Source organism: Bradyrhizobium sp. S69 (assembly GCF_009766005.1).
Taxonomy (GTDB): domain Bacteria; phylum Pseudomonadota; class Alphaproteobacteria; order Rhizobiales; family Xanthobacteraceae; genus Bradyrhizobium.
Map to the genome: position 1 here is coordinate 129687 of NZ_LMUK01000046.1, position 111990 is coordinate 241676.

A 111990-nucleotide genomic window follows, 5' to 3' on the forward strand; every position below is an offset into this window, starting at 1 on the left:
ACTTCGGCGTGCCGTATTGCTATCAGGGCAATATCCCCGATCCGGAATTCGGCTGGGGCCACTCCTGTTCGAACTACACCGCACCCGTCGGCCTGATGGGACCGCACGTTGCCGCGCTCGGCATGCGGTTCTACACCGGCAACATGTTCCCGAAGGCCTATAAGGACGCGATCTTTGTTGCGCGGCACGGCTCGTGGAACAGGACCAACAAGGCCGGCGGCGACGTTGCCGTCGTCAAGCTCAACAAGGACGGTACGGTGAAATCCGTCGAGCCGTTCCTGACCGGCTTCCTGGAAGACAACAAATATGTCGGCCGCCCGGTCGATGTGATGCAGATGAAGGACGGCTCGCTGCTGGTTTCCGATGACTGGAACGGCGCGGTCTATCGCGTGACCTACGGCAAGCCGAACAAGGTGGCTGCGCAGTAAGACCTTAAAGACTACAAAGTTCGTCATTGCGAGCGAAGCGAAGCAATCCAGGGCAACAATCGTAACACTGGATTGCTTCGTCGCTTCGCTCCTCGCAATGACGAAAAACGCTATTCATTTCGCCAGGACCATCTTCCCATGCGTAAAATGTTTGCTTTCCTGGCGTTCGCCGTTTTTCTGTCGCCGCTGAACGCCGAGACCATCCAGGAACGTGCGGTGACCTGCTTTGCCTGCCATGGCGAGCATGGCCAATCGGAGACCGAAAATATCCCCTCGCTTGGCGGCCAGCAGGCGCCTTACGCGCTGATCCAGCTTTTCATGTTCCGCGAAAAGCTGCGCACGTTCGAGCCGATGAACGACATGACCAAGGCGTTCACCGACGACGACCTTCGTGTCTTTTCCGATTTCATTGCGACGCTGCCGAAGCCCGCGGCCCCGGCTGATGCCGGCGATCCCGCTCGGATGGCGCGCGCGCAGCTGTTGGCGACGCAGAACCGCTGCAATTCCTGCCACAAGCCGGATTTTTCAGGCGGCGACAATGTTCCGCGGATCGCCAATCAGCGCGAGGATTATCTCGCCAAGACGATGCGGGAATTAAAGGATAACAGCCGCCACGGTTATGACGGCACCATGGCCGAGGTGCTGCAACCGATCACCGCCGACCAGATCGCCGACCTGGCTTATTATATCGCCAGGGTGCGCTGATCTTTTGGACTGGCGCTTGCCGCGAAGGGCTTGTTTGGTTGCGGAATCGTGATGGCGCAGCCGCAATGGCGGCGCTTTAGTCCTTGTTTTGACGCGTTTTCTTGACGCGAATCGGTATCCAATTCGCCTGAAAACGCGATAAAACCCGACAAGATCAAACGGAGCAGTTCATGGAAGATCTCTGGCGCCTGTCGGCAACCGATGTTGCCGCCGCAATAAAATCCAAAAAAGTCTCGGCCCGGCAGGTGGCGGAGGCGGCGCTGGCGCGGCTTGACGCGGTCAATCCGGCCATCAACGCCGTGGTCGATCATCGTCCCGAGGACGTGCTGGCGCAGGCCGCCTTGATCGACACTGCGATTGCGCGCAACGAGGCGGTCGGTCCGCTCGCCGGCGTGCCGGTGACGGTGAAGGTCAATATCGATCAGGCAGGCTACGCCAACACCAACGGCTTGAACCTGCAGCGCGACAACATCGCGCGCGAGAACTCGCCGGTGATCGACAATCTGCGAAAATCCGGCGCGGTGATTCTCGGTCGCACCAACTGCCCGGCAGTCTCCTATCGCTGGTTCACCACGAACCTCGTTCATGGCGACACCAAGAATCCGCGCGATCCCTCGATCACGCCGGGCGGTTCGTCCGGTGGCGCGGGGTCCGCGGTCGCGGCCGGCATCGGCCATATCGCGCACGGCACCGATATCGCGGGCTCGATCCGCTATCCGGCCTATGCCTGCGGCGTCCACGGCCTGCGGCCGACCACAGGCCGGGTCGCGGCCCGCAACGCTTCCGTGGCGGAATGGCGTTTTGCACCGCAATGCAGCGCCGTATCGGGCCCGTTGGCGCGCACGATCGGCGATCTTCGCATCGCGCTGGCGGCGATGTCCGGCCCCGATGTGCGCGACACCTGGTGGGTACCGGCGCCGCTCGAAGGACCGCCGATGCCCAAGCGGGTGGCGATGTGCGTTCGGCCCGACGGTCTTGAGACGGTGGCGGAAGTGGAAGCCGCAGTCAGGGACGCCGGCAAGCGCCTGGAACGCGCCGGATGGACGGTCGAGGAAGTCGAGGTGCCGCCGCTGCGCGAGGCCGCGGACTTGCAGACCAAGCTTTGGCTCGGCGACAGCTATGAAACGCAGCTCGAACTGGCCGAGCGCGAGGGCGATCCGGGGGCGCTGGCCTGCCTGCGCGGCAACCGGTCGAAGGTGTTTCCGTTCGATGGGGATGCCTTCTCCAAGGCGCTGGTGCGGCGCGCCCCGATCGCGCGCGCCTGGCTGCAATTCCTGGAGACATATCCGGTGGTGCTGATGCCGGTCTGCGCCGAACTGCCGTTCCCCGACCATCTCGACCGCAAGGACGATGCGTCGTTTGCCCGGGTATGGCGGGCGCAATTGCCGCAGATTGCTATTCCCTTCATGCAGCTGCCTGCGCTAACCGTCACGACGGGTTTGGTCGGGCGCGTCCCGGTCGGCGTCCAATTGGTCGCGGGCCGCTTTCGCGAAGATCTCTGCCTGTTGGCGGGCGAAGCGATCGAGGCCGGCGGCACGCCGTCGTCGCCGGTCGATCCCGTGCACTGATGTAATCGAGCCGCGAACGGAGGGAACGAGATGTCGAGTATTTACGATTTCACGGCGACATCGCTTGCCGGCGATGACGTTCCGCTAAAACGGTTCGAGGGTCAGGTGCTGCTGATCGTCAATACCGCGAGTGCCTGCGGATTCACCCCGCAATATAAGGGCCTCGAGGCGTTGCAGCAGACGCTGGCGCCGCGCGGCTTTTCGGTGCTGGGATTTCCCTGCAACCAGTTCGGCAGCCAGGAACCCGGCGATGCCCCGCAGATCGAACAATTCTGCAGCATCAATTACGGCGTGACCTTTCCGATGTTTGCCAAGATCGACGTCAATGGCAACGCCGCCCATCCACTGTATCAATATCTGAAGAACGCCAAATCCGGCCTGCTTGGCTCGTCGATCAAATGGAATTTCACCAAATTCCTGGTCGATCGCAGCGGCAAGGTGGTGGCGCGGCATGCGCCGACCACCAAGCCGGAAGGGCTGGTCAAGGAAATCGAGGGGCTATTGTGAACGAGAAGAGCGAAGTGATGAGCGATCAGCTGCCCGACCGTCTGTCGACCGATCCGAAGAGCCCGTATTACGACGCCGACATCCTCGCGCGCGACGTCGGCATCCGCTTCAAGGGCGTCGAGAAAACCAATGTCGAGGAATATTGCGTCAGTGAGGGCTGGGTGCGGGTGACCGCGGGCAACGCGAGGGATCGCTACGGCAACCCGTTGACGCTGAAGGTTCACGGCGCGGTCGAGCCGTATTTTCGCGATAAGGCGGAATCGTAAGAGTTCGTCATTGCGAGGAGCGATAGCGACGAAGCAATCCAGTGCCGGAATGAAGTAGGCTGTCATGGCCGGGCTTGTCCCGGCCATCCACGTCTCTCTTGACCTGCAACAAGTAAGACGTGCATGCCCGGCACAAGGCCGGGCATGACGAAGAAATTGTTCATACGCGAAAGCCACCCACCATGGTCCGTATCGTCGACGTCCGCGAGATTACAAAACCGATCTCGTCGCCCATCCGCAACGCCTATATCGATTTCACCAAGATGACGACGAGCCTCGTTGCCGTCGTCACCGATGTGGTGCGCGATGGCCGGACGGTGGTCGGCTATGGTTTCAACTCGAACGGCCGCTACGGGCAGGGCGGGCTGATCCGTGAGCGTTTTGCATCGCGGATCACGGAAGCCGATCCGAAGACGCTGCTCGACCCATCCGGCGACAATTTCGATCCCGACAAGGTCTGGGCCGCGATGATGTCGAATGAGAAACCGGGCGGCCATGGCGAGCGTTCGGTCGCGGTCGGCACCATCGACATGGCGGTGTGGGACGCGGTGGCCAAGATCGCGGGCAAGCCGCTGTTTCGGTTGTTGGCCGAACGTCACGGCCGCGTTGCCGATCCACGCGTCTTCGTCTATGCCGCCGGCGGCTATTATTATCCCGGCAAGGATTTGTCGGCGCTGCGTGGCGAAATGCGCGGCTATCTCGATCGCGGCTACAATGTCGTGAAGATGAAGATCGGCGGCGCGCCGATTGCGGAGGATCGCCAGCGCATCGAAGCCGTGCTCCAGGAAATCGGCAGCCAGGCCCAACTCGCCGTCGATGCCAACGGCCGCTTCGATCTCGAGACCGCGGTGGCCTACGCCAAGATGCTGCGCGACTATCCGCTGTTCTGGTACGAGGAGGCCGGCGATCCGCTCGATTTCCAGCTGCAAGCCGCCCTCGCGGAATTCTATCCGGGACCGATGGCGACCGGCGAGAATCTTTTCAGCCACCAGGATGCCCGCAACCTCATTCGTTACGGCGGCATGCGGTCCGACCGCGACTGGCTGCAATTCGATTGCGCGCTATCCTACGGCCTGTGCGAATATCAGCGCACGCTCGGTGTGTTGCAGACGCTGGGCTGGTCGGCTAGCCGCTGCATTCCGCATGGCGGGCACCAGATGTCGCTCAATATCGCGGCCGGCCTCGGGCTCGGCGGCAACGAGAGCTACCCGGATTTGTTTCAGCCCTATGGCGGCTTCCCGGACGGCGTCCGCGTCGAGAACGGCCACATCACCATGCCGGATCTGCCCGGCATCGGCTTTGAGGGGAAATCCGACCTCTACAAGGAAATGAAGGCGCTGGCGGCGTAGCAATTATTCGTCATGGCCGGGCACAGCCGTCTGAAGGACGGCGTCGCTTCCGCTCGCCTATGCCCGGCCATCCACGTCTTTCTCGCCATCAACGTCCCAAGACGTGGATGCCCGGGTCAAGCCCGGGCATGACGGAATCTGTTCGTTTCAATTCGACGTCAGCCGCATATCCAGCAGCCGCCGGCCTTCCGGCTTGAGCAATTTCTTCACCGCGCTCGATGCCGCGACCTCGTAGCGGTCGGCATAGGCTTCGTGGTTCTTTTCGATATCGTCGAGACGATAGAGATAGTTGACCATGATGCCGGCGGATTCCCGCAGGCCTTTCGGCGAGAGGTCGCCGAGCCAGTCGATCCGTTCCAGCCGCGCGCCGTTGCCGAGATGGAATCGCGCCACCGGATCGATCATCCGGCCTTTCGAGGTGCGGGCTTTCAGAAAATAATGCGCCGCGAGCGGTTCGACCACCGAACGCAATTGGCCCGCGAGTTCGGCGTTCTCGGCCCAGCCCGGTTCATCCAGCCTGTCGAGCAGCGCGCGGCCCTCGTCGGATACCGGAAGGTCGTCGGCCTGCTTCAGCCATGGCATCAGGCCCGGCACCGGCGACAACGTCACGAACGTATCCAGCTTCGGCAATTCGCGCTGCAATTCCTGCACCACCTGCTTGATCAGGAAGTTGCCGAACGTAATTCCGCCAAGGCCGCGCTGGGTATTCGAAATCGAGTAGAACACCGCGGTGCGGGCGCGCTCGATCGCGACCGGCGAGCGGTCTTCGGCGAGCAGCGGCGCGATGGCGCCCGGAATCTGCTCGGTCAATGCCACCTCGACGAAAATCAAGGGTTCGTCGAGCAGGGCGGGATGGAAGAACGCGTAACAACGCCGATCGACCGGGTCGATGCGCCGGCGCAGATCGTCCCAGTCGCGGATTTCATGTACCGCCTCGTAGCGAATGATCTTTTCGAGGATGTTGGCGGGGCTTGACCAGTCGATCCTGCGCAGCACGAGAAACCCCCTGTTGAACCATGACGACAGCAGATGCACGATGTCGCGATCGAGCGCGGCCAAGTCCTTATTGCCCTTGTCCTTTTTGTCTCTGGTGATCACGCCGAGCAAATCCGCGCGCATCGACACCAGATCGCTGGTGCCGCCCGGCGCCCGGTTGAGCCGGCGGATCAGTTCTTGCCGCCGCGGTTCGGACGCGTAATGCAGATCGCTGGCGTCGTCGTCGCTGGGCTGCGCGCGCCAGGTCTCGATGGCATGAGACAGCTTTTCGCGGTCCGGGCCGTAGTCACGCGCCAGTGTCTGGAAGAAGGCGAGCCGGCCGGTTGCATCGAGGTGAAGATAGCGGTCGAGCACTTCGCGGGCGATCGCGGTGCCGGAAGCTTCGCCGCGGCCCGACAGCAGCGCCTCGCATAATTCGAGCAGGTCGGAGGGGTCCTGTTTGGCGTCGGATGAACTTCCGCGCCGCAGCAGGGTGCGGCTCCGCTCGGTAATGGTGGAAAGCAGATCGGAGAAAAAGGCGTTGGCCATGGGGTGGGTCGAATCCAAACCGGTTGATGCGGGCTTGTGACAGATGATTTAGGGCAAAGTCAGGCACATTCAAGCGCGCATGACAGCCTAGCGCAAAACGGCGGAGCCGTCATGGCCATGTCGTCGCGGTCAAGTCGTCATTGTCAATCGTTGTAAGGCCGCCTGTATCGCCGTGCTGGCTCGATGCGTGACCGGCCAGCCTCGCGTCGAAGCCCGCAGACCGATTTTGTCTTATGGGGATGAGGCGTAGACGGCCGCATGCGGCGGCGGGACTCGCGCAACGCGCCGCTCGAGATCGTTGCGGCTCTGCTGTTCCACGAACTTGACCGCGAAGCCATCGGGTAAAAGCCTGACCACGCGGCCGATGCAGGCGCCGACCGCCAGCGGCGTTCCGATCTCCGGTTGCACGTCAGCCGAGACCGCGGCGCCGGACATCGACATGTCGATCACAAAGCAACTGCGGATGCTGCCATCGGCGAAGGTCAGAGACGAATGTGGATTTACCGGAATGATGCGCGCCTGCTTCCTGGCGTCGCGGATGCTGGGGTTCTTCTGTTTCTTTTCCAGCCAGGCAAGCTGGTTCGCGAGCTTTTCGCGCATCGGCTTGTCCATCGCGAGTTCGCACAGAAAGCCTCCGGACCCGGTGTCGGTGATGTGGCCCTCAAGCTTTCCGAAATCGCTGAAATACGATGAGACGCGGTCCCCGATCTTGCCGACCACGGGCACTTCGACGATCATCCGGAACGGCGAGACGCGGGTCGTCCGGCACGCAAAGGTGCGCGGCTTGCCCTGTTTGTCATACCAATTGGGCAGCGTGTAGTTCCCGCCCACGGTGACGATGACGGCTCGCTGCCTGAGAAACAACTGAATAGACACGATACAATCTCTCTGCGTACCACTCGCAAACCCTTAATATCCGTAAAGCTTTACGGTGGAATAAAGACAATAGCCGTTTCTGTTTTACGGTTATCGAAGGCTTCGGCCTCATCGAAAACGAAACGCGACTGGCTTAACCAATGCGGCGCTGGCACGGTTATTCGCCGGTAGCTTTCTTAGGACGCATTTTAACGAAGGCAGCAGGCACGCCTGTGATCGCGTGCGATTTCGACGCTGCCGAGACGGTCGGCGCGACGGCTCACTGCTTGGCTGAAAATGCCGTCGGGGTCTTGCCGGTGACCTGGCGGAACGCATGCGAAAACGCCGGCACGCTGGCATAGCCCAGATCAGATGCGACCTGCTTGACCGAGACGTTGGCCTCGGTCGACAGCTTCTGGATTGCGGCTGCGATGCGTGCGCGCTGGCACCAGCTCTTGAAGCTTAATTGCGTCTCCGAGGCGAACAGCCGCGACAAGGTCCGCGCCGACGTTCCGACGCTGCGCGCCAGGGTCTCGATCTCATGGCTGCCTGTGGGATCGGCGAGCACGATATCGGCGGCACGGCGGCAGCGCGGCTCGTGCGGCAGCGGGATGAAGGTCGCGGAGTCTTCCGCCTCGTGCAGCTCGAGCAGCGCGAGCCGGATCAGGATTTCGGCGCGTTCGGGATTGTTGCGGCCATCGAACAGCGCCAGGATCGCCTCGTGCAGCAGCCGCGATACCCGAACCACATATTCGGCTTGGAGATTCTCGCCGTGGTCTTGCCGCGCCAGCCAGGCCAGATCGAAATACAGCGTGCGCATTTCGATGTCGGCCAGCACGTCGATCGAATGTTCGAGCAGAGCGGGCACCCATACCGCGCGATCGGGCGGCACCAGCCAGCGCCCCTTCGGGGTCGTCACCTGCATGGTGCCCTCGGCGGCGTAGACCAGTTGCGCCTCACGGTGCAGATGGGTGTCGAGCCGCACACCCTTGCGGTAGCGGTTGGCAATCATGTGGACGCCGTCGCCGGTTGAAAGACGGCGGCCGAGGATCGCGCTGATTGGCTTTTCGGCGATAGTCATTGGCGACATCCCGTCAGGCTAACACCCTATAAGCTAACAGGAAAGACCGCAGGATTCGACACGAGGTTTAGTCCCATGAACAACCCGACCCGGGTGATCGGTTTCGTCAACGCCGCCCATTTCATCGATCATTATGCGATGCTTATTTTTGCCGCCGCCGTCATCGTGATGGGGCCTGCGCTCGGCATGGCCTATTCCGAATTGCTGCCTTATGCGACCCCGGGCTTCATCGCGTTCGGCGCGGGATCGCTGATCACCGGCTGGCTCGGCGACCGCTGGAGCCGCCGACACATGATGGTGATCTTCTTTGGCGGCATCGGGTTGTCGATGATCTCGGTCGGGCTGGTGCAGACGCCGCTGCAACTCGGCACGGCGCTGCTGTCGATCGGCATCTTCGCCTCGATCTATCATCCGGTCGGTACCGCCATGATCGTGTCCTATGCCGACAAGCTCGGCCACGAGATGGGGCTCAACGGCGTCTGGGGTAATCTCGGCGTGGCGTCGTCGGCGCTGGTCACCGGCGTGGTCGGCCAATATCTCGGCTGGCGTTATGCCTTCGTCATCCCCGGCGTGGTCACGATCGGGATCGGCGTGGCGTTTGCGCTGATGGTCGCTCACGAGGACCGCAAGGGCTCGAAGCAGGCCGCGGCCCAGGCGCGCGTCGCCAAGCAGGACATGTGGCGGGTGATCCTGGCGCTGTTCATCGTGGTGATCGCGATATCGACCACCTTCAACGCAGTCACCGTGGCGCTGCCAAAGCTGTTCGCGGAGCGGCTGGCGGATCTGACCAATAGCCCGGCGCTGCTCGGCGTGATCGCGGCCTGCGTCTACGTGTTCGGCGCGATGACGCAATACACCATCGGCAAGCTACTGGATAAGCATTCGCTGAAGACGGTGTCGCTGCCGCTGTCGTTCGTGCTGGCGCCATTTCTGTATTTCGCCGCGACCCTGTCCAACCTGCCGCTGATCCTGGTCTCGATCGGCATCGTGATGGGCGCGTTCGGGCAGGTCACCGTCAACGATGCGATGGTCGGCAAATATACCAGCGAGGAATGGCGCTCGCGGGCCTACGCCGTGCGCTACTTCATCGGCTTCACCGCGGCGGGCGCTTCGGTCGGCCTCGTGGCATGGCTGTACCAGCAGGGCGGCTTTGTCACCATGCTGCACGCCTTCGCCGGCCTCTGCCTGCTGGTGGTCGCCGCCGCGATCATCCTGCCGAACGAAATCAAGGTGCCGGCGGCGCAGGCGAGCTGAAGCGTTCGACTTCGGAGGAATAATTTCGTCATGGCCGGGCAGAAGCGCGAAGCGCGTCTTCGCGCTAGATGTCCCGGCCATCCACGTCTCCCTTTGCTCATGTTCTGCAAAGACGTGGATGCCCGGGACATAGGCGAGCGGAAGCGACGCCGTCCTTCGGACGGTTATGCCCGGGCATGACGAGTGTTTGGGCATGGCCTAAATGACATGGCCTAAATCTTGAATGCCAATCTTGCGCGCGCGGGTCGTGTCGTGAGGTGCCTATGGATATGCCATCGAGTGCTCCGGTCGGCGGTTTGATCGACCGTTCCGTGGCCGATTCCGGCCTCAGTCGCGCGGAAGTGCTGCTCGATCATCCGAAATATTTGCATCATGCCGGCAGCCCCTGGTTCCTGGCGCTGACCGCGCTCGGCGTAGTGTTCGGCGATATCGGGACCAGTCCGCTGTATGCCTTCCAGGTCGCGTTGATCGGCGTCGGCCATGCGCCGGCGGCCGCCGACGTGCTCGGGATCGTGTCGCTGATCCTGTGGGCGCTGACCATGATGGTGTCGCTGAAATACGTGATTTTCGTCTTACGGGCCGACAATGACGGCGAGGGCGGCATCCTCGCGCTGCTCTCGCTGGTGGCCGCCGACAAGGTGGCCGATGGCGCCAGGCTTCCGGCCCTCGTGCTGCTCGGCGTGGTCGGCGCATCGCTGTTGTATGGCGACGGCGTCATCACGCCCGCGATCTCGGTGCTGTCGGCGATGGAAGGACTGAAACTGATCGCGCCGGACTTCGAGCATTTTATTGTTCCGGCTACCATCGCCGTGCTGGTCGGCCTGTTCGTGATCCAGAAATACGGCACCGGCAGCATCGGCAGACTGTTCGGGCCGATCATGGTGGCCTGGTTCGTCGTGCTCGGCGGCCTCGGGCTGTCCAATATCTGGATGGCGCCCGCGATCCTGAGGGCGGTCAATCCGCTGGAAGCCGTGCACTTCCTGGTCAACGATCCCAGGATTTCCTTTGTGGTGATCGGCGCGGTGTTTCTCGCGCTCACCGGCGGCGAGGCGCTGTACGCCGATATGGGCCATGTCGGCGCCTCGGCGATCCGGCGGGCCTGGTTTGGCCTGGTGCTGCCGGCGCTGCTGTTGAATTATTTCGGGCAAGGGGCGCTGATCCTCAGCGATCCCGCCGCCGCCGATAATCCCTTCTACAAGCTCGCGCCCGGCTGGGCGTTGATCCCGATGCTGGTATTGGCGACGTGTGCGACCATCATCGCGTCGCAGGCGCTGGTGTCGGGCGTGTTCTCGCTGACCCGGCAGGCGATGCAGATGGGGTTATGTCCGCGGGCCCGGATCGTCTCGACCTCGGCCGACGAGGCCGGCCAGATTTACGTGCCGGCCGCCAATTGGCTGTTGATGGCGGGCACGCTGTTCACCGTGGTGCTGTTTCGATCGTCCGATAGCCTGGCCGCGGCTTATGGCATCGCTGTTTCCGGTACCATGCTGATCACCACGATACTTCTGTATCGTGTCGCGGTGTCGCGATGGCAATGGCCTCCCGGCGTCGCCATCCCGATCATCGCGATATTCGGCGCGATCGATGCGGTGTTCCTGGTCTCCAATTCGATCAAGATCACCGAAGGCGGCTGGTTTCCGCTGATCGTCGGCGCCGTGATCGCGCTGTTGATGCTGTCTTGGCGCAAGGGATCGTCCGAGGTGAGCAACAAGCTTCATGAGATGTCGATGCCGCTCAAGGAGTTCCTCGGCTACGCGGACCAGCGGTGCATCGGCCGGGCGCCGGGAATGGGCGTATGGCTGACCAAGGTCGAGCATGGCGCTTCGCCGATGCTATTGCGTCATATCGAGCACAACCGGGTTTTGCATGCCACCGTGGTTCTGCTGACGTTCGTGTCGGATCGCCGGCCGCGGGTGCCGTTCCACGAGCGGCATTCGGTGCATCGTCTCGGCCACGGCTTCTACCGGATCCAGGTCCGGCTTGGCTTCATGCAGACCCCGGATATTCCGCTGACCCTGATCAACTGCAACAAGCTCGGCTTCGATGCTGATCTCGACCACAAGAACTACTACATTGCGCATGAGACCATCGTCCGCCGCGAGGACGGCTCGGCGATGGAGCCGGTCACGTTCGCGGTGTTCTCGTTCCTCAACCGGATCGCGAGCCGGGCTCCCGATTTCTTCAAGATCCCCCAGGACGCCATCATCGAGGTCGGATTCCGGGTCGAGATCTAGCCGGTAGCGGCTATTAGAAGCTGGGCTCAGCGTAACGCGAGCGACACGCCGCTCAACCGCAAGCTCGTCGCCGAATTGAGCAGTGTCGAGTTGCTGGCTTCAACCGCGCCAAGGGCGGCGAGGCCGGAGTTGACACCGACCACAGAAGACATCTCGATTTTCGCAATCTTGGTAGCCTGCACGGCCAGACCCGGAAGCATAACCGCCATCGCGACAATCACTGCGGTGTTCAGCCGCGACCAACCAATCGTTTTCATAACCGTCTCCCCTGTTTCGATGACAGGGAGTTTCGGTCAATGCGGGGGGTAGGTCTGTGATGGCCGTCACAGGGGCGGGGCGTCATTGCGCGGGCAGCCTACCGCGCGGAAATTCAAACGATGGCGCGTAACCTGATAATTGAGTCGCCGACGAAACCGCGCGGATCATGGAATACAGCCGCGCCTGGCGCGCCAACCGCGACGGGTTCGCTCCGGTTCTGGCGGCGCGTTAGCGGCTGCAGATCCCCTCTCGATATTTCGCTGCGCTTGGTTGTGCATTAAAAAATCTCCACAAATCCGCACTGTCACAGTTCTGTTATGTGCCAGCCCTAATCAACTCCCAGAAGACTGGGAATAATGGGGTTGGGGTACTAGTGGTGGCGTTTTTGTCGAGCGGCTTTGGCCGCGTGTTTTGTGCTGCGTTAGTGTCATCAAGGTCCGTTGCACCGGTTTCCTCTCGGGTGCGGCAAGCCGTTCCCCAGCAAGCCCTGCGGCGTCTGACGCTGTTATGTTCCGCATCCGTCATCGCGATGGGAGTTGCCGGCAGCGCGCACGCCGGGCAGTTGGCGGCATCGGCTTTCCAGGTCTACGACCCGACGACGGCCTCGACCATCGTGCCGGGCGCGCTCGCACTGTTTCAAGTGCCGGTCGACAGCCTGCGCCCCACCCAGATGAACGAAGGCTTCACCGAGGTCGGCAAGAAAGCCGCCGGCTTCGATCTTCTGGCCCCATCGCAGCTGCAGAGCAATCTGCTGACGGACATCGAGCCGGTTGTGATCGGGCCCGGCGGCCAGCTTTATCTGACGGACGGGCATCACACCTTCACCGCCTTGCAGGATTCCAGCTTCGGCGCCTCCAACCCGAACGTCTTCGTCAACGTCATTGCCAATTACTCGAACCTGACGATGGCCCAGTTCTTTGCGACGATGCAGTCGCAGAACCTGCTGCTGCCGCTCAATGACGGCGTGCCGCAGACGGTCAACGCCGCGACCGGCGCGCCGATCCCGACCAGCCTGACGGGACTGACCAGCGATCCCTATCGCGGTCTCGAATACAGCATCCTGAAGAACAAGAGCAGCAAGCTGTTCACGACCTCGGCGAACATCACCGGAGCGGTGGGCGCGTCGACCCCCGGCCTCGACAAGATGACCGGATTCTATTCCGATTTCTTCGAGGCTGCGGCCTATCGCGGTGCCAATAACGGGCTCGGACTGGCGTATCTGTCACCGGGCGATATCGCCATCGCCACCAAATGGAACCTGACGGCGTCGAGCCAGACCACGCTGCCTAATGTCGCCGGAACCGTCACCGCGGCGCAACTGCCGGGCTTCATTCTGTCGAACAATCTCACCGTCAGCAGCGTCATCAGCAATTCGACGCTCTCGACCGGTGCGCTCGACGGCAATGGCGGCTTCACCGGCATCACCACGATCAATGCGGGCACGGCAGCGAATCCCATCACCGTCGGCACGCCGAATGTCGGCTTCATCATGCAACTCGGCAACGACGACAAGTTCAGTGTCGCTTTGAGCGGCGCCAATACCTATACCGGTGGCACGTCGATCCTGGCCGGCAACCTCATCGTCGCCAACGATGGCGCGCTCGGCGCCGCGGCGCCGGCGGGTGCAACCATCGATCTGAACAACATCAAGACCAGCGTCCAGGCTGCGAACGGCATCATCTTCAACAGCCTTACCGAGGGTAACGGCACACTCACGCTGGGCACTCTCAACAACAGTGGCAACGTCGTCTCCGGGGCTGGCGCGAACTACACACTTTCGCGGACGATCGCTGTCGGCGGTGAAGCCGCGACCATCAGCATCAACGACTTCAACGTCACCCTGAATGGACAGCTCGTATCGCTTGGCGTCGGTCCCGGCGGCACTGGGATCGGCAATGCTACCGGCTTTTCGGATCTGACGATCGACGACATTTCGTCGGCGGGCAAAGGTGTCCTGACCCTGTCGACGGCCAGCCCGGACTTCTTCGGCAATATCATCATCGGCTCCAGCGGCACCCCGACCGTAAAGGTCATGAGCGACGCCGCGCTCGGCAACACCACCGGCCCGGCGGCATCGATCGGCCAGATCGAGCTGAACGGCGGCACGTTGCAGGCGGGCGCCTCCTTCACGGCTCTTGAGCGCAACATTTTCCTCGGCGGCGGCAGCACCTTCGACGTCAATGGATTCACCACCAGTTGGGGAACGCTGTCCGATGCCCAGCGCACGCTGGACATCCTCAACAGCAACACGACGACGGCCGGCGCGGTCACGTTCAACAATCTCGCGATCAGCAGCACCGCCACGCTGCAATTGGCCGGAGGCGCGGCCGGCGAAACGGTGACGCTGACCAACGGCATCAACCGCACCGCTGGCGCTACCCTGATCATCCAGCCGACCTCGGCGTCATCGCTGGGGACGGCAACCGAGAAGCTGTTCTCCGGCGTCGGCGCTGCTTCGCTGGTCAATACCGCGACCGATGCCATCGCGCCGGTCTACATCGTCACCAACAACGGTGTGGCGAAGAGCGGCGGACCTTATGACTTCGTCACCTATGGCGCCAACGGATATGTCAAAGCGACCTATAGCGCGACCACGCTGACCAACGCGCCCGGCAGCGTCGTGGCGCTGGCGGCAAACACCACGGCAGCCGGTAACGTCGCCGCCTTCGCACTCAACACCGAAGGCAAAACCATCAATCTCGGCGGCCAAACGCTGACGATCGGCGACGGCACCAACGCCGGCGGCCTGATCTTGGCATCGGGCTCGGCGATTTCCAACGGCACGCTGGCCTTCGGCGGCAGCGAAGGCGTGATCTGGCTCAGCGGCAGCAATCCGACCATTTCAGCGTCGATTACCGGCAGCAACGGTTTGACCTTCGCCGGATCGGGCGGCGTGGCGTTATCGACGGCCGCGAATGTGAGCGGTGCGATCAATATCGATTCCGGCACGGTCACGCTCTCGGGCACCAATATCTTCGCCAGCAATTCGACCGGCATCACGCTGTCGGATGTCAAGAAATCACCGGCCCCGGCGGTTCTCACCGTCACCGCAAACAACACCCTTGCGAGCCTGAATTCGGCCGGGTCCAACAGCACCGTCAATATCAGCAACGGCGCCGCGCTCACGATCGGCGACACCGTCAACAACCTCAGTTCGACGTTGTCCAGCACCATCGCCCAGACCGGCGTCGGCGTCGTTGGCGCGCTGACCAAAAATGGCAGCGGCATGCTTGATCTGTCGGGCTCAGCCGGCGTCAGCTTCGCCGCTGGCAGTACGGTGGTCGTCAATGGCGGCGTGCTTCGCATCGCCAACGGCATCTTCGGCGCCAGCGCCACCACTCCGATCGACCTCGCTGGCGCCGGAACCGAACTGCAATATGCCGGCAATGGCGGCTCGAAGTTCAACGATCCGATTCAAGGCCTCGGCATCTTTCATCTGATCGGCGGCACCGTCCAGTTCACCAGCACCGCCAATACCTACAGCGGCGGCACCGTGGTCGAGCAGGGATCGACCCTCGATCTCACCACCGCCAACGTGTCCTCGGGAAACGCCAATATCATCAACGCCGGCGGCCTCGTGGTGTTCGATCAGGCCACCAATGGCACTTATAGCGGCGTGATCAGCGACGGCCGCCAGATGGAAGCCACCAGCGGCCCGATGCTCTCGGGCAGCCTGGTGAAGGATGACAGCACCGGCAGCAGCAGCGGCAACCTCACGCTCGCCGCCGTGCAGGCCTATAGCGGCGGCACCTTCGTCGAGGCCGGCACATTGACCCTCGGCGTCGCCAACGCGATCGCCGGCAGTAGCGGCGTCGATCTCGGCCGCGTCGGTGGTCCGCAGGGAACCGGAGCGGCAGCAAGCGGTGGCCCGGTGACCGCAACCCTGGCATTGAGCGCCAACAACACCGTCCAGGGATTGATGGACGAGGCCGGCAACCACACCGCCGTGCTGCTCAACGGCAATACGCTGACGATGAATGTCACCAGCGGTCTCGCCTTCAACTACGCTGGCGTGATCAGCGGCACCGGCGGCCTGATCATGACCGGCACCGGCTCCGAGACACTCGGTGGCGCCAGCACCTACACCGGCACCACCATTGTCAACGGCGGTCTCCTTAACATCGACGGCTCGATCGCCTCGTCCAGCCTGACGACGGTGAATGCGGCCGGCGCGCTCGGCGGCACCGGCATCGTCGGCAATACCTTCATCAATGGCGGCACCCTGGCGCCCGGCTACGGCTCAGGCACGCTGACCGTCAGCGGCAACCTGGCATTCACCACGGCGGCGGCCTATCTGATCGGGGTCTCGCAGTCGGGCTCGGCGCTGACCAGCGTGACCGGCACCGCGACGCTCGCGGGCACGGTGATGGTGGTTTCGCCGACCGGCACCTACAAATTCGAGCAGCCCTATACGATCCTGTCGGCCGCAGGCGGCCTCGGCGGCACCACGTTCAATGCGCTGGCGCTGCCGGATTTCATCGCGGGTTCGCTCAGCTATACCTCGACCAACGCCCAACTGACCCTGGCGCTGGCGCTCGGACAGCTGCCCGGCCTCAATGCCAATCAAACGCAGGTGGCCTCGGCGATCGACCGCGCGGTCAATGCCAGCGGTTCGCTGCCGTCGGGTTTTGCCAATTTGCTGAATCTTTCACCCGCAGCGCTTCCGGGCGCGCTGTCGCAATTGTCGGGTGAAATCGGCACCGGCGCGCAGCAGACGACCTTTGGCGCGATGACGCAGTTCGTCTCTTCGCTGATGGATCACATGAGCGGTGCCGATGCGCCGGTATCGACCCCGGGCGCATCGCCCTATGCCGATGATCCCAGCGCCGCCAATGCCTACGCATCGAACAACACGTCCGGCTCCAAGAGCGAGCGTGACGCCTATGCCGCGATCTACAACAAGGCGACGCCGCGGCCGGCCGATCCGTTCGCGCAAAGCTGGAGCGTATGGGCGGGCGGCTTCGGCGGCAGCCAGACCACCGACGGCAATGCGTCGCTGGGATCGAGCGGCAGCACCAGCCAGATCTATGGCAGCGTCGTCGGCGCCGACTATCGTATTTCGCCCTTTACGGTGGCCGGACTGGCGCTGGCGGGCGGCGGCACCAATTTCAGCGTCAACGGCCTCGGCACCGGACGTTCCGACCTGTTCCAGGCCGGCGTGTTCATCAAGCACACGGTCGGCGCGGCCTATATTTCCGGCGCGCTCGGTTATGGCTGGCAGAACATTACGACCGATCGCACCGTGTCCCTGGCGGGCGTCGATCAGTTGCGCGCCAATTTCGATGCCAACGCCTTTTCGGGACGGCTCGAAGGCGGCTATCGCTTCGTTGCACCTTGGATGAGCCTCGGCGTGACGCCCTACCTCGCGGGCCAGTTCACCACCTTCGAACTGCCGGCCTATGCCGAGCAGGCGCTGGCCGGCTCCAACGCTTTCGCTTTGTCCTATGCCTCCCAGAGTGTCACCGACAGCCGCAGCGAACTTGGTCTGCGCACCGACAAATCCTACGCGCTGACCAATGCGGTCTTGACCTTGCGCGGCCGTCTGGCGTGGGCCCATGATTTCGATACCGACCGCAGCGCGGCGGCGACCTTCCAGTCGCTGCCCGGGGCCAGCTTCGTCGTCAACGGCGCGGCGCCGGCCCACGACTCCGCGCTGACCACCGCTTCGGCCGAGGTGAAATGGCTGAACGGCTTCTCCGTCGCCGCCACCTTCGAAGGCGAGTTCTCCGACGTCACGCAGTCCTACGCCGGCAAGGGCACCGTGCGTTATAGCTGGTAGCGGGGCGGCGTTTCTAAAGAAACGCCGACGCCAGCGCCGGCGATTCGGTCAGTGCGTGCGTCATGTATTCCAGTCCGGCGGCGAGCCGCGGACGGCCGATCGGGCCGCCCAGGCACACCCGCACGGCTTCCGGCGGCGGGCCGCTGGAAGTGAAGGCGTCGCTGGCGACCATGCCGATTCCGGTCGAGCGCATGTGTTCGACGAAGGCGGCGCGATTCCACGGCGCCGGCACCTCGAGCCAGATGTTGAAGCTCAGCGGATCGCTCTGGTAGATTCCCTTCGGCAATATCTCGGAAACCAGCTTTTGCCGCGCGGCGGTCTCGTTGCGGATGAAGCGCAGCAGCGTGTCGGCGGTGCCGTCCTCGATCCAGCGCGTTACCAGGGCTACCGTAAACGGCGAGGCCATCACGGTGGCGGCGCGAAGCGCTGCCGCGAACGGCCAGGTCGAACGGGTGTCGGGAACCACGACATAGGCGGCGCGCAAGCCAGCACCGATGCATTTGGCGAGACCGGCGACATGCCATGTCAGATCGGGGGCGATCGCGGCAAACGGCGCATGGCCATGCGGTGGGATAAATCCGTAGGCGTCGTCCTCGACGATCGGAAGCTTGAAATGGCGCGCGGTGTCGGCGATGTCGCGCCGCCTCTGGTCGCTGATCGTCAGCGTGGTCGGGTTCTGTAGCGTCGGGTTTAGGTAGAGCGCTCTAGGTTTTGTCTTCTTGCAGGCGTCGGTCAGCGCATCGACGTCGATGCCTTCGGCGTCCATCGGCAGGCCGATCAAGGTCAGCCCGAGCTGGGCCGCGATCGAGCGGATTCCGGGATAGGTGATGGCCTCGCACAGAATGGCGTCGCCCGGCTTGGCGAGAATGGTGAGGATGCCGAGCAGCGCCGGATGTGCGCCCGGCGATATGAAAATGCGTTCCTGCGCCGGCACCAGCGCGCGGCGGCCGAGCCAGCTCGAAGCCGCGTCCTTGTCGGCCTGGGTGCCGCCGAATCCCTGGTAGCGCAGCAGCGAGACGATATCGCGCGATACAAACTCGACGCCGGCCTGCATGCGTTCGATCAGTTCGGGATCGTCGGGCTCCGGCGGCAGGTTCATCGAGAGATCGACGGGGCGTGGCGGCGGCATCTGCTGGCCACGCCGCGGCTTCGGCTTGTCGCGAACGAAGGTGCCTTGTCCGACCTTGGATTCGATCAGGCCGCGTTTTTGCGCCTCGACATAGCCGCGCGCGACCGTGGTGAAATCGACATCGAGACGCTTGGCGAGCTTGCGTTGCGGCGGCAATCGATCGCCGGCGGCCAATCGTCCGGCGCCGATGTCATCGGCGATGGCATCGGCGATTGCGAGGTAGTGCGGCTTGTCGCTGGTGGCGAGATCGGGTGTCCAGTCGGCCATGAAAGCTCACATTCCAGGGGTCATTATTGACTGCATATTGTTGCATTTGTTTATGGTAATGCAACTTCTCGCGCGCGATGTAAATATCTGACAGCAATGCTGCCCGATCGGTTCCGTCAATCGCTTTTTGCTCACCGGAAATGCAGGCTGCACAGCATTTCTACGCATATTTTTGCAGCAGTCATTTCCATCCAATCAAAAATCCATTCAAGATTGAATGTATAATTGATCGTAAATTGACTGTTTTGATGATCGGTTGTGCAAAACGTCAATTGGCACGTCCGTTGCAATATTCCGCGTACGCCCGGCCGACGTCCGGAGCCAACGCAAGGAGTGCAACATGCCAGCCGTCACAAAGCCCGCGAACCAAAAGGGCGATCACCTCGTCGATTACGAGCAAAAGGTTTTCGAAGACGTCAAAGCCAAGCCCGGTGAAAAGGCGCTCGTCACATTCCACACCGTCGCGTTCGAAGGCTCGATCGGTTTCGTCAACATGCTGCAGGCCACGCGCCTGATGCGCAAAGGTTTTGAAACCTCGATCCTGCTCTACGGCCCCGGCGTCACGCTCGGCGTGCAGCGCGGTTTCCCGAAGCTCGGCGACGAAGCGTTTCCGGGTCACCAGAATTTCAACAACACGCTGGTCAAGTTCATGGCCGAAGGCGGCAAGGTTTATGCGTGCCGCTTCGCGTTGCAGGCGCTGTACGGCCATGGCGAGGGTGCGCTGATCCCCGGCATCATCCCGATCAGCCCGCTCGATGTGCTGGACATCACGCTGCTTCATCGCAACGAAAACGCCTTCATGCTGCACACGTGGACGCTCTAAGCCACGGCATCTGAAACGAGCGAGGCGGACATGGCCGAGAAACAGATCATCAGGGTCGCCGCGGTGCAGATCGCGCCCGATCTCGATACGCCGACGGGGACGCTCGACCGCGTCCTCGCGGCGATCATTGAAGCGGCGGCAAAGGGAGCGCGTCTCGTCGTATTCCCCGAGACGTTCGTGCCCTGGTATCCCTATTTCTCGTTCATCCGCCCGCCGATGCTCTCGGGTGCCGAGCACATCCATCTCTATGACAACGCCGTCGTCGTCCCCGGTCCGGTGACCGAGGCGGTGGCGGCGGCGGCGCGCCAACACAACATCGTGGTCGTGCTCGGCGTCAACGAGCGCGACCATGGCACGCTTTACAACGCGCAACTGGTTTTCAATGCCGACGGCAGCTTGGTGCTGAAGCGCCGCAAGATCACGCCGACATTCCACGAGCGCATGATCTGGGGGCAGGGCGACGGCGCCGGGTTGAAAGTGGTCGATACATCTGTCGGCCGGATCGGCGCGCTGGCCTGCTGGGAGCATTACAATCCGCTCGCCCGCTACGCCCTGATGGCGCAGCACGAGGAAATTCACGTCGCGCAGTTTCCGGGCTCGCTGGTCGGGCAGATCTTTGCCGACCAGATCGAGGTCACGATCCGCCACCATGCGCTGGAAAGCGGCTGCTTCGTCGTCAACGCCACCGGCTGGCTGACCGAAGAACAGATCGCCAAGATTTCGCCGGAAGAAGGTCCGCGCCGCGGCCTGCGCGGCGGCTGCATGACCGCGATCATCTCGCCCGAAGGCAACCACATCGTGCCGCCGCTGACCTCGGGCGAGGGCATCCTGATCGCCGATCTCGACATGGCGCTGATCGTCAAGCGCAAGCGGATGATGGATTCGGTCGGCCATTATGCGCGGCCGGAACTGCTGTCGCTGCTATGGGACGACCGCCCCACCGCTGCCATGCGCAAATCCCACTCCACACCGTCTTTCTCCACTGCAGGAGCATCCGATGAAACCGATTCCGGCTTCCGAAACGCCGAGGCCGATCCCGACCGAGCAGCTGATCAACGAGTTGCAATCCTTCGGAGTTCGTCTCGTTGATCCCAAGGCCGGCGGCGACAGCCGCCGCGGCGGCGCCGGTCCCTCCGACCATATGCCGATGACCATCGACGGCGCGACCGTGATGATCCCGGTGCATAACGCGCCGGCATTCGAGAGCCCGTACATCGTCGCCAAGCCCGATGATCTCGGCCGCAGCCAGGTCAGCCGCGACGGCGCGGTGATCGGCGAGGTCAAGTTTCAGTTGCGGCCGCGCTTCTATGAACGCTCGACCGCCGACGGCATTCCCTATTCCAAGATCGCGACCTTGCACGGCCGCGATGTGCTGGCGACCACCATCCTGCAGACCTGCATCCGCTATCAGAGCCGTACCAAGACCTGCCAGTTCTGCGCCATCGGCCAATCGCTCGCCGCCGGCCGCACCATCGAGCGCAAGACGCCGCAACAACTCGGCGAAGTCGCCAAGGCCGCGGTCGAGCTCGACGGCGTCACCCACATGGTGATGACGACCGGCACGCCGCCCGGCAACGACCGCGGCGCAAAGATCCTGTGCGAGAGCGCGATCGGCGTCAAAGCCGCGGTCGATCTGCCGATCCAGGGCCAATGCGAGCCGCCCGACGACGACATCTGGTTTGAGCGGATGCGCGACGCCGGCATCGATTCGCTCGGCATGCATCTGGAAGCCGTCACCGAAAGCGTCCGCGCCCGCATCATGCCCGGCAAGGCGCAGGTCTCGGTGGAGCGCTATTTCAAAGCGTTCGAGGCCGCGGTGCCGGTGTTCGGCCGTGGCCAAGTCTCGACCTATATCCTCGCCGGCCTCGGCGACAGCAAGCAAGAAATCCTTTCGATCTGCGAACGCCTGGTCGGTGTCGGGGTCTATCCCTTCGTGGTGCCGTTCGTGCCGATCGCTGGCACGCCGCTGGAAAGCCACCCGACGCCACCGCCGTCGTTCATGCACGACATTCTCTCCCCGCTCGCCGACATGCTGGTCGATGCCGGTATGAAGTCGAGCAGCATCAAGGCCGGTTGCGGCAAATGCGGCGCGTGTTCGGCGCTTTCGACCTACGAGAAGAGGGTGCGGGCATGATCTTCGAACCGTTCAGGCCGTTTCTGGCCAGCGCATACCAGATCAAATACGCCACCGAAGCCTGGGAAAAAAATGGAGCCGCCGCGCTGCGCCGGCAGGTATTTTGCGTCGAACAGGGATTGTTCGACGGCGATGACCGCGATGCGACCGACGAACGCGCGATCCCAATCGTGGCGATCTCCCTGTTTGGCGTCGCCGCCGACGCCGTGGTCGGAACCGTTCGTATTCATCCGCATCCGGAAGACCCGGGCGTCTGGTGGGGCTCGCGGCTGGCGGTGACGGGGCAATATCGCCGGCTCGGTGCGGTCGGCACCGGATTGATCCGGCTCGCGGTGGCGTCTGCGCATGCGCGCGGCTGCCATACGTTTCTCGGCAACATCCAGAGCCAGAATGTCGATCTGTTCCGACACATGCACTGGCGCACGCTCGAGGAGGTCGAGCTCTACGGCAAGTCGCATCACATGATGCAGGCCGATCTTGATTTTTATCCGCCGTTCAAGGAGCCGGAAATCGGCTTCCTGTCACTGCCGAAGCTGGCCGCGTGATGACCGGCGCGCTCACTTTGTCCGCACTCGCCGAGCGGCTGCGCCGCTGCAGCGGCATCGCGGCCAAAAGCGATATCGCCACTGTCGCGAAATCGCTCGGATTGTCCGGCGACGACGTCATTCCGGTCGGCGACGATTGCGCCGCGATCCCCGACGGCGACGGCTATCTGCTGTTTGCGATCGAAGGTTTCATGAACGAGTTCGTCGCAGGTGATCCCTGGTTCGCGGGCTGGTGCGGCGCGATGGTCAATATCTCCGACATCGCCGCGATGGGCGGCCGGCCGATCGCGGTGGTCAACGCCATCTGGGCCGACGGCGAAGCCAACGCAGCACCGGTGCTGGCCGGGCTGAAGGACGCGGCGAAGGCGTTTGCGGTGCCGGTGGTCGGCGGCCACACCAATATCAGGACCGATCGCGGCCAGTTGTCGGTGGCGATCCTCGGCCGCGCCAACAGACTGTTGACCAGCTTCGATGCCGAGCCCGGCGATAGCCTGATCGCGGCGATCGATTTGCGCGGCCGCTACCGCGAGCCGTTCTCGAACTGGGAAGCCGCGACCGACGCGCCGCATCAACGTCTGCGCGGCGATATCGAGCTGCTGCCGTTGATCGCCGAAGCTGGCCTTTCGCGCGCCGCCAAGGATATCAGCCAGGGCGGCATCGTCGGCACCGCGGCGATGCTGGCCGAATGCTCCGGCGTCGCCATCGATATCGACGTCAACGCTATTCCAAGACCTGGCGAGGTCGCGCTGGAACGCTGGCTTTTGACCTTCCCGAGTTTTGGCTATCTGTTGTCGGTGAAGCCCTGGAACGTCCAGGAGATCATTGCGCGCTTCGCGGCGCGGGACATTGCGGCGGCCGCGATCGGCGCGGTCTCGCACGGCAGCCGCGTCACCATCGGCGATGGCGCCTCGTCCGAGACGATCTGGGATTTCGCCGAAAGGCCGCTGATCGGCGCCGGCGGCCGCGCCGGGGTCGCGATGGGGGCGGTCGCATGACCCCAAGTGCTGCTCAAAGCCCTACTCAAAGTCCTACTGAAAGCCCCGCGCCATTGCGAATTGCCATGCTCGCGCATTCGACCAATCCGCGCGGCGGCGTGGTGCATGCGATCGAGCTTGCCGACAGCCTGACGCGATTGGGGCATCAGGCGGTGGTTCATGCGCCGGACGCCAGCGGCAAGGGGTTTTTTCGTGCGCCATTGTTGCCCGCGGTCGCGGTCATGGCACAGCCCGCTGCCAAGGATGTCGCCGACATGGTGCGGGCCCGGATCGCCGACTATCTCTGGCATTTTGAAATCCCAGAGAATCGCGCGTTCGATATTTTTCACGCGCAGGACGCGATATCGGGCAATGCGCTCGCGACCCTGAAGCAGCGTGGGCTGATCGGCCGCTTCGCGCGCACGGTCCATCACATCGATCATTTCAGCGATCCGCGGCTTGCCGAATGGCAGACCCGTTCGATCGTCGAGGCCGACGAATTATTCGTGGTCAGCGAGCTCTGGCAGAAGCATATTTTGTCGGCGTTCGGCCGAGACTCTATCGTGATCGGAAACGGCGTCGACACCACGCGCTTCAGCGCTGCGCCGCGCGCCATCGACCAGGAGGTGCGCACCAAATACGGCATCAACGGCAGCCATGTATTGCTCTCGGTCGGCGGCATCGAGGAGCGTAAGAACAGTGTCCGGATTCTCGAAGCGTTTGCGCAGGTGCTGACCATCCACCGCGATGCGCAACTGGTGATCGCCGGTGGCGCCTCGCTGCTCGACCATGGGCTCTACCGAAAGCAGTTCGCAGCATTGCTTGCCGCCAACGGGATTCTCGATCGCGCGGTGCGCTGTCTCGGCCCGGTGCCGGATGCGGAGATGCCGTCGCTGTATAGGTTGGCGGACGCGCTGGTGTTTCCATCGGTCAAGGAAGGCTTTGGTCTCGCCGTTCTGGAAGCGATGGCGAGCGGTACGCCGGTGGTGACGTCGCGAATCGAGCCATTCACCGAATATCTGCACGAGAGCGATGCGGTGTGGTGCGATCCGATCAATGTCGGCTCGATCGCCAATGCGATGGCGATGGTGCTGACCGAGCCGCTGCGGTCGCGGCTGGCGCAGCGCGGCGTCCTGGTCGCGCGCCAGCACGACTGGAGCAACACCGCACGCGCCCATCTGCCCGGATATCAACGGCTGACGGAGTTGCAGCATGCCTGAGATGCTGTTCCACATTCGCCGGCCCGACGGCGCGAACGAGCAATGCTATTCGCCGTCGCTGGTGATCAAGGATCACCTCGCGGTCGGCGCCAGCTACGACGTTGCCGATTTCATGCAGCGTTGCCGAATTGCGCTGACCATCGCCAGCGATCGGGTGCGGGAAAAATACGGCTTTGCCTGCTCGCGGGCGATGGGGCAACTCGCGCGGCTGGAAGTCGCCGCCGAACGTTTCCGTGCAACGCCCCAAGATGTTGTGACCGATGCCGTGACCGGCCTCGTGACCGTCACGTCTTTTCAAGAATAACAAAGGAGAGTGCCATGACCTCGTCCTCCAGTCCGGACAAAAACCTGCCCGCGCATATCAGCGTCGTCGTGATCGGCGGCGGCCAGGCCGGCCTTGCCATGAGCTATCAGCTCACGCAAAGCGGCATCGAACACGTGGTCCTGGAGAAGAACCAGATCGCGCATTCCTGGAAGACCCAGCGGTGGGATGCGTTCTGTCTGGTGACGCCGAACTGGCAATGCCAGTTGCCCGGCTATCCCTACCAGGGCTCGGATCCCAAGGGTTTCATGCTGCGCGATGAAATCGTCGGCTATGTCGAAAGCTATGCCAGGCATTTTTCGGCGCCGGTGAAGGAAGGCGTCGCGGTCACCCGCCTGCGGCAAGAGCCGAGCGGCGGCTTTGCGCTCGAGACCAGCGCCGGCCACATCTCGGCGGATGCGGTGGTGCTCGCGGTCAGCGGCTATCACCTGCCCAAGATACCGCAGATGTCGGACCGGCTGGACCGTTCCGTGAGCCAATTGCATTCCTCGGCCTATCGAAATCCAGAACAATTGCCTGATGGCGAGGTGATGGTGGTCGGCACCGGCCAGTCCGGCTGCCAGATCGCCGAAGACCTGCATCTTGCCGGGCGCAAGGTGCATCTGGTGGTCGGCAGCGCGCCGCGCTGTCCACGGGTCTATCGCGGCCGCGAGGCGGTCGAATGGCTCGACGACCTCGGCCAGTACGATCTGCCGGTCGATCAGCACAAACTGAAGGAGAACGTGCGCAAGAATGCCAACCATTATCTGACCGGGCGTGACGGCGGTCGCGACATCGACCTGCGCAGGTTCGCACTGGAGGGCATGTCGCTCTATGGGCGGCTGAAGGATATCCAACACGGCCAGCTGCAATTCGGCGATGATCTCGTGGCCAATCTCGACAACGCCGATCGGGTCTATAACGGGATCTGCGGCCTGATCGATGAGCACATCGCGCGCAACGCGATCGAGGCGCCGTTGCAGCCGCATTATCAGCCGGTCTGGCAACCCAAGACGCCCGCCGCGACGCTCGATCCGGTCGCGGCCGGAATCAGCACCGTGATCTGGACCACCGGGTTCCGGTCGGACTGGTCGTGGATCGAGTTACCGATCTTCGACGGCGCCGGCTATCCGACCCACCGGCGCGGCGTCACCTCGATGGAGGGCGTGTATGTGCTGGGGCTGCCCTGGCTTTATACATGGGGTTCGGGACGTTTCGTCGGCGTCGGTCGTGACTCGGATTTCATCGCCAAGCACATCGTCGCGGGCTCCGAGAAGGCCGCCGATCAGTCGGTCGCGGCGTAACGCCATGCTTCGCGCGAAATTTACCGGTTTGGACCGACATTCCGGGTTTCCACGCCACCGCTGATCGACCATAACGGTCGATCAAGGCCCGACGATCAATAACGGGCCAATGGTGGAGAATCCCATGCCTGTTCCGTTCATGTCTGTTCAGTTCGTGCCGTACCTTGCCGGCTTCGCGATGATGGCGGCGATGATGGCGGCCGGTCCCGCCAGCGCCGATGCCCTGAAAGATGAAATCGCGGCCACCGGCAGGCTGCGGGTCGCGATCGCGATCAGCCCGGCCGGCGGCGCGTTCTGGTCGACCAAGACCGAGCAGGGCGGCTATGCGGGTGTGCCGGTCGATCTCGGCAAGGTGATGGCGGCGCAGCTTGGCGTGCCTGTCGAATATGTCGCCTACCAGAACTCGGGCCAGATCACCGACTCCGCCGGCAAAGGCAATTGGGATGTGACGTTCCTGCCAAAGGATCCGGAACGCGAGAACAAGATGTCGTTCGGGCCGATCTATGAGGTCGCGGACGCCACCTACATCGTCAAGGCAGGCTCGCCGGTGACGAATTTTGCGATGCTCGACCAGCCCGGCATCAAGGTCGCCGCGGTCAACAACACCACGACCATGCGCGGCGCGGTGGCGCATCTGAAGAACGCCAAGGTCACAGGTTACCAGACCTATGACGAGATCTTCGGCCTGCTCGGAAGCGGCGAGGTCGATGCGTTCGCGCTGTCGCGCGACCAGCTCAACGCCATGGCGAAGAAAATTCCGGGCACCCGCGTGCTCGATGAGACGTTCAAGCAGACCGTCACCGCCGTGGCTGTGCCGCTGAACCATCCGCAATCGCTGGCGTTCGCGGCCAAGTTCATGACGGACGCCACGACCGACGGCACCTTGCGCAAGGCCTATGACAATAACGGGTTAAAGGACACGCCGATCCGGACCCAGACCAGGTAGGACGTCAGCCGCCCGCGTGCGGGGATGGCATTGGCTTGTCCCCGCATCTGATTTGGGCGTCATCCTGAGAGGGCTTTGAAGCTATCTCAGACGTCATCCTGAGGTGCGAGCTCTTGCGAGCCTCGAGGATGGCCGCAAGTACCGAGCTGAACAGCATCCTTCGAGACGCGGCGAAGACGCCGCTCCTCAGGATGACGGCGGGGATACTCATCTGCCGAGGGCGCATCGCCGGCGCGCGGCGCAACGGCATTTTCCTCAGCACCGCTTGCCGATAAATTACACAGAGCAACGCGCGTTGCTCTTCCTGAAAATGGCAGGCTTGGCCGGAACGCGCGGCCCAACGCCGCGCCTCAGCTTGAGCTAATATACTGTGCTATATCGGCTTTTTGCTGACCGGCGCGCCGCCAGGAGGACATCAAGAGCCTGTGTGACGCTCCACGCTCCAACTGGCCCAAAATTCGCTTAGCTCCATTCTGAGGCCTGTGCGCATGGGCGAGCTAGCCCCGGCGCGCCTCAGCTTGGAGGGTGCGATGAACGTGCATGCTGCGGTCGATCCCAAATGGTCCGGCCTGACCAGTCCGAACGGCAAGCCCCTGCATTTGAACACGCAGGATTTCCTCGTCATCGATCGCGATCGGGATGCCACGTACGAGGCGACCTATCGCCCGCAGGCGCTTTATAACCGCGCGCAAGAAGGTTTCCACGCCAACAACGAGACTTTCCTGCTGCATGAAGTCGCGACAAATCTACCGATTTACCTCCCCGATACCGGCCCCACCGATTTCCATCTTCATCTTCCGCCGGGCGGTTTCCAGCTCGTGCTGGTGACCTCGGGCATGTTCACCTTCGACTACGATGGGCGGTTCTATTATGTCGGGCCCGGCGCGGTGATGCTGCAAAGTGCGATCGTGCATCGCCAGCTGTTTTACACCTGGTCAGGTTTGTCCACCGAAGAAAACCTGAAGACGCCGCAGACGGTGGTGCCGGATCCGATGTCCATGGGCTACTCGGGAAAATTCCTCGAAGCCTTCGTGACCGATCCGACGACCTTTCCGAACCCGACGATTGTCGGTCCGGATCAGATCAACGAAGCCGAAACGCCGCGTGTCGCATGGAGCCATCCGTTGCATGATCGCCCGGCCGACGCAGGCTTTTGGCTGCAAGACCCGCTGGCGCTGGATGCGCTGTTCAAGCCGCTGACGGATGGCGCCATCAAATCGGCCACGCCGGTTTACGTGCGCGATATCGGCATCGAGATTCCGAGCGGGCGTCTGGCGACCGGTCACATCATTGCGACCGATCCGCGCGGCCAGTCGCTGCTGCCGAAGAGCACGTCGGCAACAGCGGACGCAGCCTCTTTCGCCAAAGGCGAGGTGGTTATTTATCGTGTCATTCGCGGCACCGCCGAATTCAAGGATAATGCCGGCAAGAGTTTTGAACTTGCGACCGGTGACGTGGTGACAGCCGGCAAGAACGCGACGCAGCTCGTGGGCTTAGGCGAAAATACCCAGGTGCTTCGGCTCGGCCTTCTGAAGGGCCTGGAGAATCTGCGCAGCTGGACGCCGACGCAGCGTGACGAGATCGACGGCCTCGCCGGCAAGATTATTACGCAAAAAGACGTTCGTCCCGTGCGCACCGAAGGCAAGCCGGTCGGGTATCTGTACGCGTAGAACATGATGAAATTGATCGGCCGCGATTTCCCTTCACCTCTCCCGTTGGGAGAGGTCGGCGCATAGCGCCGGGTGAGGGGTTAAGGCCTCTCGATTGGAATAAGAGCCCTCACCCGATTTGCTTCGCAAATCGACCTCTCCCCGTCGGGGAGAGGTGAAGGAAAGCGCACGGTTAGCCCTGGCTCAATTTAATCTCAATCCCTATCGAGCCCCCCGAACGCCTAATTGGTCGCGCTGGCGGGGATCGGGTCCATGCCGCTGTTGACGATCGTGTCGTGCGCCGCCGGCGAGGTGAGGAATTTGATCAGCGCTTTGCCGGCGTCGGGTTCTTTCGACACGCTGGCGATGCCGGCCGAGAACACCGTGATCTTCTGCAAATCGGCCGGCAGCGGCCCGATAATATCGATGCCGGCGACCGGCTTCAGTTCGCTGATTTGTTGCAGGCCGATCTCGGCGTCGCCCTTGGCGACGATCTCGCCGACCGGCGTGGCCGGGATCTGTCTCGCTTTGCCTTTCATGGCGTCGGTGATGCCGAGCTTGGCGAACATTTCGGTCGAGACGTAGACGCCGCTGGCGCTATCGGAATAGGCGATGGTTTTGGCCGCGAGCAGCGCCTGCTTGACCGCGTCGGCCGAACTGATGTCGGGCCTCAGTGCGCCCGACTTCACCGCAATGCCGATCGGCGATTTCACCAGATCGACCTTGCTGCCGGCGATCACCTTGCCCTGCTTGACGAGGTCATCGAGCGCATAGCCCACCATGATCAGGACATCGGCGGGCTCGCCACGGTCGAGCCGCACCGGAATGGCGTTGACGGTGGTGCCCATCGACGGGCCGTACGCGATCAGCACCTTGTTGCCGGTCGCGCGCTCGAACTCCGGCGCCAGCGCCTTGAACGCCGCCGTCAGTCCGCCCGAGATCATCACCCTGACCTCGGCGGCATCGGCCGCGCCTGAAAGCAGCGCGGCGCCGACGAAACCGAGCGCGAGCGCGCGGAAAAGGGTGCGTTTTGAAGTCATGATATTCCTCCCGGGGACGACTTGAGCGGCCGTGCTTGATGATCGGGGATGCTATCGCGGGAAGGTTGGTTCGCCTAGGTCAATTGGAGACAAACCGCTCCTCCACGTCATTGCGAGGAGCGAAGCGACGAAGCAATCCAGGAACACAAGCAAAGCTGGATTGCTTCGTCGCAAGTGCTCCTCGCAATGACGTCGAGAGGTTTGCGCCTCAGCTCACGAATTGACGTGCACGAAATCCCGCAGCAGCGGATAGATTTCGTTGTTCCAGCGCTTGCCGGAGAACACGCCGTAATGGCCGACGCCGGCCTGCATGTGGTGCACCTTGCGATAGGCGCGCACGCCGGTGCAGAGGTCTTGCGCGGCCAGGGTCTGGCCGATCGAGCAGATGTCGTCCTTTTCGCCTTCGACAGTCATCAGGCCCATGCGCTTGATCGAGGCCGGGTTCACCGGCCGGCCGCGCCAGGTCAGCTTGCCCTGCGGCAACAGATGCTCCTGGAACACGTCGCGAATGGTCTCGATGTAAAAATCCGCCGGCAGATCCATCACCGCGAAATATTCGTCGTAGAAGGTCTTGATGGTGTCGGCCTTCTCTTTCTCGCCCTTGGCCAGATGATCGGCGAGATCGACGTGCTGCTTGATGTGGCGCTCGAGGTTCATCGACACGAACGCGGTGAGCTGGATGAAGCCGGGATAGACCTGCCGGAACGCGCCCTTGCATTGCAGCGGCACGTAGTTGATCAGGTTCTTCTCGAACCACTCGATCGGTTTGCTCTTGGCGAAGTCGTTGACCTTGGTCGGCTGAATCCGCGTATCGATCGGCCCTGCCATCAGGGTCAGTGTCGCCGGCCGCGCCGGGTGATCGTCCTCCGACATGATCGCGGCCGCCGCGAGCGCGGACACCGACGGCTGGCAGATCGCCACCATATGCGCGCGCGGGCCGATTTTATCGAGGAAGGTGATGAGGTGCTCGGTATATTCGTCGAGGCCGAACTTGCCCTGGTCGAGCGGGATGTCGCGCGGATTGTGCCAGTCGGTGATGTAGACGTCGTGATCCTGCAGCAGCGTTTTTAACGTGCCGCGCAACAGCGTTGCGAAATGGCCGGACATCGGCGCCACCAGCAGCATGCGCGGCTGTTCCGGCGCGCCTTGCTTCTTGAAATGCAGCAGCGAACCGAACGGCGTGGCGTAAGTGACTTCCTCGGTCACCTCGAGCTCGCGATTTCCCACCATCACGCTGCCGATGCCGTAAGCCGGTCGCGCATAGGTCAAACTGGTCCGCGAGATCAGCTCCAGCGCCGCGGCGAGCCTCCCGAACAGTTTGTCCGAGACACCTTCCGGGACGAGATTGAGATATCTCAGTGCCGATGCGGCTCCCGCCCGCCATGGCGCAGTCATGTCCATGTGGTTCTGATAGGCCTGATACATCATCGACATCATCCACACTTGCCCCACGCCGCTCTGTTGCTATGCAATATCGAAGCCAGCCGGGAGTCAATCAGCCCTACAAATTGGCAGGTCCGCACAAACTGGCACGTCGCTTGCTGCTTCAAATGCGCGGAGCATAAACATTGGGCAGTCGGCCCAGCGGGCGTTCGGGCGCGTAAGGGGAAAGCCATATGGCGAAAGCGACACTAACGATCAGCAGCAAGAACTATTCGTCCTGGTCGCTGCGTGGCTGGCTGCTGACCAAATTCTCCGGGCTGGAGTTCGACGAAGTGGTGACCGCGCCGGACGATGCTTCGGCGCGGGCCGAGATCCTGCTGCTGTCGTCCTCCATCCTGGTGCCGTGCCTGCGGCACGAGGGCGCCACCGTCTGGGATACGCTGGCGATCGGCGAATATCTCAACGAGGTGATGCCGGACGCCAAATTGCTGCCGGCCGACCGGGTTTTGCGAGCGCATTGCCGCTCGATTTGCGGCGAAATCCATTCCGGCTTTACGACGCTACGGGCTTCGCTGCCGGTCAATCTGAAAGGCCATTTCCCCAACTTCAAGATCTGGTCGCGGGCGCAGGCCGATATCGACCGGATCTGCATCATCTGGCGCGAGTGCCTGGCCAAATCCGGCGGGCCATTCCTGTTTGGTGAGCGCTCCATGGCGGACGCGATGTATGCGCCGGTGGTGACCCGCTTCATGACCTACGACGTGAAGCTCGATCCGCAACTGGCGGCCTATGCCGGCACCATCATGGCGATGCCCGAGATGCATGAATGGGTCGAGGCCGCCAAGGTCGAGCCCGCCGAAATCGAAGAGCTTGAGGTCGAATATTAGGCAATCGGTGCCACCGCTGCCTGTTTGCCGGGCTCAAGCTTGCGGGCAGGCATGGCTCAATTTGATGCCGAGACGCTGCCGGAGAATGCGCGATGTCATCGCCGGAGGAATTAACGTTTGTGCTGGGCCGCAAGCTGCTCCTGATCGTGGCCCTGCTGGATGTGGTGCGCCGGCTGCGGGCGGCGCCGATATCTAGCCGTGAACATCCGGGTACGGAGGTATCAGGCTGATTCGGGCGCGGTTCGTTCTGCCCGCGTTCCGAATCCTAACCGGCTCTCAAAACGCCGGCCGTCCCCGTTGCAATATGGCACAGGCCGCATTTAAAGCGCCGGATTGGCGGAACGGGGCAGGCGCCAGCCGACCACGGTCGCCTCGACAGCGCCTCCGGATTCGTTGTTGCGCCACTCGCCATCGACGAAACGGCAGGCGAACGGCAGCTGATAGGTGCCGCTGTGGTCCTCGCACAGCACCTGCACCGGCTGATCCGGCGGCGGATCGCCTTGGCCGTTGAACTCTGCGAGACGCCGTTCGCGCGTAGCCATTCTGCTTTTCTCCATGACGGCCGCCTGCCGGTATTTTCGCGCCAGGCGCGGTTTCGTCCGACCACACCGCGTGAATGAGGTTTCCGTGTGATATCCAGATGGTATCCTGGGCATCCCGCATTCCGCTCGCAACAAATTGACGAGCCTGTTTTCGAAAGAGGCTTCCGATGATTGGCCGGATCGTTATCGCGCTGGCGGTGCTCGCGCCGTGCCTGCTGCTACCCGCGAAGATTCGGGCGCAGGATGTTCCGGGCATCGAGATCTGCACCGTCGAGAAGACCATGGAACGGCGCACCTCCTGCCTGCAGAGCAATGTCGATTTCCTGCAAAAGACCATCACCAAACTTGCCGCCGATCACCAGCAGAAGCTCGATGCCGCCAACCGCCAGATCGAAACCCTGAAGCTGAGCTTGGCTGGCTTGCAAAAGATCGTCGACGATGTGCAAGCCGCGCAGAAGAAGACGGCGGAAGATTTGAAGAAGAAGGCCGACGCGGCGGTGCCGAAGGATGCGGTGGGCGCGAAGTAGAGTAGAGTGCCGTCATAGCCGGGCGTAGCCGTCTGAAGGACGGCGTCGCTTCAACTCGCGTATGACCCGACATCCATCGCTCTTCACGAAGAGTCTTCGAAGAAGAAGGATTGCCGGGTCAAGCCCGGCAATGACAATCGGTGTTGCAGCAACGGCACCGTCATCCTGAGGTGCGCGCCATCTTCGGCGCGCCTCGAGGGATGGTGTTCAGCGTAGTGCTTGCGGCCATCCTTCGAGGCGCGCAAGGGCGCGCACCTCAGGATGACGTTCTCCCTAGCTACTCTTCTCGCCCGACATCACGGGTCCGAACAATTCCCAGCTCTCGCCCTTGAAGCGCATCATCTGCAATTGCTCGAGTGGGGCAAAATCGGTCGGGCTGGTCTTGATCTTGGTACCCGGCAGATAAACGCCGAGCTCGAAGTTGAGGTTGGCCGCCTGCTTCATGACGTTTTCGCGGGTGAGGTTGTCGCCGCATTGCCTCAGCACCTGTTCGAGGCCCCTGGCGACGCCGTAGCCGAAGGTGGTGGAAGCGTCCGTCTGATCGCCTTCGGGATACCATTTGGTCATGAAGGCGCGCCATTCGTTCATGGCGGGATCGTTCTTCCATGTTGAATCCTGAGGGTCTTTCAGATAGGACGCGCTCAGGACGCCCTGACCGGCTGGAAGGCCGGCCGGCTTCATCACGCCACCGACCGAAGCCGACACGTTGGTGACGAACTGCACCGGGTGCCAGTCGAGCTCGGCGACCTTCTTGATCGCCTGGGCGGCGAATTTCGGTGTCGCGATGTTGATGAAGATGTCGGGGTTGGCGCCCTTGATCTGCACCACCTGCGAGTCGACCGTCGGTGAACTTGTTTCATAGGAGCTTTCGACCACGATCAGCTTGCTGGCCTGATCGCCAAAGCCTTCGTGCAATCCGGTGACGTAGTCCTTGCCGAAATCATCGTTCTGGTAGAGCACACCGATGGTCTTGCCGGGGTAATTCTGCAGGATGTATTTGGCGTAGATGCGCGCCTCGACCTGGTAGCTCGGCTGCCAGCCCATGGTCCACGGAAAGTTCTTCGGGTCGTTCCATTTGGCGGCGCCGGTCGAGACGAACAGCTGCGGCACCTTCTTGGCGTTCATGTATTTGTGGATCGCGGTGTTGCCCGGCGTGCCCAGCGGATTGAAGATCAGGAGCACCTCGTCGTCCTCGACCAGCTTGCGGGCCTGCTCGACGGTTTTCGGCGGGCTGTAGCCGTCATCATAGGAGATGAAGTTGATCTTGCGGCCGTTGATGCCGCCTTCGGAATTGATCTTGTTGAAATAGGCGGCCTCGGTCTTGCCGATCGTGGCATAGGCCGATGCCGGGCCCGAATAGGGCATGATGTTGCCGATCTTGATCTCGGTGTCGGTGGCGCCCGGATCATATCTCTTCTGCGCGTTGGCGGTGCCCGCCACGGCGACCGCGAGCAGTCCCGCAAGCACCGCGGATTTGGCGTAGTTCAAGACGTAATGGTGCATCATCGTCCTCCCTGACGTTCCGGCCGAGGGCTCAGGCAGCCTCTGTTGGGCAGCTCGTTGAGCCGTCGGATTGAATGCTTCGCCAGTATGCACGTTTGAATGGAGCTTGCCAGCGATGGCTTTGGGGTTAATTTCGACCGCAAGGACTGTCAAATACGGCGCCGGCGAAGCGATCATGATGCGAGCGCTTCGAATGAAGGCCCACATCCTCGACCTGACCCAACACTTGCCTCAAGACTGACGCCATGTATCCAGCCCAGAAAGCGCTCTGGTATATCGAAAGCCATCTCGCCGAGGCGTTGACCCTTGACGAGATCGCCGGTGTTGCCGGGGTCTCGCGCTTTCATCTGGTTCGGGCGTTTGCCGCTGCGACCGGGTTGCCGGTGATGCGCTATGTGCGTGCCCGGCGTCTCACCGAGGCGGCGCGGGCGCTGGCGGGCGGCGCACCCGATATCCTCTCGCTGGCGCTGGAAGCGGATTACGGCTCTCACGAAGCATTCACCCGTGCGTTCCGTGACCATTTCGGGATGACGCCCGAAGCGGTCCGCGCCGGAACGTGCCTCAATCAACTCAGGCTTCAGGAGCCGATCATGATGGATTCAACCGCACTCGATGATCTCAAGCCGCCGCGTTTCGTGACAGGCAAGCCGCTGCTGGTGGCAGGCCTCGGTGAACGCATTACCCACGACAATGGCGGCGCCGGCATTCCCGGCCAGTGGCACCGCTTCCATCAATTCATCGACGGCTTCCCCGGCCGGGTCGGGGCGGTCGCCTATGGCGTCTGCTGCAACGGCGACGACGCCGGAAATTTTGACTACATCGCCGGCGTCGAAGTCTCGGATTTTTCCGATCTGCCACGCGAGTTCAGCCGGGTGCGGATTCCCGAACAGAAATATGCGGTGTTCACCCACAGCGATCACATCTCGACCATCCGCCGCACCGTCAACACGATCTGGAATCACTGGCTGCCGGCCTCCGGGATGAAAGCCGCCGACGCGCCCAATTTCGAGCGCTATGACGAGAGGTTCGATTCCGTCACCGGCAATGGCGGGCTGGAGATATGGGTTCCGGTGAAGTAGTAAGGGGGCGTACCTATCCGACAGTCGTCATCCTGAGGTGCGCGCCTTTTCTTGCGCGCCTCGAAGGATAACCGCGGGCTCTGCGCTGAACACCATCCTTCGAGACGCGGCCAAGTGGCCGCTCCTCAGGATGACGTTTCCCGGTGAGCACACCCCCGCGCAATTTGCCGGATCAGGTTTACGGACTTTGAACGATCCTGGATGACAGTCGGCCCGTCACGCGAGGAGCCTCCATGGATGACGCATTGATCTGGCAGATGAAGGCGGTTTTTTCCGAGACATCCTTCCGTCCGGCCGATCTTGCGGTGTTGAGCGATGCCGTGCTCAGGCTTGCCGGGATATTCTCCGTGGCAATGAAGGTTCACATCGAGGAACCAACCAAAACCCGGCCCCATCGACTGTTGCGGACCAGCAGACCACCGAGCCTTGGAGCGCCCGGGGAAAGCCATTTCGTCAAGCTGGAAGACGGCGGCGGTTACCACGCTTCCAGCTATTTCAATGCGCCGGACAATTCGATCAGGGAAAAGCATTACGACGACGCTGGCTTGCTCGCGCTCGATATCGTCGCCGAGTGGCAACTCCGGAAAGATATTGCGGCCAAGCTCAAGCTGATGAAGGAGGCGAGAAATCGGCGCTTGTGACGATGGGTGAGATGGTTTCGCAAGCGCTCAATCCATCCTGCGCGCTAGCTCGCGAGCGTCGTGGTTCCGGTCGGAGGCTCGGTCAGGAGGGCTTCGGCAAGTTCGCCTTGCAACTCGCGGGGCATCGAAAAGCACACGCTGAATCCGTCCTCGGTGCCGAGCGTGATCATGCCGGTCGCTGGATCGGTCGATGGTTCGACGGTCCATGACGTCAGCGGATAAGCGTAGCGCAAGGTGTGGTCGCCGAAGCGGGTACGAAGCGCCCGGCTGATCAGGTCCGGCAACACCAGCGCGAGCGTGCCGACCTGGCTGAGCGGCAAGCGAACCGATGCGGGGTTGCCGGCCGTATCGGTAAAACCCAGCACAATCGTGCCGCCGTCCTCGGTGACCTCGCAGATCGTGAGCGCCTGACTGTCGATTTCCATCGTGCCAACTCTTGTCGATAACACGTTATATTCGTATGAATATAACGAAGCGGAGGCTTCGTCCAGCCATGGTGCGCTTCGCTTGATGCAGCTGAGCTGGCATGCAAATGAGCTGGCGCGGGTTGCGGCACGTGAAGACGATCGGAGAGCGGTATTTGGGCAGCAGGCATCAGGACGGCAGCGCCGGCGACGCCAACTATGGCGCGATCGGGCAGGGCTATGCGGCCTACCGGCAACCCGACTCCGAAATAGCTGGTTTTCTCGGCCGTGCGCTGGGGGGCGCGCGCTCTGTCCTGAATGTGGGTGCCGGCGCTGGATCATATGAACCTGTCGATCGCGAGGTGACGGCGGTCGAGCCATCGGCCTCGATGCGCCGGCAGCGGCCCGCTTATCTGCCCGTCGCGATCGAAGGCGTGGCCGAGAAATTGCCGTTTGCCGATCAAAGTTTCGATGCGAGCATGGCGACGTTCACCGTCCACCAATGGAACGATCTTGCCGCAGGACTGATCGAAATGCGGCGGGTCACGCGCGGCCCCGTTGCCATCCTGACCTGCGATCCGCTGCAGCTGCACCGGTCATGGCTCGCCGAATACGCACCGGAGATGATTTCAGTCGAGATTCGCCGATATCCGTTGATCTCGACCATCGCCGAGGCCTTGGGCGGCGCCGATGTCGTGTCCGTGCCAATTCCGTTGCAATGTAGCGATGGTTTTAGCGAGGCCTATTATGGCCGTCCGGAGCGGCTGCTCGAAGCCGGTGCGCGGCTGGCGAATTCGGCGTGGAGTTTTGTCGAACCCGATGCCGAGCAACGTTTTGTCAAACGGCTGGATCGCGACATCAACAGCGGCGCCTGGGATGCAAAGTACGGGCAGCTGCGCCAACAGTCGCATTTTGATGGATCGTTGCGGCTGATCGTCGGCGTCCGCAAGGTCTAGAGCATGATGTTTATTGATTGAATCGGCCTTGATCTCCCGTCACCTCTCCCGTTGGGAGAGGTCGGCGCGTAGCGCCGGGTGAGGGGTTAGGGCCTGTCGTTTGTATAAGAGCCCTCACCCGATTTGCTTCGCAAATCGACCTCTCCCCGCCGGGGAGAGGTGAAGTGAAGCGCGGGATGACGCCTTGCTCTCGACCGGGACTTACACCCCGGTCTGCGTGATGAACTTGGTATTGAAGTAAGCGTCGAGCCCTTCGGAGCCGCCTTCCGAGCCGTAGCCGGAATCCTTCATGCCGCCGAACGGCGTTTCGGTCAGCGCCAGCGCAAAGCTGTTGATCGACATCATGCCGGCTTCCACCGCGGCGCCGATCGCGGTCGCGGTCTTGGCGGATTTGGTGAAGGCGTAGGATGCCAGACCAAACGGCAGGCGGTTGGCTTCTTCCGCGGCGTCATCGAATTTCGAGAACGGCGAGATCAGCGCCAGCGGCCCGAACGGTTCCTCGTTCATCGCGCGCGCCGATTTCGGCACGTCGGTGACGACGGTGGGCTCGAAGAAGTAACCCTTGTTGCCGATGCGGTTGCCGCCGGTCGCCACCTTCGCGCCGTGGCCGACGGCGTCCTGGATCATGGTTTCGATCGCGGTGATGCGACGGTCGTTGGCGAGCGCGCCCATCTTGTTGTCGGTGTCGAGGCCGTTGCCGACCGTGATCGCCTTGGAGCCGTCCACGAAATGCTTGACGAACTTGTCGTAGACGCCTTCCTGCACCAGGAAGCGGGTCGGCGCGATGCAAACCTGACCGGCGTTGCGGTACTTGGCGCCGACCATGATCTTGGCTGCCTGTTCGATATCGGCATCGTCGAACACGATCACCGGGGCATGGCCGCCGAGCTCCATCGTCACGCGCTTCATGTGCAGACCCGCCATCGCCGCGAGGTCCTTGCCGACCTTGGTCGAGCCGGTGAAGGAGATCTTGCGGATGGTCGGGTGCGGGATCAGATATTCCGAAATCTCGGAAGGCACGCCGTACACCAGGTTGACCACGCCGGCCGGCACGCCGGCATCGACGAACGCCCGGATCAATTCCGCGGGCGAGGCAGGGGTTTCTTCCGGCGCCTTGACGATGACCGAGCAGCCCGACGCGAGCGCTGCCGCCATCTTCTTCACCACCTGGTTGATCGGGAAATTCCAGGGCGTGAACGCGGCAACCGGTCCGACCGGCTCCTTGAACGTCATCTGATAGACGCCGGGGATCCGCGCCGGGATCAGCCGGCCATAGGCGCGGCGGCCTTCCTCGGCGAACCAGTCGATGATGTCGGCGGACGTCATCGTCTCGAGCTTGGCTTCGGCCAGCACCTTGCCTTGCTCGATGGTCATGATGGTCGCGATCTTGTCAGCGCGCTCGCGCATCAGGTCGGCGGCCTTGCGCATCACCTTGGAGCGCTCATAGGCGGAAACCTGGCGCCAGGCTTTAAAGCCCTTTTCAGCGGCGGCGAGCGCCTCGTCGAGGTCGGCCTTGCCGGCATGCGCGACGGTGCCGACCACCTCTTCGGTCGCCGGATTGAGCACGGGGATGGTCTTGCCGGAAGCGGCGGGACGCCATTTTCCGTCGATCAGCAACTGTACGTTCGGGTAGTCCATTTTCGTTTCCTCCGGTCTTAAAGGCTTGTTCCGCCGCGCGCGGACAACAGCACGTTCGGACGCCCCTTTTCAAGGGGCCGGCCATCACGTCTTTGCGGCTCGCCAATCGCGCGCAAGCATAGCTACGCGACGAGTTGGCCGACCCTCGAAAGCAGCAGCTTCAGGATCGGCGAGTTGTTGGCCTTATGGTAGGCGAGGATCAGGTCGAGCGTCGGCGCCTCGCCCTGCACCGGACGCGTGGTGATCGTATCCGGCAGATAGCGTTTGGTGTAGGCCGGCAACATCATGACCGCGCGGGTCGATGTGATCATGGAGATCGCATGGACCACATTGTGCACCTCATGTTCCGGCTTGAGGTCGACGCCGGCCTGGTTGAAATACGCTAGCACGGCGCGGCGCACCGCCGGTGCTGCCTTCGATGGCAGATAGAAGGTTTCGTGGGCGATCTCCTGCGGCGCGATGGTCGCGTGCTGCGCCAGGCGATGGTCGCTCGGAAATACAAAAACCAGGGGGTCGGTCCGCACGCGCCTGGAGGACAAATCTTCCATGTGCTCCTCGGCGCGGATGAAGGCGGCATCGAGCTTGCGCCGCATCAAGGCCTTGGCGAGCACCGGCGAGTAATCGCTCGACAGGCGGATGTCGATGCCGGGAAACGCCTCGCGCAGCACGCGGCTGACCTCGGGCAACAGATCGATTTCGGCCCCCGACAGGAAGCCAAGCGCGAAGGCCGGCTTCGGCGGTTGAGCGGCGCGCAGCGCTGCTTCCTTCGCCGCCTCCGCTTGCAGCAGCGCCATGCGCGCATGGTCGAGAAAGGCTTTGCCGGCCGCGGTCAGCTCGATGCCTTGCGCGCTGCGCGTCATCAGCGCAACGCCGACTTCCTGTTCGAGATCGCGGATTTGCCGGCTGAGCGAGGGCTGCGACGTGTTGAGCCTCTGTTCGGCGGCAACCGTCAGACTGCCGGCATCGGCCACCGCCACGAAATAGCGCAGATGCCGGAGCTCCATCACGATCTCCCGATTCTCGTCTGGCCAACTCTTATGAGGCCATATCTCGCAAGCATGGGCCCAGCTTACAAAGTCTTTTTCATGGGTGCCAGCGATCACTAGAAGCACGGTAAGCGGGGTCTGCCTGACAGGCAGGGCGTGATCCGCGGCCTTGATCCGTGCGGCCCTGCTCGAAGGCCGGCGCGCGGGCCTCATCTGGAGCGTTGCGCATGTGGAGAGGCATCAGAGCGTCGCTGCTGTGCCTGCTGGTGACGACAGCATTTGGCGGAGCCGCGGCGCAATCCCAAAGCAATCAACCGAGGGTAACCGGCATGGAAGATGTAGCGAAGGTCAAGCAAGCGATGCTCGGAAACTGGGAGAGCATCGCCCCCGAGATCCGGCCAAGCAAGAACCCGGATGGCTCGATGAAGCCGTTTTATCTCAAGCGCGCGTTCAAATATTTGCCGGACGATCGGTTCGAGCTCGATGTCGTCAACTCCGCCGACGCCTTTGGCGCCGTGCCGCTGGCGCGGATCAAGATCATCGGGCACATGACCTGGCAGGGACCGCACCCGATCGCGCCGGGCGCGCAGAAGGTCAATTTCGTGGCCGACGAGGCCTATGAAGTCACGCCCCTGGTGCAGGGATTTGCCGACGTCCTCAACAAGGTCGCGTCTGCCGGATACGCGCCCTGGGCGGTCAATGCGCCCCAGAGCATCTTCGGAAAATCTTTTGCTCCGTTCGGTCTCCAGGAAGGCACCAACTTCATGGAGTACGACCTCGTTTTTCTCAGGGGCGATCTTTTGTTCTGGGGCGCGCGCAATATCGACGGCCGCGGTTTTGATACCGAGCAGAACCGCCCGACCAATCTGCAGATCCCGCTGGTGCGGAAATAGGCCTGGGTTCCCGGCCTGAGGGATTTGCCTGATCGAACCGGCGCCGGGGATGTCTCCCTGGAGTCTGACTCAAAATGCGGCCAACAAAATCAGGCACTTTCGGCAAAGCTCGTCATGCCCGGCCTTGTGCCGGGCATCCACGTCTTCGCGCCATTCACGCGGCAAAGACGTAGATGGCCGGGACATAGGCGAGCGGAAGCGACGCCGTCCTTCGGACGGCTGTGCCCGGCCATGACGAAAAGTGAGTCACATTTCAGATGGTTAGAGTCACGTCGTTGGCGACGTGGCAAACAAGCCACTCTTGCTTCCCGATCGCATTGGAACCGGTATTTGCCCGGACCGACCATTAGCGAATCCTTTATAAATTAAGCGAAAGATCAAACGACTCAAGTTGACCGCGTACTTCACGCCTTGGCCTTCCCGGCCGGCGAACCCAACGTGTTGGACTAGAGGAACTTCAATGGCCAAATTTGCGATCGGCGATTCCGTATCCAAGGGCAAGAACAGTGGCAAAGTCGTCGCCGTCTTCACGACCACCGATGGCGAACTCAGATACGCGGTGGAAGATGACGGAGCCCTCCAGTTCATCCTGGAAACCGACCTGGCGCCATACCACCCCAATCATCGAGCGGCCTGACTGAAGTCGTACGGGCCTTCGGCTTGCAGGCGCGTAGGATGGGTTGAGCTTTTTGCGAAACCCATCCCACGTGCTACGTGCCGGGTCATTTTAACGCACCAGAAAAACCAGCTTGCCGCGAAAGTGGCGGGATTCGCTTAATTTATGCGCGGCCACGGCTTCGCTGAGCCGATAGCGCGTCACTTCCGGCGGACGAACGACCCCTGCCGCGACCAACGTCACGATGCGTTCCAGATGTGGCCGATCGCGTCCGACGTGGGGCCGCAGCGCCACGACATCGGTGCGATCCGGCTTCGGCGCCTGCGCGCCCGAGGCAATGAAGGCGGCGCGGCCGCCCGGTTTCAGCACCGCGAACGATCGCTGCGCGACGTCGCCACCGACGGTATCGAACACGGCGTCGCAATCTTTCACGACCTTGGTGAAATCCACCGCATTGTAGTCGATGATCTCGTCGGCGCCGATCTTGCGCAAGTAATCGTGGTTCGATGCGCTCGCGGTGGTAATCACGCGCGCGCCCAGATGTTTGGCCAACTGAATGGCAAAGCTCGCGACACCACCGGCGCCGCCCTGGATCAGGATGGTCTCGCCGACTTTCAATTTCAGGGCGTCTTCGACAACGCAAATCGCCGTCAACCCGGCCAGCGCCAGCGCGGCGGCATCGACATGCGAGAGACCTTCGGTTTTCCTGGCGACGATGGCGGCCTTGACGGCGATCTTCTCGGCATAGGCGCCCTCCTGGCCGACGTCGCAGACGCCGAACACCTCGTCGCCGATACGCAGGTCGCTGACACCATCGCCTGTGGCTGAGACGACACCGGAGAAATCGCGCCCGAGAATGTAGGGGAAGTGAGAAATCTGGTTCGATTTGCCCTCGCGCACCTTCCAGTCCGCGCCATTGACGCTGGCGGCGACAATATCGACCACGACCTCGCCGGGTGCAGCCACGGGATCCGGCATCTCGCCGAATTTCAGCACGTCGGGCCCGCCGTGATGTTCGATAAAAGCAGCTTTCATTGATATTCCTCGCTTTGCGGAAAACACGGTCGCATGTTTGAGGGATGCGTTCAAATGCGATGGACGGCTGTCTGCCGCGCGTTCACCGGTAGAACGGCGAAGGAGCCTTTGAAGCTATCTCGGACGTCATCCCCGGGGATGACATCGAAATAGCTTTCTCGAAGGTCGGGACACACCGGAACCGTCATCCTGAGGAGCGGCCACTCGGCCGCGTCTCGAAGGATGGTGTGCAGCTCGGTGCTCGCGGCCATCCTTCGAGGCTCGCAAGAGCTCGCTCCTCAGGATGACGCCCGAGATAGCTTCTCAGGCTCAAAGACCGGGACGCGCCGGCACGACAACCCAGAACCTGTGATTGCTTAAAATGTTTCGGAAACTTCTAGCCGGCGGGCAACCGTGCCCGCAGATGCGCGCCGCTGCTTAGCGCGGCCTTCACTCCTGGCGCGCATCCTCGCCCCCAATCAAGAAAAGGGCGAAAAACAATGGGTGTTCTGAAAGATCTTGCGATCGCGGGGCCGGTGCTGGCTCTGCTCCTGCTTCTCAGCAATGCTTTTCTCGGTCCCGACGCGACCGATAGGCGATCGTTAACCAGCGACAAGGCCTGGATAGGCGCAGAGCTGGTCCCGGCAGAGCGCTGGCTCGCAAAGGATTCGATAACCACGGGCGCCTCCTGGCATGGCGCCTACGCGGCCCCGGCGCAGCGATGGGTTGCGAGGACCGCGGCGTTAAGGATCAGAGACGTGTTCTCTCAGTTCGTGCCGGGCGAAAACAATCGCGCCAGCTGATGCGTCAAGCTTGCACTCAATTGGTTCTCTGACCTGCAAGGAACGCACGCACCAGCGACTTCGCCTCCACCCATCCGGACTTCACACCTTCACATCATTTCTGATTTTCAGAAATTGTTCTTGACTCTTGACCCAAATCACCTGCCTATTTGCGCCATCCTGTCCCGAGAGAGGGGGCGTTGGCCATCGTCACTGACGTTGGGGCGGGGAGCGGTGGACGCGAAAGCTGCGACTGACGAGCGTGGCTGAAGCGGACGGCAAAGTCGTGTGGTCCTGACGCCCCGATGGCAGGTGTCAAGTTCTTGAGAAGCTCACGCTTCTGAGGGGCTTCTTTTTGGGGGCGAACGAATTTGCAAAACTCGGGCGCAGCGTGTCGCGGGAATGCGGAGGCATATCCACCCGTCGTCCCGGCCTTGCGCCGGGACCCATACGCCGTGTCCCCTCGTTTGGCGGTGGAGTAGATGCCTTTCGATACAGTCGACGCCAGTGGTTATGGGTCCCGGCGCAAGGCCGGGACGACGGCTTTAGTGGTGCATCGTCATCAACGGAGGCCGCATCGGGTCCGCGTTTTGCAATGGCTGTTGCGCATGGCCTCGGGTTGGCAAGCCTGGGCTACTTTGCCATAACGAGATGCAACAACATGTTGCGCGTGCGGGGGCGGTCTGGAATCGCCGCGGGCGTGCGCGCTGCAAGAAAAGCCGGAGGATTTCATGTCCAATGTTCGCGTGCTCGCCAGTGGTCTCGAATTTCCCGAAGGTCCGGTGGTGATGCCGGACGGCTCGGTCGTGCTGGTCGAAATCCGCGGCCGGCGGCTGACGCGGGTCTATCCGGACGGGCGGAAAGAGGTGGTCGCGGAAATTCCCGGTGGTCCCAACGGCGCGGCGCTCGGGCCCGACGGCAAGATGTACATCTGCAACAATGGCGGCTTCAGCTGGATTCCGACCCGCAACATGATCATGCCGGGGCCGCAGCCCGAGGATTATCTCGGCGGCTCGATCCAGCGCGTGGATCTGCAAAGCGGCAAGGTCGAGACCGTGGTCGACACATGCGGCGAGCATGCGTTGCGGGGCCCGAACGACCTGGTGTTCGACCGGCACGGCGGCCTGTGGTTCTCCGATCTCGGCAAGCGCCGCGCCCGCGAGATGGATGTCGGCGCGTTCTATTATCTCAAGCCTGGCATGAAGGAGATCATCGAGGCCGTGCACGGCGTGCTGCCGGCCAACGGCATCGGCCTTTCACCGGACGAAAGCACCGTCTACATCGCGGAGACGCCGACCGCGCGGCTGTGGGCTTACGAAATCTCCGAGCCGGGCACCATCAAGCCGCGCGACGTGATCTATCGCGGCGAGCGCGGCAAGCCCATTGCCGGCCTCGGCGGCTACCAGATGTTCGATTCGCTCGCGGTGGAAGCGTCCGGCAATGTCTGCGTCGCCACCCTGATCTCGGGCTGCATTTCCGTGATCGCGCCCGATGGCGCGCTGGTCGAGCAGGTCCCGACCGGCGACCGCGTCACCACCAACATCGCCTTCGGCGGACCCGAACTGAAGACCGCCTACATCACGCTGTCCGGCAAGGGCGAACTGATCGCGATGGATTGGCCGCGGTCCGGCCTGCCGCTGAATTTTTTGAATAAGTGATGATGACCAACGGTTTACCCCAACGTCATCCTGAGGAGCGCTCCCTCTTGGGAGCGCGTCTCGAAGGATGGTGTTTAGCTCGGTGCTTGCGGCCATCCTTCGAGGCTCGCAAGAGCTCGCACCTCAGGATGACGTCCGAGATAGCTTCACCGGCTCTCAGGATGACGCAGAGGAGGACTTTGATTAATGCCCTGGCTTGAACCTGTTTCCCTCTCTGGCGCTCACGCCCGGCTTGAACCGTTGTCGCATGACCATCGCGACAGACTGGTCACGGCCGCCAAGGACGGCGATCTCTGGAAGCTCTGGTACACGACAATCCCGCGCGCCGAAGACATGACCAAGGAAATCGATCGAAGGCTCGGCTTGCAGAAGGCCGGCGCGATGCTGCCATGGACGGTGTTCGACGCCGATGGCGAGATCGCGGGCATGACCACCTACATGAACGTCGATGCCAGCAACCGCCGCGTCGAGATCGGCTCGACCTGGTATGCCAAGCGGGTGCAGCGCAGCGGGCTCAACACCCAGTGCAAATTGCTGGCGCTGCAACATGCGTTCGAAAAGCTGGATTGCATTGCGGTCGAATTCCGCACCCATTTTTTCAACCAGCAGAGCCGGCGCGCGATCGAGCGGCTCGGCGCCAAGCAGGACGGCATCCTGCGCAACCATCAGGTCGCGCCCAACGGCACGTTGCGCGACACCGTCGTCTTCAGCATCATCGCCAGCGAATGGCCGACGGTGAAGGCGCATTTGAATTATCAACTGAATGAGAAGGCGCGGTGACCGAGGCTTTTTTGCTCGTCATTGCGAGGAGCGAAGCGACGAAGCAATCCAGTCCTTGCTTGCGGCCGTGGATTGCTTCGCTTGCGCTCGCAATGACGAACTTGGACTCCCATGGTGAGGCTGGAGCCTTGCTAACCCTACGAAAGTGAGACGATGGAAACGTTCGATTATGTGATCGTGGGCGCGGGCTCCGCCGGCAGCGTGTTGACCAATCGCCTGAGCGAGGATCCCGGCACCAGCATCTGCGTGCTCGAAGCGGGCCCGAGCGACTGGCATCCCTACATCCATTTGCCGGCGGGCTTCATCAAGACCTTCCACATGAAGAGCATCAACTGGGCCTACCAGCAGGAGCCGGGCCCGTGGACCGGCGGCCGCAGCATTTATGCGCCGCGCGGCAAGACGCTGGGCGGTTCGTCCTCGATCAACGGCCACATCTATAATCGCGGCCAGCGCCAGGATTTCGATACCTGGGCGCAATACGGCAACCGCAACTGGGGCTATCAGGACGTGCTGCCGTATTTCAAGCGGCTGGAAAAACGTGTCGGCCAGGGCGATGACGCCTATCGCGGGCGCGACGGCAACCTCACCGTCACGACGATGGATTGGCAGGATCCGTTGTGCGAGGCCTTCATGGCCGGCGCGATCAGCCTCGGCATTCCGCGCAATCCCGATTACAACGGCGCGATCCAGGAAGGCGTCTCCTACGCCCAGCGCACCATCAAGAATGGCCTGCGCGTCAGTGCGGCGACCGCCTTCCTGCATCCGGCGATGAAGCGGCCGAACGTTCATGTGCACACCCACGCGCATGCTACCAATATCATCTTCGAGGGCAAGCGCGCGGTCGGCGTGCGCTACATCAAGGGCGGCAAGGGCGGCACACCGGTGGAAGTGCGCGCCAACAAGGAAGTGATTTTGTCCGGCGGCAGCTACAACTCGCCGCAATTGCTGCAATTGTCGGGTGTCGGCTCGCCGGAATTGCTCGGCTCGCTCGGCATCGAGGTGCGTCACGCGCTGCCGGGCGTCGGCGAGGGGTTGCAGGATCATTACGCGCCGCGCACGGTCGCCCGCGTCAAGGACATCAAGACCATCAATGAACGCCGGCGCGGCCTCAGCCTGATGTTCGAAGCGCTGAAATGGGCGACGACGCGGCGCGGCCTGCTGTCGCTGTCGCCGACCATGGTGTATTGTTTCTGGCATTCCGGCGAGAGCACTGAAAGCTCCGACCTGCAACTGACGTTCACGCCGGCAAGCTACAAGGAAGGCGTGCAGGGCCAGCTCGAAGACCAGCCCGGCATGACGATCGCGTCCTGGCAGCAGCGCCCGGAGAGCCGCGGCTATGTCCATGCCCGCTCGTCGAATCCGTTCGACCCGCCGATCATCCAGACCAATTATCTGGCCGAAGAGCTCGATCGGCGCACCGTCGTTGCCGGCATGAAGCTGGCGCGCCGGCTGATGGCGTCAAATCCGCTGTCGCCCTATTACGAGTATGAAGATTTCCCCGGACCCGGCGTGCAGACCGACGATGAATTTCTGGCCGCGGCGACCCAGCGCGGCACCACCACCTTCCATCCCGGCTGCACCTGCCGGATGGGACCGCAAGATGCGAAATGGGCCGTGGTCGACGACCAGCTCCGCGTCCACGGGCTGCAAAATTTGCGCGTGATCGATGCCTCGATCATGCCGCGCATGATCTCGGCCAACCTCAATGCCTCCACCATGATGATCGCCGATAAGGCCTCGGATTTGATCAGGGGCAAGAGCGCCGCAGAGCCTGCAAGGATTCCGTAAAATGTGTTCGTGCAGTAAGGGCGTTGGTCATGACTGACGAGCATAATCGTCCTTTGACGGATGCCGAGCGCGACCTTGTGCGATGGATGCTTGAGCACGGAACAGCAGACGCGAAGCAGTACCTAGACCAGCTTGAAGTGGCGGAAGTGACGCCTTGGAAGTGCACATGCGGGTGCGCGACCATCCATTTCCAGATTCGAGGATATGATGAACCGCCGCCCGGGATTGTTAGCTTAGGTGATTTCGTGACGGGCGAAGGCGATCACCAAGCCGGGGCGTTCATCTATTCAAGTGGTGGATTGCTGCGGGGTATAGAAGTCTACGGATTGACGGGTAACGCACCTGATGCGCTGCCTCGCCCAGAAGAATTGCGTGACCTTGAATCGAAAACGACGGGATAACCAAGTTCGAAATGGTGATTTCAATCCGGGCGCGACAGCGATTGAACCCGGCCCAGCAGCGAATGGCAGTAGGCGAGCGTCAGCTCACGATTGCCGAAAAGCAGATGATACACGATCGGCGCCATCACGTGGTCGATCACCTCGTCGATATCGAATGGCGTTTCACCGCGCGCCTCGGCTCTCTCGGCGATGGTCGAGAGGTGTTGGCGGGTGAAGACGTCACACTTTCCCGAATAGGATTGCTCCAATGGCGAAACCACATCCCGCATCAAGGCGCGGCCGATCGGCGAGGTCATTTCTTCTACATATTGTTCGATGAAGGTTCGAACATCCGACGCCGTTGCGCCGGTGTCCTCGGGGTCGGCGATCGGCCGCAATCGTTCCACCGCGACATCCGCCAGCAGCGAGGCGAGGTCGCCCCAGCGCCGGTAGATCGTCGACGGTGTCACCCCGGCCTCGGCTGCGATCTGCGGCACCGTGAGTTGATCGCGATCGGTCTCGGCGCTGAGTTGCCTCACCGCTCTATGCACCGCCTCCTGGATTCGGGCGCTACGTCCGCCGATCCGAATCCGTTCCTTGACGACCACGCGTTTGCTCCGTGCAACCAAGCCATGCCAAAACGGCGGGCGGCTATTAACGCAAAGTATTTGCTTTAAGGGATGGGCGTCCCTATACCTTAAAGCTAGATATTAGCGTTAGGAGCCGCATATGCAAGCCTGTCCCGCCAATCCGCATCAGGAACTCCCCGCCGTGGCGCTCCCGCCGGCGGCCCAAGCTCAAACTCAAGCCCGCGCGCTACCAGCCAGCGCCATGACGCTGTTCAGCTTCACCGCGGCGATGCTGGTCGCGGCGAGCAGCAGCGCCACCACGCCGCTCTATCACCTCTATCAGCAATCCATGCACCTGACCCCGTTCTGGATCACGGTGGTGTTCGCGATCTACGTCGCGAGCCTGCTCGCCGCGCTGCTGACGGTCGGAAGCTTGTCGGATTACGTCGGACGTCGGCCGGTGATCCTGGCGGCGCTGCTGTTGAACGCCGTGGCGATGCTGCTGTTCGCCGAAGCCCGCGACGTCGGACAATTGATTCTGGCGCGCACCATCCAGGGACTATGCGTCGGCACCGGCACCACCGCGCTGGGCGCGGCGATCCTCGATACCAACCGCGCGCGCGGCCCGCTGCTCAACAGCGTCACCGCGTTTCTGGGAATGACGGCGGGTTCGCTGGGCGCGGCCGGGTTGATTAGCTTGGCGCCGGATCCGCTGCACTTGATCTACGAAATCCTGTTCGCCCTGACGGCGCTGATGATCGCGCTGCTCTGGATCATGCCGGAGAGTTCGTCGCGAAAGATGGGCGCGCTGGCGTCGCTGCGGCCGCATGTCAGCGTGCCCAGGCAGTCGCAGGCGATTCTTCTCAAGCTGACGCCGGCCAATGTGGCCTGCTGGGCGCTCGGCGGGCTGTATCTCTCGCTGATGCCGACGGTGGTCGCGACCGCGATGCATGTCGCCTCGCCCTGGATCGGCGGCGTCGTGGTATCGATCCTGATGCTCACGGCGGCGATCGTGGTCGCCGCTTGCAGGAATTGGCCGGCACGGCGTCTGGTTCTGACGGGCACCGGCACCCTGTCGCTGGGCGTGGCGGTCTCGATGGTTGGAATTGCGCAGCAGCAGGTCGCAGCACTCCTGATCGGGACGTTGATTGCAGGCACCGGATTCGGGGCAACGTTCTCCGGAACATTGCGCGCGCTGCTGCCGACGGCGGAACCGCACCAGCGGGCCGGCCTGTTGTCGGCGTTCTACCTGCAATCCTATCTGGCGTTCGCGCTGCCGGCGCTCGCGGCAGGGCTGTCGGTCCCGCTGATCGGGCTTACCGCCGTGGCCTATCTCTACGGCGCCGTGATCATCCTGCTCGCGATCATATCGATGTTCGCTTCGCTATGGAGCGGCCGCTGAAGACGCGCACGCCTGAACCGGAGCTAGAGCGTTTTCGAGCGAAGTGGGCACCGGTTCGCGTGAAGAAAACGCGTCAAAACAAAAGGCTAGAGCCCCGTTCCGATTCTATCGGAACGGAAAAGGCTCTAGTCGTAAACGAAGGCGCTATCCTTCAAATCGATCGCCGGGAATTCGTCCTTCTCGGCCCAGTAATCCTGGTTGTGCTGCCACTCCGGCTTGTCGCCGCGCTTTGGCAGCAGGTGCATGCCGCGCATCATGTAGCCGGGGTTGAAATTCTCCGCATCGATCCACGGCAACAGCGGCATGTTGTGGTCCTCAGCCCGCAACGCCGGCGTCACCTTGTTGGCGCCAGTCGCCTTCATGTGGTTGAGCAGGCGGCAGACGAAGTCGGCGACCAGATCGACCCGCAGGGTCCAGCTCGCGCGGAAATAGCCGAACACCCACACCAGATTGGGCACGCCGGTGAACATCATGCCGCGATAGGTCACGGTGTCGGCGAAATCCAGAGGCTTGCCGTCGACCGAAAAATCGATGTCGCCATTGGCGCTGAGATGGAAGCCGGTCGCGGTGATGATGATATCGGCGTCCAGCGCCTTGCCGGATTTCAGCAAAATGCCGGTCTCGGTAAAGCGCTCGATCTCGTCGGTGACGACGGAGGCCTTGCCGGACTTGATGCCGAGAAACAGATCGCCGTCCGGAATGAAGGCGATGCGCTGCCGCCACGGCCGGTATTTCGGGGTGAAGTGGGTCGCGATGTCGTAGTCCGGCCCGAGATAGGCTTCGACCGCCGAGAGCAGGTCCTTCTTGGCGGCTTCCGGCTCTTCAAACGTCTTGCGGGTGAAGGCGTCCTGATCGAACAGGATCTTGCGGCGGGTGATTTCGTGGATCCAGGTCTCGTCGACCTGGAGCTGACGCAGGGTTTCGGCGATCTCGATCGCATTGCGGCCGGTGCGGAAATAGGTCGGCGAGCGCTGCAGCATGGTGACGTGCGCGGCATCCTTGGCGATCGCCGGAATCAACGTGGCGGCGGTCGCGCCGGAGCCGATCACGACGACGCGCTTGTTCTTGGTGTCGAGATCCTCGGGCCATTTTTGCGGGTGGACGATCGGGCCCTTGAAGCGCGCCATGTCCTTCCACTCCGGCGTGTAGCCCTCGGTGTGGCGATAATAGCCCTGGCACATCCAGAAGAAGTTGGTGGTGAACCGCAGCTTCTCGCCGGTGTCGGTTCGGGTGGCGTCGATGGTCCAGAGCTTTTCCGTGCTCGACCATCTGGCCGAATTAATGGTGTGCTGATAGCGGATGTGCCGGGAGAGATCGTTCTCCTCGATCACCTCGCCCATATATTTCAGGATCTCGGCGGCGCTGGCGATCGGCGCGCTGGTCCATGGCTTGAAGCGGTAGCCGAAGGTGTGCAGGTCGCTGTCGGAACGAATCCCGGGATAGCGATGCGTGCTCCAGGTGCCGCCGAACGTCTTCTGGGTTTCGAGCGCGACAAAGCTGGTTCCGGGGCATTGCTGGGTCAGATGATAGGCGGCGCCGACGCCGGAGATGCCGGCGCCGGCGATCAGCACATCGAAATGCTCGGTGGTGGCGGGCTCGGCGGCCCGGATCTGAGCTTGAACGTTCATCTTCCCTATCTTTTTTTGTATCGAAGCAATCCGGTCGCAGGCGACTTAGATCGCTTCGGGCCGGTACAGCGTATCGACGGTGACGGTTCCGACCGCGCGCGACACGCAGGGGCAAATCTTGCGGCTGCCCTGCTTTTGTTGCGCGCTGAAGAAGACGTCGCGGTGATCGATCTGGCCTTCGATGGAAACGACATCGATGGCGCAAACGCCGCATTCGCCACGCTGACAATCCGACATTACATCGAATCCGGCTTCGTTCAATACATCGAGCATCGAACGGTTTTGCGGTACCACGAGTTCGGCGTCGGTATGCTTCAGCCGCACGCGGAATTCCGCCGTGGGAAATAAACCGCTTGATCCAAACGTCTCGAAGCGAAGATCCGAAGGCGTTCGCCCGGCCTCGTTCCAGGCGCGCCGCGCGGCCTCCAGCATCCGCATCGGTCCGCATATGATCGTGATGGCGTCGTCGGGCAGGGCGCGGAAGCTTGCGGGCAAATCGATCTGCGTCCCTTGGTCGCTGGCGTGCACGATCAGGCGGTCGCCGAGCATCGTCGACAGCTCATCGAGATAGGCAGCGTCGGCGTGCGATTTCACCGCATAGTGCAACTGCACGCCGATGTTCCTGCGCTGCAAGGCGCTGGCGATGCCGATGATCGGGGTGATGCCGATACCACCCGCGATCAGGCAATAATTTTGCCGGGCCCAGTCGATGTCGAGCAGCGAGGTCGGATTGGAAATCTCGATCCGCATGCCTGCTTGCAAATTCCACATGCCGCGCGAGCCGCCGCGGCTGTTGGGCGCCAGCCGGACCGCGATGCGATAGAGGTCGCAAGCGCGCTCGCCGACCAGCGAATAGCATCGCCTCATCGGTTGTCCATCGACCAGCACGACAACATTGATGTGACTGCCGATCGGGTAGGGCGCGATCGGCGGTTGGTCGGGACGCAGCACGATTTCGCGGATCGTGGGCGCGACATCGCGGATCGCGTCGACCGTGCACCAGCTCCATTGCTCCGCAAAACGCATGGCGATCCCTTCGGTCTAGTCAGCTGCGGATTTGAGCAAAGCGAGCGCAGGCAGCAGGTCGAGATGGGTGCGATTGCGCAGCGCCAGTCGCAGATTGCGCGCGGCGAGGCGCGAATGTTCCCGCATCACGGCCTCGGCACGGGTGCCCTCGCGATTCTCGATTGCGTCGACCACGATGCGGTGGTGATCCTGCGCGATCAGCAGGATCTGATGGGCTTCCGGCAGCGCCGATTGCGCCATCACGAAGCCGCTCGGCGAAGCGAACGGCAGCGCCGAGACGCGGTCGATCTGCCGGATCAGCGGCGCGCTGCCGGACAGTTCCGTCAGCAGCGCATGGAAGCGCGCGTTCAACGTCACATAGGCAGAGAAGGCTTCCTCGGAGACAGGGTCTTGCCGGACCAGTTGATCGAGGTCGGCGAGGCATTCCTTCAGCGGCTCCAGGTTGCGGGCGCTGGCGCCGCGCTCGGCGGCGAAGCGGGCGGCAAGGCCCTCCAGGGTGCCGCGCAGTTCGATGGAATCCAGGATGTCGCGTTCGGAAAACGCCTTCACCATGAACCCGCCGGACGGAATCGCCTGCAACAGGCCCTCGTCCTCGAGCCGCACCAGTGCCAGCCGCACCGGGGTACGCGACACATGGGTGATGTCGACCGCCTGCAATTCGGAGATGCGCTCGCCGGGCCTCAACTGCCCGGACAGGATCATGTCGCGCAGTGCCAACTGGGCCCGCACGGTCTGGGACACCGAGCGCTCGGAATCGCGTTCGCTCATGATTTATTCCGCCGCCTGCGCGTTGCGCGGCGAGGTCTCTCTGGCGACCATCCGGTCGATCACGCGACGTGCCCACATCGCGCCGGCGTCGATGTTGAGGTTGTAGAAAGTGCGATCCGGGTTTTCGCTGATGGCGCGCTGCTGCGCCTCGAGGATGATTTCATCTTCATGGAAGATGCCGGCTACGCCTTCGCGGATTTCGGTCGTCAGTTTCTGCTCGGTCCGCCGGTGATTGCGCACGAAGGCCCAGAAATAGTGACAGGTGGTTTCGGTCTCCGGGGTCACGGTGTTGAGCACGAAGCCGTTGACGCCTTGCGAGCGGTTGCCTTCGAAGGCGCCGCTGCCGGCGGGCGCAACGCCGACATCGATATTGACGGTGCCGGGGGCCTGGAAATGGATGATCTGCCAGCGGTCGACCGGACCGGGTTTTTGCAATTGCGCGGCCCAGAATGGCGGCGCCTCGATGCCGTGCATCCAGCGCGTCACCGTCACGGCCTTTTCGCCGTGGGTGACTTCGAACGGCGCTTCGGCGACGTGATCGTTGCCGATGCTGGAGCCGTGCACGAAAGTCTCGTGAGTGAGATCCATCAGGTTGTCGACCACCAGGCGATAATCGCATTTGACGTGGATGGTCTTGCCGTCGCCGGCCCAGTCGGGATCGTCGTTCCAGTGCATGTCGGGGACCAGCGCCGGATCGGCCAGCGCCGGGTCGCCCATCCAAAGCCAGACAAAGCGATGCCGCTCCACCACGGGATAAGCGCGCACGCAGGCCGATGGATTTATGGTCTGCTGCGAGGGCATGTAGGTGCAGCGGCCCTGCGCATTGTATTTCAGTCCGTGATAGCCGCAGACCACGGTATCGCCGTCGAGGCGTCCTTTCGACAACGGCACCAGGCGATGCCAGCAGGCGTCTTCCAGAGCGCTGATCTGCCCGTTGGCTTGCCGGTACATCACGACATGCTTGCCGCAGATGGTTCGGGGGAACAGTTCACGCTTGAGATCGACGTCCCAGGCAGCGGCGTACCAAGCGTTGAGTGGGAACGATGCGGGCACGGCTGTGACCTCCGGATATCCGTTCTATGAACTCATTATGTATACATATATCTCGATAATTTGGTATATTTCAAGAAAAAACCTTATTTTCCTTGGAAAATGTATACAGGTATGGCTTTTGTAACAAAAACCGCCCCCTCAAGCCAGGGAGCGGTTCAAAGTCCGGGAAACAGCCCGATCCGCGGGTAAAGGCGCGCTTACACCTCGCGGCGGCTCAGGAACGCCAGCCGTTCGAACAAATGCACGTCCTGCTCGTTTTTCAGGAGTGCGCCGTGCAGCGGCGGAATCAGTTTGCGCGGATCGCGTTCGCGCAACATTTCCGGGGTGATGTCCTCGTTGAGCAGCAGCTTGAGCCAGTCCAGAAGCTCCGAGGTCGAAGGCTTCTTCTTCAGGCCGGGCACTTCCCGCACCTCGAAGAAGATCCGCAGCGCCTCTTCCACCATACGCTTCTTGATGCCGGGGAAATGCACGTCGACGATCTTGTTCATGGTGTCGACGTCGGGGAACTTGATGTAGTGGAAAAAACAACGGCGCAGGAATGCGTCCGGCAGTTCCTTTTCATTGTTCGAGGTGATCATCACGATCGGGCGAATCTTGGCCTTGATGCTCTCACCGGTCTCGTAGACGAAGAACTCCATGCGATCGAGTTCGAGCAGCAGGTCGTTGGGAAACTCGATATCGGCCTTGTCGATTTCGTCGATCAGCAGCACCGGGCGCTTGTCATGGGTGAAGGCTTCCCACAATTTGCCGCGCCTGATGTAGTTGGAGATGTCCGACACCTTGCTGTCGCCGAGCTGGCTGTCGCGCAGCCGCGACACCGCGTCGTATTCGTAAAGCCCTTGCTGGGCCTTGGTGGTGGATTTGATGTGCCAGGTCAGAAGCGGCGCGCCGAGCGCCTTGGCGACTTCCTCGGCAAGCACGGTCTTGCCGGTGCCGGGTTCGCCTTTGATCAACAGCGGGCGTTCGAGCACGATCGAGGCGTTGACGGCGATCTTGAGGTCATCGGTGGCGACGTAGTCCTTGGTACCGGTAAATTTCATCGAGGTGTTGCCTTATTGTTTGTTCTTGAGCGCATCGATGCGCCTCGGTCCGAACAGGCGACGACCGCCGGATCGGCGGTCGTCGCGGAGATGAAGTTTTCAGTCAGGCGCGTCTGACCAGCGAGAGGATGACGAGCACGATCACCGCGCCGACCGTGGCGTCGATGATTTGGCCGAGCGTGCCCGCGGCGAGTACGACGCCGAGCCGCGGCAGCAGCCAACCGGCCACCAGCGCGCCGATGATGCCGACCACGATGTTTCCGATCAGCCCAAAACCGGCGCCGCGCACGATCAGCCCGGCGAGCCAGCCGGCGATCGCGCCGATCACGAGTGCCGCTAAAATACCCATTAAGTATGCCCCGTTCAAAGCCCTTGGTCGGGCAATTCTAGTTGAAAAACCCGGCAGGTCTAGGCCTGCCGGTCCGGGGATGACTGAGGGATGGCTGCAGGACGACGAGAGGGAGCCCCTTGACGTACGGGGTTCGACGGGCAATCTGTACGCCATGTTCCTGCAATTCTTTACATCGCTGCGCGATGCCCAGGTCCCCGTGACCTTGCGCGAATATCTGACGCTGATGGAAGCGCTCGACGCCGACCTCGCCGAGCAGACCGTCGAGAATTTTTACTATCTGTCGCGCGCCGCGCTGGTAAAGGACGAGCGCAATCTCGACAAGTTCGATCGCGTGTTCGGCACCGTGTTCAAGGGGCTGGAAAGCCTGCTCGATGCGATGGAGAAGGCGGACATTCCAGCCGAATGGCTCAAGAAGCTCGCGGAAAAATACCTCACCGAGGAAGAGAAGAAGCAGATCGAGGCGCTGGGCTGGGACAAGCTCATGGAGACGTTGCGCGAGCGGCTGAAGGAACAGAAGGGCCGGCATCAGGGCGGCAACAAGTGGATCGGCACCGCCGGCACCTCGCCATTCGGTGCCGAAGGCTACAATCCCGAGGGCATCCGCATCGGCCAGGAGAAGAACCGCAACAATCGCGCGGTGAAGGTCTGGGACAAGCGCGAATTTAGAGATCTCGACGGCAATGTCGAGCTCGGCATTCGCAACATCAAGATCGCGCTGCGGCGGTTGCGCAAATTCGCCCGCACTGGTGCGCCCGACGAACTCGACCTCGACACCACCATCAAGGAAACCGCCAACCACGGCTATCTCGATGTGCACATGCGCCCCGAGCGGCGCAACGCGGTCAAGGTGCTGGTGTTCTTCGACATCGGCGGCTCGATGGATTCGCATATCGAGCAGGTCGAGGAGCTGTTCTCCGCCGCCAAGAGCGAATTCAAGCACATGGAATATTTCTACTTCCACAATTGCCTTTATGAAGGCGTCTGGAAGCAGAACAAGCGGCGCTTCACCGACCGCACTCCGACCTGGGACGTGCTGCATAAATACCCGCACGACTACAAAGTGGTGTTTGTCGGCGACGCCTCGATGTCGCCGTATGAAGTGATGGTGCCGGGCGGCTCGGTCGAGCATGTCAATGAAGAGGCCGGATCGGTCTGGCTCGATCGCATCACCCGGACCTATGCACATGCGGTGTGGCTCAATCCGGTAGCGCAGAAACACTGGGATTATTCGGAATCCACCACCATCATTCGCCGGTTGTTTTCGGACCGCATGTTCCCGATCACGATCGAAGGTCTCGAAGGCGCGATGAAGGAATTGGTGCGCTAGAAGTAGACGCGACCGCCGTCGTTCGACGCCAACAATTCGAAGGGAGAAAAATGCCCCAGGCCATCCATCGCGGTATCAAATCCCTGATCGACGAAGCCAATGCCGAGATCGAGACGGTGAGTGCTGCGGATGCGATCAAGGCGGCGCAAAGCCCCGACGTCGTGATCGTCGATATCCGTGACCCCCGCGAGATCGAGCGCGACGGCAAAATTCCGGGCGCGTTCTCCTGTACCCGCGGCATGCTGGAATTCTGGATCGATCCGGCGAGCCCCTATGCCAAGCCGATCTTTCAGGAAGACAAGAAATTCATCTTCCATTGCGCCGGCGGCATGCGCTCGGCGCTCGCGGCCAAGACCGCGCAGGACATGGGCCTGAAGCCGGTCGCGCATATGGGCGGCGGCTTTGCCGCCTGGCGCGACGCCGGCGGTGCGATCGAGAAGTGGGAGCCGAAGAAGAAGGGTTAGATCAATCGTCACACGCGGGCTTGACCCGCGTGTCCATCGCTTCAGAGGGATGGATTGCCGGATCAAGTCCGGCAATGACGTCTCAGGGAAATGCCGGGAGCTACACGCATGACCACCGCCACCGACGATCCGCTGGTCACCACGGACTGGCTCTCCGCCCATCTCGACGATCCCAAGGTCAAGGTGATCGATGCGTCGTTCAAGCTGCCGGGCGTGTTGCCGCTGCCGATCGACGATTATCTCGCCGCCCATATTCCGGGCGCGGTGTTTTTCGATGTCGACGCGATCTCGAACCACAACAATCCGCGACCGCATATGTTTCCCGACGCGGCGCAGTTCGCGCGTGACATCGCAGCGCTTGGTATTTCCTCCGGCGATACCGTGGTCGCCTATGATTCCGGCGGTTGGGTTGCCGCGCCCCGGGCGTGGTGGATGTTCCTGTCGTTCGGCCATCCCAACATCAAGGTGCTGGATGGCGGCCTGAAGAAATGGACGCGCGAGGGACGCCCGACCCATTCCGGCAAGATCACGCCGAAGCCGGGAAAATTCACGGCCAAACTCGATCCAGGCGCCATCCGCAGTCAACAGCAGGTCGAGGCCAATATCGAGACGCGTGCCGAGCAAGTGGTCGATGCGCGCCCGCGCGGGCGTTTCGAAGGTACCGTCCCGGAGCCACGGCCGGAGTCCCGCTCCGGCCACATACCGGGCAGCCGCAGCGTGCCCTATGCCGGATTGTTCGACGCGGAGACCGGCGCGATGAAGCCGCTCGATGCGTTGCGCCAGGCGTTCACGGGCTCCGGCGTCGACCTGACAAAACCGATCGTGACCAGCTGCGGCTCCGGCGTCTCCGCACTGGTGCTGACGTTGGCGCTTTATCGCCTCGGCGTGCGCGGTACCGCGCTGTACGACGGTTCATGGTCCGAATGGGGTCTGCCGGACGGGCCACCGATCGCCACCGGCCCGGCCTGATCTAATCGGGCGGGTTTAATCCGGCAGGTCTGAGGAGTCCGTTCAGCGCGTGGTGGTGGCGACCGGCTGACCGAATGGATCGAGCTGCGTCGTTTGCCTTACCAGAGGGCGCACGACGATCCGGGGGCGCCGGGCTTCGCGCCGGGCGCGCTGGCGCTTCTTGACGGCGCTATCGTCGGATTTTGCGCTATCGGGCTTTGTCTTGGATGGCTCGATCGTCACCGGCGGGCCGCCCAGCGTGGCAATCCTGGTCGAGATGCCGTTGGGGTCTACCGGGATCGGCGCGCTCGCTGGTTCAGGAGCAGCTTGAGGCGCGGCATGTTCGGTCGAGGCTTGTTCGTGAGAGGCTTCAGCAATTTCGACGGCGGGAGCGGGAGCAGCCTCGCTTGTCGGCTGCTGCGCGGTCGTGGTCGGGTCACCGGCCGCCGGCGCATCGGTTGCGGCCTGCGGTGGAGTTTCCGTGACCGCGGCTTCGGGCATCGCGGCTTCCGGTCGGGCCGTCTGTTTGGTCGTCTCTTGTGGCGATGATTCCACCGCCGGCAGTGCGGCGATCTTTTCCGGCGCGGAGGCAGGCTCGGTTGCGACGGTCGCGGTTTGATCGACCGATGCGGTCGCCGGCGCGGCGTCCGAGGCCGGCTGGTCGGCCTTCAGTATTTCCTTCGGTGTTTCCTTGGGTGTTTCCTTGGGCGTGTCTTTAGGCGGGTCGTCGACGCGCAACATGGCCAGCACCGGCTGTGAGCCCGGTTGTGCGGCCGGGCGGCTTTGCGCAAACCGGGTTTCGGGGGGCGGCTGCCAGGAGGGCGTGCTGGCAAACTCCTCGTGCGCGGTACGAAGCAACGCCGCGGCGCCGAACCCGAAGACCAGGACCGACATCGACAGCACGATCGCAGCGAACAGAAAACGAAAACCGGGAAGCATGGACGCCAAGTTCCGCTTCGCGAGATAAGCGAAGGCCTTTGAGCTGTCGGGAACGCGGTGATGACCGAAGGGTCGCCCTCAACCACGCAACCGGCACGGCCAGCGCGCAGCGAATCAGGATAATCAGAGGATAGCGTAACGCCTTCGCGGCGTTTGTTAAAAATGATCGGGGCTAATCCCCGGCCGGCCGGTCCGCGAAGCTTTGCTGAATGGTGCGGCTTGATGGCAACGGTGATGCCGGGAACATCACAAATGCCGGAACCTGCTGCGAATTAAGCTGATTTGTCTTGAATGCGCCGCTATCTTCGGTCAATTGCCTTAACGATCCGGTGTCGGCTTGGGGACTATACAAGAGCGATGATGATCAGACACATTTTGACGGTTTGTGCCGTCGCGGCGGCGGGCGCGGCGGCGACTTCGCTCGCCGAGGCTCAGAGCTATCCGGTTCCCCCCGGCGCGGTCTATTCACCCTATCCGCCCGCCGGCGGCCCGCCCAGCTATCGCCGCGGCGCCCCCGATTTCGACGCGCTCGATGAAGAGGACGAGGGGCCGGCCCCGCTGCCGCCGCCCGGCCCGGTGATGTCACCGGATGATCCGCGCTATGGCCGCCCGATGGGCGCTCCGCCGGCTTATTCCGACCGCAGCGTGCCGACCGGTCCGGTGATGTCGCCTGATGACCCGCGTTATGGCCGTCCGGCTGGACCGCCCCCGGTGATCTATTCAAACGGCGGCAATGGCGGCCCGCCGCCGGCCAACGACGGTTTGCGTCCCCCTAGCGGTGTCACCGGCTCGGTCGAGCAGGCTCCCGTGGGCGCCGACGGCAAGCCGATGGTGATGTCCGCGCTGCCCGCCGATGAACAGCCCGAAACCGGTCCGGCGCAGCTCGCGCCAAACCTGCGTCGGCAGGAAGTCGCGTTCCCGACCAAGGAGCCGGCTGGGACGCTGGTCGTCGATACCCCGAACACCTACCTCTATTACGTGCTGGGTGGCGGACGCGCGATCCGCTACGGCGTCCGTGTCGGCCGCGATGGTTTCACCTGGACCGGGGTGCAGAAGATCACCCGCAAGGCCGAGTGGCCGGATTGGCATCCGCCGCCGGAGATGATCGACCGCCAGCCCTATCTGCCGCGCTTCATGGCGGGCGGCCCGGGCAATCCGCTTGGCGCACGCGCGATGTATCTGGGTTCGACCGTGTACCGGATCCACGGCACCAACCAACCCTCGACCATCGGTAAGTTCGTCTCGTCGGGCTGCATCGGCATGCTGAACGATGACGTCTCGGACCTGTTCGATCGCGTCAAGGTCGGCACCCGCGTGGTCGTGATGCCCGGCAACCCGCCGGCTGCATTGGCCTCGGCGCAGGCGGTGCCCGGACCGAACGCCGGTGGGCCGGCATATAGCGGGCCGTCAGGGCCTGTCCCGGGCGGCGTTCAGCCAACCGTGGTGCCGCCGCTGCCCGCGCCGGTTACGGTGCGGTAGCAGCCCTCGCAATCTCGCTTGTCCTGCACATAAGCGTTCAGGACAGGCGGTGGTTGTCGTAGCGGTCGTGCAAATTCCTGATCGCATCGCGCATTTTTTCCCGCAATTCAGGCGGACCGAGCACTTCGGCGTCGATGCCAAAACGCAGCAATTGGCTTGTCGCCTGCCATAACGATCCGACCGGCATGACCACGGTGCGATAGCCGTCCGCGTCGGCCTCTCCGATTTCGGTCAGTGCGCTCACAAATGTCGACGTCAGCGGCTCCAGCATCTTGAAGCCAATTGGCGACAGGCGGACCGTGGCCCGATTTGGGTGCAGCTTGTTTTCCAGCCGCTCGATGCTCTGCGTCCAATACGATTCCAGATTGAAGTCCGCAGGCCGCTCGAACGTATCGTCCAGTACTCTCAGCTCGCGGACCCTGGCGATCCGGTACGTTCGGGCGCTATTGCCGACCAGCCCCACGAGATACCAAGCCCCGCTCTTGAGCACGAGGCCGAGCGGCGCCACCGTTCGGGATGTCTCGGCTTTCCAGCTGCGATAGCGAATTTCGATCAGCAACTGGTTCCAGACTGCGACGGCGATTTCTTGCAGGTAGGGCGGCAGCTCCTTTTCATAGAACCAGCCGGGCGCATCGAGATGAAAGCATACCCGCGTCCGTTCGGCGGCGGCTCGCATGTCGATGGGCAGCGCTGCGGTGAGCTTGAGCTGGGCTGCGGCCATGACCGAGCCAAGGCCGAGCGCGGCCGCAGGTCCAGCCAGGCCGGCGAAGGACAAGCTTCGCGCCTCCTCGAGCGATAGGCCGTTGAGACGGGTCCGGTATCCCTCGAGCAGGCGATATCCGCCCGTCGAACCACGGTCGCTGTAGACCGGCACGCCCGAGGCGCTCAGGGCGTCGATGTCCCGGTAGATGGTTCGAAGCGACACCTCGCATTGGTCGGCGAGCGCCTGCGCCGTCACGCGTCCGCGGGCTTGCAGGGTCATCAGGATCGACAAAAGGCGGCTGGCGCGCATCGGGATAATCTAATCCAACCTGACAAAAGATGACAGGTATGGGGCGCTAGGGTGGGTCCGATACCAAGACCAGTCCAACGATCAATCCAGGAGCTCGTGATGACGGATGCCGACACCATCACCCTTTTTCATTCTCCCCAATCGCGTTCCTCCGGTGCGCTGACCCTCCTCGAAGAACTCGGAGCCCCCAACCAACTTCACGTCCTGAACATGAAGGCGGGCGAGCAACGGCGCCCGGAATATTTAGCAATTAATCCGCTCGGCAAGGTTCCCGCGATCCTGCATCGTGGCGAACTGGTCACGGAACAGGTGGCAATCTTCATCTACCTGGCGGATTTGTTTCCTGCTGCCGGATTCGCTCCGGTCATCGGGGATACCCGGCGCGGCGCCTATCTGCGCTGGCTGATCTATTATGCCTCGTGCTACGAGCCCGCGTTGGTCGATCGCGCCATGCAGCGCGAACCCGCGCCGCACGCCACTTCTCCCTATGGGACGTTCGACACGATGCTTGAAACCATCGTTAGCCAGATCAGGGACCAGCCCTATTTGCTAGGCGACACGATTTCGGCCGCTGACATTCTCTGGGGCAATGCGTTGAACTGGGGCGTGATGTTCAAACTGGTGCCCGAAGAGAAGGCCGTCATCGATTATGTCGCCCGGATCGTGCAGCGGCCAGCCGCGATCAAGGTGACGTCGATGGATGCCGAGCTAGCGGCCGAGCACCAGAAGGCCCTCGGCTAGCCGGTTGGATCAGGCCAGCTTCCGCAATATGTCGCCCTTGAACCAGGCGTCGATGCCTTCGACCATCTGGCGGTAGTGGTTGCTGAAGCTTTCCTGGGTGACGTAGCCGAGATGCGGCGTCAGCACGATGTTGTCGAGCTTGCGGAACGGGTTATCGACCGGCAGCGGCTCGACCGAGAACACGTCGATCGCGGCGCCTGCGATTTGGCGCTGCTGCAGCGTCTTGAGCAGGGCCGCTTCATCGACGATCGGTCCGCGCGCGGTGTTGACGAGGTAGGATGTCGGCTTCATGCGCGCCAGATCGTCGGTGCCGACCAGTCCGCGCGAGCGTTGGCTGAGCACGACATGAACGGTGATGATGTCGGCGGTCGAGAACAGCTCTTCCTTGGTAGCGTAACCGACGCCGGCCTCCTTGCAGCGCTCCGGCGTCAGGTTTGGGCTCCAGGCGATCACGTTCATGCCGAACGCCTGCGCCAGTTTCGACACCTTGGTGCCGAGCTTGCCGAGGCCGACCACGCCCAGCGTTTTGCCTTCGATCTCGATGCCGACGAATTTCTGCAACGGCTCGCCGGCGTGCATCCGTGCGTTCTCGCGGCCGATGTTGCGGGTCAGTTCCAGGATCAGGCCCATGGTCAGCGGCGCAGTGGGATCGCGCGCCCATTGGGTCCCGCACAGCACCACGCCATGGTCCTTGGCGGCTTCGATGTCGATCGCGGCGTTGCGCATCCCCGACGTGATCAGGAGCTTCAGCTTGGGCAAAGCGGCGAACAGCGCCCGCGGAAACGGCGTCCGCTCGCGCATCGCACAGATGATCTCGAAATCCTTCAGCGCGTCGGCGGCGGCCTCGGTCGAGGCGAACGGCTGGTTGAAGACCGTGATGTCGACGCGATCCTCGATTTTGGACCAGTCGGCGATCTCCAGGGTCAGATTGAGATAGTCGTCGAGAATGGCACAGCGCAGCCGCGTCATGGCGAAATCCGTTCATGGCGATGATGACGGCGGCAAACCGGCCGCCTTAGGAAGCGCCATGGTCGCGCGCAATATCTCTGCGTGCAAGCGTCGGCGGCTTAAAAAGCGGCAGCGATGACGAAAACGTCAGCGGGCGATCAGGCGGGTTGACGTGCCTTGCCAAGCGCCTTGGCGGCGCGGATTTCCGCGACCATCGATTGGACCGCGGGCGACAGTACCGCATGCTTGGCGCGGCAGGCCGGTCCGGGTCCGCGCATATAATGCAGTTCCGGCCGGTAGGGATCGAAGGCCCGGGCAAAGAACTGCCGCCAGAAGCCGCGGATCGCGGCATAAGGCTTGTCCTGAGCGTCACGGCCGGACGCCGGGGAAGAAATGGACGCGGAAACGATGCTTGCCAAGATACCTGCCATGACGTGGCCCCGCTGTTTCGCGCGCGGCTTCTGCCGCCGCGATGCGCCTGTTTCGGCGCTGGGAACGAGTTTTGGCCTGATTTATTAAAAGAAGGTTTCAATTGTCGTGATCCAGGGCACACATGGTGACGGACCCGTAATGATCCGTGGTGAACGGATCGAAAACGAAGCGCCACGGTTGCCCTTTGGGGGCCGCGCCGCTACATCAGCGGGCAGCAAATTTCCATAAATGCAACGGTTTCAGGGATCGCGATGGCTCGCCAGTTCGTCTATTTCATGCAGGGTCTGACCAAGAGCTACCCGACCCGCAAGGTGCTCGATAACGTCCATCTGTCGTTCTACCCCGACGCCAAGATCGGCGTGCTCGGCGTCAACGGCTCCGGCAAATCGACGCTGCTGCGGATCATGGCCGGCCTCGACAAGGAATATAACGGCGAAGCCTGGGTCGCCGAGGGCGCCCGGGTCGGCTACCTCGAGCAGGAGCCGCAACTCGACGCCAGCAAGACCGTGCGCGAGAACGTGATGCTGGGCGTCGCCAAGCAAAAGGCGATCCTCGACCGCTACAACGAACTGGCGATGAACTATTCGGAGGAAACCGCCGACGAGATGACCAAATTGCAGGACGAGATCGAGGCCCAGGGCCTCTGGGATCTCGACAGCAAGGTCGACCAGGCGATGGACGCGCTGCGCTGTCCGCCCGACGATTCCGATGTGACAAAACTCTCCGGCGGTGAGCGCCGCCGCGTCGCGCTCTGCAAGCTGCTGCTCGATCAGCCCGAACTGCTGCTGCTCGATGAGCCGACCAACCATCTCGACGCCGAATCGGTGTCTTGGCTGGAAGGCCATTTACGCAACTATCCCGGCGCGATCCTGATCGTGACCCATGACCGCTACTTCCTCGACAATGTCACGAGCTGGATTCTCGAACTCGATCGCGGCAAGGGCATTCCCTACGAGGGCAATTATTCGGCGTGGCTGGTGCAGAAGCAGAAGCGTCTCGCCCAGGAAGGCCGCGAGGACGTCGCGCATCAGAAAACGCTGTTGCGCGAACAGGAATGGATCGCCTCCTCGCCAAAGGCGCGCCAGGCCAAGTCCAAGGCGCGCTACCAGCGTTACGAAGAGCTGTTGAAGCAGGCCAGCGATAAGCAGACCCAGGGCGCACAGATCACGATTCCGGTGGCCGAGCGCCTCGGCCAGAACGTGGTCGACTTTGAAGGCCTCAGCAAAGGCTTCGGTGACCGCATGCTGATCGACGATCTCACCTTCAAGCTGCCGCCGGGTGGCATCGTCGGCGTGATCGGCCCCAACGGCGCCGGCAAGACCACGCTGTTCCGGATGATCACCAAGCAGGAGACGCCCGACAAGGGCGAGATCACCGTCGGCGAAAGCGTGCATCTCGGTTATGTCGACCAGTCGCGCGACGATCTCGACGGCAAGAAAAACGTCTGGGAGGAAATCTCCGGCGGCAACGAACTGATCCTGCTCGGCAAGAAGGAAGTGAACTCGCGCGGCTATTGCTCGTCGTTCAACTTCAAGGGCGCCGACCAGCAGAAGAAGGTCGGCTCCCTGTCGGGCGGTGAACGCAACCGGGTGCACCTCGCCAAGATGCTCAAGTCCGGCGCCAATGTGCTGCTGCTCGACGAACCGACCAACGACCTCGACGTCGATACGCTGCGCGCGCTGGAAGAGGCGCTGGAGGATTTTGCGGGTTGCGCCGTGATCATCAGCCATGACCGCTGGTTCCTCGACCGCATCGCCACGCATATTCTGGCGTTCGAGGGCGAAAGCCATGTCGAATGGTTCGAAGGCAATTTCCAGGACTACGAAAAAGACAAGATGCGTAGGCTCGGGCAGGACGCGATCATCCCGCACCGGGTGAAGTACAAGAAACTGACGCGATAGGCACAGGAGCCGGGCATGGCTGACTGGAGCGCAGAGCAATATCTCAAATTCGAGGACGAGCGGACGCGCCCGTCGCGTGATCTGTTGGTTCAAATTCCGGTCGCGGATGCCCGCAGGGTAGTCGATATCGGCTGCGGCCCGGGAAATTCGACCGAGCTTCTGGTCAAGCGCTGGCCGCAGGCGGCGGTGACCGGCATCGACACCTCGGCCGACATGCTGCGGCAGGCGCGTGAACGTCTGCCGGCCCAGAAGTTCATCGAAGCCAATGTCGCGCACTGGATGCCGCCGGAAAACACCGACGTCTTGTTCGCCAATGCGATCTTTCAATGGGTGCCGGGCCATCTCAGGCAATTGCAGCGGCTAACCGGCGCATTGCCGCGGGGCGGCGTGCTCGCGGTGCAGATGCCGGACAATCTCGACGAACCGGTCCATGTCCTGATGCGGGATGTCGCGCAATCCGGGCCGTGGCGCGAACAGCTCGCCGAGAAGGCGCGGGTTCGCGACGCGCTGCCGGCGCCGGGCGGCTATTACGACGCCTTGGGCCCGCTCTGCACGCGGCTCGATATCTGGCACACGATTTATAACCACGTGCTGGACGATGCCGCCGCGGTGGTGGAATGGGTCAAGGGGACTGGCCTGCGGCCATTCCTCGATCCGCTGGAAGCGCCCGAGCGCAAGCAATATATCACCGAATATTCCGCACGCATCGCGGCCGCCTATCCGCCGCAGGCGGACGGCAAGGTGCTGTTGCGGTTTCCGCGGATTTTCATCGTGGCGGTGAAGTAGGCGAGACCCGTCTTCAGTCTAGCGGCTGTCGCAACCCATGCAACGCGTGAGATTTATGAACGCTCTCAATCGGACGCTGATCGCGGCAGTGATGGTGGCGATGGCGTGCGGCTCATCGACAGCCTTCGCCGCCGACGCCGGCTTCACCCAGTTCATCGCCTCGCTGTGGCCGGAGGCGCAGGCCGCCGGGGTGTCGCGCGCGACGTTCGACAGCCAAACCCGCGGTCTCGAGCCGGATTACAAATTGCCCGATCTGATCCTGCCGGGGCGCCCTGCCACCGGCGCGCCGTCGCAGGCCGAGTTCGTGCAGGTGCCGGCGGATTATCTCAAGGAAGCGAGCATCGCGCGGCTGGCCGAAGAGGGGCAGCGGCTGATGCAGCAATATCACGACGCGCTTGCCGGGATCGAGAAGCGCTTCGGCGTGCCGCCCAGCATCGTACTGGCGATTTGGGGCCGTGAAACCGATTACGGCCGCTACAAGGAGCCCTACGATGCGCTCCGTGTGATGGCAACGCAGGCCTATGTCGGACGGCGCAAGGATCAGTATCGCAACGAATTTATCCTGGCGCTGAAGATCCTCGGCGATGGCGAGGTGAAGCGCCCGGACATGCGTGCATCCTGGGCCGGCGCCACCGGCCTCACCCAGTTCCTGCCGTCGGAATTTTATCAGCACGCGGTCGATTTCGATGGCGACGGCCGCCGCGACATCTGGAATTCGGTGCCGGACGCGCTCGCCTCCGCCGCGAAGCAATTGGTCAACAAGGGATGGCAGCCCGGCCTGCGCTGGGCCTATGAGGTGCAGGCGCCGGCCAATGCCGATTGCACGATGGGCGTACCCGAGGTGACAAAGCCGATCGGCGATTGGCTGCGCGCAGGCTTCGTGCCGGTGCGCGGGCAAAAGCTTAGCGCCGACGAACAGGCCCAGCCGGCGTCGCTGCTGCAGCCGGAAGGCATTTTTGGCCCGGCGTTTCTGACCACGAAGAATTATTTCGTCATCAAGGAATATAATTTTTCGGATCTCTACGTGCTGTATGTCGGTCATCTCAGCGACCGCATGACCAATCCGCAACCGTTCGCGACGCCATGGTCGGCCTCGACGCAATTGCGCACCGCCGACGTCGAAGCGATGCAGCGTCAGCTCACGCGCCTTGGCCTTTACAAGGACAAGCTCGACGGCAAGGCCGGGATGCAGACCCGCGCGGCGCTCGGCGCTTATCAGAAATCGGCGGGGCTGAAGGTGGATTGCTGGCCGAGCGAAACGGTATTGCGTTCGATGAGCGCGGCGCATTAGCGGGAGTGTGAGCGTTTCCCGGATGCCGCGCAGCACGCCGCGCTTGTAGCCCGGATGAGCGCAGCGACATCCGGGTCGACGTGGTTTCCCGGATATCGCTGTGCTCATCCGGGCTACAAGAAAAAACCCGGCTGAAATCTCAGCCGGGTTTCGAAATCAAAGCGCGACAGTTGCCGCGTCGGTCAGCTTAGTTGCAGACCTCGACGCGACGGAAGCGCCAGTTATAGCCATCCCAGTAGCGCTCACGGACGAAACGGCAGGGCGGGGGAGGAGCGTCTTCCACATACACCGGGCCGCCATAGGCCGGACGGCTGGCGGCAATCGCGCCGCCGACAATCGCGCCGCCGATCAGGCCGCCGGCAACCGCCGCGCCAAGGCCGCGCTGCGCGCTTGCGGGGGTCGTCACGAGCGAACCAGCCACGGTTGCGACCGCGACGATGGCAGCAAATGTCATCTTCATGTCTAGGGCTCTCCTGGAGATGGCGCCTTACGCGAGCGCCGGGTTTAAAGTGACTCATACGCCGTATTCGACGCTGGCCGTCTCGCTAAAAAGCGCACAACAGTCAATCGGAAGTATACGTGGCGGGGCTGATGAGCCAAAAAAAAGGTTTTTTCAGGCCAAAAATTAGAGACACCCCCGGAAACATGCCATTTCCGGGGATATCGGCGTTGATTTAATGAAGGTGAACGGCTTAGCCGCAAATCCTGACGTTGCGAATCCGCCAGCCGTAGCCGTCCCAGAAACGCTGCCGCTGCCAGTAGCAACCGGGAGCGGCGACATAGGCCGGCCCGCCGCCGTAATAGCCATAACCGGGGCCATAGCCGTAGCCGGGCCCATAGTAGCCGGGGCCGGCAGCAACCGCGCCGCCGACAATGGCGCCGCCGATGAGGCCGCCTGCGATGGCCGCGCCGAGGTAGCGCTGCGCATGGGCCGGCGCGGGCGCCACGATGGTCGAAAGCGCCAAGGTGGAAACGGCCGCAAGGGCCAGCAATGTCTTCTTCATGACTTCACCTTTTCTCACTGAGCAAGGACAACGATTATAGCGTTTTGTCACGACGAAAGTTTCACATTCTTTTTGAATGATCAATGAACGGGACCGCCACATTTAGCGACTAATCGCAGCAGGCGCGGGGCTTTTTTGCGATGCATAACACGGTTTGTTTCCGGCTGTTTCCCCGCCGTCTGGGTCGATGCACCGCGTGACGGACGCGATGACAATTTTCGGAATTGCGGTCGGTGTAACGGCGCTGCTCTGTTACGTGGTGGTCAGGCAATCGCAGAACCGCCGCGTGAATCGCACATCATCCGGCGATAGCTCGGGGTCGGCCGATACCGGCTATGACACCCGTGATAGCGGACACCACCATCATGGCGCGAGCGCTGATCATTCGGGATCCGATCATTCCGGCCCCTCCGGCGATTCAGGCGGTGGCGATAGCTCCGGCGGTGGTGACGGCGGCGGCGGTGATGGAGGAGGTGGCGACGGCGGTGGTGGTGGCAGCGATTAGGGCTGTCCCTGCGAACAGGATGGTGCGCGTTTGTGCCTGCGCCGCAGTTACTTTTAGACTTATTCTAGATCGTAGTGGCCAGTTTGGAATTGCTTGAAATCGGGCTTTTTCCTTTTGCATCCCGCCGCGCTCTTCAATATCTCATCTAGTACCGCGTCACCGAATGAGCCCTTGATTTTCATGATTGTTTGTTCCTGTAACGTCCTGACCGACCATGACGTCCGCAGCGCGGTCAATGGTACGGATGACCTTCCCCGGAATGCCAAGCAGATCTACGGCTGCCTCGGCTGCAGTGCGGAATGTGGCCGGTGCGCGCGCACCATCAAGGCCATCATTGACGACGCGCTGGGGGCCTGCGCCAAGGCCTGCTGCTCGGGCTGCCCGCACAGCGGCGCGCATGCCGATTCCCATACTTACGACCTCACGGCCCTCACGGCGGCGGCCTGACAACTTCCTAATTTATTGAATCTTCAGGCCCTTTTGTCGCTCCGGCAAAAGGGTTGCTCTTGCTCGTAATCTCATTTAGAAGCATTCTAAATTAAGCGACGAGGCCGATCTTGGCCTCAAAACCGGAGCGTTATCATGCAGGGCGACCCAAAAGTCATCGACTACCTCAACAAGGGTCTGCGCAGCGAGCTCACCGCCATCAACCAGTATTGGCTGCACTACCGGCTACTGAACAATTGGGGCCTGCTGGAGATGGCCAAGGTCTGGCGCAAGGAATCCATCGAGGAGATGGAGCACGCCGACAAGATCACCGACCGGATCCTGTTCCTCGACGGCTTTCCCAACATGCAGGTGCTCGATCCCTTGCGGATCGGCCAGAACGTCAAGGAAATCATCGACTGCGACCTGGCCTCCGAAATCGCTGCCCGCGCGCTGTACCAGGAAGCGGCGACCTACTGCCACGGCGTCAAGGATTACGTCACCCGCGATCTGTTCGAACGCCTGATGAAGGACGAGGAAGAGCACATCGATTTCCTCGAAACCCAGCTCGATCTGATCCAGCGTGTCGGCCTTGAGCTGTACACCCAGAAACACATCGGTGGCCTCAAGAGCGAGGACTGACGCGGTATTTTGTCATAGCCGGGCAGAAGCGCGTCTTCGCGCTTCCGCCGGGCATGACCGAGAAGGGCGCGTTTTCAGCTCTGTAATTTACAGCTGCGTCTTGTAGCGCTCATAGACCACGTCCTGGCCTTCCGGCTCGCCGAGGCTGGTTTGATCGTGGATCACCTGGCTGATGCTCGGCATCACCGAACGTTCGACCCGCTCGGTCGACCATAATTTCGAGCGCATCAGCGCCTTGCCGCAATGAAAATAGACCTCGCTCACGTCGATCCGCAGCACCGCACGCGGTGGCTTGCCGAACTCGACCATCGAGGCCAACAGATCCGGATCGGCCGACACCTTGCCCTTGCCGCCGACGCGCAAGGTCTCGTCGATGCCGGGCACGAAGAACACCAGATGCACGAAGCCTGAGCCCTCGACGATGTTGCGAAAACTGTCGATCCGGTTGTTGCCGGAACGGTCCGGCATCAGCAGCGTGTTCGGACCGGCGATGCTGACAAAGCCCGGATTGCCGCCGCGCGGTGATGCATCGACGCTGCCGTCGGCGCCGGATGTCGCCAGCACGCAGAACGGCGACATCTCGATGAATTTTGCGGAATGGCGATCGATCGCCGGTCGCGCCTTCGCCAGCACGCGCGGCGTCGGCGCCGGGTAGATCGAGGCGAGGTCACATGCGGCAAGATCGGTCAAGGGCGGTCTCCGGGAAGAAGGCGTCGTGACCTCTCCAGCTTACATCGCAGCGGCCGTCATCGCAATGTCACGGCGGCCGCCGTCTATCGCTTGCGCCACGGCCAGTCGATCACCCCGGCGCAATACAGTGCCCACCAGACGATGATGGGCTGAAACGCCAGGCGCGGCCCGTGATAATACCAAGAGTTGGTGATATGCGGCAGTTCGATGCCGTCGATTGCATGCTTGAAATTGGCCGGCCACACGCAGATCGCATAGGCGGCGAACGCCACGCCTGCCCACCAGCGCAGCGGCGTCGTCACGAGGGCGACCGCGCCCGCAAGCTCGCACAGCCCGGTGACGAAGATGATTTGCGGCGCGAACGGCACCCATGACGGCGTAATCGCGAGCAACGCATCCGGCGCCAATAGATGCGCCATTCCGGCTGCCGCGAAAAACGCGGCGAGAACCCAGCGCATGATCGCGCGGGGAACGGCGGAACGATCGGGCTGGTGGTCGGAAGGCATTCCCGGCAGTAGCATCTGCGGCGCGGTTGCGCCATCCGCTCAACTGACAAAACTCACACCGCGTCGGCCGGCACGAAGCAAGAGATGATGATGCCGCCGCGATGGTGCACGTACCACACCACGGCTTCGCCGACCGGATTGCCGCGGTCGCGGATGATGGCGTGGTCCGGCACCGGCATCCATTCGCCTTCGATTGGCACCCAATAGGCGCCGCCGCGAAAATCATATTCGGTGCGATGACCGTCGGCGATGTCGCAACAGGGCACACCGTTCGGCGCCACCACGCCTTTGAACCAGGCGCGGATGTCCGGCGGCACGTTTTCATATTGTCCGTTGTCGAAGGCGAACGCCGCGCCCGTCAGCGCGGATAACCACGCGAGCAACGCGATCTGCGCGAACCGTCGCATGCGACCCTCCATAGGGTTCGTTTCTTGTCGGGGCGTACTAAATTTGCGCCACGAATCGCATGATTGAACGCGAAGTGGCTGCGGCTGTCGTGCGGAAAAAATGAGCGATGCGCGGCCGCAGCGAATTGATGCGGTGCGAAGATCGGCGCTTGCTGTTCGGCGTGACGTTGCGCCTTGCGAGCCTCAGCGCGCCTCACATCGTGCGTTGCGGCGCGGTCTGCAGCAATTCCCGCAACTGGCTTGCGTAGAATTTTGCGTTACCGGTGGTGAGATGACCGCGGGTCTCGGTGCTCGCCGGGACGAGATATAGCCGGCCGTTCCTGATGCGCTGGATCGCCGCATCCGTGACGCCGGTCTCCGGCGGATTGCGCTCATCGTCGGCCGCGTTGATCGCGAGCAGCGTCGCCTGGATTTTTTCCATCTCGGCGGCGGCATCGTAATCATGCGAGGCCTCCCACTGATAGATGTAGTCGTTGGCATCGGCGGTAACAGGCAAAGCCAGTTGATCGTCGACCAACTTGTCGGCCTGCGCTGCGGTCGGCGCCTGCATCTGATAGGCCAAGGTGCCGCCGGCCGATGCAAACCGGTAAGCGCTGATGGCATATTTCATCATGCGCGGCTGCGTGGTGTATCGGCCCTCGTTATAATCGGGATCGTTGCGGATGGTTTCGATCATCATCCGCCGCAGCATCCAGTTGCGCGCCGCCATCGCGGTCGGCTGCGACGCCATCGGCACCAGCACGTCCATGAAGTCGGGGTATTTCACGCCCCACAGCCAGGTGTGCATGCCGCCCATCGAATTGCCGATCACGAGCCGCAAATGCTTGATGCCGAGGCCCTCCCTGACCAGGCGATATTGCGCGTCGACCATGTCGGCATAGTCATAGCGCGGGAATGCCGTCTTCATGGCGTCGGAGGGCTTTGAGGATTGGCCGTGGCCGAGCCCGTCCGGAATGATGATGTAATATTTCGCGGCATCGAGCGGCTGGCCGGCGCCGAACAATTCGCCCGCGAAGGTCGGCGTCAGCAGGCTGGCCGACGAGCCGCCGGAGCCGTGCAGCACCAGGACCGGCTGGCCGGTCGGCTCGCCGATCGTGATGTAGTGCAGCCGCAGTTCCGGCATCGTCTCGCCGGTGTGGAACTTGAAGTCGCCGGCAATCCAGTCGCCCGGTTTCGGCGCGGGATAATCGGCCGCGCGCGCGGCGGGGGACGTCATGGCCAACACCATCGCACAACCGATTGCAAGCGCCGCACGTGAAAGCTCCATGATACGTCTCCCATGGCCGCGGGAATACCAGCGTGTTGCGCTTAAGTCTTGTCCTCGATATCGGTTTCGGGACGGTCGCTGCCGGCGGCGGTCTCGGTGTGCCATTTGCCATCGGCGGTCTCGTATTCGATCGCCTCGGTGCGGCCCGGCACGCGCTGCTCGGCGGCAACCCGCTTGGCGGCGGCAAGGGCTGTGGCATGGGTCGCGAACGGCTCCGAAAACACGCCATCGACGGTATAGGCCCAGCCGCCGTCATGCTGAACGATCTTGTAGGTGACGTGGGACATGCTGGAACTCGCTTTTTGCTGGCGTCGCGCGGCGACAGGGGTGAAGCCGTACGGTATTCTATGACAAAATCGGCCGCGATGTAGGATTTTACGCGTCCTCGATCGTCCTCGAGACAGGCAAGCCGTTCCGGCAGAGGAGAGAACCATGTGCCGCAACATCAAGACGCTGTTCAATTTCGAGCCGCCGGCAACGCACGCCGAAATCCACGCTTCGGCGCTGCAATTCGTGCGCAAGCTTTCCGGGTTCAACTCGCCGTCGCAGGCCAATGCCGAAGCGTTCAACCGCGCGGTCTCCGAAGTTTCCGATAGCGCGCGCCGGCTGCTGCAAGCGCTGCAAACCAACGCCCCGGCGCGCGACCGCGACATCGAAGCCGAGAAGGCGCGGGAACGCTCAAGACTGCGGTTCGGGTAATCGCGGAACCGCCTGCCAGCGTGATCTGGCTCACGGTACGACGCGGCGGCGACGCCCATGATGGCGGGCAGTTTTGTCGGCCATCGGAGCAGAGCCATGAATCCCACCAGCGGACTGAGAATGAGCGCGATCTTTTTCACGGTGTTCTGGACCGTAGGCATGCTGTGGTGGCGCGGCACGCTACAGCCCGCCAGCGTCGTCCTCACCGTGATCGGCGGCAGCATTGCCGGCTATCTCTGGTATCGCCTGATGCGGCGATGGGTCGTCCGCCAGACATCGCGGGCAAGTGACTGACCAAAGACGTGGTGCCGGGGGCAGCGGCGGATGTCGCCGCGCCCCGCCATCACGGCTGCTTAGGATTGCTTCTTGTCCTTGTGTTTCTTCTTTTTCTTCTCGCGACGATCGTCGTCATCGTCTTCGTCAGCGGGCTCGCTCGCCTCCGCATCGTGCAGCGCGGCCAGCGCTTCCTGCTCCGCAGCGGCCCGCTCCGCGGCCTCGCGCTCGGCGGCTTCACGCGCGCGCCGGTGATCCTCCCACGCATCGAAAATCAGGTGCAGCCACGGCATCACCTGCTCGATTGACGGCAATTGGCCGGGCGGCCCCGGCTCGCCGCGCGGTCCGGCCTGGCCGTTCACGCCCGGTTTGCCCTGTGGCCCGGCTTCGCCACGCGCGCCCGCTTCGCCCTTGAGGCCGGGCTTGCCCTGCGCTCCGGCCTCGCCGCGCTTGCCGGCCGGCCCGGCCTTGCCCGGTAGACCGGGCTTGCCGCGCGGCCCTTCCGGGCCGGGCCTGCCCGGATGTCCCTGAGGTCCCGGCTCGCCCGGACGTCCGCGCGGGCCTTGCGGGCCGGCTGTTCGTGATCTGGTCGTGCTGTCGTCGGCCACGTGCATACTCCCCGCTCAATCCGGGGCGTTTTTAGCAGACGTTCGATGACGGCAGCAATTAAGCTTGCCGCGCGAGGGGATTCATCAACAGCAAGATCAATGGCACGGGATCGCGCCGCATCCCGGATCAGCTCTAGTCGGCCGGCGCGGGGACATCGATCCCGTCGGTCGTATACAGCCGGATCTTGTTGCGCATGGTGCGCACCGACAGCCCGAGCACGCGCGCGGCGCGGGTCCGGTTGCCGTCGCAGCGCGCCAGCGTCTGCAACACCAGTTCGCGCTCGACCTCGCCGACGGTGGCGCCGATCAAGAACGGCACGATTTCGTTCGGGGTGAGTGAAGAAGCCGGAACTTCCGGCGCATATAGTGTGGACTCGTAAGCCATCGATATCTCCCGATCAACGCTCGCCCCAGTCGTGGGCGGAAACATCGAGAATGAACAACCCCCAGCAGCCTCAGCGACCGTGTGCGGAGTCGGTTAACAGAATCCTAACGCGGGCGGCAGGCGCGGAAATACCCTGACCGCGACACTAAATCGCCCGATAGCCGCCATCCGCCATCACAATGGAACCGGTGACGTAGCTCGACAGATCGGAGGCCAGGAACAACGCCGGCCCGACGATATCTTCCGGCTTGCCGGCGCGGCCGAGCGGGGTGTGATCGATGAAGATCTTCACCAGCTCCTGGTTGGTGGCGCGCACATGCGCGTTGAGCGGCGTTTCGATCAGCCCGGGCCCGATGGCGTTGACGCGCACGCCGTCCTTGCCGAGGTCGGCGGCCAGCGCCTTGGTGAAGCCGAGCACGCCGTGCTTCGACGCCGTATAGGCCGGCGAGTTCGGCGTGCGCACATGCACAAAGGACTGGATCGAGCCGATATTGACGATGCGGCCCTTGCTGGCGCGCAACGGCGCCAGAAACGCGTGCGTGACGTTGAAGGTGCCGTTGAGATTGATCGCCATGATGTCCTGCCAATCCTTCAGCACCGCGTCGGGCTCCGCGGTGAAGGCGTTGCGGCGGTTGATGCCGGCATTGTTGACGAGGATCGAGACCCGCCCGACCTGGTCGGCGACTTTTTTGGCCACCGCGATGCAGTCATCGTGGCTGGCGACATCGAGGGCGAAGCTGTCAGCCTTGCCGCCGGCCTTGCGGATTTCTCCGGCCACTTCGGTCGCCGCCGCTTCGTTGAGGTCGAGCAGCACGACATGGGCGCCTTCGCGCGCGTAACCGAGGGCGATCGCGCGGCCGATGCCGGAAGCCGCACCGGTGACGACGGCGATGTGATTTTCGAGAAGCGGCATGGCGGTTTCCTCTGCTTTTGGTTTTTGATTTTGCCAGAGGATAGCGCGCAAGGTCGGCAAAGCCAACGGGCCACGCCGCCGCGCAGACCATGCATGCGCGTGGGCGTGCGGATGGTTCAATCGAAAAGCGAACCGTCATCGGGAAGCTACGAAGGTATCTCGGACGTCATCCCCGGGGTGAACGCAATTGCGTTCACCCGTGAGGTGCGCGCTCTTTCTTGCGCGCCTCGAAGGATGGCCGCACGCACGACGCTGAACACCATCCTTCGAGACGCGGCGAAGACGCCGCTCCTCAGGATGACGATGTGCTTGGATCTGTGCCCAGGGCAGTTCCTGGAGCTAATTCATCTTCACGACAGTTTAGATCAAACTGCAAGCAACCGAAACGCTGCGGCGGTTTGTGCGTTGGACTGCTTCGACATCGGGGCACCACCATGGACAGTCAACTCAAGGCCTGGAAGTTGCGCGCCGACCGCTTCTGGTCCGCGGCGTCAGGCGATTATCGCGACGCCACCCAACTCGCCGCCGATATCGCCGGCAGCGGCGCGGACGAAGCGCTGCGGCAGGCGGCGGCGCAGGCGCTGCCGAGCCTGCGCAACGCCATGCTCGCACGCGCCGACCGCAGCACGCGGGACCTCGCCAGGCGCCGCCTCAGCGTGGTTCGCGATCTGCTGCATGCACTGAGCGCGACGCCATTCGGCAAGCGCGGCCACGCGCCGGCGCCGCTGACGCCGCAAGAGCACCACCGGCAGATGCTCGGATTGCCGTTCGGCCGCCGCCTCTCGGTGCCGGAGATCCAGCAGGCCTACAAGCGCGCCGCCAAGACCAGCCACCCGGACGGTGGCGGCAGTGTGCGGGATTTCGTCCGCCTGTCCGCCGCCCGCGACGCGCTGATCAAGGAGAAGTAAGCGCGATCGGCGCCAAGCGTTCAGGGACGCGACGCGCGCGATATTTTTCGGATCAACTTGTCAAACAGCGTATCGATGACGAGCGGGCTCTCTTACCCTCCCCTGGAGGGGGAGGGTCGACGCGCCCCGGCGACGCGCAGCGTCGTCCGGAAGCGGCGGGGTGGGGTGGCGGCGCGGCGGATAACGATAGTTGGCGCTCCACTCGGAGTTACTCCACCCCACCCCGTCTCACATTTCGCTGCGCTCAATATGAGCCGACCCTCCCCCTCCAGGGGAGGGTAAGCGCACACTTCCGCATTCTCGCGACACGCTGCGCCCGAGTCTTGCAAACTCATTTGCCCCCAAAACAAAGAGGGCGCAGGCGACCCTCAAGAGAGGGCGCAGGGAAGACCGGGTGCGCGCTGCACCCGCGGTCTCGTGTGCAAACATGCGTATAAAAAACGCACACGAGCATACAGGTTCAGCGGAAACACTCCGGCCTTCCCTGCGCGATGGTTTTACAGCTTATTCCGTGCTCTCCCCGGTGAGACCAGAGCTTGTTTGTCACCGTCGCCCTCAAGAAGCGTGAGCTTCTTGCGAACTTGACACCAGCCATTGGGGCGTCAGGACCACACGGCTTCGCCGTCCGCGAACGCTTGCGATCGTCTTTCGCAAACCTCGCGTCCACCGCATCCCACCGCGCGTTTCGTGACGTGCGCAACGCCCCTCTCGTCGGGCGGGACGCACGCAATACGCAACTGAGTTGGGTCAAAAACAAAGCGGAATATTTTTCGCGAGGGGGCTGGACAGGTTTTGCCGCACGCGAGGTGATTTGCCCGACGGGTTGTTTTGTCGCAGCCACGGCCATCGATTTGCCCTTGCGTGTGGCGACGCATAACCCGCCGCGCTGGCGCGGGCAGGCGTCATTTAACCGGAACAAATCCGCGCGTCGCGGTTTATCGCCAACGCCTCCAAAAATCGGGAGATTTCGATGAATCTGGCAAGGATGATGTTGGCTGGCGCCATGCTCGCGGCCGTCCCCTCGATGACCCTGGCACAGCAATCGCTCAACGGTACGATCACCAGGATCGATCGGCTCAACGGGACCATCGCCGTGAGGCAGCCCCAAAGCGGCACCGTCGGCGCCAATGGCGGCGGCGCCACCGATCAACAATTCAAGGCCCCGGTGGCCCTGCTGGACAGCGTGCACGCCGGCGACAAGATCGGATTCACCGTGAGCGAAACCGGCGGCAACAAGACGATTACGAAAATCGACAAGCAGTAGGTTGCGGGTTGCAACGCCGCAGCCTTTGCTTTGAGCGAAAGTTCGCTTCGCATGAGCCCATGAGTTCGTCATGCCCGGCCTTGTGCCGGGCATCCACGTCTGACTGAACTTAAGCAAGCAAGACGTGGATGGCCGGGACAAGCCCGGCCATGACGATGGAGCTATTTCAGCAGCCCGGAAACCGCCGAAAGCAACAGCGCGACATCGGCGCCACACCTACAATCTCTATCATTCCGCACGCCTCGCGGACATATCAACGCGGCCGCCCATCCGCTAGATTGGCACGATTCGTTTGCCCGTCATCTTCCGGAGAATTACCATGAGACTGTCATCCGCGGCCCGCGCCGTACTGTTCGTGCTGGCGCTGCTCGCCGGATCGTCCGCCGCCCGGGCCGACGAGGGGGCGGTGACTCTGATCATCTTCAAGGCGGGCTGGTTCTTCGGCGGCTCCGCCGGCACCGGCGTGATGACGTTCCACGGCAAGACCTACGGGCTCTCGGCCGGCGGGATCGACTATGGCCTCGTGTTCGGGGGATCCCAGACCACGTTGAATGGGCGGGTCCGCAATATCCGCCGGGCCGAGGACATCGCCGGCGTCTATGCCGCGGCGGGCGCCGGCGTGGCGCTCGGCGCCGGCGTGCGCGGCATCTTGCTGACCAACCAGAACGGCGCGATCCTGGAACTGAGCGGCAAGCAGGTCGGCCTGATCGCGAACCTCGACCTCAGCGGACTTGCGATCACGTTGAAGCAGTAGCTCGTCGCGTGCCTCTGCGTTCTCGTCATGCCCGGGCTTGTCCCGGGCATCCACGTCTTACAGCCGCGACGCAAGAAAAGACGTGGATGGCCGGGACGAGCCCGGCCATGACGAAAAAAGTAGGGTGCGGCGCGCGAAAGCAGCGCAGGCTTCGTAGGGTGGGTTAGCGAAGCGTAACCCACCATCTTTCCACGCGCCGGGAGCGGTGGGTTACGCTTCGCTAACCCACCCTACCATTCACGCCTTCAGCGACGCCACGCCCTCGATCTCGATCAGCATCTTCGGATCGGGCAGCGCGACCACCACGCAAGTGGTGCGGGCCGGATAGGGCGCCGGTCCGAACGCTTCCGCATACAGCTTGTTCATCGCGGCGACATCAGCCGCGCGCGTCAGCAGCACGTTGAGCTTGACGAGATCGCCGAAGCTCGCACCGGCCTCATCGAGCACGCGCTTGATGTTGGTGACGACGTTGGCGAACTGCGCCTCGAAAGTGTCAGGCAGGCCGCGGTTCTCGTCGAAGCCCGGGATGCCGGAGATGAACAGGAGATCGCCGACGCGGGCGGCAAAGGAGAGTGGCGGGGATTTGACGCCGGGCGGGGGAGGGAAGTGTTGGATGGGCATGGGGGTCCTCGTAACTAAGGGTAGATGTTGGGGGCGGCGCTTGCCGCAGGTTGAGTTACCGGGCAGAATAGCACGAAAGCGAGGAGGACTGTCGTGAGTCTACAAGCCAACTTCGGCGAACGCACAATTAACGAACTACAACTCATTTTTCGACACCGACAAATTAACTTGGAGCCGGGCTTTCAGCGAAATTCTGTTTGGTCGGAACTAGACCGGCGGCGGCTGATCCACTCCGTTCTGTCGAATTTTCCTGTGCCATGCATCTTCCTGTACCGGCGAAATGACCGTGGCCGCATCGTCTATGACGTTATCGACGGGAAACAGAGACTCGAAACAATTTTGATGTTTACGGGGACCGGGCGTTTTAGAGCCGATCGGTTCGAAGTAAAGCTGGATCTAGACAAGGGACCGGAGTGGGTAGGTTGGCCCGAACTAAGAAAGCGGCATGCGGAACGTCATCAGTTCGAGAGTTATAAAATCCAAACTGTCGAAGTGTCCGGTGATTTCTCCGAAATTGTTCAGTTGTTCGTACGCCTCAATGCTACTGGCAAGCGGCTGACTTCAAGCGAAAAGCGGCACGCCAAGTTCTACAAGAGTCCCTTCTTGAGAGACGCTGAGAGGCTAGTAGGTAAGTTTCAGCGGTATTTGCTTCAACAAAAAATTCTAACACAAGCACAAATTGATCGGATGAAGGGAACTGAGCTCTTTGCAGAGTTATTGATGTCGATACATCACGGAGGGCCGATCAACAAGAAAACATCGCTGGATCGAGCTATTGGGAACGAAGGCATTAACGGGAATACCTTAGCGCGTCTAACTCGCGAGTTCGTCGCGACGTTAAATCTACTGAAGCGAATGTTTCCGGATATTCGGCCCACGCGCTTTCACAATACGGTAGAATTCTACTCGTTGTTCATGCTGATTTGGCAGATGAACAAAGAAAAGTTTGTTCTTCAAGATAAGGCCCGTAACCGCGTCGCCTTCTCCTTACTCAAAAAGCTCTCGAAGGGAGTTGATGACCTTCGCCTGCAATTGCGAAAAGCTGCAATCCCCAAGAACGTACAGCCAATCTATCGAGATTATTTGCTGACCGTGCAGGGAGATACTGACAGTGCGGCTACGAGAGAGCGACGCGTCGGAATACTCAACGGGCTGTTGCGGTCACTGTACGAGCGCAAGGACGAAAAGCGAATCTTCTCAGCCGAGCAGCGTCGAATCATTTGGAACGGTGAAGAACAGCACAACTGTCCAAAGTGCAGGAAGCGCCTCGCGTGGGGTGATTTCACCGTCGATCACATCGTTGCATACGTGAATGGTGGCAAGACAAGCCTTCGTAATGCTCAACTGATGTGTAAGAGTTGCAACAGCAAAAAAGGGAGACGTTAGATGTTGCCTTATGGGAAATGACGAGAATATCGGGCCGTTTAGGATTCGACGATGCTAATCCTACAGATTCCAGCTGGCTCCAAGTATTTGGAGCAGCGCTTGGAGGCGGTCAAATCAACCCCAGAGGGTAAAATTCGAACATGGATAGACGAGAAGCTGTTCCACTGGCGCTATCGTGATCGGATAAAGATTAGGTTTGCTCGACCGCCGACGCCTCAATCGTTGTGTTTCGCATAGGCAGCAATGAGCCGCTGAAACATGTTCTTGTTCTGCTCGCGGCGATCATTGCGCTCTTGCGTGATTTCTTCGCCGGCGCCCCATATCCGAAAACGGAACGGGTGATCGCCACGCGTGGCTTGTTCCAGCTGATCGCGGTAATGCGCTATAGTCTCGTCAAACCTGCCCATTGCGAGCCTCCGTTAATGGATGGGATTTTTTTCTGACCTAACTGCTGTTTCGTGACCCGCATGTGGCTAGTAATCCCTAGCAGCGCGTTTCGACCGCGGGGGCGGACGCGGCTACGTTGGGGTTTACTTACGCGGCGTCCTCGTCGTCGACGTTGTTAAGCATGCGAGCACACTGCAACAATTGACCGATATATTTGCGTCGGATTTTGTGGGTTCCAACCGGGAACGCCTTAATCCATTCTGCTTTGTCTTCATCCAGCGCAGCTAGATCGAGATATGCAATTTTGCAATCTTCTATCAAAATCTTGACGCTCAGGCGCTGATATCCGATTTCGGAAACTTCTTCAGAGCCATCCCGAATCTGCATGAGCTTTTCCGCTTGGCGGGTGGTGAACTCTTCACTTGTCCGGTCACTCGAAATGCTCTCAAGAAATTTGACCTCCCAATCGGTCAACTCAGCGTTCGGCAACTTCAGCAGGTAAGCAGCCAAAGCCCGCGCCGACGTCGGGTCTTTGCGAATTCGATCAATTTCGCGCCAAGAGGCCATGTGTCAGCTCCATCGAGTGCCGACGCCACGCAACTGAACAACTCGTGTATAAACGGGGTATAACTGGGGCGGCTAAATGCGCCGCACGTCACGTAAAAGACGCAACAGGTTCACGACTCGCTATTATATTAAGTCAACTCCAAAAAATTACTTTTGTCGATCCCAAAGCAGGGATTGTGGGGAAAACTATTGTGCAGCCCGTTGTTATTTGAGACCGAAGCAAAAAAAGCCGGGCTCTCGCCCGGCCTTTCGCATTTCCGATGGATGCCCGGGTCAAGCCCGGGCATGACGAGCAGCAGATGCCTCACAACACCTTGTTACTCTCCTTCACCTTCTCCGCATCCAGATACACGCTTGAGCCCATTTCCTTGAACTTGGCGCTCATCTGCGCCATGCCGTCTTCGATAGTGCCGGAGATCGACAATCCCACCGTGGTCGGGTCGTTCAAGGTCGCGGCGTAGTCGCGGACGTCCTGGGTAATCTTCATCGAGCAGAACTTCGGGCCGCACATCGAGCAGAAATGCGCGACCTTGTGGGCGTCCTTCGGGAGCGTCTCGTCGTGATAGAGCCGTGCGGTTTCCGGATCGAGGCCCAGGTTGAACTGGTCATCCCAGCGGAAATCGAAACGCGCGCGGGACAGCGCGTCGTCGCGCAGTTGGGCTGCGGGGTGGCCCTTGCCGAGATCGCTTGCGTGGGCTGCGATCTTGTAGGTGATGACGCCGACCTTGACGTCGTCGCGGTTCGGCAGGCCCAGATGCTCCTTCGGCGTCACGTAACACAGCATCGCGCAGCCGAACCAGCCGATCATGGCCGCACCAATGCCCGAGGTGATGTGGTCGTAGCCCGGAGCGATGTCAGTGGTCAGAGGCCCGAGCGTATAGAACGGCGCTTCGCCGCATTCCTTGAGCTGCTTGTCCATGTTGATCTTGATCTTGTGCAGCGGCACGTGGCCCGGGCCTTCGATCATGACCTGGCAGCCTTTCTTCCAGGCGATCTGCGTCAGTTCGCCGAGCGTCTCCAGTTCGGCGAATTGCGCGCGGTCGTTGGCGTCGGCGATCGAGCCGGGCCGCAGGCCGTCGCCGAGCGAGAACGACACGTCATATTTGCGCATCAGGTCGCAAATTTCCTCGAAGTGGGTGTAGAGGAAGCTTTCCTTGTGATGCGCCAGGCACCACTTCGCCATGATCGAGCCGCCGCGCGACACGATGCCGGTGACGCGGTTCGCCGTCAGGTGGATGTAGGGCAGCCGCACGCCGGCGTGGATGGTGAAATAGTCAACGCCCTGTTCGCACTGCTCGATCAGGGTGTCCTTGTAGAGCTCCCAGGTCAGCTGGACGGGGTCGCCTTCGCACTTCTCCAGCGCCTGGTAGATCGGAACGGTGCCGATGGGAATCGGCGCATTGCGCAAAATCCATTCACGGGTGGTGTGGATGTTGCGGCCGGTCGAAAGGTCCATCACGGTGTCGGCGCCCCAGCGGATCGCCCACACCATCTTGTCGACTTCTTCCTCGACCGACGACGTCACGGCGCTGTTGCCGATATTGGCGTTGATTTTTGTCAGGAAGTTGCGGCCGATGATCATCGGCTCCAGTTCGCCATGGTTGATGTTGCAGGGGATGATCGCGCGTCCCCTTGCGATCTCGCTGCGGACGAACTCAGGCGTCACGAACGCCGGCAGCGAGGCGCCAAAGCTTTCGCCATCGGCGAGCGCTGCCTCGGCGCGTTCGAGTTGCACCTTGCGCCCGAGATTTTCGCGGGTCGCGACATAGATCATCTCCTTGGTGATGATCCCGGCGCGGGCGAACTCCAACTGGGTGATCATGTGGTCGCCCACGCCACGCAGCGGCGTGTGATGCGCGGTGAACGATTTTGCGGCATGCGACGCGCCGACATTGCCGTTGTCTTCCGGCTTGATGTCGCGTCCCTCATATTCCTCGACGCCGCCGCGCTCTTTCACCCATTCGATGCGGGCGCGGGCAAGGCCGGCGTTGACGTCGATGGTCACGTTCGGATCGGTATAGGGGCCGGAGGTATCGTAGACCGGCAGGTTAGGTTCGTTGGCGCCTGGGCTCAGGATGATCTCACGCAAGGGCACGCGCACGTCGGGCGCTTCATCGGGCGTGATCCAGATTTTGCGCGAGGCGGGCAGCGGCCCAGTGGTGACGGCGGGAAGCGTGGTGTCGGGGTTGGAGCGGATGTTCATGGTGTATCCTCCTGTGAATTTCGTCGTTCGTGTTGGTTATTCTGGCGCTGCGCCAGAGCCGTCAGCGTGTGCTTGAAGTGGAGTCCTCATCCTGAGGAGCGGCCTCTTGGCCGCGTCTCGAAGGATGGCCGCGTGTGGCCCATGGTTCGAGACGGCGCCGAAGGGCGCCTCCTCACCATGAGGTTTTCTTTGGAGCTTGCGATGGATGTCTTTCATTCTCACGCGGCCTTCGCGTTTTTGCCGAGCCAGGCGCGCACGCGCGCGTCGGGGTCGGCGTTCTGGGTGACGTCGGAGACGACCGCGATGCTGTCGGCGCCGGCGGCGAAGATCGCTGGTGCCTGTTCGAGCTTGATGCCGCCGATCGCGACCAGCGGGATGTTGCCGATGCGTTTCTTCCATTCGGTGATTTTTGGGATGCCCTGCGGCGCGAACCGCATCGATTTCAGCGTGGTCGGAAAAATCGGCCCCAGCGCAATGTAATCGGGACCGGCGCGCAGCGCGGTCGCCAGTTCCTCGTCGTCATGGGTGGAGATGCCGAGCGTGAGACCAGCCTCGCGGATCGCGTGCAAATCAGCATCGACCAGATCTTCCTGGCCGAGATGCAGATGTTTGGCGCCCGCGACGATCGCCGCGCGCCAGTAATCGTTGACCACCAGTTTGGTCGCCGTGCCGTTGGTGATTTCGAGGGCGTCGGACACGATCTGCAATGCCTGGGAATCGTCGAGATCCTTGGCGCGCAACTGGATGGTGCCGACGCCGAGCGCGGTCAACCGCGCGACCCAGGCGACGCTGTCGACGACGGGATAAAATTGATCAGGATACGGCATGCCAAAAAGGTGTCCCGATGACTGGAGTGGAGGGAGAGGCAAAATCGCGGGCTTCCATTAATCCTGCTTCGTAAGCGGTGCGTCCGGCCTCGACGCCGAGGCGAAACGCGTTCGCCATCGCGACCGGGTCGGCGGCCTTGGCGATCGCGGTGTTGAGCAGCACCGCATCGTAGCCGAGTTCGAGCGCGTGTGCGGCGTGGCTGGGCGCGCCGATGCCGGCATCGACCACCAGCGTGATGTCGGGCAGGCGGTCGCGCAGCAGTTTTAAGGCGTCGCGGTTGATGATGCCGCGGGCCGAGCCGATCGGTGCGGCCCACGGCATCACCACCTTGCAGCCGGCTTCGACCAGCCGCATCGCGACGGAAAGATCTTCGGTGCAATAGGGAAACACCTCAAAGCCGTCCTTGATCAGAGTCGCGGCAGCTTCAACCAGACCGACCACGTCGGGCTGCAAGGTGTCGTTGTCGGCGATCACTTCGAGCTTGATCCAGGAAGTCCCGAACAATTCGCGCGCCAGTTTTGCGGTGGTCACCGCCTCGCGCACGCTGCGGCAGCCGGCGGTGTTGGGCAGCACGGTGACATCCAGCTCGCGGATCAGCGACCAGAACGCATCGCCGGTCTTGCCGCCGGCGGCTTCCCGCCGCAGCGACACCGTGACGATGCCGGCGCCGGACGCCCGTATCGCCGCCTGCATGATCGCCGGCGACGGATACAACGCGCTGCCGATCAGCAGGCGGGACGAGAAGGTTTTGCCGTAGAAGTTCAGCATGGGCGTCTCCGCACGTAACTCCCTCCCCCCTTGCGGGGGAGGGTTGGGGAGGGGGGTGGACACGAGCACGGTGCCCGGAGACCCCCACCCCCGACCCCTCCCCGCAAGGGGGAGGGGAGAAGAGAGCGACCGGGCCGCGGATCGAAGCCGTCATCCTGAGGTGCGCGCTCTTGCGCGCCTCGAAGGATGTTGTTCAGCGTCGTGCGTGCGGCCATCCTTCGAGGCTCGCCGAAGGGGGCTCGCACCTCAGGATGACGGCGGAGTGTGTTGCCGGTGTTCTGCATCATCCTCACCCTCCCTGCCGTGGCGTGATGATCTCGATTTCGTCGCCGCTCTTCAGCGCGGTTGCGGCCCAGCGGGCCTTCGGCAGCACGTCGAAATTCAGCGCGATGGCAAAGTGCGTGCCTTCATAGTCGAGTTCGCCGAGCAGCGCATCGATGCTGGCGGACGAGATTTCGCGAGGCTCGCCATTGACGATCACGCGCATGGCATCACCTCGTTGTCGATCACGCCGCGCTCGATATAGCCGAGCGTCAGTTCCGCCAGCGCCGGCGCCAGCAGGAAGCCATGGCGATAGAGCCCGTTGACGGAGATTTTGTCGCCCTCGACCGCGATGCGCGGCAGATTGTCGGGGAACGCCGGCCGCAAACCGGAACCGAATTCGACGATGCGGGCTTCGGCGAACGCCGGATGCACGGCGTAGGCCGCACTCAGCAGTTCCAGCGCCGAGCGGACGCTGACGCCGCTATCTTCCGCCTCGATCGAGGTCGCGCCGATCATGAACTGATGGTCCGCACGGGGGATGATGTAGAGCGGCCAGCGCGGATGGATCAGGCGTATCGGGCGCGAAAATTCGATCTCATTGGTTTCGACGATAATCATCTCGCCCTTGACGCCGCGCAACCCGGCTTGGGTGTCGCGCGCGGCAAGGCCACGGCAATCGATCACGATGCCGTCGCAGTCGTCAGGATTCGCGTCGCTGTTGAACTGGAGTTTGCCGCCGGCTTCGATCAGGCGCGCATGCAGTTGCGGCAGCACGCGCCGCGGCTCGACATGGCCTTCGTCGGGGTAAAACAGCCCGTCGCGGAAGCGGCCTTCGAGTGCCGGTTCGAGGTCGCGCATCGAGGCCGCATCGAGCCGCCGGTGGCCGGAGGTCATCCTGGCAAAACGGTCGAAATCGGCGCGGTCGCGCGGATGCGCCACCACCAGCGAGCCGTTGAACGGCGTTTTGGGGAAGTGCTGTCGCCACAGATCGAGCGAGCGCAGGCCGAGGCGGACGATGACGGGCTCGGAGACCTCGGCCTCGCACCAGGGCGCCAGCATGCCGCCGGCCCAATGGCTGGTCGCTTGCAGCATCGCCGCGTCGCTGCGCTCATGCAGCGTCACTTGTCGGCCGGCCTGCGCGAACAGCAAAGCCTGCCAGGCGCCGGCAATGCCTGCGCCAATAATAGATATGGACTCTTCCCCTCGCGGGGCCTTGGTATCCTGAAACATCCCTGTCCCTTCGCCGGCATGACCCGGATCAGGTTCAAAGGGTCACCGCGGTCTCGCACCTGCGAACGAAATTTGCAGGCTTGAGCGTGCGGTCTCTCAGCTCCTCGTCGGAGCTCCCCTCGGAACGACTCTAATGTAGGCCGATGGGTGGCGGTGTCAACGCGCCTTCACGCCGCTGTCACCTGCTTGTGGCGCGGGGGCCGGCCCGGCCGCGGCCTCGGATTTGGCCTCTGTGACATCTTTGGCGCTGTCTCTCGCGGACGTGTCGTCCTTCACCGCGGCTACGGCCTCCACTTTCGGTGGCGCAGTCGATGGGCCGGATTTAGCTTCCTTCAGATGTTCTAGTCGCTGGTGTTTTTCGGCAAAGTAATAGCCGGCGGCGTAATAATGCACGGCGCGGTCGTGGTTGCCATTGGCGGCGCGAAACGCGCCGGCCAGATATTTGATGCCGTACATCAGATTGGTCGCGGGATCGCGCAAGCCCTCGGCGGTGCCGGTGTAGCCGAGGCTGCGCGCGGTCGCGAGCTTGATCTGCATCAGCCCGATGGCGCCGCCGCTGCCGAGCAGCGCCGCCTGATATTTGCTCTCGCGGATAATGACCCGATGCACCAGATCTTCCGGCACCAGATTGGCCTTGGCGTGGGTGGTGATCAGCTCTTCATATTTGGCGCGCTGGGCCAATGCGGCGTGCGAAAACGGCAGCATCGCGATCGCGACCAACCATCCCAGCGTAAGCAGACGTTTCATTGACGAAGCCCCGAACCAAGCGCGCCAACGCTTAACACACCGCAATTGTTGCAAACGCCGGGCGGCGATGTGGCGAAATTGCGGCGCGGGCCGTGTGCTGCCGTCACCCTGAGGTGCGAGCTCTTGCGAGCCTCGAAGGGTGGCCGCATGGACCGACCTCGCAGAACAGCATCCTTCGAGACGCGCGCGAGGGCGCGCTCCTCAGGATGACGCCGGTGGATGTGTCGTCGTCGCGCAAAAGACTCAATGGCGGTTCAACAAATTGCCACGACAGGTTGCGATGATCCACCACGACAGTGATCCGTCAGTAAACCTGTCCAAACCGCTTCAAAAAACAAGAATCCGAAAAAGGGAGATGCACCATGGCTTCTTCTCATATGGCTTCTGCTCATCTGCGAACCGGGTCCGGTGATGTGCCCCGCGAAAACCCCTGCGCGCAATGCGGCCGGCCGATCTCGATCCCGGAATGGATCGAAGCCGGGCAGCGTCGCACGTCCTATCTCTGGCATTGCTTTGCCTGCGACTACCGGTTCGAGGCGGTGGCCTTCGAGCCCGCGCAGGAGCCGCTCGCGGCCTGATAGAGTTTTATTTTTGACGCGTTTTCTTCACGCGAACCGGCGGCCACGGAGCCTGTCATCGGGCGCGCATTCGCGCGACCCGTTGGCTCGAAAACGCTATGGTTCAGGCGGCGGCGAGCCTGCTCTCCTGGCGAACCGGCAGTTCGATGCGAACGATCAGCCCGTGAGGCGTGCGGTCGTTGAGCGACAGCGCGCCGCGATGCGCCAGCACGATGGTGCGCGCGATCGACAGGCCGAGACCGAAGCCCGAGGCTTCGTCCATGTTGCGGGCATCGTCGCCGCGCACGAACGGCTCGAGCATGACATCCTTGCGCGAGTCGGAAATGCCGGGGCCATCGTCCTCGACCTCGATCGTCATGATGTCGGGCGATACGATGAGGCGGATCCTGGCCTCGGCGCCGAACCGGACCGCGTTCTCGACCAGATTGGTGACGCTGCGGTGCAGGTCGTCGGGCCGCACCGTGGCCATGGCGTGCTCCGGGCCCTCGTAGACGACCTTGTGTCCCATATCGGCGAATTGATCGGTGACGAGCTGCAGGGAGCTTGCGATATCGACCAGCGTCATGGATTCCAGTTTGCGGTCGTTGCGCAGGAACGACAGTACGGACTCCAGCATCGATCGCATCTGGTCGAGATCGCGCAGCATCCGGCTGCGATGGCCGTCGTCTTCGATGAATTCCGAGCGCAGCCGCATCCGGGTGATCGGCGTGCGCAGATCGTGGCTGATCGCGGCCAGCATCTTGGTGCGGTCGTCGATCAAGGCCGTGATCCGCTCGCGCATCCGGTTGAGCGCCTTGGCCACCGAGCGAATTTCCTCAGGGCCACGTTCCGGCAGCGGCGCGGCGGCGCCGTTCAGGCTGAAATCTTCCGCCGCCTTGGCGAATGACGACAGCGGCGCCGTTAGCGCCCGGGCCGCCCACAGGCCGAGCAGGCTGACGCTGATGACCGCGAACAGCAGCGTCATCATCCACGGTCCGGTCCAGAATGGGCGTGGCCTCGGGTCCGGCAGCATCCGGGCCGAAATCATCGCGCCGTCCGGCAACGCGATACCGATCCGTTGGGCATCGTCATCCGGCCCGAGCTTAACGATCCGATAGCCGGCGCCGAGATGCCGATGCAGCATGCGCTTTTCGAAGCTCGGCGCATCGTTGGCCGATGCGAGCTCCGAACCCGGTGGCAGAGTTGCGATGTCGAGTTGCGGAAAGGCGCGGGCGATGTCGGCCAATAGCCGCGGCCTTTCCGCCGGGGAGGCCGAGCCCAGCAACTGGATCGAAGCCGCGATCTGGCTGTGGCCGTGGTCGATCGCGGGCTCGGCCTGGTCGGGCCGGTGGATCAGGAAGACGGCGGTGATGATCAGATGCAGGGTCACGACCGACGCGAGTACCAGCGCGGCGATCTGTCCGCTGATTCCCCTGAGGTTGAAAAAGCCCGCCAGCTTCATGATTTGTCGCCGGCGGAAACCGCGACCGCTTCCACCGTCGGGGTAAACATGTAGCCGCCCGAGCGCACCGTCTTGATCATGGTGGCATCCTGCGGATCGGCTTCGATCTTGCGCCGGATACGACTGACCAGCACGTCGATGCTGCGTTCGAAGGAGCCGGAGCTTCGTCCTTGGGTCAGATCGAGCAGGCTGTCGCGCGACAGCACGCGGCCCGGCCGCTCGCAGAAGGTTCGCAGCAGGTCGAACTCGGCGCTCGTCATCGCCACCCGCGCGCCTTCCGGGTTGCGCAACTCGCGCAGCCTGAAATCGATCCGCCATCCGAGAAAGCCGAGGGTGGTCGCGCCATTGGTGGCGCTGATGGTCTGGGCCGCGGCCTGGCGGCGAAGCACGGCGTTGATCCGGGCCAGCAGCTCGCGCGGATTGAACGGCTTGGCGAGATAGTCGTCGGCGCCCATCTCCAATCCCAGGATGCGATCGAGATCCTCGCCGCGCGCGGTGAGCATGATGATCGGCACTTGCGATTCCGTCCGCACCTTGCGGCACAGGCTGAGGCCGTCCTCGCCGGGCAGCATCACGTCGAGGATCAGGAGGTCGACCCGCTGGTCGGCCATCGCGCGCGCCATTTCGCGTCCGTCGGACGCCGCCGCCACGTTGCAACCATTGCCACGCAGATATTTGGCGATGAGCGACCGCGTCTCGCGGTCGTCCTCTACTACAAGGATGTTCGGTGATGCGGTGGCCATGCGGACCTTTGATGTGATGCGGGAAGAAATGACGAAAGGTTTTTGTTTCCGGATATTTCTGACGCGTTCGGCGTAACCTCAGGCAACATCATTGTAGGGCGATAAAAAGGTCTCGTTAAGGGGCCTAACCTTACCGTTGCGTTATCTTAGAAGAACCTTTGGAGCCATCATGACCTCAATTTCTGCGACCTCCAGCAGTAATTACCAGTCGCCTCTCCAGCTGCTGCAGGCCGAGCTGCAATCGGAAGTCAATTCCGGCGCCGTCAGTTCGTCCGACCAGAGCACGCTGTCTTCGGCACTGACCGACATCAACTCCTCGCTGCAGGGCGGAGCCTCAAACAGCTCCAGCAGCTCGAGCAGCACCAGCACGACATCTCCCGGCGATATCCAGTCCAAGATCAACAGCCTGATCCAGGGCGAAGTCACGAGCGGCAAGCTGACATCAGCGCAAGCCACCGAGCTGCAGGGCGTCTTCCAGAATGCCTTCGCCAACGGCCCCGGCAGCACCGGATCGACCGGCAGCACCGCGGATGCTTCAAGTGCTGCCGCACTTGCCGGCGCGTCCGGCGGACCCGGCGGTGCGGGTGGACCGCCCCCGGGTGGGCCCGGCGGCGCGGGCGGCGCTCACCATGGCCATCACGGTGGCCACGGCGGTGCGTCCTCCGCGAGCAGTTCGTCATCCACGAGCAGCAGTTCGTCATCGACCAGCTCAACCAGCAGTTCGTCGGATACCAGTTCGGCGACATCGGCGCTTGAGCAATTTCTCCAGTCCTTGCAGGATTCGCTGTCGTCCTCGTCATCGACCTCCTACAACGCGACCGGGAACTCCACTTCCGCCAGCGACGGCAGTTCGTCGTTTTCGGCGCTGCTGATCAATTACCAAACCTGATCTCAAGCCAGTTTCCCCGCCGACGCACACACGGCGCACAAGGCGATTATTCTTCCCAGAAAGGGAAGGATGATTGCCAGAAAGGGAAGGATGATTGTCGTTATTCGGCTTGGGTTTGCTGGAACCCGGTTGCGGTTGGCACGTTGGTTCGGTCCATCAACCCGTCAGGGAGGATGATAATGACCGACGTCATGACCAGGCCACATCAGTTGATTGCCAGCGATCGGGTCGAAGGTACCGCGGTGCGGCGCCCGAACGGCGACAAGATCGGCCACATCGAACGGCTGATGATCGACAAGATCAGCGGCAAGGTGTCCTACGCGATCCTGAGCTTCGGTGGCTTCCTCGGCATGGGAACTAATTTGTTGCCGCTGCCATGGGCGCGGCTCAGCTACAATCCGCGCTTCGAGGCTTACCAGCTCGATATCGATGACGACGAACTCAGGCGTGCCCCGTCATTCCGTGCCGACAAGGATTTCGACTGGGGTGATCGCTCGCAGGAAACCGAATTGCATCGCTATTACGGAATTCCACCCTACTGGGGCGGCTTCTGACCGCCCGTATCGGGCGAGACGCAACGCGCTACGTGTAGGCGGCGATAATGCCGTGCGCGACGACCGCGATGTTCCGCGGAACTCCAAAAATAATTCACATCGCGAATTCTGAAAATGCGATTCCGTGACCGGAACGGCCAGCGTGCCAGCGCGTTTTCTTAGGACCATTTCATCTCAAGGGAGAGACATGATGTTTGCAAAATATGTTGCAGCCGGTTTGGCCGGTACCGCGTTGTTTGCCACGGTTGCGTTCGCACAGACTTCCACCACAACGACCGATCGCGCCAATATGACGCCGGCGGCGGCATCGGGTTCGTCGTTCCAGGGTGATTGGCGCACCTCGAAAGTCGTTGGCCTCAGCGTCTATAACGACAACAACGAGAATGTCGGCTCGATCAACGATCTCTTGACCGACAGAAGCGGGAATATCAAGGCGGCGGTGATCAGCGCCGGCGGTGTGCTCGGTGTCGGCGCGCATCTGGTCGCGGTCCCCTTCGACAAGATCAAATTCGTCAACGAGCCGGTGGCCTATACCGGTACCGCGGCTGTGCCAAACACCGGCGCAACCAGACCGTCGTCGACGACGACCACGGGTGCGGCGACCGGCACGACCTCGGCAGCTCCGGCCACCAGTTCGAAACCCAATCCGTGGTACCCGGATCATGCGGTATACAACGCGACCAAGGACGAGCTGAAGGCGATGCCTGAGTTCAAATATTCGACCGAGTAAGGCTGCGTTCTAACGTCATAAGCCGACGCTCAAGCATTGCTACAGATCCTGGATAGCCGGACGGGCACTCCCGTCCGGCTATTTGCGTGAAGCGATGCCTCATCCGGCGAAATCCGCAACATGCTGCGCCGCATCCTATCGGCGCCGAATTCCTGATGTTAGGCTGGCGCGCGGCAGGAGCACCTGCGTCCTGCCCACAGGGAGGACGACATGAGCGAGAGCGTCTACAAGGTTATCGAGTTGATCGGGACCAGTGAAGAGTCCTGGGAAAAGGCGGCCAAGGCGGCCATCGACAGGGCCGGAAAATCCCTTCGCGATCTTCGTGTCGCCGAGGTCGTCAAGCTCGACCTGCAACTCGACGCCAAAGGCCAGATCGAGGCCTACCGCGCCAAGCTGAATGTTTCGTTCAAGTTCGAGGACTAAAGCGCGATGAGGTGAGGTTCGATCACCGACTAAGCCGTCATTGCGAGGAGCGACAGCGACGAAGCAATCCATTCTCCGTTTGAGGCTATGGATTGCTTCGCGGAGCCCGTCATCGGGTCGGCCAGAGGCCGGCCCCGTTGGCTCGCAATGACGATTCAACCTGGACTCATCCTGCTTTGGCAGCCGCGCACGGAGTGTGATCAGATCGAACGGCGCAGCGTGATCCGCGTCAACTCCGACGGGCGTCCGAGCCGCAGCGCAAAGCCAGGCCAAAGCGCGGTGCCGTTGTTCACATACAAAGTCATTCCGTTGACGTCGTAGCGGCCCGAGACGTATCCGGCGTTGGCACGCGCCGTCAACCGGTCTAATCCGACGACCATGCCGCCGTGGGTATGGCCGGAAAGCTGCAATGCCACGCCGGAAGCAGCGGAACGCCGCGCTTCTCTCGGCTGATGATCGAGCAGGATGACTGGCGCAGCTGCCGGCGCGCCCTTCAGGGCGGCGGCGAGATCCGGAGCGGGGTGGCCGGAATGAAACGCCGACAGATCGGTGACGCCGGCCAGCACCAGCTTGCCGCCCTCGCGGTCGAGTACCACGTGATCGTTCTCGAGCAGGCGCATCCCCATGGCGGCGTAGTGCGCCATCCACTCATGGTAGCTGAAGAAGTATTCGTGATTGCCGGGTATGACGTACACGCCGTCTGGTGCGCGCAGGTCGCGCAGCGGCTCTATGTCCGCACGCCGCGCCGCCAGAGAGCCGTCGATCAGATCACCGGTCACCACGATGAGACTTGCGCCCAGGCCGTTCGCGCGCTCCACGACGGCACGCGCCCATTTGGCGGGGAAGAGGCGGCTGATGTGGAGGTCCGTCAGTTGAAGCAGCTTGTAACCGTCGAATTGCGGCGGAAGCCCACGGATGCCGATCTCAATATCCTTGATCGGCGGCACGCGCACTGCTTGGTGCACGCCAATCGCGGCCAACGCGGCGGCGACGGCTGCGATTGCATAGCGGACGGCGTCAGGCACGTCCACGCCGCCACCATGGACCGCCATGGCGATCAACGTCCCGACGTCGAGCAGCACTTGCAGCAGCGCGAGGAAGATGGTCGCTCCGAACGCCCAGTTGAACAGGATCACGAGCGGACGGGGAAATTCGGGCGAGAACACCGAACCCGAGGAGAGCCGGCACCAGTAATGGTACTGCGAGGCCGCCAACAGCAGAATGGCAACAACGCCTTTCACCGAAAGCGGTAATTCCAATGGCGCAAGGAACCGCGTGACGACGAGCAGGGCGGGCAGGCCAAATATGAGGTGGAAAATCAGTCTTCTCCGAAAGGTTGGTTTCTCGACGGCCAGATCTTGCTGAAAAATCAGCCGCCGTTTGCGGCGTTCCCTCCTTGCGTGGGGGAGGGGGGCAGGATGCGTCGCCGTCATTGCGAGGAGCGATGCGACGAAGCAATCCAGTCTTTCTTGGAGCTCTGGATTGCTTCGCTTCGCTCGCAATGACGATTGTAGCCGGGGCGATGTCGAAACCTTCTCCCTCCCCCTTGCGGGGGAGGGTCGGGGTGGGGGGTGGCCACAAGCTCAGTGCTTGGAGACCCCCACCCCCGACCCCTCCCCGCAAGGGGGAGGGGAGCAGGACGATTGTAGCCGGGCGTTCTCAGTTCGCCTTGACCAGCGGGCAGCCGCCTTTGTCGAGCGGACGGAAGGCTTCATCGCCGGGCACGGTGGCGATCAGCTTGTAGAGATCCCACTCGCCCTTGGACTCTTCCGGCTTCTTGGTCTCGAACAGATACATGTCGTGGACCATGCGGCCGTCGATCCGGATCTTGCCGTTCTTGGCGAAGAAATCGTTGACCGGCGTCGCCCGCATCTGCGCCATCACCTTCGGCGCTTCGTCGGTGCCGATCGCCTCGATCGCCTTCAAATAATGCATCGTCGCCGAATACAGCCCGGCCTGGATCATGGTGGGCATGTGGCCGACCTTGGCGTTGAACCGGTTCGAGAAGGCGCGGGTCTCGTCATTCATGTCCCAGTAGAAAGCGTCGGTGACGATCAGGCCCTGGGTCTCCTTGAGGCCGAGCGAATGGGTGTCGGTGATTTCCTGCAGCAGCGCGATCATCTTCTGACCGCCCTGGGTGATGCCGAACTCGGACGCCTGCTTCAATGCGTTGGTGGTGTCACCACCGGCATTGGCAAGCGCCACGACCTTGGCCTTGGAGGCCTGGGCTTGCAGCAGGAACGACGAGAAATCCGACGAGTTCAGGGGATGGCGGACGCTGCCGAGCACCTTGCCGCCGCTTTCCTTGACCACGTTGGCGGCGTCGCGCTCCAGCGCCATGCCGAAGGCGTAGTCGGCGGTAATGAAGAACCAGGTATCTTCGCCGCGCTTGACCATCGCCTTGCCGGCGACGTTGGACAGCGCGTAGGTGTCATAGGTCCAGTGCACGGTATTGGGCGAGCAGGCCGGGCCGGTGATGTCGGAGCTGCCGCCGCCGGAATTGATGTGGATCTTGTTCTTTTCGCGGGTCAGCGCCGAGATCGGCAGGGCGACCGAAGAGGTCGGCACGTCGAAGATCGCATCGACCTTCTCGTTGTCGTACCAGTTGCGCGCGATGGCGATGCCGACGTCGGGCTTGTTCTGATGATCGGCGGAGGTCACCTCGACCGGCTTGCCCTTCACCTTGCCACCGTAATCGGCAACCGCCATCTCGACGGCGGCAACCGAACCCTTGCCGGTCGCGTCGGCATAGAGGCTCGACATGTCGGTGAGAACGCCGATCTTGACGACATCGTCGGAGATCTGCGCGTTCGCCGCAGTGCCGGACGCGGCGAGAACGAGGCCGGCCGCTACCACGGCTGCAAGTGACTTCATGGTGTCTATCTCCCTTGGGTTTTCGTTTTGGCGTCTTGTGACGCGCCTGTTCTAGCCGCGTTCGGGCAAGCCCGCAAAGCCGACTTTTTGGGTAGGCCGGGCGGAGGCCAGCCGGGTAAATCAGCCTGAAATCGGCGGGAACGCGGGCCTTCGGGTCACTTTTTCTTTGCTGGCAGGTGAGCGGGAGCCGAACGACACTGCCGCGCGTTGGTGTCTTGCTCGGCACGGAGGTCGATCCAGATGGGTTTTGAAAACGGTGTTGATGTCGGCCGCGGCACCTCGCGGCGAGGTTTGTTCCGGGGGGCCTGGCAGGGGGCCTTGGGTGTTGCCTTGGGTGTCGGGGCAGGGCTGATTCTGGACGGGATGCGGCCGGCCTTCGGCCAGCCCGGTTCAGGCATCGCGACCCGGCCGATCCCCCATTCGGGTGAGCTGTTGCCCGTGATCGGGCTCGGCACCGCCAACGATTTTCAGGTCACGCCGGAGGGCGAGGCGAGAGCCAACGTGAAGAAGGTGGTCGATGATCTCCTGGTGCAGGGCTGCAAGTTGATCGACACCGCGTCGTCCTATGGTGCGGCGGAAAGCGTGCTGGGCGATCTGTTGTCCGACCAGGATCGCACAAAAGTCTTTCTGGCCACCAAGATCGAGGACGGCAGCACGTCCGGCGGGTCGGCTGAATTCCACCATTCGCTCGAACGGCTGCGTTATCGACAGGTCGATCTCCTGCAACTGCACAACGTGCAGAATCCACGGCAGGATCTCGCGCCGTTTCGCGACTGGAAGGCGCAGGGGCTCTGCCGCTATATCGGGATCACGACGACGTTCAAGAGCGACTACGGCGCGGCGGAAGCGGTGATCGCCAAACAGAAGCCGGATTTCTTCCAGGTCGATTATTCGCTGGCGGACCGCGACGCCGAAAGGCGGCTGCTGCCCGCCGCGCGCGATGCCGGTGCGGCGGTGCTGACCGCGCTGCCGTTTGGCCGAAGTTCGGTGTTCCAGGCGGTGCGCGGCAAGTCCGTTCCGGAATGGGCGCGCGAGTTCGATGCAACCACCTGGCCGCAATTCTTCCTGAAATTCCTGCTCGGCCATGAAGCGGTGACGGCGGTGATCCCGGGCACCACCAATCCCGCCCATCTGTCCGACAACATCAGCGCCGGAAGCGGCCGGTTCCCCGATGCGAGGCAGCGCCAGGCCATGATCGAATTCTTCGCGACGCTTTGAGAGACTGAACCAAGAAGCGGCCTATCAAACTACGTCTTTCGTAAAGTTCGTCATGCCCGGGCTTGTCCTGGGCATCCACGTCTTTGCAGGACTTAAGCAAGAATAGACGTGGATGGCCGGGACATAGGCGAGCGGAAGCGACGCCGTCCTTCAGACGGCTATGCCCGGCCATGACGAGAGGGTGGCTCTGATGTCAACGATTACGATGATGTGATCGCGCTTCGCTACGTTACGATTCCATACTCCGCCGGCGCGTCGAATAATTCGTGTTTTCGATTGTTAGTTGGATATCCGTTCGCGCCGAAAAAATTACGCCAAAAAAGTGGGAGAGAAATCCATGTCCGATGCCGATCGCCCCAGCCTCAACCGCCGCACGCTGCTGCGTGCCGGCAGCTTTGCCGGTCTCGCTCTCGCCGCGGGCCTGTCACGCCCCGCATCCGCCCAGGCGCCGTTGAAGATCGGCATCATCGGGGGCGGGCATATCGGCAGCACGCTCGGAACGCTCTGGGTCAAATCGGGGCATCCCGTGATGTTCTCGTCGCGCCATCCCGAAGAGCTTGCTCCGCTGGTGCAGGGGCTCGGCGATCTCGCCAAGGCCGGCCCGGTCGCGGATGCGATCGCGTTCGGCGACGTGGTGTTCATCGCGGTGCCCTATGGCGCTTATCCACAGATCGGCAAGGATTATGGCAGCCAGCTGGCCGGGAAAGTGGTGCTCGATGCCGGCAATGCAACGGTGGCGCGCGATGGCGATATCACGGCGGAGACCAAGGAGGAGGGCATCGGCCTGACCTCGGCGAAATATCTGCCGGGCGCCAGGATCGTGCGGGCCTTCAACAGCATGGCCTTCAAGTTTTTCGCCTCGGAAGCCAATCGAGCCGGCGACCGCATGGCGATACCGATCGCAGGCGACGACAAGGATGCGCTGGCGACGGCCTCGACATTGGTGCACGACGCCGGCTTCGATCCGGTCGTGATCGGGCCGCTGGCGCGCGCCAAGGATTTTTCGCAAGGCAATCCGCTTTATGGTCTGCAATTGACGGCCGCGGAAATGCGTCAGCGCGCCGATGCGCTCAAGTAGCTCGCAAGCAAGCAGCTTTCGCAGGTAGCTCTCGCGCTCAGGTAAAGGGTTCAACTTGATGGCACTGGCCGATGCGCCGCCGCAGTCCGATTCCGCCTTCCATCGTTTCCTGAGCAAGATCATCGACGTCAGGCCGAGCGAGGTGCCGGCGCTGGCGTGGTCGTGGCTCTATATCTTCTCGCTGCTGTCGTCCTATTACATCATGCGTCCGATCCGCGATCAGATGGGGGTCGCGGGCGGCGTCAATAATCTGCAATGGCTGTTTACCGGCACCCTGATCGGCATGCTGCTGCTGAACCTGCCGTTCTCCTATCTGGTCAAGACCTTCCCGCGTCAGCAATTCATCTCGATCTCGTATCGTTTCTTTGCCGCCAACATCCTGTTGTTTGCGCTGGCGCTGTATGTCGCGACGCCGGAACAGACCATCTGGGTCGGGCGGATTTTCTTCATCTGGACTTCGATCTTCAATCTGTTCGTGGTTTCGATCTTCTGGCAGATGATCGTCGATGTCTTTACCTCCGAGCAGGGCAAGCGGCTGTTCGGCTTCATCGCCGCGGGCGCCACGCTCGGTGCGATCTCAGGCTCGCTGTTCACGGTATCGACGGTGGAGCATATGGCGCCCGGCTATTTGATGGTCGGCGCGGCATTGATGCTCGAGGTCGCCGTGTTCTGTGTGCGCCGGCTCTCCGGCCTGTCGGCGGCGTTGTCGGAACGGCCGCAGGCCGAGCAGTCGGAGGCGCCGATCGGCGGAACGCTGCTGAGCGGCTTTCGCGATGCGCTGTCGTCGACTTATTTGTTGAATGTGAGCCTGTTTCTGCTGCTGTACGCGGTGACGTCGACGTTCCTGTATTTTCAGCAGGCCGCCGTGGTCAGCCACAGTTTCGAAAGCCGCGCGGCGCAGACCGCCTTTTTCGCCACCGTCGATCTCGGCGTCAACGCGCTGACGCTGGTGGTGCAATTGTTCCTGACCGGTCGGATATTGAAGCGGTTCGGCGTCGGACCCACGCTGTCGCTGCTGCCGCTGTTCAGCGTGATCGGCTTCGGTGCGGTGGCGCTGGTCCCGACCTTGGCCTCGGTGGTCGGATTCCAACTGATCCGCCGTGCCGGCAATTTCGCGATCGCGCGGCCGACCCGCGAGGTGCTGTTCACCGTGCTGCCGCGCGAGGACCGCTACAAGGCCAAGAGCTTTATCGATACGGCGGTCTATCGTCTCGGCGACCAGCTCGGCGCCTGGTCGTTTGCGCTGCTCACCTTCCTCAAGCTCGGCCTCGGCGCGATCTCCATCGTCGCCGCGGCGGCCTCGGTGCTGTGGCTCATCAATAGCTGGTGGCTCGGCCGCAGGCAGGACGTGCTGGCGCAAGCGCAGGAAACGCGTTCGGAAGTGGCGAACTGATATCGATCGGTGACGGCGTGTCGGCGGCTGCGCCCGGCCGATCGTGTCGGCCGGGTGCAAAGGTCCGGTTTCTCACACGTTGAGATTCATCCAGACCGCCTTCGGCTCGGTAAAGTTATCGATTGCGGCGGTGCCATGTTCGCGGCCGAAGCCGGAATCGCGCACGCCGCCCCACGGCAACCGCACATCGGTATAGCCATAGGTATTGATCCAGACCGTACCGGCCTTCGCCTTCTTGGCGAAACGCTGCACACGGCCGATGTCGCGGCTCCAGACGCCGGCGGCGAGGCTGTAGGCCGTGCCGTTGGCGATGCGCAGCGCGTCGGCTTCATCGCGGAACTTGATTACGCTGACCACGGGGCCGAAGATTTCCTCCTGCGAGATCCGCATCTCATGCTCGACGCCGGCGAACACCGCCGGGCTGATGAAGTAGCCGCGGTCGCCGACCCGCTCGCCACCGGTGGTCAATAGCGCGCCTTCCTTCTGGCCGATATCGACATAATCGAGGATGCTCTTCATCTGCTTTTCGGAGATCACCGGGCCCATCACGGTGGCGCGGTCGGCGGGATCACCGAGCCGGATCGACTTGGCGCGCTGGGTCAGCCGCTCGACCACTTCGTCGTAGACCTTTTCGTGCGCCAGCACGCGGGAACCTGCCGAGCACACCTGTCCGGCATTGAAGAAGATGCCGGACGCGGCGGCCTTGCTGGCGGCTTCGACATCGGCGTCGTCGAAGATCACGTTGGCGGACTTGCCGCCGAGTTCGAGCGACACCCGTTTGAAGTTGCCGGCAGCACCCCGCAGAATGCCACGGCCGACGCCGGGCGATCCAGTGAAGGTGATCTTGTCGACGTCGGGATGATTGACTAGGGCTTCGCCGACCGTTCGGCCGGGGCCGGTGACGATGTTGAGCACGCCCGGCGGCAAGCCTGCCTCGAGCGCCAGTTCGCCGAGACGCAACGCCGACAACGACGTCAGCTCGGCCGGCTTCATCACGATGGTGCAGCCGCAGGCCAGCGCCGGCGCCAGCTTCCACATCCCGATCATCAACGGGAAATTCCACGGCACGATCACGGCGACGACGCCGACCGGCTCGCGCACCGTGTAGGTCAGCGCGTCATCGCGGGTGGAAACCACCTCGCCGTGGATCTTGTCGGCCCAGCCGGCGTAGTACGTCAGCGTATCGATCGCGGCGGGCAGATCCTGCCGCAGCACGCCGGAGATCGGCTTGCCGGCATCGAGGCTCTCAAGTGCGGCGATTTCGTCGGCATGCTGCTTCATCAGCTCGACCAGCCGGAGCAGGATTTGTCCGCGCTCCGAGGCCTTCATGGTGCGCCAGGGACCTTCGAAGGCGCGCCGCGCCGCGGCAACCGCGCGATCGACGTCGGCTGCGTTGCCTTCGGAGACCTCGGCGATGACCTGTTCGGTGGCGGGGTTGAGGGTCTTGAAGGTGCGGCCGGAGACCGAGGGGACATGCTGGCCGTCGATCAGCAGCAATCTGGGCTTGGCGATCGAGGTCGGCGCGGTCACGTCGCGGGAATAGTCATATGCAATCGACATCATATTCCTCCTGTTATTTCCTCCAATGTGTGTATTAAATATACCAGAGTAAATATGATATCTTCTGCCTATGACGCCTCATGATATGAAGTAAATTTCATAAGTGGATAGGCCAATGCACATCGAGATCGAGACCGTCTGGCGATTCCACAAGGAGGGCAGCCCGCAAACCGCGGTGGTGATGCTCGGCATCCTCAACGAGATCCGGAAAACAGGAAAACTCACCAGTGCGGCGAAACATGCCCAGCTGTCCTATCGACATGTCTGGAACCTGGTCGAGCAGTGGTCGGATTTCTTCGGCGTTCCCCTGGTCGAAACCCATCGCGGCAAGGGCACCAAGCTGACCGCGTTCGGCGAAAAGCTGGTCTGGGCCGGTGAGCGCATGCAGGCGCGTCTTGGTCCGCAGCTTGAGAACCTGGCGCAGGAACTCGCGACCGAGATCAAGCCGTTCCTGCACCAGCGCCCCTCGGTGATCCGGGTTCACGCCAGCCACGGTTTTGCCGTCTCGAAGCTGCGCGAATTGCTCGACCGGGAACCCGGCATCGGCGTCGACCTGCGTTATGTCAGCAACCAGCACTCCTTGGTCTCGCTGGCGCAGGGCGCCTGCGACCTCTCCGGCGTGCATCTGCCGCGCGGCGAATTGCGCGCGCAGAGCATCCGCGCCTGCAAGGAATGGCTCGACCCGCGCGAGGACCGCGTGATTCATTTCGTGACCCGCGAGATGGGACTGATGGTCAAGCGCGGCAACCCGCTCAAGATCGATTCGTTGCAGGCGCTGGTCGAGCGCAAGGCGCGTTTCGTCAACCGCGACCACGATTCCGGCACCCGCCTGCTGTTCGACCAGTTGCTGGCCCAGCACAGGATCGACGAAGCCAAAATCAGCGGCGCGCAGCAGATGGAGTTCACCCACGCCGCGGTCGCCGCCTACGTCGCCAGCGGCATGGCGGATGCGAGTTTTGGCGTCGAGGCCGCGGCCCGGCAATTCGGGCTCGATTTTGTCAGGCTGTTGACCGAGGATTATTTCTTTGTCTGCAAGCGCGGCTTCCTGGAAACCGAGCCGATGCGGCGCGTGCTCGACATCATGAAGGGCCGCGAATTCCACGAGGAGGTCGCAAGCCTGCCCGGCTATGTCGCCACCGACACCGGCACGGTCAGCAGCGTAAAGGAATTTCTTGAGAGTGTGGATACGGGTGCGGGCTGAAACAGAGCGCGATAAGGCTGGGCAACTCCTCTTCCTCGCCCCGCTCTTGAGCGTGTGAAGCTACCTCGGCGGCCGTCATCCCCGGGACGAACGCAATTGCGTTCGCCCGTGAGGAGCGCGCCCTTGCGCGCGTCTCGAAGGATGGTGTTCAGCGCAGTGCTTGCGGCCATCCTTCGAGGCGCGCAAAAAAGCGCGCACCTCAGGATGACGTCGGTGATTGTTTCACAGCCTTTCTTGCGGGGCGAGGTGACGAACTTGCGTCATTCCGGTCAAGCTCGCGCACCGTTTACTCACGCGATCGGCAGATATTTGCAGACGAACGTAAAGGGCTTTTCGCGGGCGGCTTTGGTCAGTTTCAGCGAATATCCGTAGCGTTGCATCGATGCGGTGACATCGACCGCCTTCTCGACGTCGAACAGCCTGTCCCGGTGCGGCAGCGTCCAGTGCCGGATCTGGGCTTTTGCCCGGGCTTTGGCGCTGTTTTCGTCCGGCATCACCAGCAGGATATTCTTGTGCAGTTCGCTGAATTCGGCGGGATCGTAGCCGCCGAGATTGACGAAGAAGAGTTTGTCGCGGCCTTCAGCCGGCGCATCCGTGGTCAGCGTGATATCGAAGCCATCGGCTTGCTCGACGGCGCCCCAGCAATCCAGATGCAGGCTGTCAGCGTCGCCCCACCACTGCCGGCGCAAATCCTCGTGGCAGTCTTCCGGCGTCTCCCCGATCGAAAAGCGCACGTCGTGCAGCTCCACATTGGAGTTGCCGCAATTGCCGCCGACATAAAACATGAACAGCTTCATCGCGCCGTATCCCGTATCGTTGTTCTGACGCGTTTTCTTCACGCGAACCGGTGCCCACTTCGCTTGAAAACGCTCTAGGGGATTTCAGCCGAAAGTAAAAGCATAGGCCTGCGCGCCGGGATCGAGGAAGCGGATCTCGAAGGTATGATCCGCCACCGCGCCGGGATCGCGGACCAGCTGATAGAGCCGCTGCGCCGTCACGACGCCGTTTCCTTCCGGATCGACGTCGATGCCGTGTGCGGCACCCGGGCTCTTGCCGTCGATGGTGACGACAAAGCGAACCGGCTTGCCGTCGGGCGAGGGCCCCAGCACCAGATGCAGGTCGCGCGCGTGGAACCGGTAAACGATGGCGCTGTCCTTTGCATTCGATTGCGCGCGCTCGTTGCCGATGGTCCAGTCGCCGACCAGCGACCAGTCGTTGAGCGCCGGCGTTCCCGCGGCGTACACGTGGCTTGTGTCCTGCACCACGCCGCCCGGCGAGACGAAATGATCGGCGCGGTCATAGCCGACATAGGTCTCGGGCGATTTGACGTCGATCTTGGCGGAGGCGGCTTCCGCACCCGACGCGTTCACCGCGACCATGCCGGACGGGACATTCTTGTCGCCGGCCTCCGCCAGCAATTGCTGGATCACCGCTTCGGACTGGTCATAGTCGCCCTCGCCGAAATGGTGGTGGCGAATCTGGCCTTTGGCGTCGATGAAATAATGCGCCGGCCAATATTCGTTCTCGAAGGCGCGCCAGATCTTGTATTCATTGTCGATCGCGACGGGGTAGCCGATCCCAAGCGCAGCGATTGCCTTCTTGACATTGTCGACGTTGCGCTCGAAGGCGAATTCAGGCGCATGCACTCCGATCACCACCAGGCCGTGATCCCGGTATTTCTCGGCCCAGGCGCGCACGTACGGAATAGCCCTCAGGCAGTTGATGCAGGAATAGGTCCAGAAATCGACCACGACCACCTTGCCCTTCAACTGCTCGGTGGTCAGGGGCTTCGAATTCAGCCACTCAAAGGCGCCATCCAGCGAAGGTGCCGCGCCTTCAACCGGCAATGCCTCGCTCTCGCCGGCCGGCTTGGCGCGCATCATCGAGGGACCCGACATCGCCGTGGTGGATTGCTGCGGGCGCAGTTTGTCGAGCAGGCCCTGCTCCAGCGACGTCGTGCTGCCGACCGAAAGGTTGGTGAGAAAACCGGTATCGAGACCGAGCGCGATCGCCGCGATCGCAACCAATACGGCTGCGCCCAGCCCGCGGCGGATCCATTCGCCGGCGCCGATCGAGCGTTTCATCGCGGCGAACACCCGGCCGCCAACCAGAAGCGCCAGCGCCAGCGAAGTTGCGGCGCCCGCGGCATAGGTCAGCAGCAACAGCGTGGTTTTGACGCTGGCGCCTTGTAACGCCGCGCCGGTCAGGATCAAACCCAGCACCGGTCCCGCGCACGGCGCCCAGAGAAAGCCGGTGGCAACGCCGAGCAACAGCGGCGCCAGCAATGAGCCCTCGGATTGATCGGCCGATTGCGACAGCCGCGCGCCGATCGCGACCAGCGGCCGCATCAAGCGGTCGGCGAGTTCAGGGAACAACAGCGTCACGCCGAAGATCGCCAGCAAGCTCAGCGCGGCGATCCGGCCGTATTGATTGGCCGAGACCACCCAGCCGCCGGCAACCGAGGCCAGCGTCGCCACCACCGCGAACGCCAGCGCCATGCCGACCAGCATCGGCAGGCCGTTCCTCAGGAACGGACGGTCGGCGCGCGCCAGCACGAACGGGATCACCGGCAGGATGCACGGGCTCACGATGGTGAGGACACCGCCGAGATAGGCCAGCAGAAAAAGGAACATGGTCTGTTACGTCCGCCAAATCTTGAGCTTGTTTAAGTCTTGAGTTCGTGAGGTCGTTACGTCCCAGGTTCGTCGGATGTTACATCGATGCGCCGCGCGGCACGTACGGCTTTTCCAGCGCGGCGATCTCATCGGCGGTCAATTTCAGCGAGAGCGCTGCGATCGCGTCGGTCAGGTGCTCCGGCTTCGAGGCGCCGACGATCGGCGAGGTCACGCCTTTCTTCTGCGCCACCCAGGCCAACGCCACCTGCGCGCGCGGTACGCCTCTGGCGGCCGCGACCGTGGCGACGGCGTCGATGATCTCGCGGTCGGATTCCGGAAATTGCGTATAGAGCGTCTTGCCGAATTCGTCGGTCTCCTGGCGCGAACTGGTTTCATTCCACGGCCGCGTCAACCGTCCCCGCGCCATCGGGCTCCACGGCATCACCGCGATGCCCTGATCGGCGCACAGCGGCAGCATCTCGCGCTCTTCCTCGCGAGTCAGCAAATTGACATGGTTCTGCATACTGACGAATTCGGTCCAGCCGTTGAGCCGCGAGGTGTAGATCGCCTTGGAGAATTCCCAGGCCTTCATGTTGGAGGCGCCGATGTAGCGGGCCTTGCCGGCTTTGACGACGTCGTGCAGCGCCTCCATGGTCTCCTCGATCGGCACCTTCGGGTCGGTGCGATGGATCTGGTAGAGATCGACGAAATCGGTCCCGAGCCGGCGCAGGCTGTTGTCGATTTCACCGAGGATCGCCTTGCGCGACAATCCAGCGCCGTTCGGCCCCGGCCGCATCCGGCCATTGACCTTGGTCGCAAGCACGACGTCCTCGCGGCGGACGAAATCCTTCAGCGCGCGGCCGACGATTTCCTCCGACGTGCCGTCCGAATAGACATTGGCGGTGTCGAAGAAATTGATGCCGAGCTCGAGCGCCTGCTTGATCAGCGGCCGGCTTTTTTCCTCATCGAGCGTCCACGGGTGCGGCCCGCGACCCGGAATGCCGTAGGTCATGCAACCGATGCACAGCCGCGACACGCCGAGGCCCGTTTTGCCGAATTTCACATAATCCATGTTGCGTCCATTCGATGGTTGCATTGAAACAATTGGTCGGGATGACAGCGCGGTTACAGCAGGCGCTCATAAAATCCGCCATAGTGCCCGCTCGGCTCGACGAGATGAATTTCAAGGATCCAGTGCCGCTCCTGTCCAAGTTCGTCAGGATCGCTCATCGGCTTGTCATTTCCTGGCTGTATCCGGTTCAGGTTCCTGTCGCCGGGAATTTGGGCGTGGGCGAATTCGCTGACGAGATGGCCAGCGATCACGCCGCCAAAATTCCATCCGGCTTCCGCCGCCGCCTTTTGCGCAAACGCATAGAGATCGGCTCCGGTCATCTCCGGCGATGCGTGATAGTAGGACTGGACCCGGTCGAAAACAATCGGCAGCGCCTCGACCAGCTTCGCGCCGGGATGATTGCCGAGGATATAGGTGCGACCGAGATCGGCCTCCCAATCCTCAAACACAGGCCCGAGATCCACATAGACGATATCGTCCTGGTCGATGTCGCGGACCGGAGGGTTGTCGGCGGCGATCGTCAGCGTGTTGGCGCCGGCGCGCACGATGCGTTTGTGCCAGTGTTTCTCGACGCCGAACTGCTCCAGAGCCAGCGCGTAGATGTCGCCTTCGACCTCGCGCTCGGTCCGCCCCGACCGCACGAGGTCGCGTCGTTCGATCGCGTCAAACAGCGTTTCGGCTCGCTTCTCGGCCGCCATCAAGGCCGCGCGCCGCGCCGACGGAGCCAGGTCAGACTTCTGTTTCATTGCAAAGGCTCCACGCAAAGGCTCCACGATGTCAGGCGCAAGGACGGGACGATCCTATCGTTGCAGGCTTTTCGGAGTGCGATAGGCGCCATGCAGCAAGGCGACGTCTGGCATTCCCAAAGAGCTGGCGGATTGGTTGACTCGACCATTTCGATGACGCCTTATATCCAAACCGATATAACGCGACAAATGGCCACGCGACAAATGGCGTCGTGCTGCGCCACCCGACAGATCGCCGGTCGGGACTGGCTGCTCGCAAAAAATTGAACAACCGATGGCGCCGGCGCGGCACGATGCGTCAAGCGAACGCGCCAAATAACGCGTCAAGTGAAGAGGGGAAACATCATGAACTATCCCGATATCGAGCTCTATATCGACGGCCGCTGGAAGCGCGCGAGCGGCCAGCCCGTGATCAATCCGGCCGACGAAAGCGTGCTCGGGACGGTGCCGACCGCAACGAAGGCCGATCTCGACGATGCGCTGGCGGCCGCCCAACGCGGATTTGCCGTCTGGCGCAGGACGTCTCCGGCCAAGCGGACGCAGATCATCCTGAAAGCCGCGAGCCTCATTCGCGCCCGCGTCGACGAGATGGCGGTGGCGATGACGCTCGAACAGGGCAAGCCGCTCGATCAGGCCAGGCTGGAGATCGTGCGCGGCGCCGACATCCTCGAATGGGACGCGACCGAAGGTCTACGACTTTATGGGCGCATCATCCCGAGCGAGGAGGGCATGCGGCACTCGGTGCTGCGCCAGCCGATCGGACCGGTGGCGGCGTTCTCGCCGTGGAATTTCCCGATGAGCTCACCCGGCCGCAAGGTCGCGGGCGCGCTGTCCGCCGGCTGCTCGATCATCCTGAAAGCGTCCGAGGAGACGCCGGCCGGTGCGGTGCAGCTGGTGCGCGCGTTCCACGACGCGGGTCTGCCGCCGGGCGTGCTCAATCTCGTGTTCGGAAATCCCGCCGAGATTTCCGAATATCTGATCCCGCAATCCGCGATCCGCCTCATCACCTTCACCGGCTCGATTCCTGTCGGCAAGAAGCTCGCTGAAATGGCCGGGCGCTACATGAAGCCCGCGATCATGGAGCTCGGCGGTCACGCACCGGTCATCGTTTGCGACGATGTCGATCCGTTGGCGACGGCGACGAGCTCGGTCGCGGGAAAATCGCGCAATGCGGGCCAGGTCTGCGTGTCGCCGACGCGGTTTTTTGTTCAAGAATCCATCTACGACAAATTCGCCAATGCGTTTGCCGAGAAGGCGGCGCAGTTGAAGGTCGGCGACGGCCTGGATCCATCGGTGCAGATGGGCCCGTTGGCCAATTCCAGGCGGATCGACGCCATGGAGACGCTGGTCGCCGACGCCAAGTCCAAGGGCGCGCGCGTGCTGGCCGGCGGCAGCCGGATCGGCAACCGCGGCTATTTCTTTCCGCTGACCGTACTGGCCGATGTGCCGGACGACGCCCGCGCCATGCGCGAGGAGCCGTTCGGCCCGCTGGCGCTGGTCAATCCGGTGCGCAATCTGGATGAGGCGATCGAGAAGGCCAACTCGCTGCCCTATGGCCTCGCCGCCTATGCCTTCACGCGGTCGGCGCACAACGCCCACCGCCTGGCGGACGATATCGAGGCCGGCAATCTCTCGATCAATCATTTCGTCGCTTCTGTGGCCGAAACGCCGTTCGGCGGCGTCAAGGACAGTGGTTATGGACGGGAAGGCGGGACGGAAGGCCTGCAATATTATACGGTCGCCAAGAACGTCTCGCACAAGATGATCTGATCGCGGAGCTCCCGGCTCCGCCTGGAGGTTCCGATCGATGCAAGAAACGGTCAAAGATCTCAAAGGTCACGTTGCGCTGGTGACCGGCGCCTCCCGCGGTATCGGTGCGGCGGTCGCGCTGGCGCTCGCCGCAGCTGGCGCGTCAGTCGCGGTGAATTATCGCGAACGGGCCGACGCCGCTGAAGCTGTGGTCGCGAAGATCACGGCCTCGGGCGGCCGCGCCATCGCGATTGCCGCGGATGTCTCTCAGAGCGCGGATGTCACAGCTATGGTCGGCCGCGTCACCGAGGCCTTGGGCCCGATCGACATCCTGATCAACAACGCCGGGATGGCGATCGTGCGCGGGGTCGATGATTTGACCGAAGCCGAGTTCGACCTGACCATTTCGGTCAACCTGAAATCGGCCTTCCTGTGCACCCAGGCCGTGCTGCCGTCGATGCGGGCGCGGCAATGGGGCCGCATCGTCAATATCTCGTCGGGCGCCGCGCGCGGCGCCGGCGCCATCGGCGTCCATTACAACGCCTCGAAGGCCGGCATGGAGGGACTGACCCGCGGCTATGCGGCGCGCCTGGTCAAGCAAGGCATCACCGTCAACGCGGTGGCGCCGTCGCTGATCGAGACCGACATGATGGCCGGCCGAACGGAGCTGGCGCGCAACATCCCGCTCGGCCGCATGGGGCAAGCGGATGAAGTCGCGCAGTCCGTGCTGATGGTGCTCGGCAATGCCTACATGACCGGGCAGACGGTGCTGCTGAACGGCGGAATGGCGTTTATTTAGGGCTCGGATTCATAAATCCAGGAGCCGCACATCGGTCGATGTCCGCCTTACAGCGTTTTGCAGACAAAAGTCGGACATCTCTCCATTCCGAAAAGCGCCAATAACGGACATCGCAGTGTTGGCAGTTATAGCTTTTGCTCTTTTCCAAACCGAGGAAAACCGATCGCGTACATCTCGATAGCATAGACAAAGTGCGTCCAAGCGAGGGTCAACCACAGAAGCAGGTGGGGCTTGCATTCGACGGAAGGCTGGCAGTGAACGCGGGTGGGATCGGCGGAATAAACGAGATAGAAAATGAAGATGTCCAGCAAGAACAATCCGATGTTGAGGCGCACTAATCTCTGAGGGGGCGACAGGTCGCGCGCGCGAAATCGAAAATAGAAGACCACGCCAAATCCCGAAAAGAAGATTGAGAGCACGCACGATAATAATAAAAAGCGGGTATTGCCGTCCAACGGCATCTCAAAGTTACGCGAGTACCAAAATGGAAGCCATGGCGGCAACATAAGCAGCATGAAGCCTACAAGCCCACGAAGCTGCTTCATCTCATAGGTCACTTTTTGACCAACGTCCTAGCGTCTGCACTGAAAGCTGGATCAGCATGACTACCGTTACCTTTCGGCTTTGATAGAGCAACGATCCACCAGTAAATTATTCCTGGCGTGAGGTAGAAAACCCAAGACAGAAACGAAGTTGCCTGTTGCTCTGCGAGGATAGGAAACATTCTGAAAAGGATCGGTCGAACGTAGGGTACCCAAAAAGGAAACCAGATCAAGTAAGCGACCCACCACGGATGGCCCGCAAATCTGGCGAAGCGCGCAGTAGGTACAGCGAAGGCGAACCAGGTAATCAGCCAGAAGGCAATGAGAACTAATGCAACGTTCTGCTCTTGATCTGTCATATGAAATCCCAAAACGCATTTTGTGGTTCAGCGAGCTTCATGGTCTTGCCATTCAAGGTCAGTAAGTTGTGAAAATTATTTTCGTCAACCTTTAACACGCCGAATGCTCAATTTTGAATGAAGCCGGTGCGAGTTCCGTTCCGGGTCATCAGCGTCGATTCTACCGTATCTGTGAAATGTTCGTTGTTCGGCGCCTTCCGGACCTTCGGTTCGACGTTGCGAACGTGAGGACAGGCGTGATTCCAGATCCCGAACCGGAGCCTCGAATCGCATTCTTGCGAATCCGGTTCCGCGCGGCGTTCCCGCAATCACGAGCGCGCGGCGGTGCAGAAGTGGTGCGGGTCATCGTCAGCTTCTTCTCGCATGAAATAACTCGCTGCACAGACCGGGGGCTTGGCAGTGTCCGAATTATCGTCCAGAAGCGTCCAATGAAGAATCCAGAGAGCTATTTTCCCGTTGCGCGCTTCGGTG

The 111990-nt window shown here is 62.3% G+C and carries 116 protein-coding genes and 1 riboswitch (1 of these 117 cut by a window edge); of the genes, 63 read left to right on the forward strand and 53 right to left on the reverse strand.

Translation table 11 applies throughout. The features are described 5' to 3' along the window. The 6 genes from GSQ88_RS25345 to GSQ88_RS25370 all read left to right on the forward strand — a co-directional run. Positions 1-428, forward strand: a 428-nt coding sequence (locus GSQ88_RS25345) for a PQQ-dependent sugar dehydrogenase (RefSeq protein ID WP_502706768.1), incomplete at its 5' end; no start/stop codon positions are given. A gap of 138 nt (positions 429-566) precedes the next feature. Then, complete coding sequence (locus GSQ88_RS25350) at positions 567-1133, forward strand: c-type cytochrome (RefSeq protein WP_159010507.1); 567 nt, start codon at positions 567-569, stop codon at positions 1131-1133. Between the two features lie 170 nt (positions 1134-1303). After that, positions 1304-2701 carry an amidase family protein gene (locus tag GSQ88_RS25355; RefSeq protein WP_159010508.1) on the forward strand — a complete coding sequence of 466 codons (1398 nt, stop codon included), beginning with the start codon at positions 1304-1306 and terminating at the stop codon, positions 2699-2701. Positions 2702-2731: 30 nt separating this feature from the next. Beyond that, a complete protein-coding gene (locus GSQ88_RS25360; RefSeq protein ID WP_159010509.1) occupies positions 2732-3208 on the forward strand; it encodes a glutathione peroxidase in 477 nt (158 codons plus the stop codon). Between the two features lie 17 nt (positions 3209-3225). Further along, the gene (locus GSQ88_RS25365; RefSeq protein WP_159010510.1) at positions 3226-3474 is read left to right on the forward strand and encodes a DUF3297 family protein; all 249 of its coding nucleotides are present in this window, start codon (positions 3226-3228) and stop codon (positions 3472-3474) included. A 182-nt stretch (positions 3475-3656) separates the two neighbouring features. Further along, positions 3657-4823 (forward strand): mandelate racemase/muconate lactonizing enzyme family protein, encoded by a 1167-nt coding sequence (locus GSQ88_RS25370; RefSeq protein WP_159010511.1) that lies wholly within the window; start codon positions 3657-3659, stop codon positions 4821-4823. A 147-nt stretch (positions 4824-4970) separates the two neighbouring features. Here the strand turns inward: GSQ88_RS25370 and GSQ88_RS25375 are convergent, their stop codons facing one another. The 3 genes from GSQ88_RS25375 to GSQ88_RS25385 form a co-directional block, all read right to left on the reverse strand. Next, positions 4971-6347, reverse strand: coding sequence for a malonyl-CoA decarboxylase (locus GSQ88_RS25375; RefSeq protein WP_159010512.1), 1377 nt, complete (start codon positions 6345-6347; stop codon positions 4971-4973). A gap of 231 nt (positions 6348-6578) precedes the next feature. After that, a complete protein-coding gene (locus tag GSQ88_RS25380) occupies positions 6579-7223 on the reverse strand; it encodes a PilZ domain-containing protein (RefSeq protein WP_159010513.1) in 645 nt (214 codons plus the stop codon). 259 nt (positions 7224-7482) lie between these two features. Continuing rightward, entirely contained in the window at positions 7483-8283 is an 801-nt protein-coding gene (locus tag GSQ88_RS25385) for an AraC family transcriptional regulator (RefSeq protein WP_159010514.1), read from the reverse strand. Positions 8284-8358: 75 nt separating this feature from the next. Here GSQ88_RS25385 and GSQ88_RS25390 point away from each other — a divergent pair, with 75 nt between their 5' ends. Together GSQ88_RS25390 and GSQ88_RS25395 are read left to right on the forward strand one after the other, a co-directional pair. Further along, a complete protein-coding gene (locus GSQ88_RS25390) occupies positions 8359-9537 on the forward strand; it encodes an MFS transporter (RefSeq protein WP_159010515.1) in 1179 nt (392 codons plus the stop codon). Positions 9538-9800: 263 nt separating this feature from the next. After that, entirely contained in the window at positions 9801-11771 is a 1971-nt protein-coding gene (locus GSQ88_RS25395; RefSeq protein WP_210253890.1) for a potassium transporter Kup, read from the forward strand. Positions 11772-11797: 26 nt separating this feature from the next. Here GSQ88_RS25395 and GSQ88_RS25400 read toward each other — a convergent pair whose 3' ends face one another. Continuing rightward, positions 11798-12028, reverse strand: a complete 231-nt coding sequence (locus tag GSQ88_RS25400; protein ID WP_159010516.1) for a hypothetical protein — start codon at positions 12026-12028, stop codon at positions 11798-11800. A gap of 461 nt (positions 12029-12489) precedes the next feature. Here GSQ88_RS25400 and GSQ88_RS25405 point away from each other — a divergent pair, with 461 nt between their 5' ends. Then, a complete protein-coding gene (locus GSQ88_RS25405) occupies positions 12490-17808 on the forward strand; it encodes an autotransporter domain-containing protein (RefSeq protein WP_159010517.1) in 5319 nt (1772 codons plus the stop codon). A gap of 13 nt (positions 17809-17821) precedes the next feature. Here the strand turns inward: GSQ88_RS25405 and GSQ88_RS25410 are convergent, their stop codons facing one another. Beyond that, the gene (locus GSQ88_RS25410; protein WP_159010518.1) at positions 17822-19204 is read right to left on the reverse strand and encodes an aminotransferase-like domain-containing protein; all 1383 of its coding nucleotides are present in this window, start codon (positions 19202-19204) and stop codon (positions 17822-17824) included. Positions 19205-19544: 340 nt separating this feature from the next. Here GSQ88_RS25410 and GSQ88_RS25415 point away from each other — a divergent pair, with 340 nt between their 5' ends. From GSQ88_RS25415 to GSQ88_RS25460, 10 genes are all read left to right on the forward strand, one after another. Beyond that, positions 19545-20027, forward strand: coding sequence for an MSMEG_0572/Sll0783 family nitrogen starvation response protein (locus GSQ88_RS25415; RefSeq protein WP_159010519.1), 483 nt, complete (start codon positions 19545-19547; stop codon positions 20025-20027). Positions 20028-20057: 30 nt separating this feature from the next. Beyond that, a complete protein-coding gene (locus GSQ88_RS25420; RefSeq protein WP_159010520.1) occupies positions 20058-21116 on the forward strand; it encodes a Nit6803 family nitrilase in 1059 nt (352 codons plus the stop codon). Then, complete coding sequence (locus GSQ88_RS25425; protein WP_159010521.1) at positions 21025-22161, forward strand: MSMEG_0568 family radical SAM protein; 1137 nt, start codon at positions 21025-21027, stop codon at positions 22159-22161. Before GSQ88_RS25420 ends, GSQ88_RS25425 begins: the two co-directional genes overlap by 92 nt. Next, positions 22158-22706, forward strand: coding sequence for an MSMEG_0567/Sll0786 family nitrogen starvation N-acetyltransferase (locus tag GSQ88_RS25430; RefSeq protein WP_159010522.1), 549 nt, complete (start codon positions 22158-22160; stop codon positions 22704-22706). The genes GSQ88_RS25425 and GSQ88_RS25430 overlap by 4 nt, the downstream gene beginning before the upstream one ends. Further along, positions 22706-23701 (forward strand): sll0787 family AIR synthase-like protein, encoded by a 996-nt coding sequence (locus tag GSQ88_RS25435; protein WP_159010523.1) that lies wholly within the window; start codon positions 22706-22708, stop codon positions 23699-23701. The genes GSQ88_RS25430 and GSQ88_RS25435 overlap by 1 nt, the downstream gene beginning before the upstream one ends. Before the next feature lie 65 nt (positions 23702-23766). Beyond that, positions 23767-24900, forward strand: a complete 1134-nt coding sequence (locus GSQ88_RS25440) for an MSMEG_0565 family glycosyltransferase (protein WP_246785002.1) — start codon at positions 23767-23769, stop codon at positions 24898-24900. Continuing rightward, entirely contained in the window at positions 24893-25204 is a 312-nt protein-coding gene (locus tag GSQ88_RS25445) for an MSMEG_0570 family nitrogen starvation response protein (protein ID WP_159010525.1), read from the forward strand. Before GSQ88_RS25440 ends, GSQ88_RS25445 begins: the two co-directional genes overlap by 8 nt. 14 nt (positions 25205-25218) lie before the next feature. Continuing rightward, entirely contained in the window at positions 25219-26505 is a 1287-nt protein-coding gene (locus GSQ88_RS25450; protein ID WP_159010526.1) for an MSMEG_0569 family flavin-dependent oxidoreductase, read from the forward strand. A 178-nt stretch (positions 26506-26683) separates the two neighbouring features. Beyond that, positions 26684-27451: a transporter substrate-binding domain-containing protein gene (locus tag GSQ88_RS25455; RefSeq protein WP_246785049.1), complete on the forward strand. Its 768-nt coding sequence runs from the start codon at positions 26684-26686 to the stop codon at positions 27449-27451. Between the two features lie 530 nt (positions 27452-27981). After that, complete coding sequence (locus GSQ88_RS25460) at positions 27982-29121, forward strand: hypothetical protein (protein WP_159010527.1); 1140 nt, start codon at positions 27982-27984, stop codon at positions 29119-29121. A gap of 221 nt (positions 29122-29342) precedes the next feature. Here GSQ88_RS25460 and GSQ88_RS25465 read toward each other — a convergent pair whose 3' ends face one another. Both GSQ88_RS25465 and GSQ88_RS25470 read right to left on the reverse strand, forming a co-directional pair. After that, on the reverse strand, positions 29343-30140 hold the full coding sequence (locus GSQ88_RS25465) for a substrate-binding domain-containing protein (protein ID WP_159010528.1): 798 nt from the start codon (positions 30138-30140) through the stop codon (positions 29343-29345). Between the two features lie 213 nt (positions 30141-30353). Then, positions 30354-31577 carry a polyhydroxyalkanoate depolymerase gene (locus GSQ88_RS25470; protein ID WP_159010529.1) on the reverse strand — a complete coding sequence of 408 codons (1224 nt, stop codon included), beginning with the start codon at positions 31575-31577 and terminating at the stop codon, positions 30354-30356. 179 nt (positions 31578-31756) lie between these two features. On the opposite strand from GSQ88_RS25470, the gene GSQ88_RS25475 reads away from it, so the two are divergent. Both GSQ88_RS25475 and GSQ88_RS25480 read left to right on the forward strand, forming a co-directional pair. Next, positions 31757-32410 carry a glutathione S-transferase family protein gene (locus GSQ88_RS25475; RefSeq protein ID WP_159010530.1) on the forward strand — a complete coding sequence of 218 codons (654 nt, stop codon included), beginning with the start codon at positions 31757-31759 and terminating at the stop codon, positions 32408-32410. A 92-nt stretch (positions 32411-32502) separates the two neighbouring features. Beyond that, positions 32503-32640, forward strand: a complete 138-nt coding sequence (locus GSQ88_RS25480; protein ID WP_159010531.1) for a hypothetical protein — start codon at positions 32503-32505, stop codon at positions 32638-32640. Positions 32641-32730: 90 nt separating this feature from the next. Here the strand turns inward: GSQ88_RS25480 and GSQ88_RS25485 are convergent, their stop codons facing one another. Then, on the reverse strand, positions 32731-32952 hold the full coding sequence (locus GSQ88_RS25485; RefSeq protein ID WP_159010532.1) for a hypothetical protein: 222 nt from the start codon (positions 32950-32952) through the stop codon (positions 32731-32733). Positions 32953-33119: 167 nt separating this feature from the next. On the opposite strand from GSQ88_RS25485, the gene GSQ88_RS25490 reads away from it, so the two are divergent. Next, complete coding sequence (locus tag GSQ88_RS25490; protein WP_159010533.1) at positions 33120-33479, forward strand: hypothetical protein; 360 nt, start codon at positions 33120-33122, stop codon at positions 33477-33479. A gap of 273 nt (positions 33480-33752) precedes the next feature. Here the strand turns inward: GSQ88_RS25490 and GSQ88_RS25495 are convergent, their stop codons facing one another. Further along, a complete protein-coding gene (locus GSQ88_RS25495) occupies positions 33753-34985 on the reverse strand; it encodes an ABC transporter substrate-binding protein (RefSeq protein ID WP_159010534.1) in 1233 nt (410 codons plus the stop codon). Positions 34986-35227: 242 nt separating this feature from the next. Here GSQ88_RS25495 and GSQ88_RS25500 point away from each other — a divergent pair, with 242 nt between their 5' ends. Both GSQ88_RS25500 and GSQ88_RS25505 read left to right on the forward strand, forming a co-directional pair. After that, complete coding sequence (locus GSQ88_RS25500) at positions 35228-36061, forward strand: AraC family transcriptional regulator (RefSeq protein WP_159010535.1); 834 nt, start codon at positions 35228-35230, stop codon at positions 36059-36061. 245 nt (positions 36062-36306) lie between these two features. After that, complete coding sequence (locus tag GSQ88_RS25505; protein WP_159010536.1) at positions 36307-36702, forward strand: hypothetical protein; 396 nt, start codon at positions 36307-36309, stop codon at positions 36700-36702. Positions 36703-36746: 44 nt separating this feature from the next. On the opposite strand, the gene GSQ88_RS25510 is transcribed toward GSQ88_RS25505, so the two are convergent. After that, positions 36747-37127, reverse strand: a complete 381-nt coding sequence (locus GSQ88_RS25510) for a hypothetical protein (RefSeq protein WP_159010537.1) — start codon at positions 37125-37127, stop codon at positions 36747-36749. A gap of 131 nt (positions 37128-37258) precedes the next feature. Between GSQ88_RS25510 and GSQ88_RS25515 the strand changes: the two genes are divergently transcribed. Further along, on the forward strand, positions 37259-38062 hold the full coding sequence (locus tag GSQ88_RS25515; RefSeq protein ID WP_246785003.1) for a class I SAM-dependent methyltransferase: 804 nt from the start codon (positions 37259-37261) through the stop codon (positions 38060-38062). A gap of 201 nt (positions 38063-38263) precedes the next feature. On the opposite strand, the gene GSQ88_RS25520 is transcribed toward GSQ88_RS25515, so the two are convergent. Both GSQ88_RS25520 and GSQ88_RS25525 read right to left on the reverse strand, forming a co-directional pair. Next, entirely contained in the window at positions 38264-39700 is a 1437-nt protein-coding gene (locus GSQ88_RS25520) for an NAD-dependent succinate-semialdehyde dehydrogenase (protein ID WP_159010538.1), read from the reverse strand. Positions 39701-39822: 122 nt separating this feature from the next. After that, entirely contained in the window at positions 39823-40704 is an 882-nt protein-coding gene (locus GSQ88_RS25525; protein WP_159010539.1) for a LysR family transcriptional regulator, read from the reverse strand. Positions 40705-41015: 311 nt separating this feature from the next. Between GSQ88_RS25525 and GSQ88_RS25530 the strand changes: the two genes are divergently transcribed. Then, positions 41016-41579, forward strand: a complete 564-nt coding sequence (locus GSQ88_RS25530) for a hypothetical protein (RefSeq protein ID WP_159010540.1) — start codon at positions 41016-41018, stop codon at positions 41577-41579. A gap of 460 nt (positions 41580-42039) precedes the next feature. Then, complete coding sequence (locus tag GSQ88_RS25535; protein WP_159010541.1) at positions 42040-42216, forward strand: hypothetical protein; 177 nt, start codon at positions 42040-42042, stop codon at positions 42214-42216. A gap of 90 nt (positions 42217-42306) precedes the next feature. Here GSQ88_RS25535 and GSQ88_RS25540 read toward each other — a convergent pair whose 3' ends face one another. After that, positions 42307-43230, reverse strand: coding sequence for an NADP-dependent oxidoreductase (locus tag GSQ88_RS25540; protein ID WP_159010542.1), 924 nt, complete (start codon positions 43228-43230; stop codon positions 42307-42309). Positions 43231-43709: 479 nt separating this feature from the next. Here GSQ88_RS25540 and GSQ88_RS25545 point away from each other — a divergent pair, with 479 nt between their 5' ends. The 5 genes from GSQ88_RS25545 to GSQ88_RS25565 all read left to right on the forward strand — a co-directional run bounded on the left by GSQ88_RS25545 (position 43710) and on the right by GSQ88_RS25565 (position 48618). Continuing rightward, positions 43710-44012, forward strand: a complete 303-nt coding sequence (locus GSQ88_RS25545) for a hypothetical protein (RefSeq protein ID WP_159010543.1) — start codon at positions 43710-43712, stop codon at positions 44010-44012. Between the two features lie 710 nt (positions 44013-44722). Further along, the gene (locus GSQ88_RS25550; RefSeq protein WP_159010544.1) at positions 44723-45649 is read left to right on the forward strand and encodes an SMP-30/gluconolactonase/LRE family protein; all 927 of its coding nucleotides are present in this window, start codon (positions 44723-44725) and stop codon (positions 45647-45649) included. Between the two features lie 186 nt (positions 45650-45835). Next, positions 45836-46429 carry a GNAT family N-acetyltransferase gene (locus GSQ88_RS25555; RefSeq protein ID WP_159010545.1) on the forward strand — a complete coding sequence of 198 codons (594 nt, stop codon included), beginning with the start codon at positions 45836-45838 and terminating at the stop codon, positions 46427-46429. A gap of 153 nt (positions 46430-46582) precedes the next feature. Beyond that, positions 46583-48217 (forward strand): GMC family oxidoreductase, encoded by a 1635-nt coding sequence (locus tag GSQ88_RS25560; protein ID WP_159010546.1) that lies wholly within the window; start codon positions 46583-46585, stop codon positions 48215-48217. A gap of 29 nt (positions 48218-48246) precedes the next feature. Continuing rightward, on the forward strand, positions 48247-48618 hold the full coding sequence (locus tag GSQ88_RS25565) for a hypothetical protein (protein WP_159010547.1): 372 nt from the start codon (positions 48247-48249) through the stop codon (positions 48616-48618). 20 nt (positions 48619-48638) lie between these two features. On the opposite strand, the gene GSQ88_RS25570 is transcribed toward GSQ88_RS25565, so the two are convergent. Continuing rightward, complete coding sequence (locus GSQ88_RS25570; RefSeq protein WP_159010548.1) at positions 48639-49205, reverse strand: TetR/AcrR family transcriptional regulator; 567 nt, start codon at positions 49203-49205, stop codon at positions 48639-48641. A 121-nt stretch (positions 49206-49326) separates the two neighbouring features. On the opposite strand from GSQ88_RS25570, the gene GSQ88_RS25575 reads away from it, so the two are divergent. After that, on the forward strand, positions 49327-50568 hold the full coding sequence (locus tag GSQ88_RS25575; RefSeq protein WP_246785004.1) for an MFS transporter: 1242 nt from the start codon (positions 49327-49329) through the stop codon (positions 50566-50568). A 125-nt stretch (positions 50569-50693) separates the two neighbouring features. On the opposite strand, the gene GSQ88_RS25580 is transcribed toward GSQ88_RS25575, so the two are convergent. The 6 genes from GSQ88_RS25580 to GSQ88_RS25605 all read right to left on the reverse strand — a co-directional run bounded on the left by GSQ88_RS25580 (position 50694) and on the right by GSQ88_RS25605 (position 56432). Further along, the gene (locus GSQ88_RS25580; protein WP_159010549.1) at positions 50694-52196 is read right to left on the reverse strand and encodes a flavin-containing monooxygenase; all 1503 of its coding nucleotides are present in this window, start codon (positions 52194-52196) and stop codon (positions 50694-50696) included. 45 nt (positions 52197-52241) lie between these two features. Then, positions 52242-53222: a PDR/VanB family oxidoreductase gene (locus tag GSQ88_RS25585; protein ID WP_159010550.1), complete on the reverse strand. Its 981-nt coding sequence runs from the start codon at positions 53220-53222 to the stop codon at positions 52242-52244. A gap of 15 nt (positions 53223-53237) precedes the next feature. Further along, a complete protein-coding gene (locus tag GSQ88_RS25590; protein ID WP_159010551.1) occupies positions 53238-53990 on the reverse strand; it encodes a GntR family transcriptional regulator in 753 nt (250 codons plus the stop codon). 3 nt (positions 53991-53993) lie between these two features. Beyond that, positions 53994-55043, reverse strand: a complete 1050-nt coding sequence (locus GSQ88_RS25595; RefSeq protein ID WP_159010552.1) for an aromatic ring-hydroxylating dioxygenase subunit alpha — start codon at positions 55041-55043, stop codon at positions 53994-53996. Between the two features lie 197 nt (positions 55044-55240). Beyond that, positions 55241-56083 carry an AAA family ATPase gene (locus GSQ88_RS25600; protein ID WP_159010553.1) on the reverse strand — a complete coding sequence of 281 codons (843 nt, stop codon included), beginning with the start codon at positions 56081-56083 and terminating at the stop codon, positions 55241-55243. A gap of 103 nt (positions 56084-56186) precedes the next feature. Then, a complete protein-coding gene (locus tag GSQ88_RS25605) occupies positions 56187-56432 on the reverse strand; it encodes a GlsB/YeaQ/YmgE family stress response membrane protein (RefSeq protein WP_159010554.1) in 246 nt (81 codons plus the stop codon). A 154-nt stretch (positions 56433-56586) separates the two neighbouring features. Here GSQ88_RS25605 and GSQ88_RS25610 point away from each other — a divergent pair, with 154 nt between their 5' ends. From GSQ88_RS25610 to sseA, 3 genes are all read left to right on the forward strand, one after another. After that, on the forward strand, positions 56587-57762 hold the full coding sequence (locus GSQ88_RS25610) for a vWA domain-containing protein (RefSeq protein WP_159010555.1): 1176 nt from the start codon (positions 56587-56589) through the stop codon (positions 57760-57762). Positions 57763-57812: 50 nt separating this feature from the next. After that, entirely contained in the window at positions 57813-58226 is a 414-nt protein-coding gene (locus GSQ88_RS25615) for a rhodanese-like domain-containing protein (protein WP_159010556.1), read from the forward strand. Between the two features lie 108 nt (positions 58227-58334). Beyond that, entirely contained in the window at positions 58335-59195 is an 861-nt protein-coding gene (gene sseA / locus GSQ88_RS25620; protein WP_159010557.1) for a 3-mercaptopyruvate sulfurtransferase, read from the forward strand. Positions 59196-59237: 42 nt separating this feature from the next. Here the strand turns inward: sseA and GSQ88_RS25625 are convergent, their stop codons facing one another. Further along, complete coding sequence (locus tag GSQ88_RS25625; RefSeq protein WP_159010558.1) at positions 59238-60113, reverse strand: hypothetical protein; 876 nt, start codon at positions 60111-60113, stop codon at positions 59238-59240. 357 nt (positions 60114-60470) lie between these two features. On the opposite strand from GSQ88_RS25625, the gene GSQ88_RS25630 reads away from it, so the two are divergent. Then, the gene (locus GSQ88_RS25630; protein WP_246785005.1) at positions 60471-61592 is read left to right on the forward strand and encodes a L,D-transpeptidase; all 1122 of its coding nucleotides are present in this window, start codon (positions 60471-60473) and stop codon (positions 61590-61592) included. Positions 61593-61629: 37 nt separating this feature from the next. On the opposite strand, the gene GSQ88_RS25635 is transcribed toward GSQ88_RS25630, so the two are convergent. Further along, positions 61630-62604, reverse strand: a complete 975-nt coding sequence (locus tag GSQ88_RS25635; protein ID WP_159010559.1) for a helix-turn-helix transcriptional regulator — start codon at positions 62602-62604, stop codon at positions 61630-61632. Between the two features lie 99 nt (positions 62605-62703). Between GSQ88_RS25635 and GSQ88_RS25640 the strand changes: the two genes are divergently transcribed. Further along, complete coding sequence (locus GSQ88_RS25640; RefSeq protein WP_159010560.1) at positions 62704-63345, forward strand: glutathione S-transferase family protein; 642 nt, start codon at positions 62704-62706, stop codon at positions 63343-63345. Positions 63346-63354: 9 nt separating this feature from the next. On the opposite strand, the gene GSQ88_RS25645 is transcribed toward GSQ88_RS25640, so the two are convergent. Next, on the reverse strand, positions 63355-64314 hold the full coding sequence (locus GSQ88_RS25645; protein WP_159010561.1) for a D-2-hydroxyacid dehydrogenase family protein: 960 nt from the start codon (positions 64312-64314) through the stop codon (positions 63355-63357). A 137-nt stretch (positions 64315-64451) separates the two neighbouring features. Beyond that, on the reverse strand, positions 64452-64712 hold the full coding sequence (locus tag GSQ88_RS25650; protein ID WP_159010959.1) for a hypothetical protein: 261 nt from the start codon (positions 64710-64712) through the stop codon (positions 64452-64454). Between the two features lie 264 nt (positions 64713-64976). Here GSQ88_RS25650 and ettA point away from each other — a divergent pair, with 264 nt between their 5' ends. From ettA to GSQ88_RS25665, 3 genes are read left to right on the forward strand one after another with little or no spacing between them, the layout of a single operon-like run. Beyond that, positions 64977-66626: an energy-dependent translational throttle protein EttA gene (gene ettA, locus GSQ88_RS25655; RefSeq protein ID WP_159010562.1), complete on the forward strand. Its 1650-nt coding sequence runs from the start codon at positions 64977-64979 to the stop codon at positions 66624-66626. A gap of 15 nt (positions 66627-66641) precedes the next feature. Next, on the forward strand, positions 66642-67412 hold the full coding sequence (gene tam / locus GSQ88_RS25660; RefSeq protein ID WP_159010563.1) for a trans-aconitate 2-methyltransferase: 771 nt from the start codon (positions 66642-66644) through the stop codon (positions 67410-67412). A gap of 55 nt (positions 67413-67467) precedes the next feature. Further along, a complete protein-coding gene (locus tag GSQ88_RS25665) occupies positions 67468-68703 on the forward strand; it encodes a lytic murein transglycosylase (RefSeq protein WP_159010564.1) in 1236 nt (411 codons plus the stop codon). A 187-nt stretch (positions 68704-68890) separates the two neighbouring features. Here the strand turns inward: GSQ88_RS25665 and GSQ88_RS25670 are convergent, their stop codons facing one another. Both GSQ88_RS25670 and GSQ88_RS25675 read right to left on the reverse strand, forming a co-directional pair. Next, a complete protein-coding gene (locus GSQ88_RS25670) occupies positions 68891-69163 on the reverse strand; it encodes a hypothetical protein (RefSeq protein WP_159010565.1) in 273 nt (90 codons plus the stop codon). Positions 69164-69395: 232 nt separating this feature from the next. Beyond that, the gene (locus tag GSQ88_RS25675; protein WP_159010566.1) at positions 69396-69707 is read right to left on the reverse strand and encodes a hypothetical protein; all 312 of its coding nucleotides are present in this window, start codon (positions 69705-69707) and stop codon (positions 69396-69398) included. Between the two features lie 208 nt (positions 69708-69915). Between GSQ88_RS25675 and GSQ88_RS35050 the strand changes: the two genes are divergently transcribed. The 3 genes from GSQ88_RS35050 to bfr all read left to right on the forward strand — a co-directional run bounded on the left by GSQ88_RS35050 (position 69916) and on the right by bfr (position 71280). Further along, entirely contained in the window at positions 69916-70212 is a 297-nt protein-coding gene (locus GSQ88_RS35050; RefSeq protein WP_174248108.1) for a hypothetical protein, read from the forward strand. A 180-nt stretch (positions 70213-70392) separates the two neighbouring features. After that, positions 70393-70659, forward strand: a complete 267-nt coding sequence (locus GSQ88_RS25685) for a (2Fe-2S)-binding protein (protein ID WP_159010960.1) — start codon at positions 70393-70395, stop codon at positions 70657-70659. A 135-nt stretch (positions 70660-70794) separates the two neighbouring features. Beyond that, a complete protein-coding gene (gene bfr / locus GSQ88_RS25690) occupies positions 70795-71280 on the forward strand; it encodes a bacterioferritin (RefSeq protein ID WP_159010567.1) in 486 nt (161 codons plus the stop codon). 87 nt (positions 71281-71367) lie between these two features. On the opposite strand, the gene GSQ88_RS25695 is transcribed toward bfr, so the two are convergent. The 5 genes from GSQ88_RS25695 to GSQ88_RS25715 form a co-directional block, all read right to left on the reverse strand. Beyond that, positions 71368-71970: an MSMEG_1061 family FMN-dependent PPOX-type flavoprotein gene (locus GSQ88_RS25695; RefSeq protein WP_159010568.1), complete on the reverse strand. Its 603-nt coding sequence runs from the start codon at positions 71968-71970 to the stop codon at positions 71368-71370. Positions 71971-72053: 83 nt separating this feature from the next. After that, complete coding sequence (locus tag GSQ88_RS25700; RefSeq protein WP_159010569.1) at positions 72054-72476, reverse strand: DoxX family protein; 423 nt, start codon at positions 72474-72476, stop codon at positions 72054-72056. A gap of 53 nt (positions 72477-72529) precedes the next feature. Beyond that, a complete protein-coding gene (locus tag GSQ88_RS25705; protein WP_159010570.1) occupies positions 72530-72883 on the reverse strand; it encodes a hypothetical protein in 354 nt (117 codons plus the stop codon). 193 nt (positions 72884-73076) lie between these two features. Next, positions 73077-74150, reverse strand: coding sequence for an alpha/beta fold hydrolase (locus tag GSQ88_RS25710; protein ID WP_159010571.1), 1074 nt, complete (start codon positions 74148-74150; stop codon positions 73077-73079). A 41-nt stretch (positions 74151-74191) separates the two neighbouring features. Further along, the gene (locus GSQ88_RS25715) at positions 74192-74437 is read right to left on the reverse strand and encodes a DUF2188 domain-containing protein (protein WP_159010572.1); all 246 of its coding nucleotides are present in this window, start codon (positions 74435-74437) and stop codon (positions 74192-74194) included. Positions 74438-74582: 145 nt separating this feature from the next. On the opposite strand from GSQ88_RS25715, the gene GSQ88_RS25720 reads away from it, so the two are divergent. Next, on the forward strand, positions 74583-74849 hold the full coding sequence (locus tag GSQ88_RS25720; protein WP_159010573.1) for a DUF2277 domain-containing protein: 267 nt from the start codon (positions 74583-74585) through the stop codon (positions 74847-74849). A gap of 96 nt (positions 74850-74945) precedes the next feature. Beyond that, positions 74946-75143: a hypothetical protein gene (locus tag GSQ88_RS25725; RefSeq protein WP_159010574.1), complete on the forward strand. Its 198-nt coding sequence runs from the start codon at positions 74946-74948 to the stop codon at positions 75141-75143. Between the two features lie 59 nt (positions 75144-75202). Here GSQ88_RS25725 and GSQ88_RS25730 read toward each other — a convergent pair whose 3' ends face one another. The 3 genes from GSQ88_RS25730 to GSQ88_RS25740 form a co-directional block, all read right to left on the reverse strand. Next, a complete protein-coding gene (locus GSQ88_RS25730; RefSeq protein ID WP_159010575.1) occupies positions 75203-75730 on the reverse strand; it encodes a collagen-like protein in 528 nt (175 codons plus the stop codon). Between the two features lie 133 nt (positions 75731-75863). Further along, a complete protein-coding gene (locus GSQ88_RS25735; protein WP_159010576.1) occupies positions 75864-76115 on the reverse strand; it encodes a helix-turn-helix domain-containing protein in 252 nt (83 codons plus the stop codon). 145 nt (positions 76116-76260) lie between these two features. Beyond that, positions 76261-77028, reverse strand: a complete 768-nt coding sequence (locus tag GSQ88_RS25740; RefSeq protein WP_159010577.1) for an SDR family NAD(P)-dependent oxidoreductase — start codon at positions 77026-77028, stop codon at positions 76261-76263. 434 nt (positions 77029-77462) lie between these two features. On the opposite strand from GSQ88_RS25740, the gene GSQ88_RS25745 reads away from it, so the two are divergent. The 4 genes from GSQ88_RS25745 to GSQ88_RS25755 all read left to right on the forward strand — a co-directional run bounded on the left by GSQ88_RS25745 (position 77463) and on the right by GSQ88_RS25755 (position 79954). Then, complete coding sequence (locus tag GSQ88_RS25745) at positions 77463-77936, forward strand: hypothetical protein (protein WP_159010578.1); 474 nt, start codon at positions 77463-77465, stop codon at positions 77934-77936. Positions 77937-78472: 536 nt separating this feature from the next. After that, on the forward strand, positions 78473-78910 hold the full coding sequence (locus GSQ88_RS35340; RefSeq protein ID WP_210253892.1) for a hypothetical protein: 438 nt from the start codon (positions 78473-78475) through the stop codon (positions 78908-78910). Beyond that, positions 78907-79200: a copper-binding protein gene (locus tag GSQ88_RS25750; protein ID WP_159010579.1), complete on the forward strand. Its 294-nt coding sequence runs from the start codon at positions 78907-78909 to the stop codon at positions 79198-79200. Before GSQ88_RS35340 ends, GSQ88_RS25750 begins: the two co-directional genes overlap by 4 nt. Positions 79201-79519: 319 nt before the next feature. After that, positions 79520-79954, forward strand: a complete 435-nt coding sequence (locus GSQ88_RS25755; protein ID WP_159010580.1) for a hypothetical protein — start codon at positions 79520-79522, stop codon at positions 79952-79954. Positions 79955-80191: 237 nt separating this feature from the next. Here the strand turns inward: GSQ88_RS25755 and GSQ88_RS25760 are convergent, their stop codons facing one another. Beyond that, positions 80192-80575, reverse strand: a complete 384-nt coding sequence (locus tag GSQ88_RS25760; RefSeq protein WP_159010581.1) for a RidA family protein — start codon at positions 80573-80575, stop codon at positions 80192-80194. A 93-nt stretch (positions 80576-80668) separates the two neighbouring features. Between GSQ88_RS25760 and GSQ88_RS25765 the strand changes: the two genes are divergently transcribed. After that, positions 80669-81961, forward strand: coding sequence for a GmrSD restriction endonuclease domain-containing protein (locus GSQ88_RS25765; RefSeq protein ID WP_159010582.1), 1293 nt, complete (start codon positions 80669-80671; stop codon positions 81959-81961). A 215-nt stretch (positions 81962-82176) separates the two neighbouring features. Here the strand turns inward: GSQ88_RS25765 and GSQ88_RS25770 are convergent, their stop codons facing one another. From GSQ88_RS25770 to GSQ88_RS25805, 8 genes are all read right to left on the reverse strand, one after another. After that, positions 82177-82368, reverse strand: coding sequence for a hypothetical protein (locus GSQ88_RS25770; RefSeq protein ID WP_159010583.1), 192 nt, complete (start codon positions 82366-82368; stop codon positions 82177-82179). 127 nt (positions 82369-82495) lie between these two features. Continuing rightward, positions 82496-82915 carry a hypothetical protein gene (locus GSQ88_RS25775; protein ID WP_159010584.1) on the reverse strand — a complete coding sequence of 140 codons (420 nt, stop codon included), beginning with the start codon at positions 82913-82915 and terminating at the stop codon, positions 82496-82498. A gap of 304 nt (positions 82916-83219) precedes the next feature. Further along, complete coding sequence (gene thiC / locus GSQ88_RS25780) at positions 83220-85118, reverse strand: phosphomethylpyrimidine synthase ThiC (RefSeq protein WP_159010585.1); 1899 nt, start codon at positions 85116-85118, stop codon at positions 83220-83222. Positions 85119-85336: 218 nt separating this feature from the next. After that, positions 85337-85945, reverse strand: coding sequence for a thiamine phosphate synthase (locus GSQ88_RS25785; protein WP_159010586.1), 609 nt, complete (start codon positions 85943-85945; stop codon positions 85337-85339). Next, positions 85932-86714, reverse strand: coding sequence for a thiazole synthase (locus GSQ88_RS25790; RefSeq protein ID WP_159010587.1), 783 nt, complete (start codon positions 86712-86714; stop codon positions 85932-85934). Before GSQ88_RS25790 ends, GSQ88_RS25785 begins: the two co-directional genes overlap by 14 nt. Positions 86715-87003: 289 nt before the next feature. Beyond that, positions 87004-87201, reverse strand: coding sequence for a sulfur carrier protein ThiS (thiS, locus tag GSQ88_RS25795; RefSeq protein WP_159010588.1), 198 nt, complete (start codon positions 87199-87201; stop codon positions 87004-87006). Beyond that, entirely contained in the window at positions 87192-88208 is a 1017-nt protein-coding gene (locus GSQ88_RS25800; RefSeq protein WP_159010589.1) for an FAD-dependent oxidoreductase, read from the reverse strand. Before GSQ88_RS25800 ends, thiS begins: the two co-directional genes overlap by 10 nt. Further along, positions 88196-88338: riboswitch (TPP riboswitch) on the reverse strand. It overlaps the preceding gene by 13 nt. A gap of 26 nt (positions 88339-88364) precedes the next feature. Beyond that, on the reverse strand, positions 88365-88955 hold the full coding sequence (locus GSQ88_RS25805) for a lytic transglycosylase domain-containing protein (RefSeq protein WP_159010590.1): 591 nt from the start codon (positions 88953-88955) through the stop codon (positions 88365-88367). Between the two features lie 362 nt (positions 88956-89317). Here GSQ88_RS25805 and GSQ88_RS25810 point away from each other — a divergent pair, with 362 nt between their 5' ends. Continuing rightward, positions 89318-89533: an LIM domain-containing protein gene (locus tag GSQ88_RS25810; RefSeq protein WP_159010591.1), complete on the forward strand. Its 216-nt coding sequence runs from the start codon at positions 89318-89320 to the stop codon at positions 89531-89533. 103 nt (positions 89534-89636) lie between these two features. On the opposite strand, the gene GSQ88_RS25815 is transcribed toward GSQ88_RS25810, so the two are convergent. Together GSQ88_RS25815 and GSQ88_RS25820 are read right to left on the reverse strand one after the other, a co-directional pair. Further along, complete coding sequence (locus tag GSQ88_RS25815) at positions 89637-90974, reverse strand: ATP-binding protein (protein WP_159010592.1); 1338 nt, start codon at positions 90972-90974, stop codon at positions 89637-89639. Then, on the reverse strand, positions 90971-91717 hold the full coding sequence (locus GSQ88_RS25820) for a response regulator (protein ID WP_159010593.1): 747 nt from the start codon (positions 91715-91717) through the stop codon (positions 90971-90973). The genes GSQ88_RS25815 and GSQ88_RS25820 overlap by 4 nt, the downstream gene beginning before the upstream one ends. 169 nt (positions 91718-91886) lie before the next feature. Here GSQ88_RS25820 and GSQ88_RS25825 point away from each other — a divergent pair, with 169 nt between their 5' ends. From GSQ88_RS25825 to GSQ88_RS25840, 4 genes are all read left to right on the forward strand, one after another. After that, complete coding sequence (locus tag GSQ88_RS25825) at positions 91887-92606, forward strand: hypothetical protein (protein ID WP_159010594.1); 720 nt, start codon at positions 91887-91889, stop codon at positions 92604-92606. 179 nt (positions 92607-92785) lie between these two features. Further along, the gene (locus tag GSQ88_RS25830) at positions 92786-93160 is read left to right on the forward strand and encodes a PRC-barrel domain-containing protein (protein ID WP_246785007.1); all 375 of its coding nucleotides are present in this window, start codon (positions 92786-92788) and stop codon (positions 93158-93160) included. Between the two features lie 190 nt (positions 93161-93350). Continuing rightward, complete coding sequence (locus GSQ88_RS25835) at positions 93351-93890, forward strand: PRC-barrel domain-containing protein (protein WP_159010961.1); 540 nt, start codon at positions 93351-93353, stop codon at positions 93888-93890. 210 nt (positions 93891-94100) lie between these two features. Next, entirely contained in the window at positions 94101-94313 is a 213-nt protein-coding gene (locus GSQ88_RS25840; RefSeq protein WP_159010596.1) for a dodecin family protein, read from the forward strand. A 200-nt stretch (positions 94314-94513) separates the two neighbouring features. Here the strand turns inward: GSQ88_RS25840 and GSQ88_RS25845 are convergent, their stop codons facing one another. Both GSQ88_RS25845 and GSQ88_RS25850 read right to left on the reverse strand, forming a co-directional pair. Further along, a complete protein-coding gene (locus GSQ88_RS25845; protein ID WP_159010962.1) occupies positions 94514-95632 on the reverse strand; it encodes a metallophosphoesterase in 1119 nt (372 codons plus the stop codon). Between the two features lie 340 nt (positions 95633-95972). Continuing rightward, complete coding sequence (locus GSQ88_RS25850) at positions 95973-97187, reverse strand: ABC transporter substrate-binding protein (protein WP_159010597.1); 1215 nt, start codon at positions 97185-97187, stop codon at positions 95973-95975. Between the two features lie 240 nt (positions 97188-97427). On the opposite strand from GSQ88_RS25850, the gene GSQ88_RS25855 reads away from it, so the two are divergent. The 3 genes from GSQ88_RS25855 (at position 97428) to GSQ88_RS25865 (ending at position 100876) form a co-directional block, all read left to right on the forward strand. Then, the gene (locus GSQ88_RS25855; RefSeq protein WP_159010598.1) at positions 97428-98405 is read left to right on the forward strand and encodes an aldo/keto reductase; all 978 of its coding nucleotides are present in this window, start codon (positions 97428-97430) and stop codon (positions 98403-98405) included. A gap of 337 nt (positions 98406-98742) precedes the next feature. Next, on the forward strand, positions 98743-99483 hold the full coding sequence (locus tag GSQ88_RS25860) for an NADPH-dependent F420 reductase (protein WP_159010599.1): 741 nt from the start codon (positions 98743-98745) through the stop codon (positions 99481-99483). A gap of 58 nt (positions 99484-99541) precedes the next feature. Next, positions 99542-100876 carry an NTP/NDP exchange transporter gene (locus tag GSQ88_RS25865; protein ID WP_159010600.1) on the forward strand — a complete coding sequence of 445 codons (1335 nt, stop codon included), beginning with the start codon at positions 99542-99544 and terminating at the stop codon, positions 100874-100876. Between the two features lie 72 nt (positions 100877-100948). Here GSQ88_RS25865 and GSQ88_RS25870 read toward each other — a convergent pair whose 3' ends face one another. After that, positions 100949-102436: an aldehyde dehydrogenase family protein gene (locus GSQ88_RS25870; RefSeq protein ID WP_174248109.1), complete on the reverse strand. Its 1488-nt coding sequence runs from the start codon at positions 102434-102436 to the stop codon at positions 100949-100951. Between the two features lie 115 nt (positions 102437-102551). On the opposite strand from GSQ88_RS25870, the gene GSQ88_RS25875 reads away from it, so the two are divergent. Beyond that, the gene (locus GSQ88_RS25875) at positions 102552-103637 is read left to right on the forward strand and encodes a substrate-binding domain-containing protein (protein ID WP_159010602.1); all 1086 of its coding nucleotides are present in this window, start codon (positions 102552-102554) and stop codon (positions 103635-103637) included. A 290-nt stretch (positions 103638-103927) separates the two neighbouring features. Here GSQ88_RS25875 and GSQ88_RS25880 read toward each other — a convergent pair whose 3' ends face one another. The 4 genes from GSQ88_RS25880 to GSQ88_RS25895 all read right to left on the reverse strand — a co-directional run bounded on the left by GSQ88_RS25880 (position 103928) and on the right by GSQ88_RS25895 (position 108070). Further along, positions 103928-104434 (reverse strand): DUF1543 domain-containing protein, encoded by a 507-nt coding sequence (locus GSQ88_RS25880; protein WP_159010963.1) that lies wholly within the window; start codon positions 104432-104434, stop codon positions 103928-103930. A gap of 84 nt (positions 104435-104518) precedes the next feature. Then, on the reverse strand, positions 104519-106270 hold the full coding sequence (locus GSQ88_RS25885; protein WP_159010603.1) for a cytochrome c biogenesis protein DipZ: 1752 nt from the start codon (positions 106268-106270) through the stop codon (positions 104519-104521). 79 nt (positions 106271-106349) lie between these two features. Beyond that, a complete protein-coding gene (locus tag GSQ88_RS25890) occupies positions 106350-107324 on the reverse strand; it encodes an aldo/keto reductase (RefSeq protein ID WP_159010604.1) in 975 nt (324 codons plus the stop codon). 53 nt (positions 107325-107377) lie between these two features. Further along, positions 107378-108070 (reverse strand): M24 family metallopeptidase, encoded by a 693-nt coding sequence (locus GSQ88_RS25895; protein ID WP_159010605.1) that lies wholly within the window; start codon positions 108068-108070, stop codon positions 107378-107380. Between the two features lie 345 nt (positions 108071-108415). Between GSQ88_RS25895 and GSQ88_RS25900 the strand changes: the two genes are divergently transcribed. After that, complete coding sequence (locus GSQ88_RS25900; RefSeq protein WP_210253893.1) at positions 108416-109840, forward strand: NAD-dependent succinate-semialdehyde dehydrogenase; 1425 nt, start codon at positions 108416-108418, stop codon at positions 109838-109840. Between the two features lie 37 nt (positions 109841-109877). Continuing rightward, on the forward strand, positions 109878-110618 hold the full coding sequence (locus tag GSQ88_RS25905) for an SDR family NAD(P)-dependent oxidoreductase (RefSeq protein ID WP_159010606.1): 741 nt from the start codon (positions 109878-109880) through the stop codon (positions 110616-110618). 125 nt (positions 110619-110743) lie between these two features. Here GSQ88_RS25905 and GSQ88_RS25910 read toward each other — a convergent pair whose 3' ends face one another. Continuing rightward, a complete protein-coding gene (locus tag GSQ88_RS25910; RefSeq protein WP_159010607.1) occupies positions 110744-111163 on the reverse strand; it encodes a hypothetical protein in 420 nt (139 codons plus the stop codon). Positions 111164-111632: 469 nt separating this feature from the next. On the opposite strand from GSQ88_RS25910, the gene GSQ88_RS25915 reads away from it, so the two are divergent. Further along, positions 111633-111990, forward strand: the 5' end (the start) of a protein-coding gene (locus tag GSQ88_RS25915) for a phosphotransferase (RefSeq protein ID WP_210253894.1). 884 nt of this gene lie beyond the right edge of the window; 358 of the gene's 1242 nt are visible here — the first part of the coding sequence; its start codon is at positions 111633-111635; its stop codon lies beyond the right edge, outside the window.

Bases quoted from the DNA above. Each gene is read 5' to 3' on its own strand.
- GSQ88_RS25420 (WP_159010520.1), top strand. From the start codon at position 20,058: ATGGCCGAGAAACAGATCATCAGGGTCGCCGCGGTGCAGATCGCGCCC.
- GSQ88_RS25755 (WP_159010580.1), top strand. From the start codon at position 79,520: ATGAGACTGTCATCCGCGGCCCGCGCCGTACTGTTCGTGCTGGCGCTG.
- GSQ88_RS25550 (WP_159010544.1), top strand. From the start codon at position 44,723: ATGTCCAATGTTCGCGTGCTCGCCAGTGGTCTCGAATTTCCCGAAGGT.
- GSQ88_RS25885 (WP_159010603.1), bottom strand. From the start codon at position 106,270: ATGTTCCTTTTTCTGCTGGCCTATCTCGGCGGTGTCCTCACCATCGTG.
- GSQ88_RS25760 (WP_159010581.1), bottom strand. From the start codon at position 80,575: ATGCCCATCCAACACTTCCCTCCCCCGCCCGGCGTCAAATCCCCGCCA.
- GSQ88_RS25615 (WP_159010556.1), top strand. From the start codon at position 57,813: ATGCCCCAGGCCATCCATCGCGGTATCAAATCCCTGATCGACGAAGCC.
- GSQ88_RS25865 (WP_159010600.1), top strand. From the start codon at position 99,542: ATGGCACTGGCCGATGCGCCGCCGCAGTCCGATTCCGCCTTCCATCGT.
- GSQ88_RS25410 (WP_159010518.1), bottom strand. From the start codon at position 19,204: ATGGCCGACTGGACACCCGATCTCGCCACCAGCGACAAGCCGCACTAC.
- GSQ88_RS25580 (WP_159010549.1), bottom strand. From the start codon at position 52,196: ATGAACGTTCAAGCTCAGATCCGGGCCGCCGAGCCCGCCACCACCGAG.
- GSQ88_RS25520 (WP_159010538.1), bottom strand. From the start codon at position 39,700: ATGGACTACCCGAACGTACAGTTGCTGATCGACGGAAAATGGCGTCCC.
- GSQ88_RS25685 (WP_159010960.1), top strand. From the start codon at position 70,393: ATGATTGTTTGTTCCTGTAACGTCCTGACCGACCATGACGTCCGCAGC.
- GSQ88_RS25775 (WP_159010584.1), bottom strand. From the start codon at position 82,915: ATGGCCTCTTGGCGCGAAATTGATCGAATTCGCAAAGACCCGACGTCG.
- GSQ88_RS25460 (WP_159010527.1), top strand. From the start codon at position 27,982: ATGAACGTGCATGCTGCGGTCGATCCCAAATGGTCCGGCCTGACCAGT.
- GSQ88_RS25890 (WP_159010604.1), bottom strand. From the start codon at position 107,324: ATGGATTATGTGAAATTCGGCAAAACGGGCCTCGGCGTGTCGCGGCTG.
- GSQ88_RS25605 (WP_159010554.1), bottom strand. From the start codon at position 56,432: ATGGGTATTTTAGCGGCACTCGTGATCGGCGCGATCGCCGGCTGGCTC.
- GSQ88_RS25820 (WP_159010593.1), bottom strand. From the start codon at position 91,717: ATGGCCACCGCATCACCGAACATCCTTGTAGTAGAGGACGACCGCGAG.
- GSQ88_RS25435 (WP_159010523.1), top strand. From the start codon at position 22,706: ATGACCGGCGCGCTCACTTTGTCCGCACTCGCCGAGCGGCTGCGCCGC.
- GSQ88_RS25540 (WP_159010542.1), bottom strand. From the start codon at position 43,230: ATGAAAGCTGCTTTTATCGAACATCACGGCGGGCCCGACGTGCTGAAA.
- GSQ88_RS25665 (WP_159010564.1), top strand. From the start codon at position 67,468: ATGAACGCTCTCAATCGGACGCTGATCGCGGCAGTGATGGTGGCGATG.
- GSQ88_RS25355 (WP_159010508.1), top strand. From the start codon at position 1,304: ATGGAAGATCTCTGGCGCCTGTCGGCAACCGATGTTGCCGCCGCAATA.
- GSQ88_RS25465 (WP_159010528.1), bottom strand. From the start codon at position 30,140: ATGACTTCAAAACGCACCCTTTTCCGCGCGCTCGCGCTCGGTTTCGTC.
- GSQ88_RS25625 (WP_159010558.1), bottom strand. From the start codon at position 60,113: ATGCTTCCCGGTTTTCGTTTTCTGTTCGCTGCGATCGTGCTGTCGATG.
- GSQ88_RS25360 (WP_159010509.1), top strand. From the start codon at position 2,732: ATGTCGAGTATTTACGATTTCACGGCGACATCGCTTGCCGGCGATGAC.
- GSQ88_RS25535 (WP_159010541.1), top strand. From the start codon at position 42,040: ATGGCCAAATTTGCGATCGGCGATTCCGTATCCAAGGGCAAGAACAGT.
- GSQ88_RS25790 (WP_159010587.1), bottom strand. From the start codon at position 86,714: ATGCTGAACTTCTACGGCAAAACCTTCTCGTCCCGCCTGCTGATCGGC.
- GSQ88_RS25610 (WP_159010555.1), top strand. From the start codon at position 56,587: ATGTTCCTGCAATTCTTTACATCGCTGCGCGATGCCCAGGTCCCCGTG.
- GSQ88_RS25745 (WP_159010578.1), top strand. From the start codon at position 77,463: ATGGACAGTCAACTCAAGGCCTGGAAGTTGCGCGCCGACCGCTTCTGG.
- GSQ88_RS25475 (WP_159010530.1), top strand. From the start codon at position 31,757: ATGGCGAAAGCGACACTAACGATCAGCAGCAAGAACTATTCGTCCTGG.
- GSQ88_RS25900 (WP_210253893.1), top strand. From the start codon at position 108,416: ATGAACTATCCCGATATCGAGCTCTATATCGACGGCCGCTGGAAGCGC.
- GSQ88_RS25370 (WP_159010511.1), top strand. From the start codon at position 3,657: ATGGTCCGTATCGTCGACGTCCGCGAGATTACAAAACCGATCTCGTCG.
- GSQ88_RS25675 (WP_159010566.1), bottom strand. From the start codon at position 69,707: ATGAAGAAGACATTGCTGGCCCTTGCGGCCGTTTCCACCTTGGCGCTT.
- GSQ88_RS25565 (WP_159010547.1), top strand. From the start codon at position 48,247: ATGACTGACGAGCATAATCGTCCTTTGACGGATGCCGAGCGCGACCTT.
- GSQ88_RS35050 (WP_174248108.1), top strand. From the start codon at position 69,916: ATGACAATTTTCGGAATTGCGGTCGGTGTAACGGCGCTGCTCTGTTAC.
- GSQ88_RS25510 (WP_159010537.1), bottom strand. From the start codon at position 37,127: ATGGAAATCGACAGTCAGGCGCTCACGATCTGCGAGGTCACCGAGGAC.
- GSQ88_RS25350 (WP_159010507.1), top strand. From the start codon at position 567: ATGCGTAAAATGTTTGCTTTCCTGGCGTTCGCCGTTTTTCTGTCGCCG.
- GSQ88_RS25740 (WP_159010577.1), bottom strand. From the start codon at position 77,028: ATGCCGCTTCTCGAAAATCACATCGCCGTCGTCACCGGTGCGGCTTCC.
- GSQ88_RS25805 (WP_159010590.1), bottom strand. From the start codon at position 88,955: ATGAAACGTCTGCTTACGCTGGGATGGTTGGTCGCGATCGCGATGCTG.
- bfr (WP_159010567.1), top strand. From the start codon at position 70,795: ATGCAGGGCGACCCAAAAGTCATCGACTACCTCAACAAGGGTCTGCGC.
- GSQ88_RS25770 (WP_159010583.1), bottom strand. From the start codon at position 82,368: ATGGGCAGGTTTGACGAGACTATAGCGCATTACCGCGATCAGCTGGAA.
- GSQ88_RS25815 (WP_159010592.1), bottom strand. From the start codon at position 90,974: ATGAAGCTGGCGGGCTTTTTCAACCTCAGGGGAATCAGCGGACAGATC.
- GSQ88_RS25670 (WP_159010565.1), bottom strand. From the start codon at position 69,163: ATGAAGATGACATTTGCTGCCATCGTCGCGGTCGCAACCGTGGCTGGT.
- GSQ88_RS25555 (WP_159010545.1), top strand. From the start codon at position 45,836: ATGCCCTGGCTTGAACCTGTTTCCCTCTCTGGCGCTCACGCCCGGCTT.
- GSQ88_RS25810 (WP_159010591.1), top strand. From the start codon at position 89,318: ATGGCTTCTTCTCATATGGCTTCTGCTCATCTGCGAACCGGGTCCGGT.
- GSQ88_RS25455 (WP_246785049.1), top strand. From the start codon at position 26,684: ATGATGGCGGCGATGATGGCGGCCGGTCCCGCCAGCGCCGATGCCCTG.
- GSQ88_RS25880 (WP_159010963.1), bottom strand. From the start codon at position 104,434: ATGAAGCTGTTCATGTTTTATGTCGGCGGCAATTGCGGCAACTCCAAT.
- GSQ88_RS25500 (WP_159010535.1), top strand. From the start codon at position 35,228: ATGTATCCAGCCCAGAAAGCGCTCTGGTATATCGAAAGCCATCTCGCC.
- GSQ88_RS25715 (WP_159010572.1), bottom strand. From the start codon at position 74,437: ATGTCCCACGTCACCTACAAGATCGTTCAGCATGACGGCGGCTGGGCC.
- GSQ88_RS25840 (WP_159010596.1), top strand. From the start codon at position 94,101: ATGAGCGAGAGCGTCTACAAGGTTATCGAGTTGATCGGGACCAGTGAA.
- GSQ88_RS25855 (WP_159010598.1), top strand. From the start codon at position 97,428: ATGGGTTTTGAAAACGGTGTTGATGTCGGCCGCGGCACCTCGCGGCGA.
- GSQ88_RS25575 (WP_246785004.1), top strand. From the start codon at position 49,327: ATGCAAGCCTGTCCCGCCAATCCGCATCAGGAACTCCCCGCCGTGGCG.
- GSQ88_RS25860 (WP_159010599.1), top strand. From the start codon at position 98,743: ATGTCCGATGCCGATCGCCCCAGCCTCAACCGCCGCACGCTGCTGCGT.
- GSQ88_RS25700 (WP_159010569.1), bottom strand. From the start codon at position 72,476: ATGCCTTCCGACCACCAGCCCGATCGTTCCGCCGTTCCCCGCGCGATC.
- GSQ88_RS25870 (WP_174248109.1), bottom strand. From the start codon at position 102,436: ATGTCGATTGCATATGACTATTCCCGCGACGTGACCGCGCCGACCTCG.
- GSQ88_RS25400 (WP_159010516.1), bottom strand. From the start codon at position 12,028: ATGAAAACGATTGGTTGGTCGCGGCTGAACACCGCAGTGATTGTCGCG.
- GSQ88_RS25560 (WP_159010546.1), top strand. From the start codon at position 46,583: ATGGAAACGTTCGATTATGTGATCGTGGGCGCGGGCTCCGCCGGCAGC.
- GSQ88_RS25365 (WP_159010510.1), top strand. From the start codon at position 3,226: ATGAGCGATCAGCTGCCCGACCGTCTGTCGACCGATCCGAAGAGCCCG.
- GSQ88_RS25600 (WP_159010553.1), bottom strand. From the start codon at position 56,083: ATGAAATTTACCGGTACCAAGGACTACGTCGCCACCGATGACCTCAAG.
- GSQ88_RS25635 (WP_159010559.1), bottom strand. From the start codon at position 62,604: ATGCGCGCCAGCCGCCTTTTGTCGATCCTGATGACCCTGCAAGCCCGC.
- GSQ88_RS25750 (WP_159010579.1), top strand. From the start codon at position 78,907: ATGAATCTGGCAAGGATGATGTTGGCTGGCGCCATGCTCGCGGCCGTC.
- GSQ88_RS25545 (WP_159010543.1), top strand. From the start codon at position 43,710: ATGGGTGTTCTGAAAGATCTTGCGATCGCGGGGCCGGTGCTGGCTCTG.
- GSQ88_RS25485 (WP_159010532.1), bottom strand. From the start codon at position 32,952: ATGGCTACGCGCGAACGGCGTCTCGCAGAGTTCAACGGCCAAGGCGAT.
- GSQ88_RS25470 (WP_159010529.1), bottom strand. From the start codon at position 31,577: ATGATGTCGATGATGTATCAGGCCTATCAGAACCACATGGACATGACT.
- GSQ88_RS25450 (WP_159010526.1), top strand. From the start codon at position 25,219: ATGACCTCGTCCTCCAGTCCGGACAAAAACCTGCCCGCGCATATCAGC.
- GSQ88_RS25630 (WP_246785005.1), top strand. From the start codon at position 60,471: ATGATGATCAGACACATTTTGACGGTTTGTGCCGTCGCGGCGGCGGGC.
- GSQ88_RS25395 (WP_210253890.1), top strand. From the start codon at position 9,801: ATGGATATGCCATCGAGTGCTCCGGTCGGCGGTTTGATCGACCGTTCC.
- thiS (WP_159010588.1), bottom strand. From the start codon at position 87,201: ATGCGCGTGATCGTCAATGGCGAGCCTCGCGAAATCTCGTCCGCCAGC.
- GSQ88_RS25490 (WP_159010533.1), top strand. From the start codon at position 33,120: ATGATTGGCCGGATCGTTATCGCGCTGGCGGTGCTCGCGCCGTGCCTG.
- GSQ88_RS25375 (WP_159010512.1), bottom strand. From the start codon at position 6,347: ATGGCCAACGCCTTTTTCTCCGATCTGCTTTCCACCATTACCGAGCGG.
- GSQ88_RS25640 (WP_159010560.1), top strand. From the start codon at position 62,704: ATGACGGATGCCGACACCATCACCCTTTTTCATTCTCCCCAATCGCGT.
- ettA (WP_159010562.1), top strand. From the start codon at position 64,977: ATGGCTCGCCAGTTCGTCTATTTCATGCAGGGTCTGACCAAGAGCTAC.
- GSQ88_RS25590 (WP_159010551.1), bottom strand. From the start codon at position 53,990: ATGAGCGAACGCGATTCCGAGCGCTCGGTGTCCCAGACCGTGCGGGCC.
- GSQ88_RS25480 (WP_159010531.1), top strand. From the start codon at position 32,503: ATGTCATCGCCGGAGGAATTAACGTTTGTGCTGGGCCGCAAGCTGCTC.
- GSQ88_RS25495 (WP_159010534.1), bottom strand. From the start codon at position 34,985: ATGATGCACCATTACGTCTTGAACTACGCCAAATCCGCGGTGCTTGCG.
- GSQ88_RS25725 (WP_159010574.1), top strand. From the start codon at position 74,946: ATGAATCCCACCAGCGGACTGAGAATGAGCGCGATCTTTTTCACGGTG.
- GSQ88_RS25830 (WP_246785007.1), top strand. From the start codon at position 92,786: ATGACCGACGTCATGACCAGGCCACATCAGTTGATTGCCAGCGATCGG.
- GSQ88_RS25785 (WP_159010586.1), bottom strand. From the start codon at position 85,945: ATGCCGTATCCTGATCAATTTTATCCCGTCGTCGACAGCGTCGCCTGG.
- GSQ88_RS25720 (WP_159010573.1), top strand. From the start codon at position 74,583: ATGTGCCGCAACATCAAGACGCTGTTCAATTTCGAGCCGCCGGCAACG.
- GSQ88_RS25440 (WP_246785002.1), top strand. From the start codon at position 23,767: ATGCTCGCGCATTCGACCAATCCGCGCGGCGGCGTGGTGCATGCGATC.
- GSQ88_RS25835 (WP_159010961.1), top strand. From the start codon at position 93,351: ATGTTTGCAAAATATGTTGCAGCCGGTTTGGCCGGTACCGCGTTGTTT.
- GSQ88_RS25895 (WP_159010605.1), bottom strand. From the start codon at position 108,070: ATGAAACAGAAGTCTGACCTGGCTCCGTCGGCGCGGCGCGCGGCCTTG.
- GSQ88_RS25415 (WP_159010519.1), top strand. From the start codon at position 19,545: ATGCCAGCCGTCACAAAGCCCGCGAACCAAAAGGGCGATCACCTCGTC.
- GSQ88_RS25525 (WP_159010539.1), bottom strand. From the start codon at position 40,704: ATGGAGCTCCGGCATCTGCGCTATTTCGTGGCGGTGGCCGATGCCGGC.
- GSQ88_RS25585 (WP_159010550.1), bottom strand. From the start codon at position 53,222: ATGCGTTTTGCGGAGCAATGGAGCTGGTGCACGGTCGACGCGATCCGC.
- GSQ88_RS25875 (WP_159010602.1), top strand. From the start codon at position 102,552: ATGCACATCGAGATCGAGACCGTCTGGCGATTCCACAAGGAGGGCAGC.
- GSQ88_RS25645 (WP_159010561.1), bottom strand. From the start codon at position 64,314: ATGACGCGGCTGCGCTGTGCCATTCTCGACGACTATCTCAATCTGACC.
- GSQ88_RS25425 (WP_159010521.1), top strand. From the start codon at position 21,025: ATGAAACCGATTCCGGCTTCCGAAACGCCGAGGCCGATCCCGACCGAG.
- sseA (WP_159010557.1), top strand. From the start codon at position 58,335: ATGACCACCGCCACCGACGATCCGCTGGTCACCACGGACTGGCTCTCC.
- GSQ88_RS25390 (WP_159010515.1), top strand. From the start codon at position 8,359: ATGAACAACCCGACCCGGGTGATCGGTTTCGTCAACGCCGCCCATTTC.
- GSQ88_RS25735 (WP_159010576.1), bottom strand. From the start codon at position 76,115: ATGGCTTACGAGTCCACACTATATGCGCCGGAAGTTCCGGCTTCTTCA.
- GSQ88_RS25430 (WP_159010522.1), top strand. From the start codon at position 22,158: ATGATCTTCGAACCGTTCAGGCCGTTTCTGGCCAGCGCATACCAGATC.
- GSQ88_RS25910 (WP_159010607.1), bottom strand. From the start codon at position 111,163: ATGAAGCAGCTTCGTGGGCTTGTAGGCTTCATGCTGCTTATGTTGCCG.
- GSQ88_RS25385 (WP_159010514.1), bottom strand. From the start codon at position 8,283: ATGACTATCGCCGAAAAGCCAATCAGCGCGATCCTCGGCCGCCGTCTT.
- GSQ88_RS25705 (WP_159010570.1), bottom strand. From the start codon at position 72,883: ATGCGACGGTTCGCGCAGATCGCGTTGCTCGCGTGGTTATCCGCGCTG.
- GSQ88_RS25530 (WP_159010540.1), top strand. From the start codon at position 41,016: ATGGAAGATGTAGCGAAGGTCAAGCAAGCGATGCTCGGAAACTGGGAG.
- GSQ88_RS25850 (WP_159010597.1), bottom strand. From the start codon at position 97,187: ATGAAGTCACTTGCAGCCGTGGTAGCGGCCGGCCTCGTTCTCGCCGCG.
- GSQ88_RS25445 (WP_159010525.1), top strand. From the start codon at position 24,893: ATGCCTGAGATGCTGTTCCACATTCGCCGGCCCGACGGCGCGAACGAG.
- GSQ88_RS25710 (WP_159010571.1), bottom strand. From the start codon at position 74,150: ATGGAGCTTTCACGTGCGGCGCTTGCAATCGGTTGTGCGATGGTGTTG.
- GSQ88_RS25825 (WP_159010594.1), top strand. From the start codon at position 91,887: ATGACCTCAATTTCTGCGACCTCCAGCAGTAATTACCAGTCGCCTCTC.
- tam (WP_159010563.1), top strand. From the start codon at position 66,642: ATGGCTGACTGGAGCGCAGAGCAATATCTCAAATTCGAGGACGAGCGG.
- GSQ88_RS25905 (WP_159010606.1), top strand. From the start codon at position 109,878: ATGCAAGAAACGGTCAAAGATCTCAAAGGTCACGTTGCGCTGGTGACC.
- GSQ88_RS25800 (WP_159010589.1), bottom strand. From the start codon at position 88,208: ATGTTTCAGGATACCAAGGCCCCGCGAGGGGAAGAGTCCATATCTATT.
- thiC (WP_159010585.1), bottom strand. From the start codon at position 85,118: ATGAACATCCGCTCCAACCCCGACACCACGCTTCCCGCCGTCACCACT.